91 protein-coding genes and 1 pseudogene (1 of these 92 only partly in view) are annotated in these 115,343 nt (G+C 40.6%); 38 read left to right on the top strand and 54 right to left on the bottom strand.

The features are described 5' to 3' along the window. The 4 genes from WSC_RS0111955 to WSC_RS0111940 all read right to left on the bottom strand — a co-directional run. Positions 1-206: the 5' end (the start) of a hypothetical protein gene (locus WSC_RS0111955; protein ID WP_016956169.1), read on the bottom strand. 1,183 nt of this gene lie to the left of the window's left edge; only the first 206 of its 1,389 coding nucleotides appear in the window; its start codon is at positions 204-206; the stop codon falls past the left edge of the window. 83 nt (positions 207-289) lie between these two features. Next, positions 290-2,710, bottom strand: coding sequence for a TonB-dependent receptor (locus WSC_RS0111950; protein WP_016956168.1), 2,421 nt, complete (start codon positions 2,708-2,710; stop codon positions 290-292). A 156-nt stretch (positions 2,711-2,866) separates the two neighbouring features. Further along, a complete protein-coding gene (locus WSC_RS0111945) occupies positions 2,867-3,265 on the bottom strand; it encodes a DUF2721 domain-containing protein (protein WP_016956167.1) in 399 nt (132 codons plus the stop codon). Between the two features lie 136 nt (positions 3,266-3,401). Continuing rightward, the gene (locus WSC_RS0111940) at positions 3,402-3,815 is read right to left on the bottom strand and encodes a GFA family protein (RefSeq protein ID WP_016956166.1); all 414 of its coding nucleotides are present in this window, start codon (positions 3,813-3,815) and stop codon (positions 3,402-3,404) included. Between the two features lie 104 nt (positions 3,816-3,919). On the opposite strand from WSC_RS0111940, the pseudogene WSC_RS24875 reads away from it, so the two are divergent. After that, positions 3,920-4,073 (top strand): annotated as a pseudogene (locus WSC_RS24875) (DUF2145 domain-containing protein); the annotation flags it as partial. Between the two features lie 94 nt (positions 4,074-4,167). Here the strand turns inward: WSC_RS24875 and WSC_RS0111930 are convergent. From WSC_RS0111930 to WSC_RS24180, 5 genes are all read right to left on the bottom strand, one after another. Continuing rightward, positions 4,168-5,409, bottom strand: coding sequence for a glycoside hydrolase family 88/105 protein (locus tag WSC_RS0111930; protein ID WP_016956164.1), 1,242 nt, complete (start codon positions 5,407-5,409; stop codon positions 4,168-4,170). Between the two features lie 105 nt (positions 5,410-5,514). Next, positions 5,515-6,402, bottom strand: a complete 888-nt coding sequence (locus tag WSC_RS0111925; protein WP_016956163.1) for a LysR family transcriptional regulator — start codon at positions 6,400-6,402, stop codon at positions 5,515-5,517. After that, positions 6,402-8,129 carry a HEAT repeat domain-containing protein gene (locus tag WSC_RS0111920; RefSeq protein WP_016956162.1) on the bottom strand — a complete coding sequence of 576 codons (1,728 nt, stop codon included), beginning with the start codon at positions 8,127-8,129 and terminating at the stop codon, positions 6,402-6,404. Before WSC_RS0111920 ends, WSC_RS0111925 begins: the two co-directional genes overlap by 1 nt. A gap of 58 nt (positions 8,130-8,187) precedes the next feature. After that, the gene (locus tag WSC_RS24870) at positions 8,188-10,080 is read right to left on the bottom strand and encodes a hypothetical protein (protein ID WP_016956161.1); all 1,893 of its coding nucleotides are present in this window, start codon (positions 10,078-10,080) and stop codon (positions 8,188-8,190) included. Positions 10,081-10,164: 84 nt separating this feature from the next. Next, positions 10,165-11,613 (bottom strand): S8 family serine peptidase, encoded by a 1,449-nt coding sequence (locus tag WSC_RS24180; RefSeq protein ID WP_016956160.1) that lies wholly within the window; start codon positions 11,611-11,613, stop codon positions 10,165-10,167. A gap of 199 nt (positions 11,614-11,812) precedes the next feature. Here WSC_RS24180 and WSC_RS0111905 point away from each other — a divergent pair, with 199 nt between their 5' ends. The 4 genes from WSC_RS0111905 to WSC_RS0111890 all read left to right on the top strand — a co-directional run bounded on the left by WSC_RS0111905 (position 11,813) and on the right by WSC_RS0111890 (position 14,167). Then, positions 11,813-12,307: an RNA polymerase sigma factor gene (locus WSC_RS0111905; protein WP_016956159.1), complete on the top strand. Its 495-nt coding sequence runs from the start codon at positions 11,813-11,815 to the stop codon at positions 12,305-12,307. Beyond that, the gene (locus tag WSC_RS0111900; protein WP_016956158.1) at positions 12,304-13,077 is read left to right on the top strand and encodes an anti-sigma factor family protein; all 774 of its coding nucleotides are present in this window, start codon (positions 12,304-12,306) and stop codon (positions 13,075-13,077) included. Before WSC_RS0111905 ends, WSC_RS0111900 begins: the two co-directional genes overlap by 4 nt. A 253-nt stretch (positions 13,078-13,330) precedes the next feature. Next, positions 13,331-13,864: a CC0125/CC1285 family lipoprotein gene (locus WSC_RS0111895; RefSeq protein WP_016956157.1), complete on the top strand. Its 534-nt coding sequence runs from the start codon at positions 13,331-13,333 to the stop codon at positions 13,862-13,864. Positions 13,865-13,924: 60 nt separating this feature from the next. Further along, positions 13,925-14,167: a Rho-binding antiterminator gene (locus tag WSC_RS0111890; RefSeq protein ID WP_016956156.1), complete on the top strand. Its 243-nt coding sequence runs from the start codon at positions 13,925-13,927 to the stop codon at positions 14,165-14,167. A 29-nt stretch (positions 14,168-14,196) separates the two neighbouring features. On the opposite strand, the gene WSC_RS0111885 is transcribed toward WSC_RS0111890, so the two are convergent. The 3 genes from WSC_RS0111885 to WSC_RS0111875 are packed head-to-tail and all read right to left on the bottom strand — an operon-like array spanning position 14,197 to position 17,152. After that, complete coding sequence (locus WSC_RS0111885; protein WP_016956155.1) at positions 14,197-14,592, bottom strand: DoxX-like family protein; 396 nt, start codon at positions 14,590-14,592, stop codon at positions 14,197-14,199. Then, the gene (locus tag WSC_RS0111880) at positions 14,576-16,237 is read right to left on the bottom strand and encodes a GGDEF domain-containing protein (protein ID WP_016956154.1); all 1,662 of its coding nucleotides are present in this window, start codon (positions 16,235-16,237) and stop codon (positions 14,576-14,578) included. The genes WSC_RS0111885 and WSC_RS0111880 overlap by 17 nt, the downstream gene beginning before the upstream one ends. 42 nt (positions 16,238-16,279) lie before the next feature. Next, the gene (locus tag WSC_RS0111875) at positions 16,280-17,152 is read right to left on the bottom strand and encodes a LysR family transcriptional regulator (RefSeq protein ID WP_157447272.1); all 873 of its coding nucleotides are present in this window, start codon (positions 17,150-17,152) and stop codon (positions 16,280-16,282) included. Positions 17,153-17,241: 89 nt separating this feature from the next. Here WSC_RS0111875 and WSC_RS0111870 point away from each other — a divergent pair, with 89 nt between their 5' ends. Genes WSC_RS0111870 through WSC_RS0111860 form a run of 3 tightly spaced genes read left to right on the top strand, consistent with a single transcriptional unit; the run spans position 17,242 to position 18,453 of the window. After that, complete coding sequence (locus WSC_RS0111870; protein WP_016956152.1) at positions 17,242-17,622, top strand: nuclear transport factor 2 family protein; 381 nt, start codon at positions 17,242-17,244, stop codon at positions 17,620-17,622. Beyond that, a complete protein-coding gene (locus WSC_RS0111865; protein ID WP_420170087.1) occupies positions 17,619-17,834 on the top strand; it encodes a tautomerase family protein in 216 nt (71 codons plus the stop codon). Before WSC_RS0111870 ends, WSC_RS0111865 begins: the two co-directional genes overlap by 4 nt. Position 17,835: 1 nt before the next feature. After that, the gene (locus tag WSC_RS0111860) at positions 17,836-18,453 is read left to right on the top strand and encodes a glutathione S-transferase family protein (protein ID WP_016956150.1); all 618 of its coding nucleotides are present in this window, start codon (positions 17,836-17,838) and stop codon (positions 18,451-18,453) included. 68 nt (positions 18,454-18,521) lie between these two features. Here WSC_RS0111860 and WSC_RS0111855 read toward each other — a convergent pair whose 3' ends face one another. The 3 genes from WSC_RS0111855 to WSC_RS0111845 form a co-directional block, all read right to left on the bottom strand. Continuing rightward, positions 18,522-20,651 carry a TonB-dependent receptor gene (locus WSC_RS0111855; protein WP_016956149.1) on the bottom strand — a complete coding sequence of 710 codons (2,130 nt, stop codon included), beginning with the start codon at positions 20,649-20,651 and terminating at the stop codon, positions 18,522-18,524. A gap of 75 nt (positions 20,652-20,726) precedes the next feature. After that, positions 20,727-21,806, bottom strand: a complete 1,080-nt coding sequence (locus WSC_RS0111850; protein ID WP_040394414.1) for a PepSY-associated TM helix domain-containing protein — start codon at positions 21,804-21,806, stop codon at positions 20,727-20,729. An 80-nt stretch (positions 21,807-21,886) separates the two neighbouring features. Further along, complete coding sequence (locus tag WSC_RS0111845; protein ID WP_016956147.1) at positions 21,887-22,318, bottom strand: VOC family protein; 432 nt, start codon at positions 22,316-22,318, stop codon at positions 21,887-21,889. Positions 22,319-22,473: 155 nt separating this feature from the next. On the opposite strand from WSC_RS0111845, the gene WSC_RS0111840 reads away from it, so the two are divergent. Genes WSC_RS0111840 through WSC_RS25090 form a run of 4 tightly spaced genes read left to right on the top strand, consistent with a single transcriptional unit; the run spans position 22,474 to position 24,451 of the window. Further along, on the top strand, positions 22,474-23,100 hold the full coding sequence (locus WSC_RS0111840; RefSeq protein ID WP_016956146.1) for a class I SAM-dependent methyltransferase: 627 nt from the start codon (positions 22,474-22,476) through the stop codon (positions 23,098-23,100). Between the two features lie 12 nt (positions 23,101-23,112). After that, complete coding sequence (locus tag WSC_RS0111835) at positions 23,113-23,592, top strand: GNAT family N-acetyltransferase (RefSeq protein ID WP_016956145.1); 480 nt, start codon at positions 23,113-23,115, stop codon at positions 23,590-23,592. 37 nt (positions 23,593-23,629) lie between these two features. Beyond that, the gene (locus WSC_RS25095; protein WP_016956144.1) at positions 23,630-23,971 is read left to right on the top strand and encodes a ribonuclease E inhibitor RraB; all 342 of its coding nucleotides are present in this window, start codon (positions 23,630-23,632) and stop codon (positions 23,969-23,971) included. A 9-nt stretch (positions 23,972-23,980) separates the two neighbouring features. Further along, a complete protein-coding gene (locus WSC_RS25090; RefSeq protein WP_016956143.1) occupies positions 23,981-24,451 on the top strand; it encodes a tRNA (cytidine(34)-2'-O)-methyltransferase in 471 nt (156 codons plus the stop codon). 508 nt (positions 24,452-24,959) lie between these two features. Here WSC_RS25090 and WSC_RS0111820 read toward each other — a convergent pair. The 5 genes from WSC_RS0111820 to glnA all read right to left on the bottom strand — a co-directional run bounded on the left by WSC_RS0111820 (position 24,960) and on the right by glnA (position 30,657). Then, on the bottom strand, positions 24,960-25,934 hold the full coding sequence (locus tag WSC_RS0111820) for an alpha/beta fold hydrolase (RefSeq protein WP_016956142.1): 975 nt from the start codon (positions 25,932-25,934) through the stop codon (positions 24,960-24,962). A gap of 83 nt (positions 25,935-26,017) precedes the next feature. Continuing rightward, positions 26,018-27,433: a nitrogen regulation protein NR(I) gene (gene glnG / locus WSC_RS0111815; protein ID WP_016956141.1), complete on the bottom strand. Its 1,416-nt coding sequence runs from the start codon at positions 27,431-27,433 to the stop codon at positions 26,018-26,020. Between the two features lie 13 nt (positions 27,434-27,446). After that, a complete protein-coding gene (glnL, locus tag WSC_RS0111810) occupies positions 27,447-28,496 on the bottom strand; it encodes a nitrogen regulation protein NR(II) (RefSeq protein ID WP_026016816.1) in 1,050 nt (349 codons plus the stop codon). Positions 28,497-28,588: 92 nt separating this feature from the next. After that, entirely contained in the window at positions 28,589-29,128 is a 540-nt protein-coding gene (locus WSC_RS0111805; protein WP_016956139.1) for a DUF4124 domain-containing protein, read from the bottom strand. 122 nt (positions 29,129-29,250) lie between these two features. After that, positions 29,251-30,657: a glutamate--ammonia ligase gene (gene glnA / locus WSC_RS0111800; RefSeq protein ID WP_026016815.1), complete on the bottom strand. Its 1,407-nt coding sequence runs from the start codon at positions 30,655-30,657 to the stop codon at positions 29,251-29,253. Positions 30,658-31,031: 374 nt separating this feature from the next. On the opposite strand from glnA, the gene WSC_RS0111790 reads away from it, so the two are divergent. Both WSC_RS0111790 and typA read left to right on the top strand, forming a co-directional pair. Next, entirely contained in the window at positions 31,032-32,258 is a 1,227-nt protein-coding gene (locus tag WSC_RS0111790; protein WP_016956136.1) for an EAL and HDOD domain-containing protein, read from the top strand. Between the two features lie 145 nt (positions 32,259-32,403). Beyond that, the gene (gene typA, locus WSC_RS0111785; RefSeq protein WP_016956135.1) at positions 32,404-34,227 is read left to right on the top strand and encodes a translational GTPase TypA; all 1,824 of its coding nucleotides are present in this window, start codon (positions 32,404-32,406) and stop codon (positions 34,225-34,227) included. Positions 34,228-34,304: 77 nt separating this feature from the next. Here typA and WSC_RS0111780 read toward each other — a convergent pair whose 3' ends face one another. The 4 genes from WSC_RS0111780 to WSC_RS0111765 all read right to left on the bottom strand — a co-directional run bounded on the left by WSC_RS0111780 (position 34,305) and on the right by WSC_RS0111765 (position 44,545). Then, the gene (locus tag WSC_RS0111780; RefSeq protein ID WP_016956134.1) at positions 34,305-35,309 is read right to left on the bottom strand and encodes a LacI family DNA-binding transcriptional regulator; all 1,005 of its coding nucleotides are present in this window, start codon (positions 35,307-35,309) and stop codon (positions 34,305-34,307) included. A gap of 794 nt (positions 35,310-36,103) precedes the next feature. Continuing rightward, positions 36,104-38,692: a hypothetical protein gene (locus WSC_RS22650; protein ID WP_157447271.1), complete on the bottom strand. Its 2,589-nt coding sequence runs from the start codon at positions 38,690-38,692 to the stop codon at positions 36,104-36,106. A gap of 654 nt (positions 38,693-39,346) precedes the next feature. Then, positions 39,347-41,695, bottom strand: a complete 2,349-nt coding sequence (locus tag WSC_RS0111770) for a glycoside hydrolase family 2 TIM barrel-domain containing protein (protein WP_016956132.1) — start codon at positions 41,693-41,695, stop codon at positions 39,347-39,349. Between the two features lie 75 nt (positions 41,696-41,770). Then, positions 41,771-44,545: a TonB-dependent receptor gene (locus WSC_RS0111765; protein WP_016956131.1), complete on the bottom strand. Its 2,775-nt coding sequence runs from the start codon at positions 44,543-44,545 to the stop codon at positions 41,771-41,773. A 527-nt stretch (positions 44,546-45,072) separates the two neighbouring features. Between WSC_RS0111765 and WSC_RS24175 the strand changes: the two genes are divergently transcribed. After that, a complete protein-coding gene (locus tag WSC_RS24175; RefSeq protein ID WP_082196168.1) occupies positions 45,073-46,878 on the top strand; it encodes a glycosyl hydrolase 53 family protein in 1,806 nt (601 codons plus the stop codon). A 181-nt stretch (positions 46,879-47,059) separates the two neighbouring features. On the opposite strand, the gene WSC_RS0111755 is transcribed toward WSC_RS24175, so the two are convergent. Next, positions 47,060-47,899, bottom strand: a complete 840-nt coding sequence (locus WSC_RS0111755) for an AraC family transcriptional regulator (RefSeq protein ID WP_016956129.1) — start codon at positions 47,897-47,899, stop codon at positions 47,060-47,062. A 243-nt stretch (positions 47,900-48,142) separates the two neighbouring features. Between WSC_RS0111755 and WSC_RS0111750 the strand changes: the two genes are divergently transcribed. The 3 genes from WSC_RS0111750 to WSC_RS0111740 all read left to right on the top strand — a co-directional run bounded on the left by WSC_RS0111750 (position 48,143) and on the right by WSC_RS0111740 (position 55,397). Beyond that, a complete protein-coding gene (locus tag WSC_RS0111750) occupies positions 48,143-48,457 on the top strand; it encodes a SemiSWEET transporter (RefSeq protein ID WP_016956128.1) in 315 nt (104 codons plus the stop codon). Between the two features lie 508 nt (positions 48,458-48,965). Beyond that, positions 48,966-52,952 carry a pectate lyase family protein gene (locus WSC_RS25145; protein WP_016956127.1) on the top strand — a complete coding sequence of 1,329 codons (3,987 nt, stop codon included), beginning with the start codon at positions 48,966-48,968 and terminating at the stop codon, positions 52,950-52,952. A 444-nt stretch (positions 52,953-53,396) separates the two neighbouring features. Next, on the top strand, positions 53,397-55,397 hold the full coding sequence (locus WSC_RS0111740; protein WP_016956126.1) for a pectate lyase family protein: 2,001 nt from the start codon (positions 53,397-53,399) through the stop codon (positions 55,395-55,397). Positions 55,398-55,454: 57 nt separating this feature from the next. On the opposite strand, the gene WSC_RS0111735 is transcribed toward WSC_RS0111740, so the two are convergent. The 4 genes from WSC_RS0111735 to WSC_RS0111720 all read right to left on the bottom strand — a co-directional run bounded on the left by WSC_RS0111735 (position 55,455) and on the right by WSC_RS0111720 (position 57,648). Then, positions 55,455-55,883, bottom strand: coding sequence for a DUF6691 family protein (locus WSC_RS0111735; RefSeq protein ID WP_016956125.1), 429 nt, complete (start codon positions 55,881-55,883; stop codon positions 55,455-55,457). Between the two features lie 11 nt (positions 55,884-55,894). After that, on the bottom strand, positions 55,895-56,314 hold the full coding sequence (locus WSC_RS0111730) for a YeeE/YedE family protein (protein WP_016956124.1): 420 nt from the start codon (positions 56,312-56,314) through the stop codon (positions 55,895-55,897). A 198-nt stretch (positions 56,315-56,512) separates the two neighbouring features. After that, a complete protein-coding gene (locus WSC_RS0111725) occupies positions 56,513-56,884 on the bottom strand; it encodes a rhodanese-like domain-containing protein (RefSeq protein WP_016956123.1) in 372 nt (123 codons plus the stop codon). A 20-nt stretch (positions 56,885-56,904) separates the two neighbouring features. Beyond that, positions 56,905-57,648, bottom strand: a complete 744-nt coding sequence (locus WSC_RS0111720; RefSeq protein WP_016956122.1) for a sulfite exporter TauE/SafE family protein — start codon at positions 57,646-57,648, stop codon at positions 56,905-56,907. 120 nt (positions 57,649-57,768) lie between these two features. On the opposite strand from WSC_RS0111720, the gene WSC_RS0111715 reads away from it, so the two are divergent. Further along, on the top strand, positions 57,769-58,635 hold the full coding sequence (locus WSC_RS0111715) for an MBL fold metallo-hydrolase (RefSeq protein ID WP_016956121.1): 867 nt from the start codon (positions 57,769-57,771) through the stop codon (positions 58,633-58,635). A gap of 10 nt (positions 58,636-58,645) precedes the next feature. Then, on the top strand, positions 58,646-59,101 hold the full coding sequence (locus WSC_RS0111710) for a hypothetical protein (protein ID WP_016956120.1): 456 nt from the start codon (positions 58,646-58,648) through the stop codon (positions 59,099-59,101). Positions 59,102-59,165: 64 nt separating this feature from the next. Here the strand turns inward: WSC_RS0111710 and WSC_RS0111705 are convergent, their stop codons facing one another. Further along, a complete protein-coding gene (locus tag WSC_RS0111705; protein ID WP_016956119.1) occupies positions 59,166-61,166 on the bottom strand; it encodes a hypothetical protein in 2,001 nt (666 codons plus the stop codon). Positions 61,167-61,417: 251 nt separating this feature from the next. Between WSC_RS0111705 and WSC_RS0111700 the strand changes: the two genes are divergently transcribed. Continuing rightward, complete coding sequence (locus WSC_RS0111700) at positions 61,418-62,548, top strand: S-(hydroxymethyl)glutathione dehydrogenase/class III alcohol dehydrogenase (RefSeq protein WP_016956118.1); 1,131 nt, start codon at positions 61,418-61,420, stop codon at positions 62,546-62,548. A gap of 8 nt (positions 62,549-62,556) precedes the next feature. Then, positions 62,557-63,399 (top strand): S-formylglutathione hydrolase, encoded by an 843-nt coding sequence (gene fghA, locus WSC_RS0111695; protein ID WP_016956117.1) that lies wholly within the window; start codon positions 62,557-62,559, stop codon positions 63,397-63,399. 65 nt (positions 63,400-63,464) lie between these two features. On the opposite strand, the gene WSC_RS0111690 is transcribed toward fghA, so the two are convergent. After that, positions 63,465-64,034 carry a hypothetical protein gene (locus WSC_RS0111690; protein ID WP_016956116.1) on the bottom strand — a complete coding sequence of 190 codons (570 nt, stop codon included), beginning with the start codon at positions 64,032-64,034 and terminating at the stop codon, positions 63,465-63,467. A gap of 15 nt (positions 64,035-64,049) precedes the next feature. Next, a complete protein-coding gene (locus WSC_RS0111685; protein WP_016956115.1) occupies positions 64,050-64,940 on the bottom strand; it encodes a prohibitin family protein in 891 nt (296 codons plus the stop codon). A gap of 223 nt (positions 64,941-65,163) precedes the next feature. On the opposite strand from WSC_RS0111685, the gene WSC_RS0111680 reads away from it, so the two are divergent. Then, positions 65,164-66,261, top strand: a complete 1,098-nt coding sequence (locus tag WSC_RS0111680) for a hypothetical protein (RefSeq protein WP_016956114.1) — start codon at positions 65,164-65,166, stop codon at positions 66,259-66,261. Here the strand turns inward: WSC_RS0111680 and WSC_RS22640 are convergent. Both WSC_RS22640 and WSC_RS0111670 read right to left on the bottom strand, forming a co-directional pair. Next, complete coding sequence (locus tag WSC_RS22640) at positions 66,241-66,540, bottom strand: hypothetical protein (protein WP_016956113.1); 300 nt, start codon at positions 66,538-66,540, stop codon at positions 66,241-66,243. The two genes, WSC_RS0111680 and WSC_RS22640, sit on opposite strands and share 21 nt — an antisense overlap. Positions 66,541-66,625: 85 nt before the next feature. Further along, positions 66,626-69,115, bottom strand: coding sequence for a TonB-dependent receptor (locus WSC_RS0111670; protein ID WP_016956112.1), 2,490 nt, complete (start codon positions 69,113-69,115; stop codon positions 66,626-66,628). A gap of 214 nt (positions 69,116-69,329) precedes the next feature. On the opposite strand from WSC_RS0111670, the gene WSC_RS0111665 reads away from it, so the two are divergent. Beyond that, entirely contained in the window at positions 69,330-69,563 is a 234-nt protein-coding gene (locus WSC_RS0111665) for a hypothetical protein (protein WP_016956111.1), read from the top strand. A gap of 5 nt (positions 69,564-69,568) precedes the next feature. On the opposite strand, the gene WSC_RS22635 is transcribed toward WSC_RS0111665, so the two are convergent. The 3 genes from WSC_RS22635 to WSC_RS0111650 form a co-directional block, all read right to left on the bottom strand. Next, positions 69,569-69,799: a hypothetical protein gene (locus tag WSC_RS22635; protein WP_016956110.1), complete on the bottom strand. Its 231-nt coding sequence runs from the start codon at positions 69,797-69,799 to the stop codon at positions 69,569-69,571. 79 nt (positions 69,800-69,878) lie between these two features. Then, on the bottom strand, positions 69,879-70,187 hold the full coding sequence (locus tag WSC_RS22630; protein WP_016956109.1) for a hypothetical protein: 309 nt from the start codon (positions 70,185-70,187) through the stop codon (positions 69,879-69,881). 60 nt (positions 70,188-70,247) lie between these two features. Then, positions 70,248-70,721 (bottom strand): hypothetical protein, encoded by a 474-nt coding sequence (locus tag WSC_RS0111650; protein ID WP_016956108.1) that lies wholly within the window; start codon positions 70,719-70,721, stop codon positions 70,248-70,250. A gap of 175 nt (positions 70,722-70,896) precedes the next feature. Here WSC_RS0111650 and WSC_RS0111645 point away from each other — a divergent pair, with 175 nt between their 5' ends. Genes WSC_RS0111645 through WSC_RS0111630 form a run of 4 tightly spaced genes read left to right on the top strand, consistent with a single transcriptional unit; the run spans position 70,897 to position 76,917 of the window. Then, on the top strand, positions 70,897-74,598 hold the full coding sequence (locus WSC_RS0111645) for an ATP-binding protein (RefSeq protein ID WP_016956107.1): 3,702 nt from the start codon (positions 70,897-70,899) through the stop codon (positions 74,596-74,598). After that, complete coding sequence (locus WSC_RS0111640) at positions 74,595-75,230, top strand: condensin complex protein MksE (RefSeq protein ID WP_016956106.1); 636 nt, start codon at positions 74,595-74,597, stop codon at positions 75,228-75,230. The genes WSC_RS0111645 and WSC_RS0111640 overlap by 4 nt, the downstream gene beginning before the upstream one ends. Then, on the top strand, positions 75,227-76,444 hold the full coding sequence (locus WSC_RS0111635; RefSeq protein WP_016956105.1) for a hypothetical protein: 1,218 nt from the start codon (positions 75,227-75,229) through the stop codon (positions 76,442-76,444). Before WSC_RS0111640 ends, WSC_RS0111635 begins: the two co-directional genes overlap by 4 nt. A 59-nt stretch (positions 76,445-76,503) precedes the next feature. Then, positions 76,504-76,917, top strand: coding sequence for a CBS domain-containing protein (locus WSC_RS0111630; protein ID WP_026016813.1), 414 nt, complete (start codon positions 76,504-76,506; stop codon positions 76,915-76,917). Positions 76,918-76,932: 15 nt separating this feature from the next. Here the strand turns inward: WSC_RS0111630 and WSC_RS0111625 are convergent, their stop codons facing one another. Together WSC_RS0111625 and WSC_RS0111620 are read right to left on the bottom strand one after the other, a co-directional pair. Next, positions 76,933-78,162 carry a hypothetical protein gene (locus tag WSC_RS0111625; RefSeq protein WP_016956103.1) on the bottom strand — a complete coding sequence of 410 codons (1,230 nt, stop codon included), beginning with the start codon at positions 78,160-78,162 and terminating at the stop codon, positions 76,933-76,935. Between the two features lie 78 nt (positions 78,163-78,240). Beyond that, on the bottom strand, positions 78,241-78,618 hold the full coding sequence (locus tag WSC_RS0111620) for a hypothetical protein (protein WP_016956102.1): 378 nt from the start codon (positions 78,616-78,618) through the stop codon (positions 78,241-78,243). A 120-nt stretch (positions 78,619-78,738) separates the two neighbouring features. On the opposite strand from WSC_RS0111620, the gene ccoG reads away from it, so the two are divergent. From ccoG to WSC_RS0111605, 3 genes are all read left to right on the top strand, one after another. Next, a complete protein-coding gene (ccoG, locus tag WSC_RS0111615) occupies positions 78,739-80,172 on the top strand; it encodes a cytochrome c oxidase accessory protein CcoG (RefSeq protein ID WP_016956101.1) in 1,434 nt (477 codons plus the stop codon). A gap of 2 nt (positions 80,173-80,174) precedes the next feature. After that, positions 80,175-82,940, top strand: a complete 2,766-nt coding sequence (gene prsT, locus WSC_RS0111610; RefSeq protein WP_016956100.1) for an XrtA/PEP-CTERM system TPR-repeat protein PrsT — start codon at positions 80,175-80,177, stop codon at positions 82,938-82,940. Between the two features lie 87 nt (positions 82,941-83,027). Continuing rightward, complete coding sequence (locus WSC_RS0111605) at positions 83,028-84,134, top strand: choice-of-anchor A family protein (protein ID WP_016956099.1); 1,107 nt, start codon at positions 83,028-83,030, stop codon at positions 84,132-84,134. Positions 84,135-84,190: 56 nt separating this feature from the next. Here WSC_RS0111605 and WSC_RS0111600 read toward each other — a convergent pair whose 3' ends face one another. The 3 genes from WSC_RS0111600 to WSC_RS0111590 form a co-directional block, all read right to left on the bottom strand. Continuing rightward, complete coding sequence (locus WSC_RS0111600) at positions 84,191-85,468, bottom strand: O-acetylhomoserine aminocarboxypropyltransferase/cysteine synthase family protein (RefSeq protein ID WP_016956098.1); 1,278 nt, start codon at positions 85,466-85,468, stop codon at positions 84,191-84,193. A gap of 763 nt (positions 85,469-86,231) precedes the next feature. Next, complete coding sequence (locus tag WSC_RS0111595) at positions 86,232-87,410, bottom strand: pectate lyase (protein WP_040394403.1); 1,179 nt, start codon at positions 87,408-87,410, stop codon at positions 86,232-86,234. A gap of 272 nt (positions 87,411-87,682) precedes the next feature. Continuing rightward, positions 87,683-89,701, bottom strand: coding sequence for a glycoside hydrolase family 97 protein (locus WSC_RS0111590; RefSeq protein WP_016956096.1), 2,019 nt, complete (start codon positions 89,699-89,701; stop codon positions 87,683-87,685). A gap of 552 nt (positions 89,702-90,253) precedes the next feature. Here WSC_RS0111590 and WSC_RS0111585 point away from each other — a divergent pair. The 3 genes from WSC_RS0111585 to WSC_RS0111575 all read left to right on the top strand — a co-directional run bounded on the left by WSC_RS0111585 (position 90,254) and on the right by WSC_RS0111575 (position 95,820). Next, complete coding sequence (locus WSC_RS0111585; protein ID WP_016956095.1) at positions 90,254-92,722, top strand: TonB-dependent receptor; 2,469 nt, start codon at positions 90,254-90,256, stop codon at positions 92,720-92,722. Between the two features lie 98 nt (positions 92,723-92,820). Next, on the top strand, positions 92,821-94,305 hold the full coding sequence (locus tag WSC_RS22625; protein WP_016956094.1) for a 2OG-Fe(II) oxygenase family protein: 1,485 nt from the start codon (positions 92,821-92,823) through the stop codon (positions 94,303-94,305). A 15-nt stretch (positions 94,306-94,320) separates the two neighbouring features. After that, the gene (locus WSC_RS0111575; RefSeq protein ID WP_016956093.1) at positions 94,321-95,820 is read left to right on the top strand and encodes a tryptophan halogenase family protein; all 1,500 of its coding nucleotides are present in this window, start codon (positions 94,321-94,323) and stop codon (positions 95,818-95,820) included. Here the strand turns inward: WSC_RS0111575 and WSC_RS0111570 are convergent. Next, positions 95,817-96,710, bottom strand: a complete 894-nt coding sequence (locus WSC_RS0111570) for a sugar kinase (protein WP_026016811.1) — start codon at positions 96,708-96,710, stop codon at positions 95,817-95,819. The genes WSC_RS0111575 and WSC_RS0111570 overlap by 4 nt on opposite strands. A 253-nt stretch (positions 96,711-96,963) precedes the next feature. Here WSC_RS0111570 and WSC_RS0111565 point away from each other — a divergent pair, with 253 nt between their 5' ends. After that, positions 96,964-97,623: a YceH family protein gene (locus WSC_RS0111565; RefSeq protein WP_016956091.1), complete on the top strand. Its 660-nt coding sequence runs from the start codon at positions 96,964-96,966 to the stop codon at positions 97,621-97,623. A gap of 65 nt (positions 97,624-97,688) precedes the next feature. On the opposite strand, the gene WSC_RS0111560 is transcribed toward WSC_RS0111565, so the two are convergent. The 9 genes from WSC_RS0111560 to WSC_RS0111520 all read right to left on the bottom strand — a co-directional run bounded on the left by WSC_RS0111560 (position 97,689) and on the right by WSC_RS0111520 (position 109,579). After that, positions 97,689-98,348 (bottom strand): dUTP diphosphatase, encoded by a 660-nt coding sequence (locus WSC_RS0111560; RefSeq protein ID WP_016956090.1) that lies wholly within the window; start codon positions 98,346-98,348, stop codon positions 97,689-97,691. 82 nt (positions 98,349-98,430) lie between these two features. After that, complete coding sequence (locus tag WSC_RS0111555; RefSeq protein ID WP_016956089.1) at positions 98,431-99,213, bottom strand: LytR/AlgR family response regulator transcription factor; 783 nt, start codon at positions 99,211-99,213, stop codon at positions 98,431-98,433. 21 nt (positions 99,214-99,234) lie between these two features. After that, positions 99,235-100,299, bottom strand: coding sequence for a sensor histidine kinase (locus tag WSC_RS0111550; RefSeq protein WP_016956088.1), 1,065 nt, complete (start codon positions 100,297-100,299; stop codon positions 99,235-99,237). Positions 100,300-100,379: 80 nt separating this feature from the next. After that, entirely contained in the window at positions 100,380-102,884 is a 2,505-nt protein-coding gene (locus tag WSC_RS0111545; RefSeq protein WP_050996176.1) for a glycoside hydrolase family 3 protein, read from the bottom strand. Between the two features lie 63 nt (positions 102,885-102,947). Further along, a complete protein-coding gene (locus WSC_RS0111540) occupies positions 102,948-103,733 on the bottom strand; it encodes a family 16 glycosylhydrolase (RefSeq protein ID WP_016956086.1) in 786 nt (261 codons plus the stop codon). Positions 103,734-103,756: 23 nt separating this feature from the next. Next, positions 103,757-106,432, bottom strand: a complete 2,676-nt coding sequence (locus WSC_RS0111535) for a TonB-dependent receptor (protein WP_016956085.1) — start codon at positions 106,430-106,432, stop codon at positions 103,757-103,759. Between the two features lie 134 nt (positions 106,433-106,566). Beyond that, positions 106,567-107,574, bottom strand: coding sequence for a cytochrome d ubiquinol oxidase subunit II (locus WSC_RS0111530; protein ID WP_016956084.1), 1,008 nt, complete (start codon positions 107,572-107,574; stop codon positions 106,567-106,569). Beyond that, positions 107,567-108,931, bottom strand: a complete 1,365-nt coding sequence (locus WSC_RS0111525; RefSeq protein ID WP_016956083.1) for a cytochrome ubiquinol oxidase subunit I — start codon at positions 108,929-108,931, stop codon at positions 107,567-107,569. The genes WSC_RS0111530 and WSC_RS0111525 overlap by 8 nt, the downstream gene beginning before the upstream one ends. A gap of 99 nt (positions 108,932-109,030) precedes the next feature. Further along, the gene (locus WSC_RS0111520; protein WP_016956082.1) at positions 109,031-109,579 is read right to left on the bottom strand and encodes a GbsR/MarR family transcriptional regulator; all 549 of its coding nucleotides are present in this window, start codon (positions 109,577-109,579) and stop codon (positions 109,031-109,033) included. Positions 109,580-110,293: 714 nt separating this feature from the next. Here WSC_RS0111520 and WSC_RS0111515 point away from each other — a divergent pair. Further along, positions 110,294-110,545 carry a DUF2999 family protein gene (locus WSC_RS0111515; RefSeq protein ID WP_016956081.1) on the top strand — a complete coding sequence of 84 codons (252 nt, stop codon included), beginning with the start codon at positions 110,294-110,296 and terminating at the stop codon, positions 110,543-110,545. A 118-nt stretch (positions 110,546-110,663) separates the two neighbouring features. On the opposite strand, the gene WSC_RS0111510 is transcribed toward WSC_RS0111515, so the two are convergent. Together WSC_RS0111510 and WSC_RS22620 are read right to left on the bottom strand one after the other, a co-directional pair. Continuing rightward, positions 110,664-113,423 (bottom strand): TonB-dependent receptor, encoded by a 2,760-nt coding sequence (locus WSC_RS0111510; protein WP_016956080.1) that lies wholly within the window; start codon positions 113,421-113,423, stop codon positions 110,664-110,666. Then, a complete protein-coding gene (locus tag WSC_RS22620; protein ID WP_016956079.1) occupies positions 113,411-114,514 on the bottom strand; it encodes a Ca2+-dependent phosphoinositide-specific phospholipase C in 1,104 nt (367 codons plus the stop codon). Before WSC_RS22620 ends, WSC_RS0111510 begins: the two co-directional genes overlap by 13 nt. Positions 114,515-114,695: 181 nt before the next feature. Between WSC_RS22620 and WSC_RS0111500 the strand changes: the two genes are divergently transcribed. Continuing rightward, on the top strand, positions 114,696-114,941 hold the full coding sequence (locus WSC_RS0111500) for a type II toxin-antitoxin system CcdA family antitoxin (protein WP_026016808.1): 246 nt from the start codon (positions 114,696-114,698) through the stop codon (positions 114,939-114,941). Then, on the top strand, positions 114,941-115,258 hold the full coding sequence (locus WSC_RS0111495; RefSeq protein WP_016956077.1) for a CcdB family protein: 318 nt from the start codon (positions 114,941-114,943) through the stop codon (positions 115,256-115,258). Before WSC_RS0111500 ends, WSC_RS0111495 begins: the two co-directional genes overlap by 1 nt. The last annotated feature ends 85 nt before the right edge of the window (positions 115,259-115,343 follow it).

Genomic DNA, 115,343 nt, shown 5'->3' with positions numbered 1-115,343 from the left:
TACAAGTGTGCATTGTTTGACCCTGACTCAAGCACAACTAAACGCCCTGCACTTTCAATTGTATAACCATCACCATGGTCATGCTCATCATGCGGCTGTTCAATAATTGGATCTTTTTCAACAATTGTTGTTTCTGCATCACCACATGCTGACAGAAGCACTGCACTGACGGTAACTGCCAATAGCTTTAAATGAAAAAATTGCATTGGAACTATCCTTAAATTATTTAATTTTGTTAATTTTCACCCAAGCAAATTCTCTTGCTTGGGTTGTTAAATAGAAGTTTGAATTAGAAGTAGCCGCGAATACCAAGAGTGATATTACGCCCAGGTCTTGGTGCTAAATCTTTTAAGAATGAAGTGTGAACACGCGCTTCAGTGTCAGTTAAGTTATTCACTTTAGCGTATACAGATGTATCTAAATCCAATAGGCTTAAGTCATAAGAAACATGCGCATCCACTAAGGTATAACCATCAGTCGCTGTTTCGAATGCGGCAATTTTGTCCTGTTGTTGATATCGGGTGATATCTAAGTGTGCGGTCAGGCGCTCATCTTCATAACTAAATTGGCTACCAAAACGTAAAGGTGGCGTGCGTGGTAAATCACCGCCATCATTGCGCTTAGCTCTGACATAATCAGAAAACACACTGGCTTTAAATTCATTACTCACTTGCCAAGCAATTTGTGCTTCAAAACCATGTAAAGTCACATCATCAATTAAGAAGTTATATACAGGTAGTTCAAAGGCGTGGTCGTGTGCATGGTCATGGTCGTGAACACCACCTTCTTCTTCGGCATGGTCATGTGTTACTTCTGTGTACAAACCAGTAAAGTCTTGGTAATAATAATTATCTACTTGGTTATAAAAAGCATTAAATACAAAACCAATATCACCTTGAGTTTTACGCAAAGTTAGGTCAATGTTACGTGAAGTTTCTAAATCAAGTGCTTGCTCGTTTAGCTCAAAGTGACTTTCTTCATCCTCTTGATGCAAAGCAAACAAGGCACCAACTTCAAAAGAGCGTGTCCCTATATGCGGACCAAAGGATAATAATTCAGATGCTGAAGGTGCACGCTGTGCATATGACAAGGACACACCTAAATTGTAAGTTGGCGCAAAGTCCCAAACAACACCAGCAGATGCGCTTATTGGGGTGAATTCTTGCTCAACTGCAAATACTCGAGTGACTGAAGCTTCGTCATGATCATCGTGGTCGTGTTCATCATGCTCATGGCCATCTTCATCATGCGCATGTAGTTCAATATTTGGCAATAAAGCATTGTCTGCGGTTAAAGTTACACGCTCTGCACGTGCGCCAAATTGCCATAAAAAATCACCTTCATGCAATTCTTCTACAAATGCTAGGGCAAAAGTTTCAGCTGTTGAAGGGGGGGTAAAAGCTTCACTGCCTTGTGCCGCAACTTCACTCTTTTTATAGTGCAAAGTAACACCACCAACCCAATGCGCAAAAGCATTATGGATAAGCTCAATGCGCATCTCTGTAGTACTATTTTCGAACAAAGTACCTGTTGTGTTATTTTCAATTTCGGCATGTTTATAATCGCTTGATAAAAGCCTAACGTTCAGTTTGTCAAATAACTGATTGTCTAGTTTTAACTCAGCTAAAAATTGCACACGCGTTTGTTCTAAATCAGCTAAAACTTGCTCTTCTGCGTGATCTTCGCCTTCGTGTTCATCGTGATCATGTTCGTCATGATCATCAGCATGGGTATGGCCTGGTATGCCATATTCGCGGTTAAACTGCTCAACAGAAAGACCAACATAACCATTATCCAATAGATAACTTACACCTAAAGTACCACCAAATGATTCTTCAGCACTACTAGCTAATTTTTCATCGCTGTCTGGCAACTTATAATCGTCTGATTCACGCCAGTGACCATCCGCATAAAAAGCAATAGAATCAAAACCAGTAGTGACATTAAACGCGGCAATTTTTTGCTCATTCACTGAACTTGTTTGTAATGTCCATTCACCTTCTGTGCTGTTATCGCGTGGTACACGTTTGTCTACCACATTAACAACCCCACCAATTGCACCGCTGCCGTAAAATAAAGTAGCAGGGCCACGTAATACTTCGATTTGTTCTGCAGTTGACGCCTCTGAAGAAACTGAATGATCAGGCCCAACACGCGACACATCACCTACATCTAAACCATTTTGAGAAATCAATACACGCGGGCCACTTAAACCACGAATAATAGGTGTGCTAGCCACATTTCCATGGAAGTTACTATTTACCCCAGCGAGCTTTTCTAAACTATCACCTAATGTTGCGGCTTGTTGGCGACGTAAGGTTTCACCCGCTAATACATTAACAGGCATAGATGATTCCATCACCGACATATGCACTGGCGTAGCAACCACATCAACCACTTCAATTGGTGAACGGTTGAGTTTAAATTGGTGATTTTGTAAACCTTGCTGTGGAATTTCTACATGCGAATGTAAATGAGCAAAACCTTTAGCCACTACGTGGAATTTGTTATCTCCCGAGGTTAAATCTTTAATTTCAAATTGACCGTTTTGATCTGACTTTGTGGATAATTCAGTGCCTTCTACTTGAATATTGGCACCTGAAACTGGCTTGCCTTGTTGGTCTAAAACAACGCCATTTATGCTTTGTGCAATGGCTGATAGCGGGAATAGTGCTGCCAATAAAACTGCAGGATATGTGGTATTTCTCATCTTTAAATTTAGTTACAATATAACATTACACATACGTTATAACATAACACAAACAAGTTCAAGTTGAGAAAATCTAGAAATCCGCTAACTCTGGCGATTTATTTTTGGATCTGTTTATATTGGCTAAGGCCTGCTTATCTCTCTAGGACAAAATTTTTAAGCACGCTTACTCAGGCTTTCAAGCTGTACGTTTAATGCATAACCACTGATATAAATTTCTATAAAACAAATAATCAAGGAAATAATTAAGGTAACAATGCTTGTAGCAAATAACACTCCACCAACAAATTGATAATCGGCCATATTACACAACATAGAAATGCAGCAAAGCATAAAAGCGATAACACCCCATAGTTGTTTATGCCGAATCAGCTTAATGCGTAAACGCAGATGCTCAATTTGTGCATACATAGAGTCGTCATGCGTTTCTTTGTATTTTTCGTACAAAGAGCGGGTTAACCCAGCTATCACAATAAATCTATTGGTATAAGCGAGCAACAACAAAGAAATAGCCGGAAAGAGTAAAAGTGGGCTGGTGACATCTATATCTGACATAAGATCATCCTATCTGAAAGTATCTCAATAGAACTAGTAAAACAACTCTAGATACTAGGCACAAGTATAATCTTATTGCTTTAGTAAATAACAAATATTCAGCTAAATGTATCTGCTCAGATTGAGCTAATAGAAACTAAAAATATTTATGAATATCTGGCGGAAAGATATCAAAACTATCCACTTGCTCATTAGGTGAAACCCATTCAGCTTTTGAAGCCACCTGCACATTGGCGATAGGTTCGATATGATGCTCTGTGGTCACACAAGCTAAAGCGACACTCATATAATCACTGCCCGCTCGCGCATAATTCATTAACCTAGAACCACAACAGCTACAAAAGGCGCGTATACCATTGTCGCTTGAAGCGTATTCAGTTAATAAAGTTTCACCTTTAATAAATTTAAGACTGCTTTTTTTGGAAATAAGTTGAGTCGCATAATCAGCACCATGCGCGCGCCGACACAATGAGCAGTAACAACTCATTGCCACACCTTTATCTGCAGTAAAATCAAATTCGATTTGGCCGCATAAACACTTAGCTTTCATCCGTGACTCCATTACCTTTTAGCTTGAATTGAACCAACTATAATCCTAGCGTCTTAACTTAGCAAATTGAGGTAATTCCCATGGCCGCATGCCATCAAAATTAGTTTGCAAAATCCGTTGAAAAATACGCCGCAGCCAAGAATGCGCGTGCATTTATGATTGGCTCGAGTTGGCCAACCACCGGAAGATTTACCAAAAGGTATAGAGTTTACCCATACAGCCGTCGCGATTTATCAAACAACTGATGTAGCTGAACTAAAAGCTGCCAGCCTAGCGCATTTTACCCCGCAGCCAGTGCAACATAGCCGCATAAAAACTTACTTAGAAAAAAACGCCTTGTTAGAGCATGCAATTAGCTACCAGCTGTAACAAAAGCGCTGTTATTTAACCCTTGATATTCAATCACAGATGCCGCCATTAATACGCCAACATAACCATGTGAATATTGTTTTGTTTGGCGGCGCGGCACTTCAATTGGTTCAACTGCTACATAAGCTGCATAATCAAGTTTGCTACTCATACCAGGTGCAACCGAGGTAATTTGTGGACCACCGTCACTATAAGTTTTGATGTAATCTTGCATTGAAACCCAAGCTTTTTGCGCAATTTGTGCGTATTCGTCCGCTAACAATTGCAGCTGCACACCTTTAGTTAAGGCATAAACGATCATACCGCTGCCACTAATTTCAGGATAATTATCCGGCTGTTCTGCTTGGTCTAATACTTGATACCACAAGCCATTTTTTGGATGTTGGGCGTTTTTCAGCCCCAGCGCGAGGCGCTGAAATATATGCGCTACCTTGTTGTATTCAGGATGTGATTTAGGCAAGTACTCCAATATATCTACCAAAGCCATAGCAAACCAACCTGAGGCGCGCGACCAATGCTGCGTTGCTTGACCGGTTATAGGATCTGCCCAATCACGTGTGCCTGTTGCATCCCATGCATGAAAAGCCAGATTAGTCCGAATATTAAAAGAGCGCTGTGCCAGTTTTAATACCTGCTCAACCGATGCGTCTACCAACTCAGCTTGGTCAAACATAAGTCCATAACGCACTAAGAATGGGTCTTTCATATATAAACCATCAACAGACGCGACATCTTGGTATTTAGCATTGTTTTTGTGCCAAAAAATACCGTCTTGGGTTTTATTAAACTGAGATTTTTGTCCATTCTTGCCAAGCAAATGGTCGCGCATTGTTGTTGCAGCTTTTTGGTATTTTTTGTCGCCGGTTTGTTGATATAAAAACAAACACAAGACAGCTGGGTGCATGCCATCTAATGTAGTTAATAAACCATTAATGCTGCCATCGGCATTGATATAGTCATCGGCATATTTTTGCACATAAGCTAAATACTGCGGATTGTTGGTTTGTAGATACACCTTAGCCATAGCATGCATGACTATGCTGTTGGAGTGATCCCAACCGTGGTGTGTTAATACATCTATAGTCGGTTGATAACGCTGAATAATTGAATCTGACAACCATTCAGCAACTTTTTGTTGGCCGTGGGCAAACTGAAGCGCGGCACCAATGAATAATAAACTAGCGATTAAAACTTGCTTGCGGTATTTGTGTAGACGATTTTCCATAATATTTTTTGTTGTTTAATTTTTATATGAGGGGCATAGCTTAAATCAATCAACAAATGGGTAAACAGGAAAATCACAAACACAACGTTTCCATTTTAGAAACCATCACTGAAAATCTTGCGACAAGATAAAATCGATAAAACACTGTGTTTTTTGCGCTATATGCTGCCTATGTGGGTAAATTAAATAAATTTCTAATACTTTGCTTTGATAATCACTCAAAAGCTCAATCAATTCACCTGACTGCAATTCAGCGGCAACCGACTCACGCGCGGCTAAACCAATACCACCACCGGCTTTAATCATATTAACCACAGCTTGTGGGTTGTTAGACGCTAATACCCCATTCACCGCAACTGTGATATCACCGCCATCTTTGCAGCCAAATAACCAGTTTGTATTGTCGTCTAAATGCTTGTCCAACACACATTGATGTTCAGCCAACTGCTGTGGAGTCGTTGGTAAAGTTTTATCCGCTAGGTATTGAGCGGATGCACAAACAATCAGCGGCCATTTACACACAGGCCTTGCGATCATATTTGAATCACTGACTTTGCCACTTTTTATCCGAATATCTATGCCATCTTTTAGCATATCCACCGGCTGATTTTGCAAAATAAGTTCTAATTTTATTTGTGGGTATAACTGGCTAAATTTAGGTAATAAACGTGTCATTACGTGCTCACCAAATGCAATGGGTGAACTAATGCGCAGCTTGCCACTTGGGGTATTTTGTTGAGTGACGACGCTATCGAGCATTTGTTCGTAATACTCAAGTAATTTGCGCGCATGCTGGTAATAATTCGCGCCCGCATCGGTCAACGAAATTTTGCGCGAGTTGCGATTAAACAAACGTATATTATGTGCCGCTTCAATTTGGCTAACATGTTTACTAACCAAACCTTTTGAAATACCAAGTTTGTCGGCCGCTATGGTAAAAGATGAATTTTCGACAACAGCAACTACAGTTCTAACCCCAGCTAAAGTATCCATTATTTATCCAAAGCAACTAGAGATTTAGCCGCCAATGCAAAGTTTTTACGCGATTTTTCTGATTTCATCATTTGTTTTAAATGGGTTGTCACTTGTTGTTTTTGTTGAGTTTGCTTAGCAAGTGCTTTAATGGCCGCAGCACGGGTTTGTTCACTGCTACTATTGACCGCCAACTCACTAACTTTATCAATTTCTGCACTATTCATTGAGAAGTTGCCGAGCGCCGAAAACAGCGCTTTGTGCACTCTATCTGAGCTTTCGGCTTGTAACATGCCAGAAAGCAAATTATGTGCTTTTTCACCACCAATTTGCCCTAACGAAAACGCTGCATTAGCGCGTACATGATCACTTTGTACTTGAGTGTATTTGGCTAATGTGTCTGTGTGTTTTTCATTAGCTGTGTTACCTAAACTAGCCACCAGTGCCGCTTGTTTACGGCTATTGGTTTCGCCAGCAAGCTTATTGGTTAATGCAGTTTCTAAAGTTTGACTATGTTCATTATTTTGCCTGCGAGCAACTAAAGCGCCGAGCGTCATAATAGTTGCACCATGCATAGCTTCACTGCCAGCAAAATCTTGCTCGCCTAGCAGCACAACTAACCTCTCAGTAATGTCTGCGGTTAAAGCTTTTTGCCCTTGAGATAATGCGCGCAATGCGCGGAATCTATTATTTTCTGAGAATAAATCCGTTTCAATTATGCCGATTAATAACGACTGGCTATTCACTGAATCTAACAAGCCTAAAGCATTGAACAAACGCATATTCGCCGCGTCGGAAAATTTTTGCTCCATTATCAATTGGTGCAAACTGTCTAATACAGGATCAAACTGTAACAACCAGTTGGCTAAGTCAGCAGTATCTATTTGCGCGAGATCTAAATACGCTAACTGACTCAACATTTGTTTACGCAATTTAGCTAATTCATCCGTAGTCAGGTGTTTTTCTGGCTCAACTAACTTTGGCCATGTATTAATATCTGCGGTTAAAAAGAATAAATCTGCGTTGGTTAGTTTTTCTAATTTAAACAAACGATATGTTTGTTGAGTTTGCATCGACAACTGTTTATTTTTGCCGGTTGCTAACAAAGTTTCGCTGCCCAAAATGCGCTCAACTAAACAATCATCTGGGGTAATTTGATGTTTAGACTTAATCACCTCAAATTTTTCAATTGGCTGACTGACAGTGCTGGCATTAGCTAAGTTGATATAGGCCTGTTTGCGCTTAATCAAAACTGGCGCTTGCCAACTATACTCAGCCGTCAACTCACCTATAGTATCCACTTCTTGCACACTGAGCTGTTGTTGCGATTTTTTGTCGGTGAACTGCAAATAAAAAGCTAAACCTTTTAACCTGTCTTGCTGCTCTTTAGTTAAATTTTGTGAGAACTGAAATTGATCGATTTGTCCCGCATAGGTGCGATGAAACTTAAACGGCAAAGATAAAATAGGCTCTTGCTGTAAAACTTGATTATCTAACTTTTGCTCAACCTCGGTTAACTGCAAGCCGAACCAACTACCTGTGTCACTTGCAGCAAATTGTTTTAATGCCATATTCGCGCGCAAAATATGATAACTACGATTGCTTTGTCCAAAGCTAAATTGGGTATGTGTTTTTATCTCTAACGAGTAACTTTGTTTGCATTGCTGCGAAGCTGCTGAAGCGCTAAAACAGCCAACAATTAATAAAAAACAGCCAAGAATAGTACGACTAGCAGATAAAAACGACATGATATATTCCATTAGAGAGGCGTAGAGCAGGAGCTGACACAAGCCAGCCCCAATAAACTTAGATACTGATGCTACCGTCTTTGCTATACAGAGTCCAAGCTTTGTTAAACACACTTGGTGTTTGGTATAACCATAAATAATAGGTAGTGGTTTTTGAGCCACAAGGGTATGGTATGCCCCATTTTTTACACCACTTAATGCCTTTAACATCAGCGTATAAACCAAATTTACCACTGATAATATCTATCTCATCTGTCAGAGCAAAAGCATATTCAATACGCGGATTAACTTGACCATCGTCCAATAAGGCTAAGTTCGCTTCACTGTCTAAATTCAACACATTATCCAACAAGGTAATTACAATAGTCACACCTGCCGAAGCTAAACCTATGCTGACACCACCATTAGCAAACCCACCAAAGTTAGTGCTAAAAATATCACCACCCGCAGTTAATTTACTTGCGTAAGCTATGGTAAATTCAAAACCAACCGAACCATCTAAACCCGCTTCAATCTTAATTGGAATTGGCCCTACAGTGAAAGTTGTACTAGCTAAGACGCGTCTTTCTTCCCAAGATTTTTCAAAGGTTTTAGAGAACTGCGCTACATAGTTTTCATCTTCAAACACTGTGGTATTGAAGATAATCATTTCTGATTCATAACCTGTATTTAAGCCAGAGGTATAAGCTTGGCCATTAAAACTAATGCCAAAAATGGTGTTTTGAGCATTAAAAATCCACATATCTACCGAGCCACCAGCTTCGGCAACAGCACCTTGGCCAGTGCCAACACCGAGTAAATCTAAAGTTAGGCTACCGGCTAAATCAACCGCGACTTTAAATTTGCTCGCATCACCATAACCTTTGTTATATGAACCATCGATAATGAGCTGATTACCTGTATTGGTAAAACGTCGCGCTGTGCCTTCGGTCGCTGGTTTTGCTGCAACTGTATCGTTTTCAAAGAAAAACAACGGCAAATCTAGCTGGTACACATTATTGCTATCATCGTGCTCTGGCAGGCTTGAATCGGTTAAGTCTTCTAAGGTAAATCTAAGTGATAAGGTATTATCTGCATCCGCTTGAAAAACAGAATATAAGTTCTGCAACTGTTCATCGGTTAAAGCTAAATCAAAACCAAAAAAGTGTTCATCCCCATTGTAGGCAAAATCAATTTGTGTAGAAGTTTGATAACTTGCTTGAGCATTATCCCACTGCGACACAACTTGGTAACTGCCGTTAATTAAAACTTCAACCGTTAGTTTGGCAGATGCAGCTTCTGCACCATGGTAGATGGCGTCTATATGACCTATGATGTCTGCATGATGATCACCGACACCTTCATGGTGGTCTGGCGAATCTAACACCACTAAATCACCATCCACTACAACTTGTTCAAACAGAAATTCGTGCTCTGGGTGAACTTCAATATCTAATTCATACGCGGGGAAATTGCCGACTATATGATCTTCATTATCAATATTTGGGTGATTATCGTCTTCGTTGTCTTCTTCAACTTCATTAAAAGGGTCAACTTGGGCGACTAACCAGTATTTACCGCTTTCTGTTACATCAGCCGGAATTTGTGCGTTTATTGAATAAGTGAAATGACCTTCACTTAACATATCGTGTGACAGGCTAGCTAAATGATGTGCCGCTTCAATTTCAACTTCGACAGCATCATCGTTCGAACCGTCAGATTCAGCATGTACTAGATAAAAGTCGACTAATACATCAACATCTTCTAAATCATCTACCACTAATGTGTAATCAAAATGCAGTTGGTCACTGGCGGTGTAAATTTGATCTGTTGCGATATTTATTTCGGTAATGGTTAGATTGGGTCTGTCATTACTAATTTCTATCTCAACTTGGTTACAAGCAGACAGAATCAAGGCGGATAAACCCACAAGCAAGTTGTGAGCGTACAATTTAAAGCGGTTGAGTTTCATGGTGATATCCCTAATTTTTTGCGGCTATTATCTATGAAATTAGCCGAACCTAAATGATTATAGGCGAAAGTTGCCAAACCGCTCTCAATTTATCCAGCCATAACCAAAAACCGTATCCTTTCCTGGCTCACCTAAGTCAACCGCTTGGTTGCGCAACATTAATTTGGCTTCTAAACCCAAAGTGGGTTTGTTATTAATTAAACAGGCTATATGTGCAGCCACAATAGGCGCGGCGAATGAAGTACCACTTTGGCGGATAACCTGTTGTTTATCGGCAAGTACCGGCATATATACCCCCAGCGCAGCAAAATCAACTTGTTGACCGCGCACGGCCCATCGGTATATTTTTTGATTTGTTTGCACTGCGGTTACACCGATAACCTCTGGGTAAGAAGCAGGGTATAAAGGTGCTGATGCAGGCCCGGCATTACCAACCGCAGCAACTATCACCACAGGTTTCGCCGCTACTTTTTTAATCGCCCGTTGCAATAACGCATTATCCGGCCCAGTTAAGCTCATATTAATCACCCGCACATCTTGCTCAGCCAACCAATTCAACCCACGAATTAAACTTAACATGGTCGCACCTTGGCTGCCGTTAGGCCTTTGATAAAACGCCGATGCATTAACTACCTGCGCATTTGGCAACTGAGCAAAAGCATAATCTTGGCTCAACCAAATACCCACCACACCAGTTCCATGCGCCATTGCTGGCGTTAAACCTGTATCAAGAAAATCTTGTTGGGTTATTTTGTTCGCTGGTAATTGTGGATGACTCTGCTCGATTGCTGAATCTAACATACCCATTTTAAGCGGCTGCTTACAGACTAGTTTATTTGCTGAGTGCTGAGCTTTGGCTGTTGATGAATTATCTTCAGCTTGCAACTGATAAATAAAATTACGCTCTAGGGTCAGCTGTTGTATAACATCCACAGGCATATTAAGTAATTGTGCTAAAAATGCCTGCTGCTCGGCAAGGCTTGCATCTTTGTTCAATTGTTGAGTTGCCGCTGGCGTAGTGCGCAAGCGAATAATTTGCATATCGAGCGCAGCTAAATGTTCAATCGAAAACTGCTCTATGGCGGTTAGCTTGTTCGCTTGTTGCAGCTGTTGTTGCCATTTAACTTGCACTTGCTCAGTATCAAGCTGAATTAACCATTCGTTTGCCACTGCCAATTGCTGCGGCGGGTATACAGCTTCGTCAAATACCTTGTTACCTCGTGCATCAACAATAGTAAAAGTTTGCTGAAGATTCTTGCTAATACCAGCCAATAGAATATTTTCTGATTCAGCGGCTAGTTCAATTGGCTCGAGCAAAGGTTGAATTTTATCTTCCAGCTGTGTAGGCAATTCAATCAAATTGTCGGCTTTTTCATCAGCTTGCTGTAACACCTGTTCTAGCCGCTGCTCAGCAGTTTCTGTGCTTTGTTCAACAACATCTGTCACTTGCTCCAACACATCGGCAGCTCCCGATTGAGCGGTCAAACTCAATATGAGCAGTACTACAGTATTTAACCGAAAAAATTTAACCATTTCACACTCTCGTTGATGACAAGCCTTCTATTATTAAACTAACGTTTAAAAGGGACTATTTATTCCCATATAAAGTAAAAATACGACAACACAAAACAGTACGAAAATAAAATTAAAAAAATTTAATTTTTTTCGGAATAAATTTTTCGCTGACACGTTATCTAAGTAACAGTTTAACAAAAACGAGGCATAAGCCAGTATGCAACAACAGATTATTAGAATTGTGCCACAACTTAGGCGATTTGCTTTTGCTCTAACAGGCAACCATGCCGACGCCGACGATTTGTTGCAAAACACCATTGAAAAGTTATTGCGCCAGGCCCCTGAAGGTGACGAGCAAGATTTAACTAAATGGGCGTTTAGAGTATGCAAAAACTTATGGATTGACGAATATCGTTCGCGCAAAGTACGCAGCCAAGCGACTAGTCAACCAGAGTTAACTGACAATCAAACAGTGGACGGCGAACACGCCATTCAAAGCGAAATTGCATTGAATCAAGTAAATCAAGCAATGGATAAACTACCGGATGATCAGCGCAGTTTAATTGCTTTAATTGCGCTTGAAGGCAAATCGTATAAAGAAGCCGCAGCGGCATTAGATTTGCCAATTGGCACAGTGATGAGCCGTTTAGCCCGCGCCCGCAGTGCATTAGCAGAATATTTAAAAGTGACTCCACAGGAGGCCAACGCATGAAGATTACAGATGAAAAACTTTCAGCCTTTTTAGATGCTGAACTAGCTGAAAATGAAATGGCGGAAATTCGTCAGCAAATAGCCGACGACGAACAAATTGCCATGCGTTTAGCCGAACTGAGTATGGTGGATGAACAAATTAGAGCCACCTATAGCCAGATTGATGATCAGCCATTGCCACAAGGGTTAAATGACTTATTGGCACAGCCAAGTGCAGCAACCCAAACTGAGTCGAATGTGGTTGAAATGGCCAGCTGGAAAAAACCTGTTAAGCAGTTGAGTCAGTTTTTATCTGAACATGCTGCGCAAGCTGCCAGTGTCGCGTTAGTTGCGGGTGTGATGTTAGGCGTATTTAGCCAAACTCAAACATCATTACCAACGGCAACTGATAATTGGCAACAACAAGCGGCGGTTTTAGAAAACAGCCTATCTGGCGATGCTTTTAGTTTGGATGACGGCAGCACACTGACCCCTGAGTTAACTTTTATTAACTACAGTCAACAAGTTTGCCGCCAATATAAAGTTTCATCCTCTGCTGGTGAGATTAGTAAACACATAGCCTGTAAGAGTGGTGACAACTGGCAAAAAGTTGCGAGTTTTTACCCTGAAACAGCGAATAATGAATATCAAACTGCGTCTGGTACGGCGTCGTCAAGCAATGTCGGAGCAGAACAGTTAATGCAGCAAAGCATTGATGCGATGATCAGCAGCGACTTTTTAATGCCGCAGCAGGAGCAATCGCTTAAACAAAATAAGTGGCAAGTGAAGTAAATTGGTCGCATCGGGAGTCACGCATGTACTCGAGCATAATTTTCGCAAAAACAGTACAACATGGGAGTTTTAGAGTTGGAATTCGTCCATGAAGGGCAGGCCCTGTCGCCTTCCATGGCTCCACCTCATCAAGCTGCGAAGCGATGCTTCGGTCTTGATTCGCCCATAAAAAGAGATTTTGCTCTAAATTATCGCTCTAGCACATGCAATGCAGACCCCGTGCTAAAGGTTATATTGATAAGAGGTACACATTATGAACAGCTTAAACAAACTAGTATTAACTTTAATCAGTGTTATTTTAATTTCGGCGTGTGCCAGCCAACCGGCATATCGTCCGGCAAAAGATAATGGCTTTGGCTATAAAGAAGTCAAACTAACCGAAGACAAATACCGCGTGCATTTTAAACACCGCAGCGACGACAGAGCACAGGCGATGAACTTTGCGTTATTGCGTGCAGCTGAGTTAACTAAACTAAACGATTATGACTGGTTTGTCGTAACCAACCGCGAAACCATAATCGATAAAGAAAGAGTGAGTCCTCAAAGTGGAGTATCTGTTGGTCGCAACCACAATGTTTACCGCGAATGTGGATTACTTGGCTGTCGCACGCGCAGCGAACCAAGCACTAGCGTTGGCTTAAATATGAGTTTTGGTGATAGAGACAAAAGTGAAATTGAAAGCATACTCGAAGTTAAATTAGGCAAAGGTGAATTGCCAGATAACGACCAAGCTTATTTAGCCAGCGAGTTATACAATAACTTAATGCCGTTAACTAAAGACGAATAAAATCAATCAATTTACCAAGATAACCCGCCAAGCGCGGGTTATCTTTTTTTGAGAAAAACCATGATAAGTTGCAGCGACTACGACTATATAGAAATAGTCTGTTTATTTAACTATCCCATCCAACTCACGCTAAAAAATGGTGGCAGCATTATAGGCACAGCACTAGATACCACCCGCAATGACGCCCGCGAAGAATGTATAAAAATAAATATTACAGGCAAAGACACACTAGTTGTACTCGACTCGATAGCTAAGTTACGCATAACAGTTGATAACCCACATTTTGTTGAGGTGGTATTTTAAACTCGCTGAATATCAGCGACGAGCCTAGGTTAACTCACATCTAGCCGCTTTTGCTCCTTCACCTCATTCAACAAAATCCAACTGAGTCCTATCAATGGAATATTGGTTGTTACCGGATTAAATGCTTCGATTAATAGTTGTGGTTGCAATACAGCAACAAACAATAATAAACCAACCAGAGCAACAATATTCAAAAGCACAATTGTTCGGTTACGGTAGAAAATAAATAAAATGATGCCAAACAGCAGCTCGGAAACTCCGACAGCTTTGGTAATGTAATAAGACAGCTCAGTAGAAAAACCTAAGCTTGCGGTCATCAATTGCTCCAGCGGCGCAATGTGGATTAATTTTGGAAAAAGTCCATGATAGATCCAACTGAAACTAACAAGGTATCTAGCAAGTTGCATCTTATTTTTCGACTCCATGACCAGCCCCACTAGCTTGTGCTTTATGCTGTGATTTCAATTGATACATACGGCTATCGGCAATAGATAAACAATGCGACGCCGATTTACCTTCTTCACTAGTCGCTATGCCATAACTAACGCCAGATAGCGGCCAGCGCTCTTTTACTTGAGCATTTAAATCAACCAGTATTTGTTCAATCTTTATGGTTAAACTCGCTAGGTTATTTTCAGGAGTCACTTCACATAACCAAATAAATTCATCACCTCCGGTGCGAAAAACTAAGCCTAAATTGCCGAGTTGTTGCTGCATTAAGTTAGCCACATAGATTAAAAACTTATCCCCCTTCGCATGGCCTAACTGGTCATTTAATTCTTTTATACTGTCGCAATCGATAAAAACCACCAAATATTGATTTTGTAACTCAGCTAGCTGTTCATTTAATAATAAACGATTACCCACCCCAGTTAACGCGTCGAATCTAGACTCATGCATAACATGGTTAAACTCTTGCTGTTTTAACCTCAGCCATTCGGATAAGGACAATAAAATACACACACAATCGACCGACAATGCCAACATAACAACCAGCTCAGGTGATGGGCCGTCAAAGGCACTGAAATGCGATAACATGTAGTAAACCAATGACAGGCTATACACTAGGTTACCGGTGAAAAAGTATTTAGCTCTGAAGTCTTGCAAGCTAAGCATTTTATAGCCAACAAATAAACTCACCCACACCCATATACCGGCAAGCAAATGCGATAAATAAAACACCCAAGTAAAAGGTAACAATACCATTACTACACCCAACAAGAATGCGGCATTGGCGTAATACACTAATAAACGATTTTTTAGCTGTTTAAAGCGATCAAAATTAAATAAGTAATAGGCAAAATAACTAGCGCAACCAATGGCAAACGGGAATAAGTACATACCGGCATAGCTAGTATTAACCGGTGATATAGGATAAATAATTTGTCCAAGGCCAGCCGCAGCTGCCCAACCTAACCCATGTAAACCCAGGTAACCGAAACAAAAAGCCGCGACTTGATAACGCGTTTTTACAAATAAAATCAGCGCCATTATTGCCAGCATCAACATTACGGTAATGGTGACGATAGACAGCGAGTTAACAACAAACGAGTTAGCAATAAATTGTTTTTCCGACACAACAGATATATGCACTGGTGTTGGATAATGTTTAGCCTGTAGATAAATCCACAATGTACCTGTGGTCGCTTTTTCTAACGTGAGTTTAAATGCTTGCCCATGCATCAAGATAACCGACTGCGCTTGCTGGAATTGCGAGAAGTCTGCTACCTGTTGAATATTACCCGACTCGTCTTGCCAATAAGCTTGGCCTTGGTCTACAAAATTTGCCACCGGCATTACATACCAAGCACCCGCGTGTTTTGCTTCTATTGGTACTTTTGCCAAAACCGCGCCCTTTTGCCCCAATAAGGATGCTGTAGTCGCAGATGCTTGTGGGAATTGTTTAATGAGCTGTGGAACATCAGTTAACTGATCTGCTTGCAACAAGTACCATAATGATTGGTCTTGTAGCGTCAATTTATTCTCTGTTAACAAATTAGCTTTAACTGGCATAGTTGCGAATAAACAACTGAATAACAGCAAGATAAATTTTAGGAAAATGCTCTGCATATACTATTTATTCCCTTGAATTCAATATGAGTATAGGCCAACTCATTTAAGCTGCGACCACTCACCGGCAAATAGTGCAATATTTTGTTGTAATACCTGCTGCAAATACTTACGACAAACTTGAATTCTCGCGGTATGACGTAAATCAACATGGTTTAAAATCCATATGCCCCAGTTAGATCTTGGCAATGGATGAGGTAAACGCTCAATATCATTATTTTGCATTACATCCGGCATAAAACACGGCATTCTCGCAAGACCAAAACCAGCCTCAACCGCAGTATACATAGATTGCAAATCATCTACCTGCATCACCACCTCAGGCGCAGTTAGTTGCGAAGCCCAATGTGGTATGCCTTTATCACGCTGCCAAACAATTAACGGTGTGCGCTTTTGCACATCCAAGTCTTTATGTTTATAAAAAGCATGTTGCATGGTCGTGACACAAGTGCCAATTAAATACTCAGGTGGGGTTTCGGTAAAGCGCACGGCTAAATCAGCCTCACGATTTGCCATATTGTGCAAGCCTTTTGACACTTGCAAATTTAACCGAATATCCGGGTAATTAAGCGTGAATTGGCGTAAAGGTTTTGCCAATACATGGTCAAATAATTCATGTGGCATGGTTAAGTTAATTTCACCGGCTAAACGTGCATCTTGCCCAAGTAAGATACGCGATGCAGCAACATTGGCTTGCTGCATTTTTTCGGCTAATTCAAATACAGAAGCGCCCGCTTCAGTCATTTGATAACCCATTTGTGTGCGCTCTAATAACTTGACCCCATGTGCAGTTTCCAAAGCTTGTATACGCCTAGATACAGTTGAGTGATTAACACCTAATTTGGCAGCCGCTTGCGAAAAACTGCCGCTTTCAACCACATGTAAAAAGTATCTAAAGTCATCCCAACTGTGCATATTTGCAAACCCGTTGTGCATTTTCTGTGAATTTATCAACAAAGCACCGCTATGTACACTGCAAAACAAATGACTACGGGAGTTAAACAATGGATGAAACTCAACAGACGATTAAACAAGTATTGCAGCAATATTTTGATGCTTTGTACCACAGTGATGTCAGCTTATTGAAACAGGTGTTTCACCCACAGGCAAAGTACATTACAGCTAGCTCAGGCGAATTGGTTAATCTAACCATGCCAGACTATTTTGCCATGGTAGAACAACGCATTTCCCCTGCAAGTAAACAGCAAACACGTACAGATCAAATTGTACAAATAGACCTAATCAGCGACTGCACAGCATTAGCCAAAGTTAAATGCAGCATTCCACCCAAACACTTTGTCGATTTACTCAGCTTAATCAAACTTGATGGACGCTGGCAAATAATCAGCAAAGTATTCCACTACCAAATAGATAAGGAGTCATGATGCCAATTGTCACCATTCAAGTCACAGACGAAGGCGTGAGCAAAGCTCAAAAAGCTGAACTGATTAAACGTTCAACTGAAATGCTCAGCCAAGTTTTAGATAAAGATCCACAAACCACCTTTGTTGTCATTGAAGAAGTTAACTTAGACAACTGGGGCGTCGCTGGTTTACCCGTTATGCAATTTAGACAACAACACCTTTTGGAGAAATAACATGTACACCTTATACACTATGCCCGGCACTTGCTCGACCGCTATTCATATTTTGCTCAATCAGTTAGAGCAACCCGTTGAAATTATCCCTTTTGACCAAGTGGATAATTACCAACAAATAGCCCCCACCAAACAAGTACCAGCGCTGCAAGACGGTGATAAAATTTTAACTGAAGGCGCAGCCATTGTTCTGTATTTATTAGAAAAACACGGCGTCGCTTTGGACACTATAAGCAACAAACAGCAATTCCATTATTGGCTGATGTTTTGTTACGCCACGCTTCATCCAGCTTATAGTAAGTTGTTCGCAACTATGACTAAAATGCCAGATTCACAGGCCAGAAATGACTTTTATCAAAATATGGCTGAACGTATTTCCGAGTTATGGCAAATAGTGGATAAACAGCTTGCCAATAATGCCTATTTAGTTGGCGATAAACTTTCAGTCATGGATTATTTAATTGCTATTTACGCAAGCTGGGGCAATGTATTCCCGCAGCTAACAATAAAGCTAGGCGATAATGTGATTAAACATGTGGAAAAAATAGCCCAATTACCTGAATTTAAGTTGGCGTACGAGCGCGAAGGCGCAACTCACGCAATACCGGCTAATTCATAAAATCACCAAAAACACAAAAAGTCGCCTACGCGACTTTTTGTAGTTTAAGCTAACTGAGCTTACTTTAATTAAAAGTTATATTGCACACCTAAGTTAACCGTTGTGCCTAACCCTTTAACATTGTAGCCACCATAAGTGTACGATTGTGCTCGTGCTGAGAAGTAGTCTTTGTTAAACAAATTCTCTACACCCATAAAGGCTGATAAGTTATTGCTAACTTGATATTGAGTTGATAAATGGGTTACTTGATAGCTTTCTACCGGGCGTTGATCAACCGTGTAGTTTCCTTCTGCGTTTGCAGCAAATCTGTCTCTATCACCCACATATAAATGGTTCAAAGTGACAGATAAGGCATCAGTTGGACGCCAGTTTAAGCTCAAAGTACCTTTTGGTGGTGAAATCGCTTGGCTACCTAAGTACACATCCGCTTCGGTATTTTTACCTTCTACATAACTATAAGTTGCGACCAACTGCAAAGTTTCATGTAGCTGCGCATCAACCAAAGCTTCGTAACCCCAAATGCGTTGTGGTGCACGTACCGGCATATAAATACCCGTTTTTTCATCATAACTATTGGTTGTACCCAATTCAGAAGTACTGCGGTAAGCCGCAACTTCAAATCTTAAAGCTGAATTAATGTTTGAAGTAAAACCGACTTCATAGTTATCGATAATTGAAGCTTCAGTACGGATATCTGCAATATCAGTTACAGTTGCGCTGCGCAACAAACGGCCGATATCAGAAATATCTGCACCTTGTGAATAACTAAAGAAAGGTTGGAAATAAGGAGTGTATTTAACCTTCACACCCGCATTGTAGGTTGTTGCGTTATATTTTAGCGTATCACCTTTTACTTCAAACTCTTCAGAACAAGCATTACGACATAACACTAGGGTTTTATAATCATCTACCGCTAAATCAATGTTGTCTTGGCGCACACCGAGTTTAAAGATAATAGCATCGTCCACTACCCATTTAGATTGAACAAAGCCAGCTAGGTTTTTCATATCCATTTCAGGCACCCAAATACGGCCGTCAACAAGTGGTTGTGAAGTCACGTCTCTTAATGCATCCACACCATAAATTAATGTTACGTCAGCAAAAGCTAAATCAAACATAGAATTGAAAGTTGCGCGCGCACCAGTTTTGTCTGATTTGATAACAGATTGACCACCATCATAACCTTCAGCAGGGTTGGCTAATGAGGTTGAGAAGAAAAAGACGTTTTCAATATTTTGTTTGTAAAAATCAACTGTTAGTTGGGTATTTTGAAAAACGTTGTTGTCGGTATATTTTAAAGTGAAGTTAGTATTACCTTCTGGGCCTTGAGGTTTACCACGTTTTTGCAACTCTTTTGGTACATGGATAGCGTAGGTTTTTTCACCTTGATTTATGTCGCCAACCACATCACCTAAATCAGTTTTTTGCTGTGAACTATAAAAGTTATAGCTCATCTGCAACGATTTATCTTGGTCAAATTGGTAAGCTAAACGGGTAAAATAGTTTTGTGTAACAGAATCTGACATACCGTATTGAAGGCCAAGAATGTCACCTTCAGCGTCACGCTGTACGCCATTTTCTTCGTAGCTTGCTGTAACTAAATAGCTGAATTTATCTAATGTACCGTGCAATGCACCTTCAATACGGCCACCTGCACTTTCTTCTAGTTTAACCGCGCTAAAACGGCTTGATAAACTCACTTGTCCGGCAACTTGTTCTTTGCTGGCCTTTTTAGTGATGTAGTTGATGATACCGCCAGCTGCACCATTACCAAATATTGAAGTTGCACCTTTAATAATTTCGATGCGTTCAATTGCACTTGGATCAAGTGTTTTCACCCCCAAAGAACCGTTACGCAGTGGGGTAGATTGTGGTACACCGTCAATCATCACTAACGGTTTACGTCCACGTAATGTTTGGCCAGTATTGCTTGAGCTGCCTGTATCAGGTGCCATACCTGGCACATACATAGACAATAAACTCTGTATTTCTGGTGATACTTTTAAGTGTTGTTGAATTTTTTCTGAGCTGATTACTGTGATTGAAGCCGGAACTTCATCAATGCTTTCGATTACACGACTTCCTGTCACTATGATGTTTTCCATACTGTCTTGCTCGTCATTAGCCCAAGCTAAGTTTGGCAAACTAACAGCTGCGGCAACAGCTAAACTAACAAGTGAAAGTGGTGTATTTTTCATATATGCGCTCCTGTAAAAAGTGCGCGCATTCTAGGGTAAATGACCAACACAAGCAAATGATAATTATTATTATTTTCAAAACCACTTTCTTTTTAAATAAATGTAACCACCTGTTAACACAAACAATAATGGCGACAAGCCTAATACAAACCACAAAAACTGTACCAGTGATCCGGCAAAATTACCTATATGGAATGGATAACGGAAATTCCATACTTGGGTTGTGGTATTAGCGATACTAGCATCTTGCGTTTGTAAAACTTCGCCAGTGAACTGATCAAACCAAATATAGCTATACGGATGGAACTCACCCGGATTTTTCACCCGCAACATCACTACTTGCTCGTCTGGTTTAGCAAAATAGATGCGTTGTAACTGGGCATTTGGCATAACCTGCATTGCCTGCTGTAACATCTCTTGCCAGTTTAGCTGAGTGTTTGATTCAGTTGAGGTTACTTGCGGGTTAGGAAAACGCCCTTCTATTTGCCCCCAAGTGACAAATTCAACCACGGCACTGGTTTGTTTCGACCAGTTAAAGGTTAAACCACTAAAAGCAATTAACACCAGAGGGATAGTTAAATACACACCAACCACAGAATGTAATTGATAATAAAATATGCGTTTGTTTTTATGCGCTTTAATACGCAAACGTTTTAACCTTTTAGCCGGTTTAGCCCATAAATAAAAACCAACTAAACACAGCAGAATAAACAGAAGTACTGAGGTAGACACCCAGTTGCGTAATGGGTAAACATCATCTTGCTGCCATAACAACCATCTATGTAGATACAAAGTAAAACCGTACAAGGTATCTGTGTAATCATAAATAAGCACAACCTCACCCGAATACGGATTAAGGTTAAAGTACTTACCGTCTAAATAGCGCCCTTGCCAAACTTTATGTTTATCCTGCTCTATGCTCAAAAAACTGACAGGTTGGGCATGCGCTTGTTGAGCTTTTTCTAATAGCTGATTGTAATCAATCAACTGACTAGTCTGCGCGGGTTTAACCGACCAATATTGAGGATTCCACCAAGCCTGTATATCTTTGGCATACACTAATAACGCACCTGTTATAGACAAGATAACTAAGAAGATGCAAACACTTAAGGCAAGGACTAAATGAATTTGACGGAAAAAATTTTTATTTACCACAACAACAGCCAACTTGGGAAAAGTCGGCTTTATAGCAAATAATAATGATTATCACTAGTTTTTAAGAGAATTAGCCTAGATTAATTGTCACTTTCAGGCTCACAGCCCACCATCCAAGACACGCCGAATTTATCGGTTAATGAGCCAAATAACGGCGACCAGAAAGTCGGAGTTAATGGCATTTGTACCTCGCCCCCCTGTGCTAAACCATCAAACATTTCATGCGCTTGCTCTTGGCTATAACAGCTGATAGACAGTGATACACCACCAAATTGATTTTGCACATCAACACCGTCTGACATCATTACAACTGAGTCACCGACTTTGATACTCGCGTGCATAATTTTGTTGTCGAAATCGTCAGGCAACATAGCCTCAGGCATTGGCTCTGGGCTTTCATTAAAACGCATTAACAATTGTAGCTCTGCGCCTATTGCTTCAATATAGAATTCGATGGCCTCTTCACATCGGCCAGCAAAAAATAAATAAGGTTGAACTTGTACGTTTGCCATAATTTTTCCTGTGTGTGCAGCTTTGCTCTTCATTGGTTTAACTCTAGCTCAAGCTTTTATTTCTTGCTAATCCAACAATATTTTTGTGCTGATTTTTACGCAAATTTTATTTAAAGTAGCAGCCCTAGTTCAGGCATTTTAAAAGGAATTAATCAGTGCAATCGCAAGCAAAATTTTGGGACAAAATAGCCAATAGATATGCAAAACGGCCAATTGCTGACGTTGCAAGTTATCAGCACAAATGCGCAGTCACACAAAGTTATTTTACTTTGGACATGCAAGTGCTAGAGATAGGTTGCGGTTCAGGCACAACCGCCCTTGAACATGCCCCCTTTGTTGGCAACTACTTAGCAATAGATATAGCACAAAATATGCTAGATATTGCCAACGAAAAACTAGCCCAGCGTGAGGATTTACCACATTTAACTTTTGCCCAAGGCAGTTTAGAAAACTACCAGCAGCAAAAATTTGATACCATTTTAGCGTTAAATGTTTTGCACATATTGCCCAATGCAGAAGCGACGGTGCAGTTGGCCTCTAGCATGCTCAAGCCCGGTGGATTATTTATTACCTCAACCACTTGTTTAAAAGGTCAGATAAACTGTTTTAAGTTTCTTGCGCCAATCGGGCAATTTTTTAATTTAATGCCTAACGTCAACATGTTCAGTTTTGCCGAGTTAGAAAAAATGCATCTAAATGCCGGTTTTGAACTTGAATACATTTGGCAATCACCCAATAGCACAACCAATTATTTTTTAGTTGCGCGTAAACTCACTAATTAAACTTGAATATTTATGATAAAAATAATCCAGACCGACCTATCCCAAACAAATCACCAGCAAGCATTAATTACAGCGTTAAATAGTTATGCGCTTGATCCTATGGGTGGTGCCGCACCTCTATCCGATTATGTGCAACAAAACTTAGTTAATAAGCTTAAGCAGCGCTCTGATTACTTCGGCTGGCTTGTTTTTGATGATGACAAGGTGATTGGTTTACTTAACGCATTTGAAGGCTTTTCGACTTTTTATGCTAAACCTTTGCTTAACATTCATGATATTGCGATTGATAAAAATTACCGCGGCCAAGGCTTAAGTAAGCAATTACTTCAAGCGGCTGAAAAACATTGCCGAGAGCAAGATTATTGCAAACTAACTTTAGAGGTTTTACGCGAAAATGGCATTGCCAAAAACCTATATGAAAGTTTTGGTTTTCGGCCTTACCAATTAACTGTTGAAGGCGGTGCCGCAGAGTTTTGGCAAAAGATGCTGTAGCAGATATAATGCGACAAAATTTATTGTGAGTTTACCCATGTTTGACCTCCCAGAAGAAGACGAAACTAGCCAAATTTTGGCAGAAATGGCCGCTGAAGGTATAGACCTAACCCAGCCGATGCAAATTGATTTTTTTGCTGCGTTTGAATTTAAAGAACAAGCGGATAAAGCTTTGCCGCAAGTACAAAAATTGGCAGTTAAAAATGTAAGTTTTGCTCAAGTTAAAGTTCAAAAACCAGAAGCTGGCGGCGGGGTTGAATTGGTTGCATCTGTAACCTTAGTGCCAAATGCGGAAACTTTGGATGAATGGGATGAAGCTTTTACCGACTGTGTTGAAAAGCTCAAAGGGTATTCAGACGGCTGGGGCATAGCACTTTAAGGTTTAATTATGTTACATATCGCTTTATTTGAACCACAGATCGCCCCAAACACGGGTAACATCATCCGCCTTGCTGCTAACAATGGTTTTAAACTACATTTAATTGAACCACTTGGTTTTTCATTAGATGAAAAACAAGTACGCCGCGCCGGTTTGGATTATCACGACATTGCCAATTTAACCATTCATAAAAACTACGCTGATTTTGTTAAAGCTGTTGAAGGTAGCCGCATTATTGCCTGTACCACACGTGGTACTCGCAGCCATACAGACATACAATATCAAGCGGGTGATGTATTGTTATTTGGTGCTGAAACACATGGATTATCCGAAGATGTCCACCAACAAATACCTGCTGAGCATAAAATCCGTATTCCTATGGTGAAAACGGATAATAACAGAAGTTTAAATTTGTCGAACTCAGTGGCAATTATCAGTTACGAAGCATGGAGACAGCTTGATTTTGTTGGTGGGGAGTAGTTTCTCTATCTACCCACCATTAGGCTATATTGCACGTATTCGACGCGCTAAAGATCCAATGCCACCTACTCATAAATTGAATGGAATATTTCTCACAAAAGCGCTTCAAGGTCATCCCTGACTCGCTCGCACAAGATATCCTATCTTGTGAAGTTTTGCTCGAAACATCTCCATTCACCTTATTCCACATCACTTTGGCTTTTAGAATATATACTTCATGCGAGCACGATAACAATAGATCAGAGGTTGGATATGCAAAACACGTTAAATACAGGAAAGCACTAGAACAATAACTTGGAGCAAAACTCCTTTTTCACGAACAAACTAGCACTGAAGCGACAACATCGCCAGATTGAAGCCTGCTTGAACGCTAATTTTCTAAAACTTCAAAAGATAGGGATATCTTTTGTGAGCGGCCAGGGACTGGCGAAAAGCGTTTTTAGAAAATTATGCTTTAAGCGGGCTTAGTTGCACCCAACAACCAGCACCTCAGTTACACCCGCATACATCACCCCTGCAAAAAATGCCTAATCTGGGTAATGACCTCAGCCCGAATATCATCTGACTCCATCAAAATCTCATGCCGAGCATTTTTAACCAAACGCTTAATTGCATTTTTATCAAATTCACTAGCGTATTCATGCCATTTGTCTTGCGCAGTCAAACTTACCACTACATCCTTTTCAGCTTGCAGCAACAAAACATCACAATTTAAAAAACGGCTTTGCGACGGTAAACGGTTAATCAAACGCAAAGCCTCTTTGAGCCAAGTAGTAGTCACACCACCCAACTTGTATTGGGCTTGAATATCCTGCCCATATTCAAAGCGCACTTTACTACCGGTTAACACATTCTCTGCAAAATCAGGCCTATGATAAGGTACTTGACCAAAAAAGTAGCCAGGTTCACTTCTAAATATGCGATTAAGGCAGTCGACTACACTGGCTATGTAAAACGCAGTTTTTTGTGGCAACAATCCCGCATTAATGCCTAACATGGGTGCACATAACACGAGTTTCTTAATTTTAGGTTGATATAAGTGTAGCCAGTTGAGTGCAATTGCACTGCCCATAGAATGTGCGACAACACAGTTAGGTAAGTTATTGTCTAGAAAACGCGTGTAAGCAAGCGCTTTTTCCAGATCTTCCGCGTAATGATTAAAATGGGCGACAAAACCTTTTTCGCTATCTTTGAGCAATCTTTGTGATTGGCCTTGCCCTCTGTGATCAATAACAAAAACATTCGCTTGCGTATTAAACAAGTCGTAAATAACTTCTTGATACTTGAGGTAGGTCTCAACTCTGCCGGGTAACAGAATAATATTACGTTTGGCTTCAGGGTGAAGAAAAGTTGCGCAATATTGAGTTAAGCCATCCATAGTGGTTAACTCAATCGCTTGATGGTAACGCTGCCAAAAAGGGGTGATTTCTTGGGCAATAAAACCTTGCCAGTTAACTTCTCGCTCGGTAAGGCCAATCGACATAGTTAGCTTCCATAAACGTTTATACAATGTATTTATGAAAGGCTAACTTATCGTAACAGAATGTCAATTCAGGATTATTCAGCCTAAATGTTTAATTCTTTCATTTTGCGCGTGATAGTATTTCGCCCCCAGCCTAAACGGCGAGCGGCTTCTTGTTTATGCCCCATAGTATGGTGTAATGCGCGCTTAAGCATTATGGTTTCAAATGTAGCTAATGCATCGTCTAAAATATCATTTTTACCCGCTGACAATTGCTCATCAACCCAACGAGTTAATAGTGTTTGCCAATCACCAGCCACTTCAGTTACCGCTGTGGTTGTAGGCTCTGGCGCATCCAATAACTCTGGCGGTAAATCGGCAATTAATACCTCTTGGCCACTCGCCATAACAGTCAACCAGCGGCAAGTATTCTCTAACTGCCTAACGTTGCCAGGCCAGTCTAAATGGCTAATATATTCAGCAGCTTCAGGTGATAAACGCTTTTCTTCGACACTCATTTCTTTTGCTGCTTGTTTTAAAAACTGTGCAGCTAAACGAGGAATATCTTCTTTACGCTCACGTAACGGTGGTAAATGAATACGAATAACGTTTAAACGGTGGAATAAATCTTCACGGAATTTACCTTCAGCAACCAGCTTTTCTAAATTTTGATGGGTTGCGGCAATAATACGCACGTCTGCACTTAATGGCTGGCGACCACCCACTCGATAAAATTGTCCATCCGCCAACACACGTAATAAACGCGTTTGCACTTGCAGTGGCATATCACCAATTTCATCTAAAAACAGTGTGCCACCATTTGCCTGTTCAAAACGACCTTCACGTACGGCATTGGCCCCCGTAAACGCACCTTTTTCATGGCCAAATAATTCAGACTCGATCAAATCATTTGGAATAGCCGCCATATTTAACGCAATAAATGTTTTATCTCGGCGTGGGCTGTGTTTGTGCAATGCACGCGCAACCAACTCTTTACCCGTACCGGATTGACCGTTAATCAAGACACTAATACTTGAACGCGACAGACGACCGATTGCGCGGAAAACTTCCTGCATAGCAGGCGCTTCACCTATGATATCGGTCGAGATCTGTTCTTCTTTTGGACGAGTGCGTTTTTTACGGCTGTTCTCTTTAACATGAGTTAATGCACGTTGCGTCAAAGCGACTGCATCATCAATATCAAATGGTTTTGGTAAATATTCAAATGCACCGCTTTGATAGGCATTAACAGCAGAATCTAAATCAGAATGTGCTGTCATAATAATGACTGGAATTTCCGCATCTTGTTGATGAATTTGTTCTAACAATTCCATACCATCCATTTCAGGCATACGAATATCAGAAATCACCACGTCTGGACTTTCGTTTTTCAGCGCGTCTAACAACTCAAGTGGCGATTCAAACGATGTATTACTGATATCAGCTGCATCTAGGGCTTTTTGCATTACCCAGCGAATTGAGCTGTCATCATCAACAATCCAGACTTTAGTCGCGTTCATAACCTATTCTTTCCTATAACTCTATCGGTAAATATACGGTAAATTCGGTGTGGCCCGGCCAGCTTTCGCAATGAATACGGCCACGGTGTTGATTAATCAAAGTTTGCGCTATTGATAAACCTAAACCTGTCCCATCTGATTTAGTGGTAATCATTGGATAAAATAACGTATCACGAATATGCTCAGGTATACCTGGGCCATTGTCGATAATTTTAATAATCGCCGCCAACTTATGTCTTTGACCATGAATGGTTTCTTTGCTGGCGATTCTAGTTTGGAACGTTATTTTGCCTTGGCCTTGACTTTGTAATGCTTGATACGCATTACGCACAATATTTAATAAGGCCTGATGAATTTGCTCTTCATCAACCACAAATTCAGGAATACTTGGATCATAATCACGATAAAACTTTACTACATCAGCATCAGATTCTAATTCTATCAACTGACGAATTTGCTCTAAAATTTTATGAATATTGGTTTGGCTACGTTTAGGAAGTCGGTTTGGCCCAAGCAATCGATCAACCAAATTTCGCAGTCGGTCTGACTGATCCATGATTATTTGCGTGCACTCTTTCAGGTCATTGTCATCCAACATTTTGTCTAATAATTGTGCAGCACCTCGAATCCCACCGAGTGGATTTTTGATTTCGTGGGCTAAACCACGGATTAAATCGCGCGATGCTAACATTTGTGATTGGACAAAACTTTCTTGGCTGACCCGTTTTATTTGGTCAATTGGATGAACTTCAATTAATAAGTGTGTATCTTTTTGTGACTTTACTGGGGTGAAAGTCATTTCAGCCATAGCGTGATTTTCATCTATGGTGACTAGTGACACTTCAGTATCAGTAAAACCTTGATTAGTTGGGATGGCTTGTTGCACACGTTCTAAATCGAACGAGCTATAACGAAAAAGTTGATCAAAAGACAATTCTTTTAATCGACGCGCACTTAGTTTAAAAAAGCTTTCTGCTGCAGGATTTGCATAGAGTACTTTTAACTCTGCATCAGTTACTAAAATGCTGCTATTAATATTATTAAGGATTAGCTCGCTAAACACTTTTGCCTCGTTGCATACAGCCCAACGCACCAATTTGAAACAGTGCACCAAAATGTAACACCAAGGCAATTAATTACCAATTAGAATTTAAACTAATTTGGCTTAATAACAGATGCCCGGTGCATATAAAAAGTTCTGGGCTTAGACGATGCAATAACCTTGCCGTTTGCATCAAGTAATTCAACTTTTAGTTGGTGCTCACCGCGATAGACATCTTTAAGCATAAAAACTGAACGATTTTGCGGCTGGATAACAGCTTCACCATTGAGTAAAACTCGTACCTGGTGCTCGGCTTGATAAGTAGGAGAAACTTGCACTGCGACGTACACTGAGCCAGTGTTATCACGTATGGTTGCTTGGTCAATAGGTTGAACTAAACGGACTTGATATGTTTCTGCTTGCTGCTGTTTGTCCGCTGAATTCGTTTGCCTAGTTGGCGTAACACTAGGTATAGATTCAATTTTACTTTTTGGGGATATTTCTTCGGCATCAGGGTGAGGCGTATCCGAAAAAACTAACACACCTTGTTCATTGCGATACACATACACTTTGGCAGCAATGGCGTCCAATGCAAACAACAAAGTTAAACAAGTAATGCAAACACGGCTGTAGGCGCCGACTAATTTAACCACTGTGTAATTAATCCCTTTACTAACAACAAGTCCGTTACTCTACTCTGACTAGTTGTATTTATCCATAAAAAAAGTCCGCCAAGGCGGACTTTTTTAACATTTTCAAAACAAATATTTGAAAATTATACGCTGTAGTACAATTCGAACTCAGCCGGAACTGGAGTAATACGTACTTTGTTAGCTTCTTCAGTTTTCAACTCGATGTAAGCGTCGATCATCTCGTCGCTCATTACGCCACCAGCTGTTAAGAATGCACGGTCAGCATCTAAACATGTTAATGCTTCTTCTAAAGATGAAGCAACTTTAGGAATTGCAGCTTCTTCTTCTGGTGGTAAGTTGTACAAGTCTTTATCCATAGATGAACCTGGATCGATCTTGTTGATGATACCGTCAAGGCCAGCCATTAACATAGCTGTGAAACCTAAGTATGGGTTTTGCGTTGGATCAGGGAAACGACACTCGATACGACGTGCACGATCAGAAGTTACGTATGGAATACGGATAGACGCTGAACGGTTACGTGCAGAGTAAGCTAACATTACTGGCGCTTCGAAGTGTGGTACTAAACGCTTGTAAGAGTTAGTTGATGCATTTGTGAACGCATTGATTGCTTTAGCATGCTTGATGATACCACCAATGTACCATAAAGCTTCTTGAGATAAACCAGCGTACTTGTCACCAGCGAATACGTTTTTGCCACCTTTAGAGATAGATTGGTGAACGTGCATACCAGAACCGTTGTCACCAACGATTGGCTTAGGCATGAAAGTAGCAGTTTTACCATAAGCGTGAGCAACGTTATGGATAACGTATTTCTTAACTTGAACTTCGTCCGCTTTTTCAACCATAGAGTTGAATTTAGTAGCGATTTCGTTTTGGCCAGCAGTCGCAACTTCATGGTGATGCGCTTCAACAGTTTGACCCATTTCTTCAAGGATTAAACACATTGCTGCACGAATGTCAGAAGCTGAGTCGACTGGAGGAACTGGGAAGTAACCACCTTTAACACCTGGACGATGACCAGTGTTGCCACCTTCGTAATCTTTACCTGAGTTCCATGCTGCTTCTTCTGCGTCTACGCTGTAGAAACCGCCACCCATTGATTGACCGTATTTAACGTCATCAAATAAGAAGAACTCTGGCTCTGGACCGAAGTAAGCGTCGTCACCGATACCAGTAGATTTTAAGTATTCCATTGCACGCTTAGCGATTGAACGAGGATCGCGATCGTAACCTTGCATAGTTGCAGGCTCGATGATGTCACAACGAATGTTTAATTGAGCTTCTTCTGCAAATGGGTCTAAAATAGCAGTTGATGCGTCAGGCATTAAAATCATGTCAGATTCGTTGATGCCTTTCCAACCAGCGATTGAAGAACCGTCGAACATTTTACCTTCAACGAAAAAATCAGCAGTTACCTGGTGAGCAGGAATAGAAACGTGCTGTTCTTTACCTTTAGTGTCAGTGAAACGTAAGTCAACAAACTTGATTTCACCTTCTTTTAACATATCTAGAATTTCTGCAGACATTGCAATCCTCCGGAAAATTATAATTTTAACAGCGCACAAAAACGCGTTGCCGATAACTAGCAATAATTGTACCACCTCGCAGGCAGACATCTTTACTAGCCTTCAGGCTTGGTAATAATGCGTGACCAAACCAGCGCGCACCAAAAAGATGCATAAAAAGCACCAAAAAAGCGCAACCCCTTTATGTGCCTAAAGTGCGCTAACTTCGCTGCCATAAAATACAGTATTGTAAGAATTAATAGAATAGCTTTAGAAAAAATTTAGCGAGGTTTTAGTAGAATATTTAACTCCTTTACAAAATAACTACGGATAATTGGCAAAACAACTTTGGGTCAATTAAGATTATTTGTTAAGAATCGTAAACAAATCCATTTATGGCCAATACAATTTATACAGCCCGACAGCCTATATTTAATCGCAAACAAAATGTAGTTGCCTACGAACTATTATTTCGTGATGGGCCTGAAAACATCTTTCCAGAAAATGTAGACGCTACTCAAGCAACTTCACGTTTGCTTGTCCGCACACATTTTTCACAAGGTTTAGAAGCAATAACTAACAATAAACCTGCGCTAATTAACTTTTCGGAAAAATGTATACTGAAAGAGCTGCCGTTATTATTACCGAAAAACAAAGTTGTAATTGAGGTACTAGAGTGTGTTGAACCAACAGGTAAAATATTGGAGATGTTTAAAAAACTATATCACGCGGGTTACCACATAGCTTTAGATGATTTTGTTTTTGACCCCGACTGGCAACCATTTTTTAAGTACGTAAAGTTAGTTAAGTTCGATATGCAAAATACTCGAATTGACACAGCTCAACAGCATATGGAGCAAATACGCCGCTATAGCAAAAACTGTCGTTTTTTGGCGGAGAAAGTTGAAGACCATTTAATGTTTGAACAAGCGGAAGCGGCGGGTTTCAACTTTTTTCAAGGTTATTTTTTCTGCAAACCAGAAATGTACGCCTCCAACGAAATTGAAAGCAACAAACGCATTTTAATTGCTTTATACAAAGAGTTAATGCGTGAAGAATTAAATTTTCTCAAAATTACTCAGTACTTTGAGCAAGACTTAAACCTATCGTACAAACTGCTGCGTTTCATTAATTCGGGTTTATTACCAATCACGCAAAAAATGCAATCTATTCGTAAAGCCATTGTATATTTGGGTGAAAACGAAATGCGCAGACTAATAGCATTATTAACCACCAGCGTACTAAGTTACGACAAACCTCGAGAGTTGATTAGGCTAGCCACCATTCGCGCACGCTTTTGTGAACTCATGGTCAAACGCCACACTCCACAATTAAAAGAGCATGCATTTTTGGCAGGTTTATTTTCATTATTAGATGCCATTCTAGACCAACCGCTCGAACAAATACTCGACAATCTGCCACTTTCCGAAGAAATAGTCGAAGCCTTAACCACTCATCACCAAACGCCAATCAAAATTGCGTTAACTACGATCAAGTTATATGAACAAGGCAGTTGGCACTTAACCACTATAGAAGCGATGAAACTCAGATTTAGTTACGATGATGTATGCAGCTGCTACAAACAAGCAATTGATTGGATGCATAACTTTGAATCATGTTAATCCTGATCCCAACACAAAAATTAGTAACAAATATTCTATATAGGTAATTGACTAAAATTCGCGTATAATGCGCGCAAATTTCACGAGGTTGCTCAAACATAGGGCTTGACCTCAGTTAAACCCTGTAAATATAGAAGTTAACCTGATGAACTTGAATAACTTACGCAACATCGCAATTATTGCGCACGTTGACCATGGTAAAACCACGCTAGTTGATAAACTATTGCAACAATCTGGTACGTTAGAAAGCCGCGGTGACGCGGAAGAACGCGTAATGGACAGTAACGCGTTAGAGAAAGAGCGTGGTATTACTATCTTAGCGAAAAATACCGCTATCGATTACAAAGAATTCCGTATCAACATTCTAGACACCCCTGGACACGCCGATTTTGGTGGTGAAGTAGAACGTGTACTTTCAATGGCTGACTCAGTGTTGTTATTGGTTGACGCGCAAGAAGGTCCAATGCCACAAACGCGTTTCGTAACGCAAAAAGCTTTCGCACACGGTTTACGCCCAATTGTTGTTATCAACAAAATTGACAAACCAGCAGCTCGCCCTGATTGGGTAATAGACCAAGTATTCGACTTATTCGTAAACTTAGGTGCAACTGACGAGCAATTAGACTTCCCTATCATTTATGCATCAGCTATTAACGGTTGGGCAAGTACTGAAGAAGACGTACAAAAAGACGACATGAACGATTTGTTCGATGCGATTTTAGAGCACGTTGAACCGCCTGTAGCTGATCCTGAAGGTCCATTACAAATGCAAATTTCACAGTTAGATTATTCTAACTATGTAGGTGTAATTGGTATTGGTCGTATTAAACGTGGTACTGCTAGAGTAAACCAACAAGTCACTGTGATTGGTGCTGACGGCAAAAAACGCAATGGTAAAATCGGCCAAGTATTAGGTTATTTAGGTTTAGATAGATACGAAAAACAAGATGCAAATGCTGGTGACATTATCGCGGTAACTGGTTTAGGCGAGTTAAAAATCTCCGATACTATTTGTGATCAAAACGCAGTTGAAGCTTTACCAGCGCTAGTTGTTGATGAACCAACTGTTACCATGACTTTCCAAGTAAACAACTCTCCATTTGCTGGTAAAGAAGGTAAATTTGTTACTTCTCGTCAGATTTTAGAACGTTTACAAAGCGAATTAGTCCACAACGTTGCACTAAGAGTTAAAGAAACTGAAGATCCAGATAAATTCCGTGTATCAGGCCGTGGTGAATTGCACTTAGGTGTTTTAATTGAAAACATGCGTCGTGAAGGTTACGAGTTAGCTGTATCTCGTCCTGAAGTTATCTTGCGTGAAGTTGACGGTGAGTTACAAGAACCATTTGAAACTTTAACTGTAGATATCGAAGAAGAAAACCAAGGTACTATCATGGAAAAACTTGGCTTGCGTAAAGCTGAGATGACTGACATGGTGCCTGATGGTAAAGGCCGCATTCGTATCGACTTTATCGTTCCTAGCCGTGGCTTAATTGGTTTCAAAAACGAATTTATGACATTAACTTCTGGTACTGGTTTGATGTACCACTCATTTGACCACTACGCAGCACACAAAGGCGGCGAAATTGGTCAACGTTTGAATGGTGTACTTATTTCAAACGGCATGGGTAAAGCTGTTGCATACGCATTGTTTACGCTACAAGAACGTGGTCGTTTATTTGTTGAGCACGGTGTAGAAGTTTACGAAGGTATGGTTATTGGTATTCACAGCCGTGACAACGACTTAACTGTTAACCCATTAAAAGGTAAGCAGTTAACTAACGTTCGTGCAGCTGGTACTGACGAAGCGTTAACTTTAACGCCACCAATCAAGTACACACTTGAGCAAGCATTAGAATTTATTGATGATGACGAATTAGTTGAAGTAACACCTAAGAGCATTCGTGTTCGTAAGAAGTTCTTAACTGAAAACGAGCGTCGTCGTGCATCACGTGAGAAGAAAGACTAATTATTAGCTTTCCTTGTTTGATGTAAAAAAGGTTGCTGCGGCAACCTTTTTTGTTTGTGTAATAAACGATGAGCCCGCTATTCAGTGATATCCGCCACAGATTGGCGTTCAACTAAATCAGCCATAAACAGGTGGGTTTGTTTAGAATGTTTAGCTTCTTCTTTAGCTAAAGACAAAGACAACTCAACTGCATATTTAGCCATTTCTTCAATTGGGTAATTCATTGTGGTCAGCTTTGGCAAACACGCTTTAGAAATAGGCAAGTCATCAAAACCAACAACAGATATTTCTTCCGGTACTTTAATTCCGGCTTCGAATAATGCGTGCATAGCGCCTATTGCCATTAAATCGTTGTAGGCAATAATCGCCGTAACTTTTTGACCACTAGCAAGCAGTTGTTTAGTCGCTTCTTCACCACCTTTAATATTGGCGGTTGATTCTATCACTCTATCGTCTGCTAGTTGAATTCCACGCATCATCATAGCTTGTTTAACCGCTAATAAACGCGCCATAGGATCGCCATTTTGATAAATACTGGTGATCACAGCAATATCTTTATGGCCTTTATCTAACACGTAATTTGTCGCCGTTTGTGCACTGGTATTGTTATCAAACCAGACACATCGCTCTGATATTTCAGGAATAAAACGGTTAATCAATACTAACCCGGGGATCTGTTTACTTAGCTCGACAATCTTGTCTTTTTCAGAATATTCACTATGTAGGATAATAGACTTACAGCCTTGGCGTACCAGTGAATTAATCGATTCTAACTCGGTTTGGCTTTCGTACATTGAGTTGCACATCATTAGGTGCAGGCCTTTTTCGCGTGCAGCTTCTTCCGCACCTGCTGCGAGTGAACCAAAAAACGCCATGGATATTTTTGGGGTTACTAAACCAACAATTGGTGCGTCTTTGATGATGTGTGGTGGCGTGTAGTTAGCGCGATAGCCTAACTCTTGGATTACTTTGGTCACACGTGCGCGGCATTGTTCTCCAACTTTACCTTGTCCATTTACCACTCTGGATACGGTTGCGGTAGATACACCTGCTACTTTTGCTACATCTTTTATTGTGACCATGTCTTTCTTTTACCTACTTGTTGTTTTATTAGTTGCTTTGTTTATTTTTGGCAAAGTCAACCGATTATACCCAATGAATGTTTTTTTGCACATTTCAAAAATTTGCTGCCACACCAATGTTAAGGACTTGGATTGCATTGTCCGAAACAGAACCTACTTTTCATGGATGAAAAGTCGGAGCGTATAGGGACATATTCACAGCGTTTCTGTTTGGATGATGCAATCCTAGGCCGACTATATTGCACAGTGTCAATTCTGTTCGGTGCAAGGTCGGCTGCGAATTGCGTGCAACTCACCAAACGCTGTACACCCTCCATGGTCGCTCCGGAATTGCATCCATGCAATTCAAGGTTGGTTCGTTTGCACGCAATTCCCAACCTCTCGCCAACATTCTGCCCAACTCAAATAGCGCACTATGCAAATTTTACGCAGCAACACGGCTGCCAAACAAAAGCATACTCGAGTGCTGATTTTCTAAAACTTCTTTATCAGGGATGATAAAGCAGAGCGTCCACGGATGGATTCACAGCGTTTTTAGAAAATTATGCCTCGAGTGGGCTTAATTGCACCCAACTAGCCGCCCGCCTAAACAATGCACAAAGCTATACAGCACAATATGCAAATTTAAGGCAGCCACACGTCTGTCAAACAAAAGCATACTCGAGCGCTGATTTTCTAAAATGTCTTTATCATGGATGATAAAGCAGAGCGTCCACGGACGGATTCACAGCGTTTTTAGAAAATTGTGCCTTGAGTGGGCTTAATTGCACCCAACTCGCAGCGACCTGATTGCACTACTTCGCATATAAAGCAATAAACTCAATTTCGATACCGTGCCACTTATTCAACTCAGCGCTTGAATATTTATCCACATCAAACGCAATTTGAATACCCTGCATTGCATTAATATCATCCTGCTGCCACTTAGAATTTGGCAATACATGCTCACGATCAGCCGGCATAAACATAGGGTACGACTTAGTCAACATAGTGGTTACAGGCTGCAAACTCGCCAGTGGAATTAACTTATACTGCCACTGTTCACCCACAGTCATAGTTGTGCCATAGGCTAAGCTGTCTTTATTTAACAAACCAAAGCGAACATGCTCTTGTTTATTGTGCGCGCGAATTTTCACTAACACATGCTGATGTTTATTCAGCTTTTTGCCCGCTAACATATTGTCTTCCGGCAAAGCTAAACGCACCAACCAGTTACCATCATTTTTAGATAAATTATCCATTCCCAACTGCAAAGCAATTGTTTGGCCTGTATCTGATAGAGCTTGATCCCACTTCGCACGACCTTCTTTTGGATAAATTTTTGCAGCAAAATCAGTATTGGCGTCAAACAACTCAATCATGCTGTGTTGTGGCAACAATTTAGACTGCCAAAAATCTTGCTGAGCAACAAAATCCCACTCATTTGGATGACCAACTGATTTACCCGGGAAAGTTAAAGTGCCTTTGTCTGTGGTCACGGCAATTGCATATTCGACCAAACCAGGTTTAGTCCAGCTTGATGGTAATTTAGCCGTAGCGGTTGCACCGTATAACTCCATTGGGAAGTGTTCAAAGTTGCGATATTCTTTGTAACGAATATACAAATCTGCACTTAACACTTTTTCAGGGCTACTTAACTCAGCGCTGAATTGAATATTATCACCAACATTAAACTGGCGAGTTGGCTGATGCCACAGCTCAGTTGTGCTGGCAACCACGTCTTGTGGTAAGTAATAATTCGCATCTACCGAGGCAATTTGTTTGTTCGATACTTTTTTATTGCTCACTAAATAAATACCCGGTTGAACCATTAATTCATCCGCTTTTACTTTAGTGCTCGTTTGGCTTGCTCGATGCACTTTACCTGCAGCATCCGCTTGGGTAATTGGCGTTAAATACACAGTTGATTTTAAGTTAGGTAAATCAATTTGCATTTTGTGTTTAGCTACAACCAATTGGGTTACTTTGCGTTTTAAACTACCAGGTCTGTGCGGGTCGTCTAACTTAACAACGTCAGGATAGACTTCTAACAACCAAGTGCCATCTTCAATTTTTTCTAAGAAATACGCACCATTACCTGAATATTTAACCACAGGCGAGTCACCAACACCGGCAACCAATTTAAGCTTTTTCGCCGCCTTTGGTTTAGTATCCGTGTTGTTACTGTAAATAAACTGCTCGGTTAAATTAGCCACTGTCAGGTTAGATTGATAGTTAATACTAAAGTCTTCAAAGTTATTGTTTAGTGGATAATCTTTAGCTTGGTAGCCGCGCGGTAACGAACGGAATATATATCCTGCGGCCATTAAACCCATGGCTTTTTTTGGTGTATACATCAGGTTCATATAGTGAGTGTTGTATTCAGCATTTGAATCAGCCAAAACGCCTGGATCGTAAGCAAACTGTGTCGCCCACTGAAAACCACGCTCACGGAAACTGCGCGCCATAGCTGGGTACATAACGTTGCGGGTAACATCGGCCGCATCAAACTCATAAATCATTTTTGCTTTACTTTGGCATTCTTCAATACCAGCAAATGGGTCGTGATATTCATCAACATTAAACAATACATTGGTATTAACACGCGTACCTTTAACTAAGCCTGTTGGGTACCATTGGTAAGCAACGCCATCTATATTCGACTTACACAAGTTTTGCGCAAACTCCTGCCAGTCACCTTGCTCAGCAGTGTTGTAAAACAATGGTTTTTTCACACCTGCGTCACGTGATGTTTTAATCAGTGCATTTACATATGCTGTGATTGCCACTGCATCTAAATGTTTTGGTTCGTTAAATAACTCAAAGGCGATGATGTTTTCATCCGTCGCTATTTTTTTGCCTGTATATCTATTTGTGTGGTTATAGAACTGACTTAGATACTTTTGGGTTTTGGCTACAGCTTCTGCATTGCTATTCATGCCTGATTTGTCGTATTGACTAGCAAAACCGTTGGTTGGTTGATCCGGCTCTGGGTAACCATTACCCCACCATGCAACCGGCGTAATAATTGATTTAATGCCTTTTTCGGCAAGACGCATCATTAAGTAGTCGAATAGTTCCAAGTGAACGTTATCAACTAAATTACCGTTTTGGTCTGAAATTTCTCTATCCCAGATATGTACTCGGTAGGCATCAAGCCCTAGCCTTGCGATATGGTCTACGTCCATATCAATTGCTTTTTTGTGATCAAGTCCTTTTGTTTTTATCGCGCGGTAACCAAATGCAAATGGGGTGTTGTAGTTAACCCCAAATCGCGCCAGTTCTTGACCTGCTTGCTCGTAAACTACACCATCTTTAACAAATGCATCAGCCGCATTTGCGTTGTTGTATATAGCAGCACTGCCAATCAGTGCGGCTAGGATGCTTAGTTTGTTTAATTTCATCTTTTTTGCCCGTTTTTGATCAAAAAGGGAGCTCATAATGGCTCCCTTTATTGTTATTTTTATAAACCTAATTTTGTGTGTGTTTTTGCAGCTACAGTGTTAAATCGGCTGTGAATTCCGTGCAACTCACCAAACGCTGCAAGCTATCCCTAGGCGCTCGCGTATTGCATCCATGCAATACGAGGTTGGTTCGTTTGCACGCAATCCCCAACCTCCTGTCAACATTCTGCTCAACTCAAACCATGCACTTTGCCAAACTCGGTAGCGCTGCCACTACTAACTAAAAGTCTGCTCGCATGCTAAATTTCTAAAACCTCTTTATCAGGGATGATAAAGCGGAGCGCCCATGGACGGGTTTACCGCGTTTTTAGAAATTTAAGCTTCGAGCTGGCTTGCTTGCACCAAGCGCACAGCAACCCGAAAACTCTAGCCAACATTCTGCTCAACTCAAATCATGCTCTTTGCCAAATTTGAGCAGCGCTGCCACTGCTAATCAAAAGTTTGCTCGAATGCTAAATTTCTAAAACCTCTTTATCATGGATGATAAAGCGGAGCGCCCATGGATGGGTTTACCGCGTTTTTAGAAATTTATGCTTCGAGCGGGCTTGCTTGCACTAAACTAACAGCGAGCTAAGCCCTCTAAATTCCAATAACTTACAAACTAACCTGAGCTTTAAAACCAGATTCAGTCGAAGCAGAAATCACCTTACCAGCAAATTGCTCACCCACTTTAACAACAGCGGTCGCAACACCTTTCTCAGTTAAAATGCTATGCGGATTAGTCACAACTAAACCATCTGGCACAACAAAATTAACCGTTACACCATTGTCATAAGTCGGATTACCATTAGCATCCACCAACTGAGCGCGCACAAAAATCACATCATTCGCAGCTACCGGCTTACCTAACTCAGCAACCGACATCTCAATTGCAGTCGCTTTACCCGGTGTAACCACCTTATGCTCTGCAACTAACTCATTGCCGATATAAGCTTTAGCGACTAACTCACCCGCAACAAATTTCTTCAAATTAAAATGCATAGGTGGATGTTTTAAATTGCTCGATAAAGCTTCTTTTTTCGGCTTCTGGCTTTTAACCAATTTGCCGTTTAAGTGAATATCAACACGCTCAGCATTGGTAAATACACGCACGTTAGGATCTGAAAGTTCATTCCAATCGCTGGCGATGTAAACCATAGGGCCAGACTCATACGCATCAGACTTCACTTCAGGTGAGCGCTGACTTTGGTAGAAGTAGTAGCTGTATTTAGGCATACGATAAATGCTGGCTACACCAGAAGACTCAAGATCATCTGCATAACCACGGTTATAATCAAACATCACCCAAAAACCGTCAGCGTGCGCAGGGGTGGATAAGTTATCGTTATGCGCTTCTTGAATATTGGTCGCTTGTTGCAACAAACGTTTTTCACCTGCAGTAATTAACTGACGGCTCGTACGTTCTTCCGCTTTTAAGTCGCCCCATGCATCTTGGTTTAAACCAGCGTTTTGTGCATAGTATTCCCAGTCACCATATTCAGATACATTATAAGGTTGTTTCGGTTCATCATAATGCTCAAGTCTATGCTGACGTGCTTGCAAATAAATATCGTACTCTTTCTGCCAACCTGCAGATAAAGCACCTGGGTATTCAGCATCAACAATATCATCTAAGCCTTTGATAAAATCAGCTGGCATCCACGACTCATTTAACGAACATTCCCATGCTAAAACACTTGGGTGGTTGCGATCTCGACGTAACAAATCTGTACATGTTTGATAAATTTGCTCTTTAAATTCAGGGAATGGCGAGTAGTACTGCCAGCCTAAAATCGCATCAATCAAAAGTAAACCTAATTCGTCTGCCGCTTGCATAAAGGCTTTTGAATGCGGGTAATGTGACAAACGCACATAATCAAAACCTGCTGATTTAATTAAATACGCATCGCGATAATCAGCTTCTGGTGAAGTTGCATAACCAACATGTGGATATTCTTGGTGACGATTAACACCGCGTAAGAAGAAAGGTTTGCCGTTAATTAATAGCTGATGTTTATCATCAAACTTAAATTCGCGAATACCAATTTGGTTAGTTTGACTGTCAACCACTTGGTCGTTTTGTACAACTTCAGTGACTAACTTATACAAATGCGGATGATGTGGATGCCATAATTTAGGCTCTGTCACCGCAATACTTTGGCTAAATTGTTGTGCTTGCTCGGCGGCTAAATCAACTTGGTCAACTTTAGATGCAACCACTTGGCCATCAAACCACAAGGTTTGTTTCACACTAAACGCCGCTGGATTTTTGTTTGCATTAATTACGTGAGTTTTAACTTGCACTTCAGCGCGCGCTTCACTCACAACAGGTGTGGTAATAAACAATCCGCCTGACGCTACTTCATTCACCTGCATTTCGTCAGAAATATGCAGCGCGTTTTTCACAATTAACTTAACGTCGCGGTATAAACCACCGTACGTATTAAAATCTAATAAATGTAAAGGTTTAGGGCCAGTTAACCAGTTATCTTGGTTATCAAGGCGTACCAATAAGTTTAAATTCTTTTTGCCTGCATATTTGGTTAAATCAAAAGTAAATGGCAAATAACCACCAACATGCTGACCCAAATATTCATCATTTAACCAAACATCGGCAACTTTCATTGCCCCTTCAAAACGCAAATAAACTGATTTACCGGCTTTGATATTGGATAAATCTAAAGTCTTTTTATAAAAAGCGATACCTTGCCATTGGTCATTAACCACTAAAGGTTCTAATTTAGGTGTATGCGGTAAATTAACTTGCTGCCAGTCAGCTGACTCTGGCGCAGCGATTTTTGATTTGCCTTGAGTTCGTTGGAAAGACCAAGCTTGATTTAAAGAAATTTCGCCAATGATGTTATCTGTGACGATTTGTTCTGCAACCGCGTCGGATTGAGTTGAAGATTGTGTACAGCCAGCTAAAGCAAGCATTACTGCACACGGAACTAAAAGCTTACGCATGAAAAAAACCTCAAAAAATTAATGTGCTAGTAAAGAATAGTCGATTGCCCGAAAAACGGGCAATCTAAAGGGTAATTACATTGAGTAAGTGAAACCAACTAAGAAACGACGACCCCACTCAACATTATATGCAGGTTTAGAATAATCGTTATCCCAATAGTTTTGCGATCTTTCATTCGTCAAGTTTTGGCCTTGCAATGTAACTTTTAAATTATCAGTCACGTAATAACCAATACTTGCATCTGCAGTTGTTTCTGAAGAATTAAGGTTTACATCTTGTGGTTTCCAGCTGTTGATACCTGTGTATTCACTTCGATAATTTAAAGATACACGAGCATCAAAACCGTTTTTGTCATACCACAATGTAAAGCTACCAATGTGCTCAGACAAACCACCTAGATTATAAGGATTGTTGAACGGCTTAAACTCTTTTACATCACTATCTGTATAAGAGTAGTTAGCGTAAACACCTAAACCATCAAACGGCTCTGGCAACATGTCAAACGCCTGTTGATATAAAACCTCTAAACCTTGGATCACACCACCATCACCATTGATGGTACCAGTAAACTGATAATCCTGGCCGTCAAAACTTAACGTAGAATCAGTCAAACCTATGTGCGACTCTAAATCTTTAAAGAACAAGTTTACAGAAGCTGCTGAGCTTGCTCCCCAATAATATTCATAGCCGATATCAAATTGATTAGCTACATACGGGTCTAACTTAGGATTACCACCACTTGCTGTTCTTGGTGTTGCTTGGTCGTTAAAGTTAAAGCCTGTACGCATTTCAAGTAATGGTGGACGAGCCATTGTGCGTGCCGCGCCAATACGGATTTGCGAGTCTTCTGTAATGTTCAATACCATATTAAATGAAGGTAAAATCTCATCATATTCATGTTCCACAGTTACAGGTGCAACAACTATTTCTTCGTACCACTCGCCGTTTGCATCTTGTACCCAGCCATTACTCTTTTGTTCATGACCTATAGATTCAACTTCTGTTTTAGCGTAGCGAATGCCAAAGTTACCCGAGAACGGGATACCTGCGATATCACCTACCATATCAAATTGAACATATGCGGCGGAGTTCTTTTCTTTTAGCTCCCAAGACGCTAGAGTATTGATCTCAGTAGAACTTGGTTCAATACCACCAAATGCTTTTTCAGCAACCATATCCCAGTCTTTAAAGGTATATAAATGAGGGGCTAAATCCGCGTCTGTAATTTGATATTTTTCAACTAATGCATTCCAAGCTGGATCTCCTGCAAAAACAGAAGCGTCAAATTTGTATTCGTCGCCTAGAGGGTATATTTCACCGATATCAGTCAAACCATGATCTGCGATTGCAAATTTTTCCCAGTCATTTAACTGGATATTTTCTTTGGTTCTGTCGGTCACTCGCATACCAAACGAAACGCTGCTCAATACGCCTAAATCTAAGTCTCTCTGGAAATCAAGATTGATATTTGCCATTTCATCGGTCAGTTCACGCTGATCATCGCCTGTCATAGACGCGCTCGCCCAGTCTGTGCCAAGAACAATATTTTCCGCTGAGTTAACCGAACCGACTCGCAATGGCACAGCCGTACCACCAATAGTGCTGAAACCGACTAGGTAATCTCCTGTCGCTATCGGTTGAATATTAATCCATGCAGATTCAATACTGGCTTCTGAAAAACCAACATCTAATTTAGTCGTCCATTCATCGCCTACATACTTAACATTTAAACCTGTGCTCAACATTTCATTTTTCTGGAACCACTTAGGAACTGACATTTGAATGCCACCCCATTCTTGCAAGCCAGCAACAACCTGCTCAGAGCCATCAGCACTGTCAACAATAATTGGAGCTACACCTGTATTATGGTAACTATCATAAGCCCAACCTTGCTCAACACCAGGTTCCCCCCAGTTACCTAAGTTATTAGGGCCTTGTTGATCATCTAACTCCTGAATATCAAACTGCGAATAAAAAATATCACTTTTAATGGTAAGAGCGTCAGTTGGTTTATACTCTAAAATTACCAAACCACCAGTACGTTCGTTAGTACCGCGCTTGCTCTTAGCCATTACGCCCCATGGAGCATCTTCTATTTTACCATTGTCATTCATGTCACCTCGGTTTGGACCATTATTGTAATCCCAAGATTGAATGCCTTTTTCTAATGACGGCTGGTCTTGATAAGTCAAGCCAATGGCATAACCAAACTTGTCCGAAACTTGGTCAACAATGCTGAAGTTAGCTTTCATACCATGACCATCAGCGTTTGGCAGATCATCCGCCAACTCGTTGTACATATAACTTGCACCGAAGTTAACCATACGTTTGTCTTTTGACAATGGGCTAACAAAGTTCATATTAACAAGGCCTGAGATACCACCTTCAGCTTTGCTTGCCAACGGGCTTTTGTACACTTCAACTGAATCAATTAATTCTGCTGGAAATTGTTCAAAACGAACATCACGGCTAGGCTCCGCAGATACAATCTCGCGGTTGTTCATAGTTGCAACATTTAAACGAGGACCCATACCACGAATCGAAATACGGCTTGCATTACCACGGTCTCGTGACGCTGCTATGCCCGGTAAGCGGACGAGTGAATCTGTGATAGATACGTCAGGTAATGTACCTAAATCGTCTGAAGAAACAATTTCAACTGTGGCTGGTGAAAAACGTTTTTCACGTAAAGCTTGGCCTAAAGCAGAGCCAAAACCACGGATTTGTATTGTTTCTATTTCTTCTTCCGCTGCTGAGTTTTGTGCTTCTTCCGCTTGAACATTATTGCTGATTAATAGAGCTTGGGTAATTGCCAATGCAATTGCGCTGTGTTTGATTCGTGTGTTCATGTTACATCGCTCTCCTTCGAGCTGTTACTTGTAATATGTTGCTAACAATTAAAGTTTATAAGGTTGCCCCATTTGAATTTTTTAACATTAAAATTACAAACATCGTGCAACTGGTTAATATTTATACCCATTAAACGAACAAAACTCAATTAAAATTTTCATTATTTTACCCACTTAAGGGTAATTATTTACCCTAAAGCACAAGAAAAAATGTAAGCCAATGATTTTATTGAAAATAACAAAGTAAGCTTTATGTACACCAAAAATAAAAAGGCAAATAAACTGTAAATCCTTCGGCAAACACTGCGCTAACTCGCTAAATATATAGCTAACCAACCAATTAAATTACTGCATTCAGGGTAAATACCTTGTTACCTTTGTTAACGACATGAAAAAAATAATGCAATGAAACAGATACTTACCACACCCAACAATAGGTAATTTTACCCAAACTATTGAAAACCATTTCCCAAAAGATAAAATATTAACCAAGCATTAACAAAAACACACACAACAAAACGGGGTGAATGATGAAACTAACCTTTAAGCAGTTAACTCAATCCATTGTTGCAGCTAGCTTGGTTGCAGCTGGCAGTGCCAATGCTTATTACAAAGGTGTTGATTTATCTTATGTCAATGAAATGGAAGATTGCGGCGCAACATATTATGAAAATGGTCAAGCGAAAGACCCATTCGAAATTTTTTCCGACCAAGGAGCAAACGTGGTTCGAGTGCGCTTATGGCACGATCCAACTGCGCGTTCAGCATTACCAAGCAGCTATTCTGGTTACCAAGATGTAGTAGCTACTATTCAACGCACAAAAGCGGCTGGCATGCGCGTTATGTTGGACTTTCACTACTCTGATAACTGGACAGATCCAGGTGAACAGGTTATTCCAGCGGCATGGCATCATTTAATTAATGACACTGATGCACTGGCAGCTGAACTATACAACTACACTTATCAAACCCTAACCGACTTAAACAATATGGGCTTAATGCCAGAATTAGTGCAAGTAGGTAACGAAACCAACGGTAATATTTTAAGTGACGAAGGTGCCGACCTTTACCCAGTTGATTTTAATCGCCAAGCTCAGTTATTAAATGCAGGTTTACAAGCAGTAAACGACGCAGCTCAGCAGTCGAGTATCAAACCAAAAACCATTTTACATATTGCCGATCCGAACAATGGTGAGTGGTGGTACAGCGGTGTGCGAGATGGCGGTATTCAAGACTACGATATTATCGGCTTGTCATTTTATCCTGAATGGCATGCTGGTACAGTCAGCCAAATTGGTGACATAGTTGCCAACTTAAAAAGCAATTACGGCAAAGAAGTAATGATTGTTGAAGTAGGCTCACCTTGGACCAGCGACAACAATGACACAGCGCCAAATATGATGACCATTTTACCACCAGGTTATGGTGCCCCCTCTATCGCCAACCAACGTGACTTTTTAGTCGATTTAGCCAATGAAGTTTATAACCGCGGTGGTTACGGCACACTTTATTGGGAGCCAGCTTGGGTGAGCACAGGTTGTCAAACTCAATGGGGTACAGGTTCACACTGGGATAATGCAACTTTCTTCGACTTTAATAACAATTTAATTCCGAACGGCGGTGTTGAGTTTTTACAACAAACTTATGGTGATGGTTCATTGCCCGATACAGGTCACGGTGGTCAAACTGTTACTTTTAAAGTAGACATGAATAACAGCGGCACCTCAGGTACACCTTATATTACCGGTAGTTTCTCAGGTGATTCGAGCTGGCAGATATTGGCAATGACAGACGAAGGAAACGGCATTTATAGTTACACTACCAACATAGCGGCAGGTGAAACAGGCGGTTACTTCTTCTTGTCGGCGAATGACTGGGCAAGCCGTGAAACTGTGCCAAGTGAATGTGCTTTGATGTGGGGTAACGACCGCCAATACACAGTGACAACCGGCGAAAATGTTTTTGCCTATCAATGGGCGAGTTGTGATGAAATTAAAGATCCAACCGACCATTCAGATATTGGTAACGTAACTTTCCGCGTTGATATGAATGGTGCACCAGCAACACCAGCCTATATCACAGGCCAACTTGGTAATGGCAACGACTGGCAAATTGTTTCTATGATGGATGAAGGTAACAACATCTATTCATTTACCACTAATATTGCTGAGGGTACTGAAGGCGCATATTACTTCTTAAGTGGCAGCGACTGGGCCGACAGAGAGTCTGTGCCGAGTGAATGTGCTTTGATGTGGGGTGTAGATCGCCAATTTATCGTTGGCAGTGGCTACAACACTTTTGCCTTTAAATGGGCAAGCTGTGAAGGTTTATAAACACCTTTATTAACCTTCACAAACCGAATTCAGGCGTGCCACACACATGGGCTAAAACGGGGAGCGCGCCTGAACACTTGGGTGAAAAGCCCGACTAACAATAACAATCCTCAAATGTTTGCGCAAAATGACAAAATGAGGAGTGTCCTCCCATTTATGAGTGACTCTGACCGCTATCAGGTCACTCGTTTTTTTTACTTTTTCGATACTGTCCCGGTGCTAAATCCACGGACTTTTTAAAGCGTTTGGCAAAATTAAACACATCGGCATAACCCACTTGCTCGGCAATTTGCTCAATACTCCAGTTAGTGTTTGCCAATAAATATTTGGCTCTTTGCATGCGCATTTCAATCAATTGTTGCAAAGGCGATCTTGCAAACTGCTGTTGAAACAACCTATGTAAATGCGGCGCTGAATACTTGGCTAGCTTCGCCATATCATCTACCGTCCACGGAAAATGCAATTTAGCTTCCATTTGATCTATCACTTGATTGAGCCGTTGCTCTTCTACATTGATATGCTGTTTAACGTTTAACGACTGTTTTATATAACCATTGAGTTGTTTAATCAGAGGTTGCCTGAGCTCTGCTGATTTTTCGTAATACAACAAACTGAGTAAATGATAAAGCTGATGAGTTTGCCGACAATCAACAACCAAAGGTTGCTCAGCCAAACGTTTGCGCCACTTTGGAATATCATCTAACTCAAACCATACTTTGCGCCATTGTGTCGTTTTAAGCTGCATTAAAAAAGGTTTACCGGCGGGGAAATAAATTAATTGGCCATGACCAACTTTGTATACCCCCTGCTCTGTTGTTACTTCTATCTCTCCTGCTACGCTAAACAATAAGGCGTGATGCATAGGCGATTTGCGCCCAACTTTGTAATAGTCTTGCAAAGTAGATACACCCGATACCCCAATGTTGAGTTCAGCTAACTCAGGCACAGCTTGTTGATCAATAAACCTTTCATCACATTCTGGGCTAATTTCTAATATTTCTTCAATGTCACAGCCAATCATTTAACTGCCTCATTTTTAGACAATGATAGTTTTGGATAAAAACAAGATAGATTATTGCATAACAAAAATACAATAGCTGCGCGATAATTTTCTCCATCGAAGTAACAGAAATACGTTGGCTTCAAGCTTACGTAAACTGTATTTATCCACTATAGGCATACTCGCGAATACGTTGAGGCACAAAATTCCAATAAACCTTTATATTTATTGGCTTAAATAACTTTTTAAAACAGAGGAAACATTATGACAAATGTAGAAATTTTAGGTTTTGCATCTGCGTTTTTAACCACTTTTTCCTTTCTTCCACAAGCGATCCAAGTGATCAAAACACGTGATACCGCCTCACTTTCATTAGCTATGTATAGCATTTTTACTTTAGGTGTTGCTGGCTGGCTTGTTTATGGTTTAGCGCAACAAGATAAAGCAATGATAGTTGCAAACATGATCACCTTGTTATTATCGGCAACTATTTTGGCGATTAAAATTTACAATGAGTTTTTCTCACAACAAGCAAAAAGCCAAAAGTTAGACAAAAGCAATAATGCTTGTCGAGTTTAACATGCCAAATATTTAGACATTTACCTACAGCAATAGCTATTGAACAACAATCAGCCTTGATTTTGTTATAGTTTATTGCTGAAACAAGCTAACCCTCGCATCCACAATTGGCTGCCAGTCAAACTTCTGAACTAAATTCATTAAAAATAACTAAAAATTTTTTCAGCCAGTGTCTATCCCATCTTAAAGCTTTAAGCTTAAAACATTATTGAAACATTTGATTTACAAATAAAAATAAGCTGATTATTATAAATTTGTTTTGCTACCGGTAGCACAACTGTTAAAAAAGCCATTTGAGCGATAAAAACCGTTAAATCAGTCGCTTGGCTTTGAAGATAACAACCGCGGCGGAACTACACACGACTCGCACATCAAACTGAAAATAACATTCAATTTTGGATGGTTATACGGAATTGAGGTTTGATACTGGCAGGTACTAAGGAACACAGCTGGTACCTGTGGACCACCCGCCAGGCGATGATGAACTATCAATCACAAGGTGGATTATATGAAAAATAATACTATTAGGCAATTGAGTAAAGCAGTTGCCTTTGCACTATCAGCAACCGCTGCTAGCCAAAGTTATGCAGCTATTGGTGGTTTCGCCGAGGAAAACGGTGGAACAACTGGGGGTCAAGGTGGTAGCGTAGTTTATGCAACCACAGGTACAGAGATTCACGCAGCTCTGTGTAACCGCCCTTCAAGTGACACGCCTATCATCATTCATGTTGAAGGTACAATTAACCACAGCAATACATCTAAAGTTTCTGGCGACAGCTGTAACACAGCAGATGGCGTTATCGAACTGAAAGAAATCAGCAATGTGTCACTAATAGGTGTTGGTAGTGGTGCGTTATTTGATGAATTAGGTATACATATTCGTGCGGCTTCTAACATTATCATCCAGAACGTGCATGTACGTAACGTTAAAAAGTCTGGCTCTCCAACTTCAAATGGCGGTGACGCAATTGGTATGGAAAGTAACGTTTCAAACGTATGGGTTGACCACGTAACTTTAGAAGCTCAAGGTGGTGAAAGTGACGGTTATGACGCTTTGTTTGATATGAAAGCCGACACTAAGTACGTTACTTTGTCTTATAGTATTTTACGTAACTCTGGCCGCGGTGGTTTAGTTGGTTCAAGCTCAAGCGATGACCAAAATGGCCCAGTTACTTTCCATCACAACCTTTATCAAAATATAGATTCACGTGCACCATTGATGCGTGGTCGTATCGGCCACAGCTATAACAATCACTACAATGGCCTAAATAAATCTGGTATCAATTCGCGTATTGGCGCACAGATGTTAGTTGAAAACAACTACTTCGAAAATGCCAAAGATCCACTAGGTACCTTCTACACCAATGACATGGGTTATTGGGAAGTAAACGGTAATTTCTGGGACGACACAGTTGTATGGACTGCTGATGGTGACAAAAACCACCCTGCCGGCCCAAATCCAGTATCAACCACCAGCGTTAGTGTGCCTTATGATTACACTTTAGACGATCCATTGTGTTTGCCAAATATGCTAGCTGAAATTGCGGGTGCAAACAAAGGTGTTGCCGTGTCTGACGGCAGCTGTACAGTTACTCCGTCACCAACACCAACCCCTACTCCGACGCCAACACCTACGCCGACACCGACTCCTACACCAACGGATCCAGAGCCAGAAGAGCCAGCTCCGGCACCATCAACAGGTAGTGAAGTTTTAAACATTACTGAGTCTGGTACCTCTAGTGACTTCTTCAGTATCACGGGTAACTTGTCATCTTCTAAAGGTACGGTAAATTACAACGGCTTAACTTTAACTGAAGCGCTAAAAATTGAATCAAGCACTTCAATCAACTTCACGTCAACTGCTGACGGTGAGTTGGTATTAGTCTTCAACGAAGGTGAAAGTGGTCGCATCAGCATTGATGGCAACACACATTCAGTTTCTAACGGCGTATTGTCTGTACAATTATCTGCTGGTAGTCACTCTATTAGCAAAGTAGATACAATGAATTTGTACTACATCAGCCTTGGTAACAATGCTGAAGAGCCTGAGCAGCCTGTTGAACCAGAGCAACCAACTGAGCCTGAACAGCCTACAGAACCAGAACAACCAGTCACACCAACAGTTGGAATTACCTTGCAAGAAAATGCGAGTGGTTTCTGTTACGTTGAAGGTGCAGTAGAAAGCGATCACTCAGGTTATACAGGTGTTGGTTATGCAAATACCGACAATGTAGCTGGTGCGGGTATCCTATACGCAGTGCATGCGCCTGCAGCAGGTAGCTTCACTTTAGATGCAATTTATGCCAATGGTGCGAATGCACGTCCTGCCGCTATTATAGTTAACGACAGCTTAGTTGGTAGCTTTGCGATGGAGTCTACCGGTGCGTGGACTAACTATGCATCTGCAGGCGAAACAACAGTTACTTTAAGCGCTGGTCTTAACTTTATCCGTTTACATGCCAATGATGCAGCTGGTTTAGCGAATATTGACGCATTAATGGTCACAGGCGCAGATCAGTCAGCTGGTGATTGTAATGGCCAAATTGGTGATGGCGCTCCAGCACCTGAACCAGAGCCGACTCCAGAGCCTGAACCAACGCCTGATCCAGAACCAACTCCAGATCCTGAGCCAACGCCTGATCCTGAACCAGCACCAGAAGCAGACAGCGAACTGCTAAATATTACTGAGTCTGGTACCTCTAGCGATTTCTTTAATATCTCAGGTAACTTGTCGTCTTCAAAAGGCACAGTTAACTACCAAGGTTTAACTTTAACCCAAGCGTTAAAAATTGAATCTAGTACTTCTATTACTTTCAACTCAGCGGCAGACGGTGAGTTAGTATTAGTCTTTAATGAAGGTGAAAGTGGCCGCATCAGTATTGATGGCTCTAGCTATTCAGTATCAAATGGTGTGCTGTCTGTACAATTATCAGCAGGTAGTCACTCAATTTCAAAAGTTGATACTATGAACCTTTACTACATCAGCCTTGGTAACAATGGTGGTTCAGTAGAACAACCAACTGAACCTGAAGAGCCAACTGAGCCTGAAGAGCCGACAGATCCAACTACCCCACCAACTTCTGGCGGCGGTACTGAAGTTGTATATCCTGATGCAAACTGTGCAGAGTTAATTAACAACGACAGCATTAACTGGCGTGAATCTTCACTACAAACCGACCAAGAAATTGTTGAGTGTTTATCGGCTTCATTAGGTAAACCAGTTGGTTATGGTGAAAACGCAACAGGTGGTTTTGACCCTGCAGGCGGTAGCAAATTAGTGGTTATCACTAACGACAGACCTGAAGATCAAATCTTAGCAGCTATCTCTTCACCAGAGCATAACTGGATTGTATTTGATAAAAACGACTTCGCTAACGAAACCCCGTTAATGATGTATCGTCCATACTGTGCAGACCCTGCTTTACAATCTGCGTTAGGTGTTGATGAAGAAACTTGTCGCGACCCGTACGCTTGGTGTGCAGCTAAAGGTGTTTCAAGCTCTAGCTGTTTATTAACTTTCTTCAATGATGAGTTAAACGATAAAAACTTACCAATTCGCAACTACTTGATTGATAGCAATACTACAATTGATGGTCGTGGCGCTAAAGCTACCTTTACTTTCAATGGCTTTAAAATTGGTGCGGACAGCAGTGGTGCATCTACTCATATGTCTGAAAACGTGATTATCACTAATAACAAATTTGTTGGTGTAGGTCATACTGAAGACCATAACTTAGACCCAGATATGATCCGCTCAACTGGTGAATCACACGATATCTGGATCCATCAAAACACTTTTGATACCACAGGTGACTCAGCATTCGACGTAAAAGTAGGTGCGTATAACATCACAGTATCATTCAACAAATTAGTTAACGTTAAACGCGCTGCATTACATGGTTCAAGTGATAGCCGTGCTATTAACTCACAAATTACCACAACTATTCACAACAACTTGTTTGTAACGACTGATGATAACTTTGCATCTAGCTCGTACAACACACTACGCCGTGTACCTTTATTACGCCGTGGTCAAACACATATGTTCAACAATGTATTTTATGGTTACAGAAAAGACATTATGAGCATTCGTGTTGGTGGTAGTGCCTTGGTTGAAGACAACTTGTTTATAAACCCAGTTGATAACGCTAAAGGCGATGACTTAGCAGATTGGGCACTTAACTTGTTTGACGGAGCAGTACGTGACGGTAACTTAGAAATTAGCAATAGTTATGTATTTGAATCAGGTTCTTCTTGTACCACGTCTGGTGCTTCAGCATCGTTAGACATGCAAGACGGTTCTGCGCCAAATATGTTCGCTGACTACAATGGTATTTCACAAGATACTATTAACGCTAACCGCATGGCAGCTGATGCACAATTACGTAACTATGTAATGGCAACAGCTGGTAAAGGCGCTAAAGCGCCTTGGGTATCAGCATACTCAGAAGGTGTTAGCGCGCTAGTAGCAGCTGCACCTGCAAGCTGTCAATAAACATAAATTTGGCAATGCACTAGCGCTCAGCTAGTGCATACTAATAACAAAGGCTCCTGCTTGTGGAGCCTTTTCTAATTATCTTGACCCCTAGTGTTTTAACCCTCCTCAACATCTTGCAATATTTTTTAAATATAATTGAAACACAAATGATTGTTTTTTGATCTTTTATTTGCATTTTTAACTTTTAGTATTATTATTTTACTTGTTGGTGCCACCGGTAGCAGAAAACATTATCTAAAAGTATCAACACTCAACACAACAGACAGCTGAAATTAACATCACACATCTATTTAGGTGTTAGGGCTTGGTAGGCGACACACAAACGCGATTATCCACTCCCTAGTAATACCCGAATAAATTGGATGGCTGGTACCCATCTAGTTAGTTTCAGCACAAATGCCCACAAAAGGGCGCGAACTATCAATTAAATAGGAAACTCATATGTTTAATACTGTTAAACGTAAAATCGCATCTGGTGTAACTCTCGCATTATGTTCAATCCCTATGGCTGCAACAGCAGCTATCGGCGGTTATGCGGCACAAAATGGTGGAACAACGGGTGGTCAAGGTGGTCAAGTTGTTTACGCTTCAACAGGTACACAAATTCACGAAGCTTTGTGTAACCGAGCATCGAGCGACACACCTATCATAATTCATGTAGAAGGCACAATTAATCACGGCAATACCTCAAAAGTATCGGGTGATAGCTGTAACACTGCCGAAGATAAAATAGAAATAAAAGAAGTGAGCAATATTTCTTTGATAGGTGTAGGTAGCGGTGCTTTGTTTGATCAATTGGGTATTCATATCCGTGCGGCTTCAAACATTATTATCCAAAACGTCCACGTGCGTAATGTTAAAAAATCTGGCTCACCCCTATCTAATGGTGGTGACGCTATTGGCATGGAAAGCGACGTGTCAAACGTCTGGGTTGACCACGTAACTTTAGAAGCGAGCGGCGGTGAAAGCGAAGGGTATGATGCTTTATTTGATATGAAAGCAAATACCAAATACGTTACTTTGTCTTACAGTATTTTACGTAACTCAGGCCGTGGTGGCTTAGTAGGTTCTAGTGATAGTGACGACCAAAATGGCCCAGTTACTTTCCACCATAACTTGTATCAAAACATTGAATCACGTACGCCATTATTGCGCCATGCAACTGCGCATGCTTATAACAACCATTACCAAAACTTAGGTTCATCTGGTATGAACCCTCGTATTGGTGGTGAAATGAAAGCTGAGCACAACTATTTTGAAGATTCAAAAGATCCATTGGGTACTTTTTACACCAACGATATGGGTTATTGGCAAGTAAATGGCAATATTTGGGATAACATTGATTGGAGCAACGACGGTGACAAAATGCACCCAGCAGGTCCAAACCCAACATCTACAACTTCAATTAGCATCCCTTACTCGTACACACTAGACAACGCGAGTTGTGTACCTAGCATAGTTGCAGCCACTGCCGGTGCAAACAAAGGTTTAGCTGTTTCAGATGGTAGCTGTGGTACTTCTACTCCATCACCGACGCCTACACCAACTCCAACCCCTACACCAACGCCAACTCCGACCCCAACACCTTCTGGTGATAACCTAGCCTTGGGTGCGGGTGCAGACGGTAGCTCAAAAGCAAGTGGTACAAGTTATGGCAATGTAATTGATGGTGATTACAGCAGCTATTGGTCACCATCTTCTTCAACTGGCACTATCAATGTAAAAAATATTGATGCGACAGTTAATGCAGTAAAAATTGTTGAATTGGCTGGTAGCCAAGGTCGTGTGACTTCTTGGTCATTAGTTAATTACGACACAGGTACAACTTTAGCTAATGGCAACGCATTACCTGAGGTTATTAGCTTTAATGATGTAACTGTTAACAAGTTAAGTTTTGTTATTCATTCATCTAGCTCTACACCACAAATTGCTGAATTTGAAGTCTATTATGGCGCACCAGCAAGCAGTGGCGGTAGCAGCAGTGGTGGTTTATCACAAACCAACGGCACAGTAAATGGTACATATCGCATTACCCCATTACACAGTGGTATGGCATTAGACGTAGCAGGTTGTAGCAATGCGAATGCAGCCAACATGCAACAATGGTCTTGGTTAAACAACGATTGTCAAAAATTCGTAATCAGCACAGTTGATGGTATTTGGCATCGCATTTCTCCAGTTAACGCGCCATCTAAAGGTTTAGATGTTGATTCACTATCAACCAGCAATGGCGCAAATATCATGTTGTGGGATTACTGGGGTGGTGCTAACCAACAGTTCCGTTTCCAAAGTGCTGGTAGTGGTAAATGGCGTATTGTTAACCGCAATAGCGAATTATGTTTAGACGTTTCTGGTAACTCAGCAACAGATGGTGCTAACTTAATTCAATGGTCATGTAGCGCTGGCGCCAACAACCAAATATTTGAATTAGTTCGTCAATAATATTGGCGCTAGTTTAAAATTAGTCAATCTAGGGCGGGATCACCGCCCTTTTTTGTTTTAAGCCTTTTTTAGTACCTTAGCCACCAGCATACCGGCCAACATAGCAACAACAAACACCACTAAATCGACACTTGCATAACTTAAAGATGCAATTGCAGGTCCTGGGCATAAACCCGCTAGTCCCCAACCTATGCCAAAAGTTGCACTACCAATAATCAGCGGTTTATCTAAAAATTGATTGTTTGGTACAGTAAAAGCATCGGCACAAACGGGTTGGCTCATCTTGTTTTTAACAAAGTAGCCTAAAGCGCTGACCATTAAAGCGCCCCCCATTACAAGCACTAAACTTGCATCCCAGCTACCCGTGATATCTAAAAAATCTAATACTTTTTTCGGATTGGTCATTTGCGCAATGGTTAATCCAATTCCAAACAATAGGCCTGTTGTTAAACCCACTACACCGCTTTTAATTGTTGAAGAATTCATTATTTTTTTCCTTAGCGAGTTAACCAAACAGTGAGCATAGCTGTTGCCATAAATACACAGGTAGCAACAATAGAGCGCTTGGATAAACGGCTAATACCACAAACCCCATGGCCACTTGTGCAACCACTGCCATACACAGCACCAAAACCCACTAATAAGCCTGCTATTATCAAAGTAACGCTATTGCCAGTTGGTGCTTGTGGCGCTAATACATCAAACAAGTTCACTGCGACAATTGGCCCTAAAACTAAACCAATCACAAATAAAACTCGCCAAATATTTTGGCTAAACCAATTCGCCTGCTTGCTAAATAATTGGCTAACAATGCCGGAGATACCAGCGATACGACCTAACAATAACAACAACAGCAAAGCCGCAAAACCAATTAACCCACCACCAATTAATGCCGACACCGGCGTAAAATTTTCCACCTAACTAAACCTCTTTTAATTCAAAAATAGCAGCCAACAATGAAGCAGCTTCAAATATGACGACGCAAACTTTTGCTCTTAATAACCCTTTGCTCTAAATAGTTGGAGTTGCTTCTAGGCGGCAAAATTTTTTAGCCCCATGAGTGTAGCTTGCCTACAGGATTGGGGTAAAAAATTGCAGCCAACAACGAAGCAGCTTCAAATATGACGAGCAAAACCGCCAGCTAAAGAATAAACGTTAGTAAACCCCATATTCTGCAAACTCAACGCCGCCAAAGCCGAACGTCCACCCGAGCGGCAATACAAAACAATTTCTTGCTCAGCCGACAGCTTTCCTATTTCAGCCAAATAACTATGAATATTCATCTCTAATGTGCCACGTGATATATGTTTAGCACCTAGCATTGCGCCTTGTTGATATTCAGCGGTTTCGCGTACATCGATAATAACTAAAGACTGATTATTGTTATTAGCAATAGCCATTTTTTCAGCCAATTTATCTGCTGAAATCTCGTTAATTTGCGGTAACACCTGCGCTAAATAAGCTTGTGCAGTTTTTAGTTGTGACATATTGCCCTCGACTCTTGATATTAAAGTCCATTGATTAAAATAAAACTGCCCAATAACAGTAAAAATACCGCGAAGCTTTTGCGCAATTTATCTTGAGGCCATTTAGCTGACCATTTTTGTCCCCAAACAGCACCAAGCCCACCTAACCCAGCTAATACACCAATCATTACCCAATCCAATTGATAACTTTGACTACTCAAGGTTTGGTACTGAATAAATCCCACACTGGCGTTAAAGGCTATTAAAGCTAAGCTAGTTGCACGCGCTTGAAAAAAGTCTAATTTGGCAAGCAAGACTAAAGTCGGCACAAGTAAAAAGCCACCACCCACGCCTGAAAAGCCTGTTAATCCACCAACAAATAAACCTATAGGAAACACTAGTAGGCTACTGGCTGCAGGATGACTTTGGTTATTTTTTGGAGAGCGCCACATAAAAACACTAGCAACTAACAACAAAACGGCAAATACCAATAACTGTAACCAAGCTTGGCTTAACTCAGCCAAATAAACGCCTGCAAATGAACCAACAAACCCAGAGCTTGCAAGCAAAAGTGCGATGCGCCAATTCACATTGCGCCAGCTTTTGCTGACTATCAGGGTAAACAAACTAATCCAAGCTACGATAAAAAGTGAATTCACTACCGCATCTTTAGCGGACATACCAGCCAAACAAATCAGTACAGGCACAGCAAGTACAGCACCGCCAGAGCCAAAAATGCCTAAACTTAAACCTATACTAGAGCCCGCTAAGGCCGCGATTTGCATAGTAAAACACCCACTTATTACATTTAGTTATTACATATAACATTAATGTTGTATGCTAGTTTTTTCTTTGTTAAAGTGCAAGCCGTTTTTAAACAAATTAATTTTAAGGCCAGTTAAATTATGTCAATTGTCGTTAAGCCATTTTTCCATCAGCCGTCGTCAACTTTGTGCTATGTTGTTTATTGCGTACACAGCAAACAAGCTGCGATTATTGATCCAGCTTATGACTTTGATTATGCATCTGGCACTGTGTCTACAGAGTTTAGCCAAAGCATTATTCAGTTTGTGCAAACAGAACAATTGCAAGTCGAATGGATTTTAGAAACTCATGCACACGCCGAGCACTTAACCTCTGCACAATATTTACAAGCCCAATTAGGTGGCAAAATTGCCATTGGTGGTGGCATCACCAAAGTGCAATCAACCTTTAAAAACATTTTAAATTTGGCTGACTACCAAGATATTGAAGGATTAGATTTTGATCTGTTATTAACTGCGGACGAGCACATACAGCTAGGCAATTGTCCTATTAAAGTGATTGCATCCCCAGGTCATACCAACGACAGCATTAGTTATTTGATAGATGGCAATTTATTTGTCGGTGATACCTTGTTTATGCCTGATGCTGGTACAGCACGCTGTGATTTTCCGGGCGGCAGTGCTGCCAAATTGTTCGATACAGTACAGAAATTTTATCAATTACCCGATGAAACTAAAGTATGGGTTTGTCACGACTATCAACCCAATGGCCGTGACTTAAGATATGTTGCAAACATAGCTGAGCATAAACAACAGAATATTCATATTAATTCAGCAACCACTTTGGCCGAATTTGTAGCAAAACGTGAAAGCCGAGATGCGACACTTGGTATGCCAAAATTGATTTACCCTAGCATTCAAATTAATATTCGTGCAGGAAAAATGCCTCCCGCCGAACAAAATGGGACTAGTTATATTAAAGTACCAATTAAATTAACCAATCAATAAGGATATAAACATGGACGTAGAAATTAGCGCGCCAATACAAGCTAAATACAACCCAAGAAAGTATAGTAAAAGCAAAAAAATTGCCGTTTCGATTTTGTTTATATTAATAGCAGTCATGATCAACCGATGGCTGTTCAACTCCCAGCAAACATGGTTTCTCCCGGTGATATTAGGTGGGGTTTTAACGTTTTTTACCAATCATCTACGCAATGAAATGCCCGAAATTTCGGTTAAATTTGAAGATAATGAATTTGCGCTAAAGCAGCTTAATGCGACATTATGGTGGTTGCCTTACAACAAAATCGAAAGCTTTGAGTTTCAAGCCGCACAATACCAATGGAAAATGCTGACCACCCCTGCACAAATATTGATATTAACTGACACCGATAGTTATGTTATCCCGGCAAGTTCACAAGAATTTGCAGATAAAGTAATACAACAATTAAAACTAGTGGTGGCTGCCTGAAATGCAAAAAGGCCTAGTAATAATAACTCGGCCTTTTTAAAGCTTACCTTGTTAACCAGCGAAATTAATTCGCAGCAGCACTGGTACTTGGTGTTGCAACCACCTTCAAATCTATGACTTCATACGAACCATTTTCATCATCATCAATTTGCGCTGACAACTCACCATCCATAAATGTGCCACTGACAATAGTGTAGATATCTGGTAAACCGGCCGCATCAGCAAGGTCTATCTGCAATTCGCCATTATCGGTGAACATCCACATAAAGCCTTCAATATCATTTGGATCACTATCCCACATTACTGAGCCTGTACCATCATCCATAAATGAAAAATGACCTGTACCTTCATTATCACCATAACTAAATAAGATGTCGCCGAGTAAGCTTTGCGTTTGGGTATAGGTTACAACTATGTCATTGGCATATTCGAAATGACCATCTCCATCTTCATCCCACATTCCCATCAAATAACCCGCATTTAAGTTACCTGCTACTAAGGTGTACTGACCAATTGAGCCTAATTCAGTCTCAATTTCTAACTGATACATACCATTAATTTCCCAATCAAAATTTTCAACTTCATCGGGATCATCCATCCAATAAAAAGAGCCAGTACCATCCGAATTAAACGTAAATACATCGACAAATTCTAAATCTCCGCCCATGCCTGGGTTTGTATGGAAAACAATGCTTCCCATTACATCTGCATCCATCAGCACTTTCATGCTAAATACCGGCATCACAGTAAAACTATCACCATCTTCGGTAATTTCTAATGAGCCATCAGCAGTTAGACTAATATCTTGAATATTGCCATCGATATTATCAGCATCATACAAACCACCAGGGCCATCTAAATCTACGTGAGGCGTATTGATCATAAAACCATTGTCGTCCATGGTATATGATCCCCACTCAGAAGAAGCTGCAACTGCCATATCATCCCCATAAGCTTCCTGATTCATAGTATGTGCAACTGAATATTCGCCGCCACCAAATAAAGTAATCACATGATATGAATCAGCCACTGGCATACCTGAGTCGTCCATATCTTGTAATATCCAAGAGCCAGTCATAGCGTTGGTAGAAGAAAAGGCATTTTCAAAGGTTAAAACATTATAGTCACCCCAATTGTTCTTATCCGTATCCCACTGACCATCAGGTAATTCCGGCGCTTCGCGCATTTTTAACTCCAGTTGTCCCATATCGTTGTATGAGAAAAACTGTTCGTTTGGCCGCCCTTCATTTTCTAAACCACCATCACCATCTGAAGCTTCAATGACTTGTACAACATGAAATTGACCATGCTCATCAATTTCATATTTGGCAAACTCAACCGAACCAGCAACTTGATCATTACCTTCTTGATCATCCGTCTCGTGCGATAGAATATATCTATTACCTTCAATAAAAGTGAGTACATGGCGACCAACATCATTACCTGCGTCATCCGTTTCCACAAATATCCAGCTACCATCTAAACCTTTGTCCATGCTGTGCATAGGTGGGTAATAACCACCGTTAACAAAGTGGTCAATCGCATCTTGAGCATCGACCAAAATAAGATTTAAATTGGCTAAACTTGCAGCAAAAGTAGTATCAAAATCAGCGGCGGTAAAATCTAACACCATACCGCTAAACTCGCCATGTGCCGCAGAATCTATATAAATTCCATTATCCGGATCACCGTCTGAATCTAAACTTTGCAAAAACTGCAATAAGTTCACGACAGTTTCATCATTCACATCTGTCGCAGACGGAACCAAATCCATCGGGGTGATTTCATACATTGCCATCACTTCAGGCAGTTCGACATCGCCGACGCTAAAAGTTATGTATTCGCCGTCATAATAATAAAAACCACCATCTGAGTCTGTCATGCCTGATTGACTATCGGTTTCGTAGTAGACACCTTCTACTGGACTATCAACAAACACACCATATTTAAGATGCATTTGTGGATCGTCATCATCTTCATCATTTACGTCAATCGATACATTACATGCGGCCAACGCGGCAGCAAGGGCGACAGCTATTGCACTCTGTTGGAATTTAAATTTCATAATAGATCCCTATTTATAGTTATTGCGAGATATTGATTTGAGGTCAAGTTTTAACCAGCATCTATAGTTGTAGGAAATTTTTCAGAGTTTGTCTACTTGACTAGATGAATTAGCTCACAAACCTATACGTTAAAGGTTATTTCTGGCACAGTCCTTAAACACCACAACTTTTGTGTGTTTATTCAATAAATAATTACCTTGATACTATTCCAACCAAGGCTCAACAATTTAAACATTAGGATATTCAAGCCATGACACAAGCCTATATAAAAGCCAAAGCAGCAGTTGCTTGGGGACCAAAACAACCATTAAAAATTGAAGAAGTAGAGGTAATGCCTCCACAAAAAGGTGAAGTGCTAATTAAAGTAATCGCCTCTGGCGTATGCCATACCGACGCTTTTACTTTGTCAGGTGAAGATCCTGAAGGCATTTTCCCAGCCATTTTAGGCCATGAAGGTGGTGGTATAGTTGAAGCCGTCGGCGAAGGTGTAACTAGTGTAGCTGTCGGCGACCATGTGATTCCGTTGTACACACCAGAGTGTGGCGAATGTAAATTTTGTTTATCTGGCAAAACCAACTTATGCCAAAAAATTCGTGCAACCCAAGGCAAAGGTTTAATGCCAGATGGCACCACACGTTTTTATAAAGACGGCCAGCCGATTTACCACTATATGGGCTGCTCAACTTTTGCTGAATATACTGTATTACCAGAAATCTCACTTGCTAAAATAAACAAAGAAGCACCACTTGAGGAAGTGTGTTTATTAGGTTGTGGTGTCACCACTGGCATGGGTGCAGTGCTAAATACAGCAAAAGTAAAAGAAGGTGATACAGTTGCCGTATTTGGTTTAGGTGGCATAGGTTTATCTGCCGTTATTGGCGCAACTATGGCCAAAGCCAGCCGTATTATTGCGATTGACCTTAACGAGAAAAAATTCGATTTAGCCAAAAAGCTCGGCGCAACTGACGTAATTAATCCAAAAGATTACGACAAACCGATTCAAGACGTGATTGTTGAATTAACCGACGGTGGCGTGGATTTCTCTTTTGAATGTATTGGCAACGTAAACGTGATGCGCTCAGCACTAGAGTGCTGCCACAAAGGTTGGGGGGAATCTGTGATTATTGGTGTGGCTGGTGCAGGCCAAGAAATTTCTACTCGTCCATTTCAATTAGTAACCGGCCGAGTATGGCGCGGAACTGCATTTGGTGGCGTTAAAGGCCGCAGCGAGTTACCAGGCATAGTTGAACAATATTTAAATGGTGAATTTAAATTGGACGACTTTATCACCCACACCATGGGACTTGAAGACATCAATAAAGCGTTTGATTTAATGCACGAAGGCGAAAGCATTCGCTCAGTTATTCACTTTGATAAATAGGCAAATCAATGTCATTAACTAAGTTAAGTGAAAACAAAGTAGCTGGTGGTTGGCACCAGCGCTTTAGCCACATATCAGCGGTTAATAATTGTGAAATGACTTTCGCAATTTTTTTACCACCACAAGCGGCGCAAGGGCAAAAAGTACCAGTATTGTACTGGCTGTCGGGTTTAACCTGCACAGATGAAAACTTTATGCAAAAAGCAGGGGCTTTTAAAAAAGCAGCTGAGCTTGGCATTTGTATAGTTGCGCCGGATACCAGCCCACGCGGTAAAGAGGTGGCAGACGATAAAGACGGTGCTTACGATTTTGGTTTAGGTGCAGGTTTTTATTTAAATGCCACCCAAGCACCTTTTGCCCAGCACTACCAAATGTATAGTTACATTACCCAAGAGTTACCAAAATTGATCGAAGCTGAGTTTGCAGTGTCGGATAAAAAATCAATTAGTGGTCATTCAATGGGTGGGCATGGTGCATTAACTATTGGCCTTAAAAACCGACAAAGTTATCGGTCGATTTCTGCTTTTTCACCAATAACGAATCCAATACAAGTTCCGTGGGGGCAAAAAGCTTTTAGTGGTTATTTAGGTGCAGATAAAACAACTTGGGCTGAATACGACAGTTGTGAATTGCTAAAACAGGCAAGTTCAATTCAGCCAATAATGATTGAACAAGGTTTAGCTGATCAGTTTTTACAAAATCAACTAACGCCACAAGCTTTGTTGGATGTCGCGGCTGAAAAAGGTTTTGAACTAAACTATACAGCGCATCAAGATTACGACCACAGCTACTTTTTTATCAGCAGCTTTATTGATAAACATTTAGCGTTTCATGCCGAGTATTTGGTTTAGGGTCCGAAGAAAAACAAGGCTTGCGCTAGTTGAGACAACTATGCGAGCCTTGTTTTAGTGTAAGGCTAAGAACTTAATTTACAAACCTGCCAGTTTGCTAACTGATCAGAATACTCTTTGCCTTGCTGCAAAATAAAACCACCCGCCGATGCAGGTTGGCGTAACCTTGGTACCCAAGCTTTAAAGGTTTGATCTTCGCTATACCAACCAGTAATGCTAAATTTAATCACTTCTTCATTAGGTGATACTGACAATATTTTTGCCTGCAACTGCACTTTGGTTTTAAATGAATTCATATAGCCATTAGCGTCGGCAACTCGGTACGTCGCATCTGACCATTTACAAATATGTTTATTAAGCAATTTGCTATCTGATTGTTCAAGCTCACCCGCAGTCACTTGCTCGGCAGATAATTTTGGCACACTCGCTCGAACTAACTTATCTGGTACTTGTTGCTCAGGTAATTCAATATCAGCTAAAGGTGAATTGTCGGTTAACTCAATATTCTTTGTTTTAACTGCTGTTGTTGCTGGTAAATTTAACTGAATATCTGGTTGTGAAGCAGCTTGTTCTTCAGTACTTGCACAACCAGATAACAATGCAGCGACAATAATTACTTTTATGGTATTGTCCATTTATCCCTTTCCTTATTATTTTTTACGCATATCCAAAATAGGTAGGCTACCTTCACCCATAATAGTAGTCGGTAATTTTCCATCCCAATTTTGTGCTTCGGTCAAACTGACAATTAACGGATTGTTTTGTAGCGCTTTCGCTTTTGCTTCTATTGCAGTGGCTTCAGCTTGGCCTTTTAACACAATAGCTTTTGCCTCAGCTTCCGCCACTTTAATAATACCTTGCGCTTTAGCATCGGCAGTATTTACCTCACGTAAGGCTTCTAAACGTTGGCGCTCAAGCTTATGCTCTTCTGCCGCGGCCAAGTTTTTCTCAGTTTGTTTAATTTCTATCGACTGAATATATTTTGCCGGTAATTCGATATTTTCAATTTGGATATTATCAACCACCACAGGAAAACTAGCCATTTCTTCTATTAAGCGTTGCTCTATGCCTTGAATGGCTAACGCGCGGTCTTGAATTAACTGCTCAGCTTCGTATCTTGGAATTGTGTCTTTAGTAGCCGAGCGAAAGCGCGGATCTAAAATACGTTGTTCAAACTGAACTAAACCACCGTATTTTCTAAATAAATCTAATGCAGCGTCTTTATCAACCGTCCAGTTAACGCTGACCTCAATGGTGACTGGCATCTGCTCCTGTGTGCTGGAAGCCATTTTTTCAGCATTTTTACGCGTACGCACTTCAATGGGTTCGACCGAGTCGATAAAAGGTAGCTTAAAATGTAATCCGGGATTTTCTTGATATTTTGCTTCGCCAAAACGTTTAACAATGCCTACGTGACCTTCCTCAACCGTATACACACTACTAAAAACAATCGAGATAGCGACAATAGCAAAGATGATACCTGAGCCAAATTTAAGTTTGTTGGTAACAGTTTGATTAGATGATAATGCATTCAATGACATAACTTTCCCTCGTGATTAATTTGAATTGAACGAAAGACATATTATGTCAATAGTTCTGTGTTTGCAAATTTCTAACATCTGCTCTGTAAAGAATCTAATTTCACCAATGATTTTCCAGCATAACTTACTTCCAAACCTCTGAACTTAACGCACCATTCCATTTACTTTGCCAGCAACTACAGTTAACTTAACCGCTAAACCTACTATCAAAACTTAGCAAGCCGTGGCGCATAATCAGCAACCCAATAATTTATTTACAATTCTTTTCAGTTTATTGGCTGTTATTGCTGCACTGTTGGTGTTTTTATATCCCGATGCTAACCAAACAGCACCACAACCAACTCAGGCAAATAAAACACCAGCTATTCCTCGCGCTCAAACCATAGATAAATTTGAGTTAAAACAGGTAGAAAGTAACGATTCTAAGCCAGCCAAACAATTAGAGGTTATTAAACCAGAGCAACAGGTGTTTGATGTTGGCCAATTATTTGCCGACACCACGAGTATTAATAACTGTGCCATCGAAAGAGATGAAGATTTATATCTGCAAGTTATGTATATGCTTGAAGATACTTTCAACCAACATGACTACCTATACGGCAAACTGAAAATAAACGACACTTTGTCGGTGCAGGCTATTTACCCTATAGGCTTTAATGATGCGTTTTGGGCTATGTACAAAAACCAATTGTTGGAGGTGTTAAAAACTTATTCTGAAGAGCTGTCATTTAGTTTGATAAAACCAACCGAAATTGTGCTTTTTTTGCTGCCTGAGCGCGAAGAATATATTAGTTTATTAGAGCAAATTTCTTTTGATGGCCAAGCCAGTATCGGTGTGTATTTTCCCTATACCAATTTGGCTTTTGTGAATTTAATCACTTTAGAACAAAGCGTTGAAACTGCTGTGCACGAAAGCATTCACCGGCTTAACCAATACTTTTTTGGTTTTACGGCAAGGGTAATTAATGAAGGTTTAGCTGAGTATTTTGAAAGTACCGCAAACCAAGCATATAAAATAGCTGATGAGTTAAAGAAGTTTGAACAACAAGATTATGTGCTTGAACCGCATGAATTATTTACTGCTTATCCAACTTGGACGCCAGATGATTATGCTGCGTTATATTTTTCTGCCAAGCTGCTCACCCACTATTTAATCAAACAAACACCAAAAGAGTTTACTCAGTTAATGATTACAGAAGCTGAAGATAAGTGTTCACCGCTGCCACTAGATCAATACAGCCAACAAATAGAAAGTTTAATTATTGAACAGGAACAAAATTATATTGAGTGGCGAGGAGAATTAATCTCTACACAGCTCTAACTGGTAATCAAATGCACCGCCAGAATCTAAGCACTGATCAACTGCAATCAAAGTTGCAATATATTGATATGATAGAAGACTTGCTATTATTAATCCTACCCAGAAGAATAGTCCAACAACCACAACAAAAATGCCCTCATAGCTAACATTTTTGCTGAAAATTCTACAGATAAGGTAGCCAGTTTTACGGCACAAAAACTCAACTACACATTCTGTAATACAGCTGAACACAAATCGAACTATTCCTGCAGAAGCTTCTGCTAAAAAATCAAAAGCCATTAGCTACTCCCTTATTCAATTCAAGAAAGCAAGACTAATGGCTTTTCAGTTATAAAACAAAACTTTGTTTTAAACTGAGTGCTATTTAGAAATTACCTCTAACACCAAATATCACGCTGCGGCCTGGTTTAGGTGCAAGGTCTTTTAAGAATGAGCTATGCACACGTGCATCTGCGTCAGTTAAGTTGCGGCCTTTTACATAGAAAGTCCAGTCAATGCCACCCGCTGGTAGGTAATAACTTGCTGTTGCATCTAACCAGTTGTAACCAGCGGTTGATGTTTCATGCTCTGCGACATCGTCTTGTTTAAAGTAACGAGTCCAATTTAGTTGCAGGCTGTAGTTATCTTGTTGGAAGTCTAACTCAATGCCAGATTTCATTGGTGGTGTTAGTGGTAAGTTACTACCATCTTTTAAACGCGCTTTTACATAATCCGCAAAAAAGCTCGCTTTAAGCACATTATTTACCTGCCAAACAGTTTGCAGTTCAAAACCGTGTAATTTAGCTTGTTTGGACTGCGCGTAGTACAGCGGTAACTCGTCTGCATGCACATCTTCTTCATGCTCGCCTTCATGATCTGCTTCGGCAGCATGTTCATCTTCATGGCCATGCTCTTCATGACTGACTTCGACAAAATACTCAGTTGGGGTTTGGTAGTAATAATTATCTATTTGGTTATAAAAAGCATTAAATACAAAACCAAAATCGCCACTAAATTTACGTAAAGCAAAATCGATATTTTTTGAAGTTTCGACATCTAAATCATGCATTGAAGGTTCAAAAACAATTTCTTCACCTTCTTCATGCATTTCATAAATCGCACCAATTTCATAAGTGCCAGTTGCGATATGTGGGCCAAAAGCAAATAACTCAGCGGCAGATGGTGCACGCTGTGCACGAGAGTATGACAAACCAACATTGTAACCGTCAGCAAAATCCCAGACTAAACCAGCTGACCAGCTAACAGGCGTAAAGTCTAATTCACGGGCTGCGTGTAACTCGCCATGTTCTTCTTCGTCATGATGTTCTTCATGCGCTTCTTCGTGATGCTCTTCGTGCTCATCTTCATCGTGGTGATGAAGCTCGATGTCAGCGTGGTTTAATTCACCTACTGAGATATTCACTTTTTCAACTCGTGCACCTAACTGAATTAACACATCCCCTATATGGGTTTCTTCCATTAATGCTAATGCGACTGCTTCTGTGGTTGATGCAGGGGTAAAAGCTTCATCACCTTGGGCTGCAAATTCTGAGCGTTTTGCATGTAAGCTAACACCACCGCGCCACTCTGCAAATGTTTGATGCAACAAATCTAAACGCACTTCACTGGTTTTGCTCTCAAACACAGTGCCAACTTCATCACCTTCAATTTCAGCATGTTGATAGTCCGTTTGTGCCGCTTTTAATTTAACTGTGCGCAACAAATCGTTTTCAAAATTAATTTCACTAATGAGCTGGTAGCGGTTTTGTTTTAACGATGCAAATACACTTTCTTCTGCATGTACATCATGTTCATCTTCGTGATGCTCGTCTTCAGGCGCTTCATCTAAGTGTTCTTCATCTTCGTGCTCTTCTTCGTCACCATGAGCATGACCCGGAATACCATATTCACGCTCTAAACGACCATAAGAAACACCCACAAAACCATCTTCAAATATGTAGCTGCTACCTAGTGTGTAACCATTTGATTCTTCTGCGCTGTTTTCAACTGTGTCATGGCCATGTTCATCCGCTTGAGCAATTGTGTAATCGTCCGCTTGGCGATCAAAAGCATCGATATGGAATGCAAAATCACTAACACTTGTATTGGCATTAAATCCAAATAATTTTTGATTGTTGTTTTGATTGTACTCAGCTAATAACTCGCCCGAGGTGTCTTTATTTCGAGGCACTCGGTTGTCAACTACGTTAACCACACCACCTATTGCACCACTGCCATAAAATAAAGTTGCTGGGCCACGGAAAATTTCTATTTGTTCAGCAGTAGAGACTTCAGAGGTAACTGAGTGATCAGGTCCAACACGCGATACATCTCCCACGTCTAAACCATTCTGGGTAATTAATACACGCGGGCCAGATAAACCACGTACCACAGGTGTACTTGCTACATTGGCGTAAAAGTTAGTGTGGATCCCTAAAGAATGTTCTAACGTGTCACCCAAAGTTGCCGCTTGGCGACGGCGTAAAGTTTCACCCGCAACTACTTCTACTGGAATTGACGATTCAATAATAGATGCATGAAATGGGCTTGCTGTTACATCTATTACTTCAATAATGCTTTTTGCCAATGTAATAGCGACGTCGAATCTGTCTTGGCCTTCCAATTCAACATGGGTATTGCTGTGCACATAACCTTTTGCTGAAACGTGTAGCTCAAAATGGTCTTGATTAAGATCTGAGAAAGTAAATTGACCTAGTTCATTAGTAGTGGTTTTTAATGCTGTACCCATAATGGAAACATCGGCATTTTCGACAGCTTCGCCTTTGTCATTAAAAATTTTACCTGTGATGTCTGCTGCCACAGCTGAATTCGCAGCCAAAACTACTGCTACTAGTGAATATTTTGCGCTTTTCATGCTAACCCTGATAAATTTGTTACGATATAACATTTTGTGCAGTATGTTATACCATCACAATTTATACAGCAAGCTTGAGAATAATTCTTTTTCCATTTAGCACAATAGCACTTTTGTTAGATTCTCAGCATTTTTTAACATCAAAGCTGTTTAATATGCTGAAAATTAGATTACTATTACTAGAGTTAATAATTTGTTGTTTTTGGTAAGTGGTATGACACAAAAATACGAAAGGAAACTGGTACTTGATCCTAATCAGTGGTGGGAGCATTTATCTATGGCACAAAAATTTTCAGCTAACTCTTTGTTCCAATACGGATATCAATTGCAGTTTATTCGCCAAACAGACAAAGGAAAACTCGCAGTATTGATGCGTGATGACGACATCATAACGTTGAATGAAGAAGGTGATATAGACAGTGATCCTGATATTGTCTTGCGCAACTAAACTATCTAAGGTTTACGGTACAAATAAGCAGGAAAATAACGCTGAGTATATTTACTCAGAACACCAGGCACAGTCATCACATATACAAATAAACCAAACCAGCTCAGAATAGACATCACCAACAACCACAAATTTTTCTCTTGGCCTTTAGTGTTGTTGTTAGTTAAAACAAAAAATATCGGATATAAATATCCAACCAAATAAAGCATTGCGCTTAACAGTTGTACATCGCTCATAAACTACTCCAGCCTCAACTTGCATACCCGAACTACTTGGATATATAGTCTATCGGCTAGAGTATTAGTAACTTGATGATTATTTTTTGTTCGTTTTGGTCGGCGCGGCTGCAGCGGCTTGTTGTTGAATTTTTGCGGCGCGACGTTTGCTTTCTTCGGCAGCTTTTTTTTCAGCACGGCGCTGTTGTTCTTTCTTCTTTTCTTCTTCGGCTTGCACTGTCGAAATATAAACCAACCAACCTAACCACGACAAAAACAAAGTAGCCAACAGCCACATATTTTTTGATTGACCAATTGCTCGCTTGTCACCAGCCACAAGCGCAATTGGCAACAAGAAAAAACAAATGCCAATTATGTATAAGAGTAAATCAGTTTCGGTAACACCCATGTTTGATACACCGGAGAATTGTCTAAGATAAAAAAAGTATAGCAGCTATAAAATTATTCGTTAGCCATCAACTAATTCAAGTAATAGAGCGCATAAATGCATATATTGGCGAACATGTGTGCCAGCCCAAGCTTGTTTTATTGTATGTGATTGGTCGACAAAAAAGTTGTGCACTTGTTCTGCTGATAAGTCACTGCTGCGGCCTAAATTACGCTCAACCGCCTGTTTAACCGGCAAGTTTTTGTAAACCATATCCTGCACTATATAAGTACCATGGCCTAAAATGGCCTCAGCTACTTTAACTTCAAGCAATTCGCCACGGGTTTGTTTAACCAGTGCTAGTTTATCAACTTGATTTTTTTGAAATTCTTCAGCCAATAAAACAATCACTTCACTTTGGCTTTTATTATCATTCGAGATATTGTTGAGTTTTGTTTGGCATGCAACTAAGTCTTTGCGAACACCTTCTGTTTTTGTAGCAAAATAAAAAATCGCCAACAACAAAACTGCAAATGCAGCACCAATAAATATCACAACAACCACCTTTTCAACAACTAACCGAATTTATTTTATTAACTATTACATGACGCTAGATCAATTGAGCCTATGCTACCCGAATAATTCTACTTTTGGCAATTGCCTTTAAGCCAACAATACGCATAATGTTCGGCTGATAAAAATTAAAGACTTAGAATTGCAAAGGGTTTGTATGCCAAGTTTACAGCGCATTGTATTAATAGATACCCACTTACCAGGCGTGGTAGAACTAAAACTAGACGGCCACACCAATATATGTGGTACCAACGCATCGGGTAAAACAACATTACAACGACTTATTCCAGTATTTTATGGCGAGTTTCCAAGCCGCGTAGTTCCAGCAACACGTGACAGCTTTGAAAAATGGTATTTGCCGCGTGAATCGAGTTTTATTATTTACGAATACAGCCGTGGTGATGGGCAGTTTTGCCAAACAGTCTTAGCCTCATCAGGCAATGGTGTGAACTACAGGTTAGTCGACAAAGCTTTTGTTTTAGAAGATTACCTCCAGCCGCAATTAACTGGCGACTACAAACCTGTGACTATGGTTGAATTAGGCCGTAACTTAAAACGTGAAGGCATTAATGCCACTAGCCTATTAAACACCAGCCAATACCGCGCGATAATTCAAAACGACCGCGGTCAACTAAACCAAAGTAGTAATGGCCGAGAATTGTTAGCTTATGCGCGTCAATTTTGTTTGTGTGAGCCAGATGCCAATTTACGCCATATTGAAAAACTCGCCAAAGCTGTGCATTCAAAAGAAGGCAAAATGGAAACCATTAAAGCTATGGTTTCAGCAATTTTAGAAGAAGATGGTGTTACCCCACCAAAAAGCAGCCTCAACATAACTAAAGTGGATGATTGGATAAGAGAATGCCAATTAATCCAAGGTTTTAATCAAATAAAACCTGAGTTTGAGCAGCTAGAGCAACAACACAAACAACTGCAACTGACTGAAAAACGTTTAGCCCAGTTAAAAAGCCATTTTAGTTTAGATCAATCCAAACTAAGCAAAGAGTTGATAGAGCTAGAAGATCAATTCAACCAAAGCCAAATCGAGCTAAAAAAACTCAATAGTGAATGGTCGTATCAACAAGACAAACTCAACCAAACCTTGTCGAGTGCACGTGCAGATGTTACTCAATACGAAACGGATTTAGAACAAGTTGAAAGTGATTATTTAGACTGGCAAGACAAAGATATCGACAGCTTGCAACAAAAAGTAACCTTGTTACCGCAGTGGCAAAGCCAGCTCGAAACACTTAATTCGCGTTATCAACTATTAACCGACAAACACTCAGATATTGAATCGGCCTACAACAAAAGATTAGCTGAAATAACTGAGCAGCACGGCGAAGAAATTGAAGCTTATCGAGCTGAGAAAGATGAAGTAAAAGAACAGCTTGCTGAGCAAAAAAGCCAAGAGCAGCAACAGCTCCAACAGCTTAAACAAAATTACCAAAATCAGCTGGCGCGTATTGAAAGCGAATTTAAAGACAACTTGCATGAGCTAATCAATCAGCGCACCGAAATTAACAGCATAATGCAGCATGTTGCATTTACCGCACATGAACAAAGTGAGTTAGATTTATTAGACGCACAAATTAAAGAAGCGGTAAACGAAGAAGATCACAGCCGCAGCCAACTGGTACAAGTTGAGCAAAAACGCAATTCTGTGCAGCAAAAACGCCAAAAAGCGGTGGAAACACTCAATGCAGCGCACAAAAGCTTGCAACAAAAACAACAAGCGGCCGAAGCCATCGAAAAACTACTTTACCCTGGACAAAACACCCTGCTGGAGTTTTTACGCCGCGAACAAGCTGGTTGGGAAGAAAACCTAGGCAAAATTATTCACCCAGAATTACTTAACCGCACCGACTTAAAACCTCAGTTAGCCAGCTTAAATGATAGTGACAACGCTGAACACGCATTTGGTGTGTTGCTTGATTTACTCAGTTTAGACACTCCCGAATATGCTGAAAGTGAACAAGCATTAAAAGCCAAACAAGCACAAGCAAGCGATGCGGTAAAACAAGCCAAAGCTCAAGTTGAACAAGCAGAACAAGCTTTAGCTGAGTGCAGCAACGAGCTGCAACAGCTAGAGAGTCAATTAAGCCAACTAAAAAGTGATGTTGAGCATAAAAGCCAACAGCGCCGTCGTTTCCAGCTGGATAAAGACAATTTACATCAACAATATCAACACAGTTTAAACGAGCGTAAATCTCGTTATACAGCTCAGCTTGAACAAAACAAACAAGCACAGCTAAAACTGCACAATGAAAAACAAGCTTGTATCGACGAAATTGAAGAACAGCGCGCCGAAGCTGAGCTCGAACACAAAGCGCATTGGCAACAATTATTAGCTGATTTAACCAGCCGTATCAGCCAAGTTGAACAGCGTATAATGCAAGCGCAGAACAACTTTAAACAAGATAAACAAAAATGTGATTTGTGGCTGCAAAACGAATTGTCGCAACGTGGGGTTGATGTTGATGAAATCGGCCAAGTTAAAAAAGATATTCAACAACTGCAAAAAGATATTCGTTACGTTGAGCAAAATAGAGAGCTAGTTAATAAATATCAATATTGGTATCAAACAGTGTTTAACGGCCATAAAATTAAATGGCAACAAGCGCTGGCTGAAGCCAAACAGTTGCAACTTGGCACTGAGCGCAGCTTAAACCAAGCGACACAAAACTATCAGCAACAAAGACAAAAACTCAATGAGGTTAAAACCGACTCTGAGCAAGCCTTGCGTGACGCCAAACAACTAGAGCAAGAACTACAACAAGTTTTACGTGAGTTAACTAAACTAAAACTTGCACCGAGCGATCCAGTACAAGAAAAAGCTAATCTGGCACAACGCATAAATGAAAGCCGTGAACAGTTAGCCGAACGTGAAGAGCTTAACCAAAACGTTAAACACAAATTGGGTCAATTCGACAGTTTAATTGCGGCACAAGCAGGCACAGGTTTAGCCGAATTGTGGGATAGATCACGCGAAGAATGCACGTTCACCGACAGCAAAGGTTTGCGTCAAGTTGATCATATTAAGTTAGTTGAAAAACTCTCTGAGCTAATTAATGTATTTGTCCCACAAAAACACCAAGGTTTATGTGAACAAGGCAAAATATTCGGTACTGGCTTAACCAGTTATTACCAAGTATTGGCTGATATCGACAAACGCATCGCCAGCCAAAGCAAACGTTTGAGTAAAGAAGTTGATGCCGAATTGTATTTAGATGGCATTTCAGATTCAGCAGTAACTATTCGTTCAAAAATCAGCGAACTTGAATTTTGGCCTGAGCTACAACAATTCCACCAATTGTATTTAGAATGGTTAGAGCAAGGCACACATCAATTGCCGTCGAGCGATTATGCAGGCAGCATGCGCCGTGTACTGGATATTTTAGGCCGAGCTGCGTTAACCGGTGGTATCAGCAAATTATTAGATATAGAACTGCGCATCAAAGAAGGCAATAGCGTCTTGGTTATTCGTACCGACAGGCAGTTAAACGAATCATCCAGCCATGGTATGGCGTATTTGATTTTATGTAAGTTCTTATTGGCCTTTACCCGTTTATTGCGTGGTCAATCATCTACGGTCATCCATTGGCCAATCGATGAACTTGGCACCTTACACTTAAATAATATCCAAAAAATATTTAAAGCTTGTGAGCAAAACAATATATCTATTGTTGGTGCTTTCCCGAATCCAGAATCAGAAATTTTATCGCTGTTCGACAACCGCTATTTAATTGATAAACAAACGCGTAAATTACAAATAGTGCAACCGCGCATTAGCCCAATATCACAGCGTATTCAACAAGCTAAACAGGCAGTTAAAACCACAGAGGAAACCAGCGCATGATGACTCAACAAGGCCAAGTGTTAGAAACCTTATTGTCTGGTGGATTTGTTTGCCGTATTAGCAATGAAGATATGTTTAACTTTTTGCAGCAGCCACAAACAGCGCAGCAAATCGAAACTCAGTTAAATATTTTAAACCGCACTTTAACCAAAGCGGCTGATGGCGAAGTATTTTTTGCTAGTTATTTGTCGCTAGCTGATAAAGAGCGTGCTGTGCTTGAACGTCAGTTTAAAGAAATTACTGCCAACTTATTGCCGCTGGTTGAATGGTTATTATTAGTGCAAGAAAGCACAGGTCAAGATATGCCATTAGCGCAAGGCAGCGCCATTCGTTTAAACGAGTTACAAAGCACAATTGAAGACACACCAGCATTGCTTGAACAACTGGGTAAAATATCTGCGTTTACTTTATTTGGTTCAACCAGTAAAACCGCAGATGGCCAGCTTAAACAAATATTTAAACGTTTAGGTGAGCTTGGTTATTTAGTAAAACCAAATAGCGAAAAACAAATTTATATCGCCACCGGCAAACTTGAATATTTGTATGAAGTGATCCGCTTTATTGACGAAACCGAAGCTTTATCACTAACTGAACAAGCCGAAGCAGCCATGCAGCAAGGTGTATTACTGTGAAGGATAATATTACTCAAGCTGGGCAAAAACTGCTACGCGCTATGGCGCGGCATAGCGATATTATTATGCAAGCCTATGTTAAAGGTGCAGTTGACGAAGGCCAGCATAGCCCACAAGTTTTAGATAACTTACAAAGTTTAGGTATTTTGTGGCGACCAGATATTGAATCTGACTTACGTTTACGCCGTATCGTCCGCGCTTTGTTAGAAGAAGGTTTAAGTGATGAGCGCAACCGCCAAGTAGATGCCAATATAGGTTCAGCGCTGGCTAAAGTTACAACCTTGGTTGCACATTACAAAGAAGCCTGTAATAAACATAGATTCGCTGAAGCTGAATCACATATGGCGGATTTAACTGAGTTAACCTACGCCATGATAGATTCACTTAAACAAGGTGTACGTGGCTTATGGAGTCGTATTCATAAAGAATTTGGTTATGTTGCTTCAATTGATGCGAAAATTCGTGAAAACCAACTAGCGCAGCAACAAGTAACGGATATTTTAAGCCAGCTAGAAATGTTCCATTTTGACAAACTGGCACAAGAAGCTGGCAGCAACCGTGATTTACGCCGTTTGTTAGTGGTTACTTTGCAATCTAACTTTGCCGCGGTAACCCAAGAATTAAGTTTAGTGCAAGCAAGATTAAATGAATTGCTCGGTCGCTTCCGCGAATTCCAAGGGCGTACCCGTTTACTCAAAGGTTTTGTGCTGCATTTAGAGCAACAACCAGACTACAGCCCACAAAATTATGCTAAACACAGCCAAGTGCCAAATGTATTTAACCAAGCACAAGCGATTATTGAGCCTGCTGCTGTGGATGTGCGCAATGCCAACCACGAAGCTGAATTAGCTCAGATTGTTGGCCGCATTAAAGCTATATTCCATTTACGTAGCCAAACACCACAAGCCGCGGCACAAACAGTTAAAGTGGAACAAAGTGAAGCAGTTGCGTTAGCAGAAAACAAAATCCGCCAATCAGTCGAGGATTATTTCTGCCATATTATTGATACAGGTGCACGTTTATCTGCGCTTGATTACCATGTCGAACATAAACTGGAGTTTGATCACGAAACTTGGATTTACCAAGTAATAGGTGGATACGAAGCTTTACCTACAGGTGACAAAGCTTATTTTGGTTTAGAAAAATCACTGCGTGATCATCCGCAGTTTACTGGCAATAAAATTATTGAAGACGTCGCTTTGTGGTTTAGTTAGCTTTCTTTGCCTATAGTTAACAGGACAATCACTGCTGTTAGAGATATGAGGTTAGTTAGTTGAGTATTGCTAAAATAATGAGTGCCACAGTCGTATCTGTAGAAATGGACGACTCATTAGCCGAAGTGAAACGCATTTTTGATAATGCTCATTTTCATCACCTTGTGGTTATCGCCAACAACAAACTTGTTGGCGTAATATCAGATCGAGACTTACTAAAAGCGCTCAGTCCAAATATAAATAGCGCTGCTGTGACCGCAAAAGATTTAGCTTGTTTAAACAAAAAAGCCCATCAAATTATGTCGCGCCATCCGATAACCCTATTAACCACCGCAAGTATTAAAGACGCGGTACAGACATTTAACCAACACAAAATATCCTGCATTCCAATTGTTGATCAGAATAATAAAGTACAAGGCATAGTCACTTGGCGTGATGTGATGCGTAAATTAGCCGAGGCTTATCAAAAGTAGTGATGTTGTAAACCACTATTTACGCACCCATCCCAAAGCAGTATATAGAGGTATAGCATGATAGTTTTGCTCACGTAACAACTGCATAGTTTGATTATCCATATTTACAGCACGTAGCAGTTCAATAATATCGTCTTTTTCATCCATGTTAGTGCTAGCTAGCATTTTGTATTGGGTAAAAGCTTTTGCTTTGGCAATCAACTGCTGTAGCTCAAGCTGCTCACCGCTGTCTTGATCGAACACAGGAATGGCTGGAATATAATTACAATTTAACGCATCAATAATTTTATGTAACGCAGGTTCAGCTAACTGCATTAAATTGGCAGTTATTTCACCACTCGGCAGATAACTTTCAATCGCCTTAACACGAAAGTCACTCCTATGCTGTGAGGCAGTTTTAATACTGTCTTGCTGAACTTCTTTGGCTAATGCCGACAATAAATTAAATAACATTAGCTCAGCAAATACACTCATATATGCAAGGACAAATACTATATGCAAGTCTTTGCGCTGTTGTTGGCGCGCAATAAACAGTGCAGACAAAGCGGTCCAATAAGCAAAACAGCGAAACCTAGTCCAAGGCTGTTTTAACAACTCCTTTTGTTGCGCAACAATACGCTCAACAAACAACACAGGTATTAGTGCAGTCGTGCCTTTAACATTCAAAAAGTTAATTGCTTTTTTTAAGTCAGTAGAATCTTGGTTTTTAAAATAGGATTTACATTCAGTGCTATTAGTAAAAAACGTAATATGCTCGGCTAACCAGTTGCAAGGGGTTAAGACAGAATCAAGTCCATTTACCGACAGTCTTTCATCCCCTAACACAGAAAAGATCCGTTTAAAGTGACCTAAATCTCGAGTGTCGGCAAAATACTTCAGCGGATAATTATTTAATACACCTTCCAATTGTTTCTCTAACATTAGATCAATACTGCGATGAACCGAGTTGATCTTTTGTTGCAGACTATTTTTATCTGACTGGCGTTTCTTAAGTGCTTCAATTTCCACATCAAGCAATTGGCGATTTAATTCAGATTGATAAGCTTTTTGCTCCTCTTCTAGCCGAGCTTGCAAATTTCCTTGGGCTAAATAGTGGTAAAAAGTTTGTTGTGCGGATAACAAACGGGGTGATATAGCATTGCGCTCTTTATAACTTAAGCGCACATGGGCTTTCTTCTTAAGTTTAAGATCTTCAATCGGGGTGGTAACATCACCATCAAACGGAATATCATCTAAAAAAGACATACGACTCCTTTTGCCTTTATATCGCCACTAAATACACCAGACTGTTTTATCACATTTTACGAACAAAAAATCAACAAATTAGTTATTTTTGCTCAACGCAGCTTGTGTTTTAACGGCTTGGCGACAGACGTCTGCTAAGTTTTTATCACTAAAAATAGGATGATAAGGCTCATCTTGTTGATAACAGTAGTTTTCAACAAAACGAGCAATAGATTGTTCGCTTCTGCTAATTTGTTTTAAATGTTGTTGCTCAGATGGCGCAAATTGATCAAACCTGTGGGTAAAGTGCTCATGCAAATCAGACGGTTTAATCATACTGTTCGATTTAGTCACTGAGCCTGCCGATTGCCACACGTCACCGACGATACGATTTTTAAATCGCTGAAATTCAGGTGTTTGCCATATGTGCATGGCTGCAGCAATTAAAACAACCCAAATCAACAACTTCTTTAACATAATTGATCCAAAACATAAAAAGGCGAAAAACGTCGAATAATGGCTTAGTTTTAACTAAGTAAACCGCTATACTTAGTTGTTAACAAGCCTAAGAGACATCAATAGAGCCTATCCTAAGCTATGACGGACAAAATTGATATAAAATCAGATACAAACCCGGTTAAAATTCAACCAGCTAAAAGCTCTAGTAACTCGCATAAGTCAGCCCGTAACAGAATATACGTTAGAGCCGTTCAAGGTTTATTCCAAACGGTAAGACGCCGTATCGGATTTTTGTTTATGGCAGCGTTTATGCTGCTACCTTGGCTGCAATTCAATGGTAAACAAGCCATTTTATTTGATCTACAAAATCAAGAATTTAATATTTTCTCACTAACTCTATGGCCACAAGATTTAATGCTACTGGCTTGGATATTTATTATTGCTGCCTTTGCGCTGTTTTTTGTCACCACTTTTATCGGCCGGGTTTGGTGCGGCTACATGTGCCCACAAACGGTTTGGACTTTTATCTTTATTTGGTTTGAAGAAAAAATTGAAGGCACTCGCCACCAAAGAATGAAATTAGACGAGCAACCCATGTCTAATCAAAAATTCTTTAAAAAGGCGCTCAAACACACTTGCTGGGTTTTGTTCAGCTTGCACACTAGTTTGACTTTTATTGGCTATTTTTCTGATATCGCCAATTTATACATAGATTTTTTCACTTTTAATGCTGGGTTTTGGCTAAGTTTCTGGGTGCTATTTTTTACCGCTTGCACCTACGCTAATGCTGGTTGGATGCGCGAAATTATGTGCACACATATTTGTCCGTACGCACGCTTTCAAGCCGCCATGTTTGATAAAGACACCTTTACCGTGTCATACGATGCAAGCCGTGGTGAAAACCGTGGGCCTAGATCACGCAAAGCTGACCCTGCTATACTCGGATTAGGCGACTGCATTGATTGTAATTTGTGTGTGCAAGTTTGCCCAACCGGCATAGATATTCGTAACGGTTTACAGTACGAATGTATCAACTGCGGTGCATGTATTGATGCCTGTGATGGCGTTATGGACAAAATGGGCTACCAAAAAGGCCTAATTAGTTACACCACAGAGCGTATTTTAGAAGGCGGAAAATCACATATCTTTCGCAGCAAATTAGTTGGTTATGGGATAGTGTTAATTGTGATGATATCCCTTTTCGCCAATGCTTTGCTCACGCGTAAACCTTTCGATTTAGATATTATCCGTGATAGAAACCAACTGTATCGTGAAAATTTTGATGGTCATATTGAAAATACCTTCACACTGAAAATACTAAATAAATCGCAACAAGATAGGGTTTACCAATTAGCAGTTGACGATTTGGCTGATGAATACCAATGGATTGGTGAACAAAAAGTATTAGTGCATGCAGGAGACGTTGCCAGCATCCCAGTAAGTTTAGTGGTGGCACCGGAATATTTACATGAGAAAAAAATCGATTTTTATTTTGTCATCACTATGCGACCTCAAGACGGCGAACCTGTTACCTTATACGAGGAAAGTCGATTCTTTAATCGCTTTAGATAAACATGAAAGCACTAATTTATCTTTGTTTATGTATTATTGGCACTGCGGCACCAAATCAGCTATATGCGGAATCACAACGCAATCAGTATTATGAAGTCGCTTTAGCTGACTACCGTCAAGGCTCATTAGCAGCCGCGGTTATCAATCTTAAAAATAGTTTACAACAATCACCTAGTTACACCCCTGCCCGTATTTTGTTGGGGCAAATATATGTTGAGCAAGAAGATTATATTTCCGCCAACAAAGAGCTAACGATTGCACTGACTGACAATGGCGACTGGCGCAAAATTTTACCTTTGTTAGTGCAAAGTAAAATTCAGCTATCAGAAATTGACCAAGCAATTGAATTGGTTGAGTCATACCCATTTGAACGGGATGCTGACATTGTTATTTACCGAGCTCGATTGGCTATGCTTAAAGAGTCCTATACAACAGCTGAAGACGCTGTAGCACAAGTTCTACAAAATATACCGACACATACCCAAGCTCAGTTGCTGCAAGCTGAGCTATTGCTCAAACAAAACGCACTTGATTTAGCCATTAAACAAATTGAGCAAATTCTAAGTACATCTCCCGATAATATTAAAGCGCTGTTGTTGTTAGCTCAAAGCAAACAACAGCAAGAAGATTTACCCCAAGCGCTCGCGGCATACGATCGTATATTATCTTTGCAACCTGAACACACACTCGCTTTGTTTGGTAAAACCTCATTATTGCAAAAACTGCAGCGTGGAGAAGAATCGTTAGCTTTAAGTTTGCGCCTGCGCGACAAACTACCGAATAACCCTTTTGCTAAGTTACTTCATGCAGTTGTTGCAGGTTCAAATCAAACAGATGAACGTGAAGTAAAAGAGATTTTAAATGATATCAATGCTCAGTTATCTGTGATTGATCAGGAGAAAGTACCGAGCAGCCAGATAAAATTAATGTCAGGTTATGTCAATTATTTAAGCAAAAATTACCAGTCCGCTAAACGTGATTTTCTAAATTACAAACTGAATAATCCTGACGATTCGGTGATTTATAAAATGCTTGCCGAAACTGAAATCAAATTGAACAACCTGTCGCAAGCATTATTTTATTACCAAGAATATTTACAACGCCACCCTGAAAACGAGCTAGCCTTGGCGAAAATGTTGTCGCTCGCTAAGACACAATGGCCGTTAGAAGAATACGCTAAACAGTTAGCTAAAGCGCGCACACAATTTCCAGAAAATGTGTCGTTTCGTAATCATCAAGCAGCAGTTTTTATTGCGCAGGGGCATAAAGAAAAAGCTCATGCATTGTTAAAAACGGCGACACAAAGCAATATTTTTCAACTGGACTTACAACTGAGCCAGTTGTTAGTTGAAATAGAAGAATACACACTTGCAGGTGAAATAATTTCCGCACTATTAACCCAGCAACCTTTGAATCCACTGAGTCATCAAACAGCAGCAGAGCTCTACATAAAAGTTGGCCAAACGGAACGTGCACAACAATTTCTTCAGCAAGCTTTACAAATCCGCGCCGATTATGCCCCAGCTTTGTTATTACTTGCGAGCTTAGCTGTCAAACAAAATGAATTATCACTGGCACACAGTTATCTGCAAAAAATTGACCACAAAAATACCACTTGGTATCAACTAAGTGCCTCATTAGCCATGCAGCAAAATGACTATGCAAAAGCACTCAATTACCTACAGGCTTCACAAAAGATAGAAACTGAGTTATCAACTACTAAAGCGATAATTGAACTGCATTTACGTATGCAGCAATACAATGACGCATATCAGTTACTGAGCCAAGCACTCGAACAAAGCAATTTAGATGCCGAGCTGCTGCATTTACACATAAAATACCAATTGCTAATTCATCAAGCTGTAAGCGCCAAAACCTTCAATACCCTATTTGGTTTGTATTACGATGATGCCAACAAACTATTTGAGTTGTACAGTTTGGCTGCTCGTGCTGGTAATAACGAAATTCAACAAAAGCTCATACGTCGAATTGCTCAACTAGATCACGACCCTGCTCGCCTGCTTTACGTCCGAGTCCAGCAGGCAATTAATCAAGCAGATGTAAAAGCAGCACACCAGTTAATTCAACAACTTAAACTGGCCGACCAACAAGCCAACTATGCCATGGCCATTGAAGAACTAGAATACAACTTAGCTTACCAGACACAAAATTGGCCGCTGGCTCAAAACATTATCAGTAATCTTTTTACCAAAACTCGTAGTGCCCAGCATTTTAAAGCTTATATTGGCGTGGTTTTACAACAACAGCAATTTATCTTGGCTGAACAATTATTAGATGATTGGTTGAGTGTTCACCCTAGTGATGTGACGGCGATAAATTTACAATCACAGGTATTACAACAGCTCAATAAAACAGATAAGTTATTAGATTTATTAACATTAGCCAATAATAAAATGGAAAACGCTGTCATTTTACATAAACTTGCCCATTTACTGACAAATACATCATTTTCACAAGCACTGCAGTACGCAAAACGAGCAGTTGAACTCGCCCCGACAAACCCTGCGTATACAGACACATATGGCTGGCTATTATTCCAAGACAAACAATATGATAAAGCTTTGGAATATTTAAGAATTTCAGAATCATCTGATGCCAAAAACCCCTATGTACTTTACCATTTATCAGCAACATTAGTCGCGTTGAAACGCACCAATGAAGCGCTTGAGATTTTACAAAACTTAATAAAACAGCCACTTCCAGAAGAAATAAAGCTTAAGGTCGCTAATTTATATAAAAGCTTATGATTTTTTCCCACTGCCATTGTGTTTGCACAAAATTTAGCCTAAACTTGCCCGACCAGTGTTTAGTTGTTGTTGTTTTGGTTATTGTTGATGAAGTTTAAATCTCTTGCGCTAGTTTCTGTATTATTCTCAGCCTCTGCTTTAAGTTATGAAGTCGACCTTGGTGTTGCTGCTGACTACAACATTTTTGTGCAAAATGATTTTACCCATACAGGCTGGGCAGACTCGCAAGGAAAAATCGCCGTTGGTGGCAATGCTTCACTCGACAATTACGATGTCGCTGTGAATTTTAGCTCCACGGAAGGCCGAGATGGTGTGCAATTTTGGCAAGGTGAGACAGGTTATGCTGACGTACTTGTAGTACAAGGCGATCTAAGCACCAACCGAAACTCCAATCAAATTAAAGGTAACTTGGTTTTGGGCGGCGACCTATATAAACAAGGAAGCCTTGTCAACGACATAGATGCTTTACCATCATGGGAAAACCCAGTAAATGGCGAAGTATTTAGTTATGAGCATAATCCAATAAACTTTGATACTGCTTTTGCCGCGTTAAACAAGCTGTCGGAAGATTTAGCTAATATGGCCAACACAGGTAATTTAGTTGCTGAAGGCAATGAACATTGGACCAGCACATCTGGTTTTATCTTCACACCTGATCAAGCGTTAGTCGATGAAGCAGGTGCGTTTATCGCAACCATAGATGGCGAAACACTCAAAAACGCAGCTGATTTTAAATCAGTTAATTTAGACGCTAATACACCAATTATTATTAATGTCAGTGGGAAAAATGTGAGTTTTGATTCAGTAAATTATTACGACAACTTAGCGCAGTCGTATGCTGGTCCATATGACACCTCACGCACTGACAAAAAGTCACCTAGTAGTATTTTGTATAACTTCTATGAAGCAGAAAGCATTGAATTCAGCGGTGGATTTATGGGCCATATCCTTGCTCCAAAAGCTGATTTCAGCTATCTAGGTGGTGATTTAAGTGGTCAGTTAATTGCGAAAAGTATGACCAGCAACGCCCAAATGAACTTGTGGCAAGGTTTATATGACGAACCAACAATTGGTGGCACACCTGTAGTATCAGAGCCACAAACAATTGCCTTTTTCTTATTGCTGGCCGGTTATTTAGTGATTAACCGAAAAAAGCTAGTTGCAACCCCAAAAGTAACTTTAGCCGCAGCTTAATCTAGTAAGCCATCAACAATTTTAGCCGATAACCCAAAGGTTATTGGCTAATCAACCTAAACCACCACTGCATCTAATGCTTGGCTAACATCGGCGATAATATCGTCAATATGCTCAATGCCGACAGAAATACGTACCAGTGATTGGCTAACGCCAGCACTTTGCAATTGCGACGGCGTTAACTGCCTATGTGTGGTTGAAGCTGGATGACAGGCTAACGATTTAGCATCACCAATATTGACTAATCTTAAAATCATTTTCAGTGCATCAATAAATTGTGCGCCAGCTTCGGCGCCACCTTTAATATCAAAACTTAAAATACCAGATGCTTTGCCGCCGACTATTTTCTGACAGGTATGATAATAAGGGCTATCGGGTAAAGCGGCGTAATTCACTTTGTTTACTTTGGGGTGTGATAATAAAAACGCCGCAAGCTTTTCTGCATTGTGACAATGGCGTTCAATTCTTAGCCCAAGCGTTTCTAGTCCTTGTAATATTTGAAAGGCATTCATTGGCGCAATAGCCGCGCCTGTAACTCTGAGCGAAACCACGCGGCAACGGGTAATGTAGGCTAATTCGCCCAAAGCTTCGGCAAAATTTAAATTATGATAAGCAGGCTCAGGGTCGTTTAACACTCTAAAACGCTCTTTATTGGCCGCCCAATCAAAGCGGCCTGAGTCGACTATCATGCCACCCACAGCAGTGCCATGACCGCCAATGTATTTAGTTAGCGAATGAACAACAATGTCAGCGCCAAATTCAAAAGGTTTACATAAATACGGCGTTGCTACTGTGTTGTCGACAATAAGCGGTACACCATGGCGGTGTGCAATATCTGCTAGCTTTGCAATATCAACAACATTACCCGCAGGGTTACCAATAGACTCACAAAAAATCGCTTTGGTTTTATCGTCAATCGCCGCTTCAAACCCAGCAAAATCGTCGGCGGAGACCATTTTTACATCCACGCCCATACGCGGTAAAACTTGGGTAAATAAGGTATAACTGCCACCATATAACTGGCTGGTACTAACAATGTTGTCGCCCAACTCTGTTAATGATTGAATCGCGTAGGTTATCGCCGCCATGCCAGATGCCAAAGCAAGCCCAGCAACACCACCTTCCATTTGCGCAACACGTTTCTCCAACACTTCAGTGGTTGGATTCATGATCCGAGTATAAATATTGCCTTTAACTTTCATGTTGTTTAAGTCGGCTCCATGCTGAGTATCATCAAACGTATAAGATGTGGTTTGATAAATAGGCACAGCAGCCGCTTTAGTTGTCGCCTCAGATTCATAACCATGGTGCAGCGCTAAAGTTTCTAATTTCACTTTATATAATTCCTGAATGGTACTTTCGGGTGACACGATATTTGATTGAAATATTAAAATCAAATCCTCACGCCAAGCACAACTAAACTAGATATAAACGAATAGGCTTGATAGAAAAGGAAGTAGTTCGGATGGAAAAGTACGACAAAGTGATGTGAGTTTTTTGCGTACCTTGCATACGCGCCCTCTCGGCGCTGCATAGTCATTTGGTCGTCAAGCTCAGTCTTGGCGACCAGAACAATAGATTAGATCGCCACTACCGGCAATATCACTAAAAACAGTACCCAAACCATAACATCGTAGACAGCGTCTTTTACTTTTTGTGAAATATGCATTGTTAATCTCCCGTATTGATGAAGACTTTCACACAGACAAACACTGCGACAACATAGAAAGTTTTTAGACCTAACTAAAGCTAACTAACCTGAACTAAACCAGCTTAAAGTGCTTCAATTTAAAACTCTGATGTAGATATTATCGGCGTTTTTTGTAGGTAAAGTGATTGGCTGAAACTGCAGATGAGAACTAAATCTCGAACAGGATAAATATAATAAATTTAATGCGACATTCGACACAAAAAAACGGCTGACTAATCCATTAGCCAGCCGTTTTGCACATACACAAGGGGATAAGTAACTCAGCTAAGAGCTAGAGCAATAATTTAGAGCAAAATCTCTTTTTCATGGATGAAAAAGCGAAGCTTACAAGGATGTACTTGCAGCGTTTTTGTGAAAATTATGCTCTAGTTCTAGCATGGTTACGCCTACAGACCTGATACGTCTGAGGTTGATACATCACAGGCTGCGGTATTCCACGCTTCACCATATTTAGTTGAAGAGCTGCCTTTTTGTACACCTTGATACTCTTCACAAACTGGTGGATTACCAGAGCCATAGTTTTTAATACGCAAGTTGCGGATAGTTGCTTTATCACCATAGTTGCGGTTTACACCGGCAATTGAGCCAATGCTCGCATCAATATTTACATCGTAAACAATCAAATTACGCGGACCACCATTGTCGGTACAGTTACCACATGAACGCCATAATTTGCCATGGGTACCATAAGCGGTAAATCCACCAGCAACTATAGTTGTACTGTTTTTAGAGTTGTGTTGGAAAATTTTATCTGGTGTGCCGCCGTAACCAGAAGTTGAGTTATAAGCAGAGCCACCAACAATCGTCATAGTGCCGCCTTCTGATTTATTGGTTGCCGCATCTTCACAAATATCGTTCCAAGTAACGTCAGCTAAAGTACAGTTACCGCTAGAACAGTGAATACCATCAGCACCACCAGATGAGGACAATTTAACGTTGCGAATAGAAGAATTTTTTAAGGTTAATACAGCGCCTTGGCTTTCATCATCACCAACACAGCTTAAGCCGATTGTTTTGCCACCACAGTCAACAAATCTATTGGTTAGAGTTGCACCTGCATAACATTCGCTTGATGATCCAACTTTTTGGAAAGTCCACAACTGGCCAGCGCCACCCCAATAAGAGTATAAACGCGCGTCTGCCCCAGCAAACATGCTTACACCCCAAACATCAATGGCTTTGTTGCTGAATTTTGAAATAATTGAATAGTAGCTGCTACCGCGATCATCAATGTACCATCTTTGATTTTCGGCACCTGTGTAATCCCATTGACGAACTTCGGCACCGTCGCCAGCGTTCCAACCCCAAACGTCTAGCGATTTGCCACTGTGAACAGGGCGAATTGAATAACTGCCATCACCTAAATCAGTCACATCAAATTGCTGATTACTATAACCCAGGGTGAACCAAGTCATAACGTTAGCACCACCAGCGGTACTAAAACTATCAACATCTAACGCGTTACCATTTAGTTTTGAAACAATAACATATCGACCAGACGATAGTGCAGCGATACTGGTCGCAGAAAAGACCATTAAGGCCAATGCGATAATTAATCGACTCATATTTTTTCCTAATTTTGTGTGTAAAGTGTATAAAAGCCACTTGGCCACCGGTGGCATTTTAGTAACGGCTAAAAACTAAAAACGGTTGTGCAGTGGCAAGATTCATCGATTGGTTTGTGTCCCAATGCAAATGAACATTAAAAATACTAAAGTATTATTAAATTATTTGAAAGTATTTTGTTAAAAAAATTTAAATTTAATGATATTTGAAAACAAAAAAGGAGTTGCCCGCGAACCGACAACTCCAAAGACAGGGGGATTTGGAATAAAAACTAAAGCTTGCTAATGCGTGCAGTGTAACCGCCAGAAGGCGCTAACTTCATCACAAGCTTGTCGTTAGCTGTGACAGTTTTAACAATTTTCTTGTAATCTTCTGCCCAGCGTGCGGCGTTAATGCCATCTTGGAATATCTCAATCTGGTATTTTTGCCCTTTGTCTAAGAAAGACAAATCTAACGCTAATTCACGTGCATGCTCATCATTTAACGTGCCGACAAACCAAGTATCACCATGTTGTCGAGCCAAAGATATATAGTCACCAATTTTGCCATGTAATACTTTTGTTTGGTCCCAAACAGTTGGTACTTTCGCCATAAATGCCGCACATTCATGCTCTCTGCGATAATTTGTTGGCGTGTCTGCCATCATTTGCAGCGGGCTTTCAAATACAGTTAACATCGCCATTTGATGCACACGTGTTGTTTGGCTCATTGGTCGCTCAAAACGAACGGTAAAATCTTTATGGTCAGCATCAACACCTTTGTAAGCAGCTGGGCCTTGGGCATTTGACATAGCACCAGGTGTATAGTCCATAGGACCGGCAACCATACGGATAAATGGTAAAATTGTATTGTGTTCTGGTGTGCTATCTTCACTCCACTTGTTCCACTCCAAACCTTTCACACCTTCTCGTGAAATTACATTTGGGTAAGTGCGGCGCAAACCAGCTGGTTTGTATGAACCATGGTAATCAACTAACAGTTTTCTTTTTGCTGCTTCATCGGCTATTTTCCAATAAAAATTAACCATTTGTTGATCATCACGCTGGAAGAAATCAGGCTTGATACCCACTGCGCCCAACTCGGCAAATCTGTCCATAGCTTGATCAAATTGGTCGCGCAAAGTTAACCAAGAGGTCCATAAAATAATCCCAACACCTTTTTCATTTGCATGGGCAATAATTGCAGGTACATCCATTTCCGGTACAGTCCCCATCAAGTCACCTAGTGGATACCAACCTTCATCTAAAATTACGTATTCAATACCGTATTCCGCAGCAAAATCTATGTAATATTTATAGGTTTGAGTGTTAACGCCCGCTTTAAAATCAACGCCGTATAAGTTGTTGGCGTTAAACCAATCCCAAGCGACTTTACCTGGTTTAATCCATGAAATGTCTTGTACTTTGTTTTCAGCCGCCAACTGATAAGTCAATTGATTGGTGATCAGCTCACCGTCGTTTTGCGCTATCGCTAATACACGCCACGGGTAGTTACGTTTACCCTGAGTACGGGCTAAATAATCAGCGCGTTTGGTAATAGGCTCATTGCGGTCAACCCAAGGTTTTAACGCTTGTTTCTCAAGTGGATAAGCCGGAAAAGTTGCAACTAAACCATTCGAACCTGTGCCTTTTAGCCACATACCCGCATAGTCGTGTAAGTCAGTTTCTGTCACCAATACTTTAATTTGGTTCGATTCAACTAACGCTGGTGTGCTGGCTAAAGTCGTCGCTGCAACATCTGCTACTTTTTGATAGATGTAACTTCTTTCGTTGTGCGAATAAAAACCTTCTTCTTCCGGTAAATACACGTCGGCTTGTTTAGCAAAGTTGAACTGTGCAATTTCATTTAACACAGTAACCTTGTTGTCTAAATCTGTGATAAAGCGGTAAGCCACACCATTGTCAAACGCTCTAAACTGTACCTTGTAGCCATTGCTAAAAGTGACCGTCAGCTGATTGTAGTGATCATGGATCTTAGCTGATTTTACTTTTACTTCAGGGGTCAGCCACTGGTTAACTGTATCGCGCTGGCTGTCAGTTATGCGAACTTGCTCAGATAAGTTTTTATAACCCGCCAATTTTAAATCAATCATTGAAGGTAAAATGACTGATTTACCGGCCACATTGACAGAATATTTTAATGTTTGCGCGTGCTCTAACTTAACCTCAATTTTATTGTCCGGCGAATTTAGCGTGAGCGTATTTGCCCATGCAGGCGCTAGCGCACTGACTGCCGTTGCTGATATGACCAGCCCATGTAAGCAGGCTTTTTTAAGTTGCATGAATTTCATGAATACATCCTCGTTTGTCGATAAATGTTCAAACAGTAGCTTAAACGTTTAACCTAAGATAATGGATCTTTTTTAAACAAACAAGAAACCTTTTATAAATATTTTACAACATTTAATTTTTATCCATAAAAATCAATTATTTAAACTGTCACTTTTTTAACCTATGCCAAGAAGCAGCGCTGACCTTTCACACCGCCTCACTACAAAAAATAACCACCTGATATATAAAGACTTTATTTTAAATTAAATATTTTCACCCCGCACTTTTCCGACTAATTTTCTTGTTAATCATGCAGTTAATTTAAAAATACCAGTGTTAAAACACAACATGGTTAACATTAATTAAACATTTTTCATTGACAATAAAATAAATCTGCCTATTATTTACTCTTAATCGTTACAGAAGATTTTAAACAGAGGTATTTTTGTAACGTTTACCCTGATACAAACAACAATAGTCAGGAAGCAAAATTAAACCAATCTACTAGACTCTAGAGGTTGCGATTTAAGTTGAAACGAATATTGAAATGCTAATTGAGGAGCACAATACTGATGTCCCATTCAAACTTAAACAAAAGTAAAATAAGCCTAGCAATTGCTGCAACCTTGGGCTTGAGCATGCCAGCTATCGCTCAAGACCAAGCAGAAGAAAATAATAAAAAGAACGATTCTTTTGAAACTATCGTAGTGACAGGTTCACCCGGTGGTCGTACTCAAATTGAATCAGCGGTTGCAGTAACCAGTGTTGACGCTGAAATGATTAAAGATTTCCAGCCGAGCTCTGAAGCTGAAGTGTTCCGTATGATCCCAGGTATCCAAGTAGCTGGTACATCAGGTCCAGGCGGTAACTCAAATATAGCAGTGCGTGGTTTACCAGTTGCAACCGGTGGTTCACCTTTCGTTCAAATTCAAGAAGATGGTTTACCAACCGTATTATTTGGTGATATTCAATTCGGTAACAATGACTATTGGACTCGTTTTGATGCTTCGGTCGACAGAGTTGAAGGTGTACGTGGTGGTACAGCCGGTACTTTTACTTCACAAGCACCAGGCGCTATTATCAATTACATCAGCAACTATGGTGAAATTGAAGGTGGTTTTGTTAAATTAACTACAGGTCTTGGTTACGACGAAAACCGCGTTGACTTTCGCTACGGCGGCCCAGCTGGCAATACTGTCAATTTCCACCTTGGTGGATATATGAAAAGTGGTAAAGGCCCACTAGATGCTGGTTACAATGTTAGTGAAAGTTTCCAGCTAAAAGGTAACTTAACTAAATTTTTAGCCGACGACGTCAGCTATATCCGTTTCTTATTTAAAGTAGCTGATACTCAAGAGCCAAACTATACTGGTGCGCCAGCGCTAGCTAGCTATAGTGGTAACAAAATTGACAATGTAAAACCATTCCCTGGTTTTGATGGCCGTACTCAATCAAACTACTCAATTCACAACCAAGAGTTTTTAATTGTTAATCGCCAAGGTGATTTAGAAAGAGTCAAAATGTCAGGCATTACCACTCAAGCTTTATCGCTTGGTAATGAATTACACTTTGAATTTGCCGACGGCATAGTTTTAGACAATAAACTCCGTTGGACGGATATGAGTGGCGGTTTCACAGCCCCATTTTTAAATGCAACACCAACTTCAGGCGTGATTGGCTCTGAAGTGAATGGCGCAACAGTTGCGGAAATTCGTTACGCCAATGGCCCACAAGCAGGCGACGTTTATAACAAAGAATTTTTAAATAACAACACCAATGTAAGAACTAACATTCGTGATATTGGTAGCTTTGTAAATGACTTAACTTTGTCAAAAGAATTCGACTTTGCCGGTGACATTTTCACTGTCCGCGCAGGTTATTTCTTTATGAATCAAGACATAGCAATGGACTGGCACACTAACCGCACATTCTCAGAGTTAAGTGGTGACGATCCAGCAATGTTAGATTTGTTTGACGATGCTGGTAACCAATTAACCGCCAATGGTATCGCAGGTTTTAACGATAACTGGGGTTCGTGTTGTGCACGTGATTATGACCTTTCTTATACCAATACAGCGCCATACGTATCATTAGATTACGACACAGAATTAATGACGTTGGATGCAAGTATACGTCGCGAAACTGTTGATGCGTCAGGTTGGACTTACGCAGGCGGCGCTAGTTTTATGACGGATATTGACGGTATTAGTATCCCGACTATGATTGGCAACGGCAGCAGTGAAAAATTAAACTACTCAGTTAGTTACGAGTCATGGACTGTTGGTGGTTTATACAAGTTAAATGAAAACAATAGCTTGTTTGCACGTACATCACGAGGTGGCCGTTTTAATGGTGATAGACAAACCGTTAGTGGCAAAATTGAAGCGGATGGTTCGTTAAACCAAGTAGGCCAAACGGCCGCAGTCGACTTTGTTAATCAGTCTGAAATTGGTATTAAACACAGAGGTGATGTATTAGGTGGTTATTACACCTTTGAGCTGACCTTACTACAAGGTGATTTCAAACAAAGTACCTTTGAATTATCAGCCACTCGTTGCCCAGGTGGTGCAGGCGGTTGTGTAATTGATGCTAAATACGAATCAACTGGTGCTGAAGTATTAGGTTCATTGCGAGTGGGTGACTTCAGTTTAGTTGGTAACGCAACCTTTACTGATGCACAAAAACAAGCAGCAGGTTCAACCGACTGGGTTAGAGCAGATGGTATCCCAGATTTAATTTATACAGTTTCTTCAAGCTATGACGTAACTGAACAAGTTAGAGTGGGTTTAAACGTGACTGGTCAATCAGATTCAATTGATGGCGCAGGTAATGAATACCCAGCATCTATGACTTTCGGTGGTCACATTGCTTATAGCCCAACCGAAAACTTAGAGTTTACCATCCAAGGTTACAACTTAACCGATGAGTTTGATTTACGTGGTAATGGTGGCTTAGTTCAAAGCTCTAGCTCACAAACAGTAATTTCGGGTGCGCCAGCGATTGGCCGTACTATGAAAGCATCTGTGAGTGTTAAATTTTAAGGCACACACTCCCCCTGATGTGCCAGGCCGCTTGTTTACAAGCGGCCGATTTAATAAGCTCTGCTACACTTAAATAGATTAGTATTTAAGGCAAATATATGAGTTCACTTAGCCCGCTTCAGCTAGCCCAACAACAATTAAACAATGGTAAAGCAGCTGCTGCCGTTGTTACTTTGCAACAATACTTAACCAGCAACAAACACGATCAAACTGCTTGGCAACTATTGGGTTACAGCCAGCAAATGCAGCAGGACTTACCCAATGCAATTGAAGCATTCACTCAGGCGTTAGCACTTGATGGCAATGATCAAGACACAGTGATAGCTCGCGCCAATAGTTACTTATTAGCCGGAATGAACGCAATTGATGCGTTTCAACATGCATTACAACTCGCACCAAACAATTTGCATGTATTAAGAGGTTACATCAAAGCTATAGAAGCACAGGGACAAATAGCCCAAGCAGAATCTTTGTTAAGCAACTTTGTTAACAAGCACCCAGCTTGGTTAGCTGGCCACAAACAACTCACCAGTTTGCGTATTATTCAAGGCAATGACAAAAATTACGATCAAAACTACCAGCAAGCGCTAGCTAAACAACCCAACAACTTAGCCCTATGGTTAGATTGGTACAAAATTCACATCCAACAAAAAAATTGGCCCAAAGCACTACATATAATTCAGCAAGCCACAGAGTATTTCCCCAATCAAGCTGAGTTGAAAATAGCCGAGCTGGTAATTGCGTGTGAAAACAATCAAGCGCAATCTGCACACAGCCTCTATCAGCAAATCCAAACAATAACAGATGTAAATAAAGATATGGCTTGGCTGCGCTTTAGCTTAAAACAAGGTGACTATGCCGCAGCAGAAAAGATTGCAAATACTTGGTTAGGCACAGCGGCAGAAAAATTATTTTGGCCGTATTTATCACTGATTTGGCGGTTAACTGACAACCCCAAGTGTCACTGGTTAGACGGCCAGCCACTTTATTTACAATGTCAGCATTTAGATTTAAACGAGCGAGAATTATCGCAATTAGTGCCATTGATTCGTTCGTTGCATCAAGCCAAAGCACCGTATGCGGAGCAATCGGTTAGAGGCGGCACACAAACAGACCAGCACCTTTTGTTAAGGTACGAACCAGCTATTCAACAACTCAAACAAAAAATAGATCAGGCAGTGCAGAAATATGTTGCACAGTTACCCGAAGCGGACCCAAAACATCCACTGTTAAAAGTAAACAAGCAAGAATTCGCACAAGAAAAAGTTATTTATAGTGGCAGCTGGTCGACTCGTTTGTCTGCTCAAGGATACAACGTCAACCATACTCACCCAGAAGGTTGGATAAGTTCCGCTTTGTATTTAAGTTTACCGGATACCCAAGCGCTCGGCCCAGCGCCCAATGGTTGGCTGCAGTTTGGCCAACCACCAAGCGAGTTGAACTTACCCCTTGCCGCAGAACAAACTATAGAACCCAAAGTAGCCCGCCTAGTGTTATTTCCGTCTACCATGTGGCACGGCACTGTACCTTTTGACGACGGTGAGCGATTAACCTTAGCTTTTGATGTAAAAGCCCCCTACTAACAACAAGGCAAACCTATGCAAGAAAAGGCCATTAAACAAATTTTAATATTAGGCGGCGGCACCGCAGGCTGGATGACAGCCGCTGCGCTAGCGAATGCATTGCAGAAAAACTGCCAAATTACCTTAATAGAATCAGAACAAATTGGCACTGTTGGTGTCGGTGAAGCAACTATTCCGCCGATCAGAACTTTTAACCAATCGCTTGGCATTAATGAAGCTGAATTTGTCAAAGCAACCCAAGGTACCTTTAAGCTAGGTATTGAATTTATTAACTGGGGCAAACAGCAACACTGCTATTTTCATCCATTTGGCAGCTACGGGCGCGCGTTCGACACAGTTAATTTACACCACTATTGGTTAGATGCTTTTAAACAAGGTAAAGCAAGCCGGTTAGACGACTATTGCATGGCTTGGGCCGCAGCGAAAAACAATAAGTTTGCACCACCTATCAACGATGCGCGCAATGTTTTATCTACCTACGAATATGCCTATCATTTTGACGCAGGTTTGTACGCGCAGTTTTTACGCCAATACGCACAGCAGCGCGGTGTAAAGCGTATAGAGGGCAAAGTAGAGTCTGTTAAACAAAACCCAGCTAATGAACATATTCAAGCCGTTACTTTAACCAATGGCCAAAGTTACAACGCCGAGCTATTTATCGACTGTTCAGGCTTTCGTGGAATTTTAATTGAACAAACATTAAAAACTGGCTACCAAAATTGGCAACATTGGCTGCCATGTGACAGCGCTTGGGCCGTGCCATCAGAGTCAGCAGAGTTAACCCCTTATACTAAATCGACCGCCCACACAGCCGGCTGGCAATGGCGTATACCACTGCAACACAGAACCGGTAATGGCCATGTATTTTGCAGCCAATATATGGCAGAGCAACAAGCACAAGATATTCTAATGGATAACCTGCCAGGCCAAACACTAGCTGAGCCTAGGTTATTAAAATTTACTACAGGCAGAAGAAACTTATTTTGGAACAAAAATGTTATTGCTATAGGTTTATCCAGTGGCTTTTTAGAACCGCTCGAATCCACCAGCATACATTTAATTCAAGCCGGCATTGCTAAGCTACTTGCGCTCTTTCCAGACAAAGATTTTGCTCAGCCTGTTATAGATGAATACAACCGAATTGCGATTGCAGAAATAGAAAACATTCGTGATTTTTTAATACTGCACTACAAGTTAACCGAGCGCGACGACAGCGAATTATGGCGCTACTGTAAAAACATGCAAATACCGCAAAGTTTGCAATATAAAATTGACCACTTTAAAAACTACGGACGCATTATTAAAGGAGAAATGGATTTATTTGCCCACGCTAGTTGGTTAGCCGTACATATAGGTCAAGGAAACTTGCCACAACAAACAGATCCACTGATGCAATATCGGCAAGTAAATCATGTGGAGTGGTTAGAAAAGCTAAAATTAGCAATGGACAGCGCGGCAGCTAAACTGCCGAGCCAACAAAGTTTTATCGACAGAAATTGCCGCGCAAACTATTAGTGAGTAATCGCACCTACATGGCGAATAACACTTTGCGCAACGTTGGCAGCCGCCGCAATTGCATCATCAATCGAAGTTTTTTGCATACGTGCAGCTAAATAGGTACCAGCAAAAGAGTCGCCTGCTGCAGTTGTATCAATACAAGGTGCACCTTCTAACACAGGTGAAAAGTAGTCAGTTTGTGGCGCAAATGCGTAAATGCCTGTTGAGCTTTTCACAACCACTTCTTTGCAGCCTAAGTTAAATACGTAGTTTTTAACTTCTTGGTGTGTTCTGTGGCCATAAACATTTTGATGATCAGTTAAACCAGGCAAAGCAATATCCGTTACTTGATAAGCTTTTTCATACCATTTTTGTGCTTGTTCTGGTGACTTCCAAACTTTAGCTCGGTAGTTAGGGTCAAATGCAATTGAACTGCCTCGCTCACGTAATTGCGCAATTAAATCAAGCAATTTCTGTTTATCTTCGTCAGCTAAAATGCCCAAACTAATGCCAGTAAAATACACAACATCAAAATGACGAAGTTGTTCTACGCCACCTTTTTCCGCAAATAATTTCATCAACTGAGTAGCGGCTGATTCTTTACGCCAATAATTTACGCAGCGCTGGCCTTGTGCATCACGGGTAATTGAATATAAACCAATTTGTCCTTCTGGTTGGCGGAAAACATAATCGGTTTTTAACTCTTCACCTTTAAATTGCGCCAACATCTCTTCGCTTAAACTATCTGTACCGATAGCTGACATGTAATAAACCGACAACTCTGGCGCCCAACGCTGTGCGTAAACCGCAGTATTATAAGTATCGCCCGCAAATGCGCGTTTAAAATTTAGTGGGTTGATGGCATTTAATTCCATCATACATTCGCCAATAGAAAGCAATCTAGTCATATTACACTCCGCCAGTAGTATTGAGTAAGGGTCAATAAGTTTGGTCAAATTTTCGACATATTACTTGTTGTTTTAGTAAATAACCACATGCATTTTATTTATTAACGAAACAATCAACATACAGCAGAGAAATATGCAATTTAAGTTCATTAATGAACTAGCCAATTTCAAACCTTGAATAATTCAATTCGCCATGCCATTTTTCTTATGTGTGTATATACTGCCCTTCGCGTAAAGAAAAAAGGAAATTGCCATGAAGTTAGAATTATCCGCAGAGCAAGTTCGAGTATTAGGTGTTATGTTAGAAAAGCAAGTCACCACACCTGACCAATATCCAATGTCAATAAACGGCATAACCACAGCTTGTAATCAAAAAAGTAATAGAGAACCTGTGGTCGAATATTCAGAAGTTGAAGTGCAAAATATTGTTGATGAACTTATCCAACAAAGATTGTTAGCCGATGCAGGCCCTAGTGGACGGGTAAATAAATACAGGCATAGATTCTACGGCAGCGAATTTTCCGCGTTTAACTTTAACTCAGCACAAGCGGCTATTTTGTGTTTGTTATTTGTGCGCGGGCCACAAACACCAGGCGAACTCAGAACCCGCAGCCAAAGATTGCACCCGTTTAACGATGTAACCCAGGTTGAAAACTGCTTAAATGATTTAGCCAATGCCGAAGATGGCCCATTTGTAGTAAAACTCGCAAGAGAGCCAGGCAAACGCGAACACAGATTTGGCCATTTATTTAGTGGCGAGATTACCGAAAGCCCAGCGACTAACCATCTTGCTAGTACTTCAGCGATCGATAATACGGGCGTTTCAGCCGAAGAATTTGCCGAGTTAAAAGCTCAGGTTGCGCAGCTAACAGCCGAACTGGCCGAATTAAAAAGTCAGTTAGGTGTGGATTAACAACCCGTAAATTAAAAACAAGCGGCATTCAGCCGCTTGTTTTCAATTGAAATAAGATACTAAGATTAAGCCATATCTAACAAGTTATAACGCGCTTGCAGCTCGTTGTATAAATCAGTTTGGTAGCTGTCAGATTTAACATCTAGTTTTGCCATAATTTCAACTAAGTGTTCGTTGTCTTCGCGGCCGCTCCAAATTTTTACGTAAGAGCCTTCTTTGTAACCATTGTCTTGGCGGAAGAAATTTAACACGTTTTTACTAACATATTGCGCGTACAAGTCGTCCCAACTCATTTGGCAGTCTGCTAATAGTGCCGAGAATAAACCTAAGCTATAACGTTTTGCCGCAGCTAAACCTATAGTTAGTTCTAATTTTTCTAACAAATTTAATGACGCATAACTAATTTGTTGGCCGTCAAAAGTTACGCTTGTGCTATCTAACTCAGCAAACACGTCATCTAACGCTGGTTGTTGTGCACCTTCATGTTTAATTAAGATTGCTGACAAAACAAAGTGCCAAATATCCACCAACTCCATTTGTAACTGTTCTAAATCGCACTCTTGTTTTTTCCACCACTTCCAACCATGGTGCTCAATTGCTTCAGCAGCTTCAATGACCACTGCGCGTAAAAATGGTGATTTAACCGCAATCCAGTCTGGGTTTACTTTCGCATTCATTTTGTCTTGTAGTGCCAACATAGTTGCAGCTTGGTTAGTCGAAAGCATGTTTGTTCCTCGTTATTATCTGAATAAATCTGCCAGCGAGTTTAGCGCTAAATCAACGGATGTTAAAGGAAGAGGCGGCGAATCAATGATTAATTAATTTTTGTTTGATGGCTTTGCTGTAAGTACGGCTTACTTTTAAACATTTACCGTTTTGTAATACCGCAGAATATTCTGAATTGATTAAAGGTTTGAGTTGGCTGATTTGAGTTAAATTAACTATGGTTGATTTATGAATGCGCATAAATATATCCGGCAATTGGTCGGTTAAACTTTTTAGCCGAGCACGCATCACATAAGTTTCTTCAGCCGTATGGACGCACATATAATCGCCAGCAGCATCAATCCATTGAATATCCACATAAGGCACGAGTTGAATTGGGTTATGGCCATCTTGAATAACTAACTTTTGTTTGTCATCATTAGAAGCAAGCGTATTTTCAGCCGAGGGTTTAGCCTCAAGCTCGGAGTAAATTGAAATAAGCTGTTCTTTATTTTTGTACCCTTGGCCTTGTTTAACTCTGTCGATTGATTCAGCTAAACGTTGTTGATTTACCGGCTTAAGTAAATAATCAACCGCGCGCACTTCAAATGCTTTAACTGCATGTTGGTGATAAGCCGTAACAAAAACAATGGCGGGTAATTGCTCTGCCTGCAGCTGCGCAATTAAATCAAAACCAGACTGCTTTGGCATTTCAATATCTAAAAATATTAGGTCAGGTTGGGTTTGGTTTATCGCACTGATTGCCTGCTTCACACTACCTGCTGTCGCAACAATTTCAATCTCAGTAAATGCAGCAAGCCTCAGTTGTAAACCTTCAATTGCGCCCGGCTCATCATCCACTATCAAGGTTTTAATTTTTGTCATTGGCTTAATAACCTAGTGTAGTTAAATTGAATTTGCTCTTTGTTGAGGTAGGCAAATTGTAATAACAGCCCCACCTTCAGGGTCATTGTCTAACTTAAATTCATATTCGTTTGGATAAATTAACTTTAGCCGATCTTCACAATTTTTTAAGCCTATTCCCCAATCTGTTTCCACCAACTCTTTATCAAAACCACGGCCACTGTCGCTGACAGTAATTTTTAACTTATCGGCGAGCAAGGCAAACACAACCTTAATTTGATAGTTGGATTGTTCTAAACCCATACCATGTTTCACTGAGTTTTCGACCAAAGGTTGCAGTATTAGTGAAGGCAATAAACACTGTAGTGCTTGGCTGTCGTGAATAATTTCTACCTGCAACCTGTCTTTAAAACGGCATTTTTCGATATCACAATAGGTTTGCAAAATAGCGATTTCTTCACCCACAGATACTTTAGTTAGCGGATCTGTATACAAACTATAACGCAATAACTCACAGAGTTTTTCTAACATGGTCACTGCATGCATATTGTCTTGTTTGAGGATAAGCGTGCAAATGGCGTTAATGCTGTTAAACATAAAATGCGGATTCAGTTGATAACGCAGCATTTTTAACTGAGCTTTTTTCGCCAAAGTAATAGCCTCTGCAGCTCGCTGCTGTTCTTCAACCCCTTTTAAATAAGCTTTAGCCGCATAATAAAAACCTGACCAAGTTGACAACATAGTGAGCGAGGCTAAATTCCATGTACCAAAATCAAACCAAGTCATCTGCTCTGTTGGGTTATTGTATAACCACATCAAGGTGAACCATTTAAATTCAGTCCATAACAAACAAGCCAATACAATGCAGCTAACGTGCAACAAAACACTGATTTTAGTTGGCATTTTTTGCAAGTATTGAAAAACTCGACGCAATAACAGCGTCAGTGAAAATCCAAATGCCGTATCCATAACTAAATGGGGTAAATGTATATGCCAAGGTTCATCACCCGGCAACTTAATCATTATCTCGGTTAAAATGGCATAAACAAACCAACCTGCGTACTGGCACAACCAAAACAACTGAGCTTGTGAAGTAAATCTCAACACGTTATCAACCTAAATAAAGATATAGTTATCTGTTCGTTGTGATGCAGCAATCGTTCGCAGACTGCTGCATCACAGTTTAATTACTGACAGTTTTGTTTGTCGGCAATTTTAATATTAGCCACAACTAAAGATAAATTGCCTTGAGCTTGCATGCTAAAAATGTCTTTAATTTTAGTCAAATCGATCTGCTCTGCACCGCAGCCTAATGGAAAATCTAACGAATACCATTTGCCGACTGACAATTTCGCCAACTGCTTGCCGATATTAGCTTGTTGCGCACAAAGATTTTGTTCACACAGCATCTCAACACCAACAGCCTGCCCAGCATAATCATCGAGTTTGATATCCATAGTTAATACACTGCTCGAACTAATTTTATCGGTTAGATCAGCAGCAGTTTTATAACTTAACGCAAAACTCGCTGCATTTTGCCCACGCCAAACAAATTTCCGCGCATCTTCTTGGTAAGCTAAATTGACCGATTGCATAGTTAAACTTGTTTTGTCAGGGCTAGTGCCATACGGCGTTGTCACCAGCACTTGAGCATTGGTATTTTCAGTTGCTTGATTAGTTAAAGTCCAAGCTAATTCAACGCTGAGATTACGCTCAAACAAAGCTAAATAGTCGCCTGAGACATTTGCACTAACCTGTGTGGTGGTTTCATCTAACTGAGCTAAATTTTGCTTGTCTTGGTAAGTTAAACCATAACCGTAGGCAAAGAGAGGTTGATAGTTTTTATCACCGACATTCAATTCAAATTGATTATCCAATTTAGGCCAAGAAAAACTTAATTTACCGCTAAAGTCATAATTAATGCTGCCATCGGTTTTACTAAATAATACATCTGCAACGCCTTGTCCTTCCGAGCCAGGTAACCAAGCCGCGACAAAAGCATCCGATTGATTAAGTTCTTTATTTACCCACAAAGGGCGGCCACTGATAAATACTGTCACCACTGGAATGTTTTGTTGTTTGAGTTTTTTCAATAAAGCTAAATCTTGTTTTTTATCAACTTGGTATTCCAAGCGCTGAATATCACCAAACCATTCGGCATAAGGTTCTTCGCCTATCACCACTATAGCAACATCTGGCTTACGGCTATACTGGCCGTTTTCTGCCAATTCAACTTTGCCACCTGCGCTTTCAACTGTATTTTTGATACCTTGATAGATAGAAGTCGCGTTGGGAAAATCAGCATTAGTGTTATCTGTGCCTTGCCAAGAAACACTCCAGCCACCCGCTTGTTTAGCAATATTATTGGCAGCGTTTCCGGCAACCAATACATTTGCATTAGGTATAAGTGGCAGAGTATTGTGATTATTTTTTAATAACACCAGTGATTTGCGTACAGCTTCACGAGCAAGCTGTTTATGCTCAAAACTATTAAAACTCGCTAAAATCTCTGCATTGACTCGTGTCGATGGTTTGTTTTTGTCAAACAACCCCCACTGTACTTTTGCTCGTAACAAACGAGTAACGGCATCGTTTATTCGGCTTTCTGCAATCAGTCCTTGTTTAACTTGCGCTAAGGTATTGTGGTAAAAAGCTTCAAAATGTTCAGGTACCATCAATACATCGACACCTGCGTTTATCGCCGTGGCGCATTGCTCCAAATCACAACCATCAACAAATTTATGTGCATTCCAATCGCTGACGACAAACCCACTAAAACCCATTTGACCTTTAAGCACGTCAGTTAATAAGTACTTGTCGCCATGTAATCGTTGGCCGCGCCAGCTATTAAACGAAGCCATGACTGACTGTACACCAGCTTCAATAGCTGAATAATATCCTGCCGCATGCACGTCTCTTAACACAGCTTCACTGACAACTGTGTCGCCACGGTCAAGACCATTTTGTGTACCGCCATCACCGACAAAATGTTTTGCTGTGGCAATTCTGTGATAACCCGTTAAATAATCGTCGGTTAATTCACCTTGAATACCTTCAACCATTTTTCCTGCATAAGCTTTTACAATAACCGGATCTTCCGAGTAGCTTTCGTAAGTTCGCCCCCACCTGTCGTCGCGCACAACCGCCACAGTTGGAGCAAAACTCCATTCAATGCCTGTTGCCGCAACTTCTTTGGCGGTCGCTTGGCCTATTTTTTTAATTAATTCAGCATCATTTGCCGCACCTAAACCTATGTTGTGCGGAAACAAAGTTGCACCATAAACATTGCTATGTCCGTGCATAGCATCTGTTCCCCAAATTGCCGGAATCGAGCTACCATCAATAGAATCATCGACAGATGCTTGATACATTTCATCCGCGTATTTTAGCCAAGTTGCTACATCTGCTTGTTTGTTGCCATAAGGCGCTGTATTACCGCCATTTAAATAAGAACCAAAACCATACTTGCGCATTTGTTCTATGGTCAAATAACCGATTTCCGGTTGGATCATTTGCGCGACTTTCTGTTCTAACGTCATGCCTTGCAATATCTTTTGCACTTTTTGTTCAACGACAGGATTGAGTTTGGCTGGGTTTGCGCTTGGCCACTGGGTTGCCTCTGTCGCAACAACCATCTCGCTAGAAGATAAAAAAATTGCCAAAGATGCACATATTTTCGAAAGCTGTTTCATTTGTACTACTTGCCTTAATGAAAAAGCTGGCGTTACCAACATAACGCCAGCACAGAAGAGAGATTAATGTGGGGCGTATTCAATATAGTCGTAATAAGCCCACGCGGATTGTTGAGAATATTGGCCAGGGAAATACAAACCACTTTGAGAATTGTCGCCGTGCCAATGATTAATCATGATCTTGGTGGTATCGACTGGCCATGCATATGCTGGAATTTCGTTGTTAGCAATATGGCCATCACCATTGTCTTTATAAACAGTGCGTAAAATGCGCTTAGTCCCTGCTGGATCCCAGACGTACCATTGAATTTGATTAGCACCCCAATCAAAACCTATAGTCACAAGATCTTGCTGAATGTTTAAACCAAATTGAGTTAAATCTATATCTAACTCCCAACTCTGGTAAGTACCGTTCTGCGGCTGGTAAATAACATTGGTATGCACAACGTTACCCAGCGAAGGTAAAAACTCGATATCAATTTCTTGCCAAGCTCGACCCGGAACATCCCACCAAGAAGTGTAGGTAAAAATTGACGACACTGTGCCAACTGTATTACCCGTTTTTAACGAACCTTGAATTTGCCCATAACCATAAAAATTTTTACTTTGTAGCTCGGAACAACTGCCATTGGCTACCGACAAAGTGATGCCGTGTGAGCTTGGGTTGATCATAGCTGGGTCGAACGTACAGCCAAATGGCGAACCATTACTGCCACTGCGAGCATCCCAGATTGATGAATCAAATCCCCACGAAAAGTCGTCTTTAAAATAATTAGCTGTCGCAGTTGAACTACAAGCGAGAGTCGCCATCGACAGCGCCACAGCGCCTGCTTTAATTAAGTTTTTCATATGTCACCTTATGTGTAAGTGTATTAGAAGTTAATGCCGGTTCTTACCCCATAATATCTGGGTAAACCATAACTGCCTTTGGGGTAACCTTTGCTGGTACTATTCCAATGTTGGACTTGTTCATCGCTGGCGTTGTTAACAAAAAACTCTAAATACCAAGACTCATTTTTTGGCACATATTTGGCGGAGGCAGAGTAAACAGTGAAGGAATCGCGACTATCATCCATATATTGAATAGCTTCATCATCAACTGAAAAATCCATGTCATCTAAATGTTTATCAACATTCCAAATGGTTAGGTAAGAATCATCTTTCCAGGTGAGATTAAACCAAGTGTGAATATAACCATATTCACTTAAATTAAAGCTGTGACCATAACCAATATTGGCGGTGAATTTTGGCGTCATCGCCATTTCATTGCCTTTAAGATTGGTTGTTAGTGCTGAATTTTGTGGGTCTATCGACTCTTCATAACTTAAGTTAAATAAGTATTCCGCATCGTAATCCCATTTGGTGATCCAATCTTGGGTAATGGTTGCATCTGTCCAAGTGGCATAACCTGTAACTCGTCCACCCGAATAAGGTTTCCAGTCAAATTCTAGTTCAATACCTTTGATGGTCGCCCCTGGGACGTTTTGCGTGTAATAAGCAATAACAGGTTGATTTTGGAAATCTAAAATCGGATTACCGTCGCCATCTAAAATTGGTCGACCATCTTCATCTTCAACTTCACCTAAACGCTCAACGTTACCAATTGAGCCGACCGAAGCATATTGCATGTTCGTGTAGTCGGTATAAAAGAAGGTACTTTGCAAATTTAATGCATTGTCAAAGAAGCTAGATTTGGCGCCAATTTCCCAAGTTAATACCTCTTCTGGATCAAACTGAGTTTCGAAACGCTGCACATCACCAGTCCGGTCATTAACAACTTCAAATACATCACCAATACCACCGGCTTTAAAACCAGAAGCAACATAGGTGTAAATCATAGTATCAGCGGATAAGTCGTAATCTAAACCAAGGCGAAAATCGTGATGGCTCCAACTGCCTTTATTATCGTTAGCAAAATAAGACTGATAGATGCTTGGGTCTTCAAAATGATCTACCGCTAGTTCAGATAAAATAGTACGGCCAAACCAACCCGGCGCACAACCGTCTGCATTTGAGCAGCGATAAGTTCTACCACCTTTGTCTTCTTTAGTTTCATTACTATAACGATAACCAAAAGTCGCATGTAGTTTATCAGTTAAGTTATAGGTACCTTGTGCGAACAATGCCAAAGCATCGGTTGAACGGTCTGGTTGATCCCAAAATGCTTTATCATCCATAGGGTTGTCGTAATAACCCAAAGTGGTGGTTTTTTCGTGGAAAGCATTTAAACCCGCAATCCAAACAAAATCACTATGCTCACTCGATTGTAGTTGTATCTCAGTTGAATAAGATTTAGCGCCAGTTCCATCTAAAAAGTACATAGCACCATCCCACACATCTAAACCGACTTCAGAATCTTGTGCCGACTCGCGCTGCATGTTCTCGTAACCGAGTAACCAGACTAAACTAATATCGTCAGTTAACTCATAATTTAACGTGTTGCGAAAATAGGTAATATCCAGCGCTAATTTGCCCGGTACGTTTACTACTGCTTGATAGGTATTGTCACTCGGTAAAAAGTCGGCACAATCACCACCGTATTGATCTGGCCGTCCGCGTAATTTTTCGCAGTTAACCATATCAAGACCACCGGCACTGTTATTTTTATATTTTTGAAATACAGTGTGGTTAGACAAACCTAGATCGAGTGATTCCCATAAGGTGCTAATGCGAAATGAGTATTCGTTGGCATTGCCATAAAAGTCTTCTTTATCTGCAGGTGTGAGCGCACGCACTTTTTGTGCTTCTGGGTCGGTTCCTGCACCATCAATCCACCAGTTTTCACGTTGAGTTTTAGTAACCCCAACACCTTGGTAAGAATCTTCCGAAATAACCGGAGCATCTAACACGCCGTCAGGTAATCTGCGCGTATCGTATTGGTTAGGGTCCCAATAACCTTCAATATGCGAATCTCTTTTTAAATATTTACCCGAAACACGTACAGCAAACTCGTCATTGATAGGGATGTTGATATGGCCACCAGCACTTTGAGCATTAAAACGTCCAAGCTCTAGATCAAAGTTGGCTGAAGTTTTATCAAATTTTGGTTTTGCTGAAATAACGTTGATACTACCAACAGTTGAATTACGGCCAAACAATGTACCTTGTGGACCACGCAATGCTTCAACTCGCTCTACGTCGTACATTAACGCTAATGCACCTTGCATTCGTGGTGAATAAATACCATCTAAATGCACACCTACAGCCGGGTCGCCTAACTCAGTAATGTTAGTTGATCTAACACCACGCATGGAAATAACAGGAGCTGATTGTTCAGCTGAAACTGAGATATCCAACCCAGGAACTAGGTTAGCGATATCTTTAACATTTTTTACACCATTTTGGTCTAACTTAGCTTGGCTAAAAGCTGATATAGCGACCGGTGTTTCCATTAATTTTGTTTTTCTTTTGGTTGCAGTAACCGATATAACTTCGATAGCAGAATCGTCCGTGATACCGCTTTCATTAGCATTAGTCGATTCTTCAGCAATAACAGGCATACTGATTGCCAAAGATATTGCTAACGAAAGTTGTGTTAATTTATGCATCTCGTATCGTACCTCTTAGTGGTTAACAAAATGATAATGAATTACCATTTGTTAACACTTTAAGAACGATACTGTTACCCAGCAATAGGATTTCGATGAACTGAGTGTGAGGTAAGGTAAAGCGAAAGATTGTGTTAGTAATAACTCAATTCTTGCACTTTGCCCCAAAATACTCGGTACGAATAAAAGGTGTAACAGAGTATGGTTGGCACCACAACAAGCGCGCCCCATAACATAAATCCAAGGCTTTCAGGTGCAGAAGCAGCACTGAAAATATCCAGTTTACCCGGCACTATCTCAGGGAAAAAGCTAAAAGCGAACGCATTAAAACAGATAAAAAAGATCATCACAGCTGCAACAAAGGGTATCCAACAACTGACATCATCTTTAAACGGCATGCGTTTTAATAATCTATCCACCACTAAAAACAAAACAAAACAAAATAATGGCAGCGGCAGCAGTAATATCGCATTGGGTAAACTAAACCAGCGCTCAAATACCGCAGGGTTAATCAGTGGGTTTACTATAGATACAGCCACCACACCTAAAAAGGTCAAACGCCCTGCTTTGCGTGCCCATATGGTTGCTTGTTTTTGTAACTGGTTTTGCGTTTTCATTACCAACCAACAAGCACCTATATAAGCGTATGCAGCCAATACACCCAAGGCACTTAAACCTGCAAATAAATAAGCAGTTAAGCTAGACTCGAAGCCCATCACATACATGCCAAGCATATAACCTTGGCTGAGTGCAGCTAATACAGAGCCCAGTTTGAATAACAGATCCCATTTAGGTCTGTGACTCATCGCTGCTTTTACTCTAAAGTCGAAAGCAACGCCACGTAATATCAAAGCGATAAGTAAAATCACCACAGGTATATACAAGGCTTCTAAAATGACATTATGTGCCGCCGGAAACGCAATGAGTATCAAACCAACCGCCAATACCAACCAAGTTTCGTTGGCATCCCAAAATGGGCCGATTGATGCAATCATAGTTGAAGCGGTTTGGTTATCATTGGTTGGCATAAGTATGCCCACACCTAAATCGTAACCATCTAAAATGGCGTACAACAAAACCGCTAAGCCAGTTAATCCGGCAAAGATAATGGCTAAACTATCGGCAGATAAATAGTTATGCATGTTGCACCTCCAAAGAGTTATCCACTGCTGTTGTGTTAATTTCTTCAATATCCACAGCGCGGCGTGCCATTAAAAACACAGTATGGATATAAGCCACTAACAAACCGCTATACACCAATATATACAAGAGCAAACTAAAACCAACATTCTCAGGGGCTATTGGCGTAACAGCTTGTTCGACTGTTAAAATGCCTGAAACTAAATAGGGCTGACGGCCAATTTCGGTAACATACCAACCTGCAAGTGTTGCTACCCAACCAGAGAAAGTCATAGCGATTAAAACCTTGCTAAGCAAAGGAGAAGTTTGTTGTTTCTTAAATATTTGCCAGCGTGCTACCCAAGCCACCAGTAACATTAACATACCCAGCGCAACCATAATTCTGAACGCATAAAACACAGGAGCAACCGGAGGATGTTTATCGAATTCATTTAAACCTTTTAATTCACCTTGCCAGTCGTGAGTTAAAATAAAACTGGCTAGATTAGGTATCTCAATCGCCCATAAATTCTGCTGTGTTTTTTCATCTGGCACAGCAAACAGCACCAAAGGCGCACCTTGCTCTGTATGCCAAATCCCTTCTATTGCTGCAACTTTTTGCGGTTGATGTTCCAGTGTATTCAACCCATGCATATCCCCTAAAAATATTTGAGTTGGGGCTAACAACGCAGCTATGGTTAACGCGGTTTTTAATGTTTGTTTTGGCGCTCGTTTTTCATCTCCTCGGTATATTCGATAAGCACTTAAACCGATAATAAGAAACGATGCTGTTAAACCAGACGCCAGCAGCATATGGCTAAGACGGTATGGGAAAGATGGGTTAAAAATAACCTCAAACCAGTCGGTTACATGCGCAACGCCATCAATCATTTCAAAGCCAGTTGGCGTTTGCATCCAAGAGTTGAGCGACAATATCCAAAATGCTGACATGCTAGTACCAAAAGCTACGATAAAACTTGCGAGCGTATGCACCCAAGGTTTTACCCTATTCATGCCAAACAGCATAATGCCGAGGAAAGTTGCTTCTAAAAAGAATGCGGTGAGTACTTCGTAACCTAATAAAGGCCCAGCAATATTACCGACAGTTTGCATAAACCCCGGCCAGTTAGTACCAAATTGAAACGACATGGTAATGCCGCTCACCACACCTAATGCAAAAGTTAGCGCGAATATTTTTACCCAAAAGCGATAAGCACGCATCCACACTTCATCCTTTGTGAAATGCAGTTTTATTTTGAAGTAAAAAAGATACCAAGCCAAAGCGATTGTGATGGTTGGAAATAAAATATGAAAACTGATGTTGAGTGCAAATTGTATGCGAGACAACACAAGCGTATCGAGCCTTAAAAATAGCTCCATAACCAGCCTCCTGAGAGAATTGTAAATTTACCTGAACTCTGTGATAACTAAGCTGTTGTCCAGAGCTTAGGTAAATTGGCTATTTATCTAGAAGATTGTTTATTTCTCTGTCCCTGAGTTTAAAAATTTGTCTTTCATATCCAGCACCTTGCCAACACCCGCACCTAAACGCATCAAGGTATTGAGTTTTTCAGGCCCCATTTTTGGTAACTCAGCCGCCCAATGGGTGATGGTTTCCAGCAAGTCGTGAATTTGCTGCATTTGCTGCAATGCGTATTCTTCAGCATCATTGCCAGGTTCAGTTAACAGGTTGTCGCGCAATAAAGATAAAGTTGGATCTACTTCGCGTTTGCGTCTTTCTTCAAATACACGTAACGCCAATGTCCAGATATCCCCTGCTGGTGCGTAATATTCTTTGCGATCACCCGGAATATGCTGCACTTGAATTAAACGCCACGCCTGCAATTCTTTGATACCCATGCTGACATTACCGCGGGATATATTTAGAGCGTCGGAGATTTCATTAGCTGTGAGTGGATTTTTTGAGATTAAAATTAACCCACACATTTGCCCGATAGTACGGTTAAAACCCCAACGGCTACCCATTTCACCACAGTGCATTACAAAGGCTTCTAGTTTTGAATTCATGGTTTATTACCAAAGTTTCAGAAATTACTGAAACTTTAAAACAAACATTGTTTGATTTCAATCAAAATTTATGCAGATTTTTTGTGGCGCGGCTAGCTTTGGAGCAGTGAAGCAGATTGGAAGCATAATTTTCTAAAAGCGCTGTTCGCCAGTCCCTGGCCGCTCCCACAAGGTATCCCTACCTAGTGAAGTTTTAGAAAATTAGCATTCCAATCTGCTTCTATCTAACTTTTGTATTGCGACAGTACACCACAAGCAACTCAGTACCGAGGATAGGGTTTATATTTTCCGAAGCGAAACCTACTTTTCAGGGATGAAAAGTCGGAGCGCACAAGGATGTGTTTACAGCGTTTTCGCTTGGGAAATGTAAACTCTAGCCGACCATAGTGCACCCAACTCCCAGTGCTGCTTGATAGAAGCAGCGCCTGAGATGTTGATGGAAGATGGGAATTGCGAGCAAATGAACCAACCTTGAATTGCATGGATGCAACTCGGTACCGAGGATAGGGTTTATATTTTCCGAAGCGAAACCTACTTTTCAGGGAAGAAAAGCCGGAGCGCACAAGGATGTGTTTACAGCGTTTTCGCTTGGGAAATGTAAACTCTAGCCGACTATAGTGCACTCTTGTTGCGGTAAACTTTAGGCGCGAAGTTAATTTGATAAAACCACCCACATAAGCTAAATTTGCCGCAAAAGATCGACAGGAAGAAACCATGAACCCAATTATCCAATTACTCAAAGAACAAAACATCTCAGATGAAAAAATCGGCGAGTTATTCCAAGAACTCACGCAAAACCCATTGGCAGCAATGGCAACCATACAAACACTTGGCATTCCGCAAGAAAAACTACAGCCATTAATTATGTTAGTTATGAGCCAACCAAACTTAATTAAAGAAGCAGTTGAAGAACTAGGATTAGATTTTTCAAAAGTAGAAGAAGCAAAAGCAAAGTTAAATAACTAACCAGCAAAAAGCGGTGCTAGTACAGAAACCTAGCACCGAAAGGCACATTTTAATGAGCACTGCTTTGTTATAAAACTCGGCAAGCTTGCTGCAGCTTGCCGAGTTTAGTTTTTAAACACTAGAATTTAAAATTAACCCCTAAGTAGAAAGTAGAACCGAACTCAGTGGTGTTGTATAAACGATCATCCGAGTCACTATACTGCTCTTCTCTTTGGTTAGTTAAGTTAATCGCTTCAAAGGTAAATTTGGTTGTGTCATTCAACTGATAGAAAGCCGAGAAATCGACATAAGTTGTACCGTGGAAGCCAGTTTCATCTTGCTCATGGTTGCCCGGGGTTTCTATATGGGTAATGTATTCACTGCGATAAGCCGTTGAAATACGTGCACCCCAAGTGTCGGTTTCGTAATAAAGCGTAGCATTGGCTGAATGCTCAGATAAACCAGGGAAAGCTTTAGTGGCAAACAACTCACCCGCGTCGTAATAACCCATGTCACCATCTGCAAATGTGTAGTTAGCAATTACCCCTAAGTTATCAAATGGCGCAGGCAAAAAGGTGAAATCAAGCTGACCGCCTAACTCCAAACCTTGAATACTAGTGTCTTCACCATTCACTTTGGTGTAATAGGTAAACATAGTGTCGGCGTTTTGTCCGGCGGCTAATAAATCGGTTGAGAAACCAGTTTGACCATACTGTATTTCAATTGCTTTGCTGATAACAAAGTTTTTAATCTCTTTGTAAAAAAGACCAGCCGAGATAAATCCACTTTCCGCTAAATACCACTCTAACGCAGTTTCATAGTTGGTTGATTTAAATGGCGATAAACTTGGGTTGCCTGAGCTTAACTCTTGACGGTCGGTACTAACACTGCCCGCAATACCCAAATCAGCCAACGCAGGGCGAGTTAAGTTTTTGCTAACACTCGCGCGCAACTGCATATCGTCACTAACATGCCATACCAAGTTTAATGCAGGTAAAACGTCAGAATACTCTTGAGGAACTTGCGTTAACGACGGGTCATCATCCCCTTCTTTTCGAATATAACCAGCAGATTCAACTTGAGTTTCTACGTAACGAACACCCAAATTACCCGACAGCACGTCGTTGCGCCATTGGTATTCCATCCAAGCTGCATTAGTGGTTTCAGATAAATCGTACACACTATTAATATCTAAATCATCTGAGGTTAAGTCAGCATCAAGATTATAAAATGCTAATGTTTTAGCCACATCACCAGCTGCCCAATCGGCTTTATCGTGCGCAGAAAATACCTCGAAATAACTCTCATCTAAGCTGTTATCAAGACCACCTGATTGAAACTCGCCTTTTAGCGCATCTTTAACTTGATAGTTGTAACCATCCGACACGAATTTCTTGTGTAAAACACCATAATTCAACTCTGCAGAATCACTGACAAAAGTGTTAAACGACAATTTAATTGAATCGAATTTAGTGTTTTGCACACTCTCATCTAAATCGAATTCATGCATTTTCCAGCTGTTAATAGATGCAATGTCAAAGTCATAACTGTGCTCTGCGTAGAATCTGTCTTTAGTGTAATCAGACGTGATGCCACCAAAAGCTTCGTAATAAACTTTGTCACTCACAGGGATCACAAATTCGTTTTCTGAATGCCCAAGCAATAATTTAGCCACGGTAGAATCTGTTATTTGCCACTCAGTTAACAATGAAATTTGGCTAAATGACGTATCCATTTGTTGTTTACGACTTTCTGTTGCCAAAGTTGCATTGCCAATATTGGTGTACACAGCTTCACCGTTTTGGTTGTATTGCAGTTCATTAATAATTGCGCCACCTAGAGTTTGGCCGCCAGCCTCTTGTGTTCCACCTAGCGCAGTTGAACCAGCACCACGCGTGGCAATATGGTGTTCGTCTTTTTCATTGTTAAGCTCTGCATACAAAATATCTAAATCAAACGACAAACTGTCTGTGGCGTTATATTGAAATGCGGCAGTTAAACCTAAACGCTCTTGATTGTTTTCCCATACTGAATAACGGTTACCGCGGGCGAATCTAAGCTCTTTGTTATTAATTTTATCTTGAGTAGCTTGGTCTAACTTACTGATGTCTGAGCCAGATGCATCTAACGGACGCCACCTATAAGTATTCGTACCTTGCTCAACAGTATCACGTTGACTGTAAGCAACTGAGAATAAAGCGCCGAAGTTATCCCAACGGTTGGAAACAAGCGCAGCAAATCTTGGGCTAGTGCTATCGCTCATAGAATTAGAGCCAGCTTGTGCTGACACTGCAGCTTGAAAACCTTCATAGTCAAAAGGTTTAGCAGGACGCAATGCAACCGTACCACCAATACCACCCTCTTCCATGCTGGCAGAAAAGGCTTTTTTAACATCAATTTGGCTAAATAATTCAGAGGCAAATACGTTAAAGTCAAACCCGCGCGAACGATTACTTTGGCCGCGGCTATCCATACTAGAGCCACTTGTTGCTAATACGTCTAAACCATTTAATTCAACCCGAGTAAAATCAGGCCCTAAACCACGTAAAGAAATTTGGCGACCTTCACCACCTTCGCGGGTAATAGTTACACCCGGTACACGTTGCAGGGATTCAGCCAAGTTTAAATCAGGAAAATCGGCGATATCTTCAGCCACTATGCTGTCTTGCGCTATTAATGCATCGCGTTTTACGTCGCGATTTTTTAATAAACTTTGGCGAAAACCTTTAACGGTAATTTCTTCCATTTGCGCTTGTTGTTCAGCTGTTTGTTCAGCAAAACTGTTGTGTGAATAACCGGCTAGCGCTGCGAGTACCGCGACACGAATAAGCTGTTTTGAACCTTGCATTTTCATACTATCTCCAAGTTGAATAACATTTATATTTTTTAAAAGTTGCATTGATTAACACCGACTTCAGACAAACAGCGAACAAAGGGCAAAGTTGTTTGCGCCTGTGTTTGCTGTGGTTGAAATTCTGGTATTAACAAATGAAAACTGACTGCGGGCGCTTTGATCGGCTGTTGCATCGCACCTAGATAAAAATCGCTCGAAATAATTTGTGCACCGCTGTTAATTGCCGCCAGTGCGCGCTGATTGGGTGATTGTTTGGCATTAAATTCATCGGCACGGGTCCGCACGATAAAACCTTGTGCAACAGCATGTGTAATTTGCTCTGCTTGTTGCTGTGGATTGTTGTAAAGCAAAATTGCTGCTTGGTGATGCTCAATAGCAAATGCGCCAAAAATAACTGTGTCACCTGCTTGTTCAAACAGATCTAGTTGCTGCGGATTACCGTCAAAAATAAAAATGAATTTGCCGCGTACTTGCTCAACATCCGGCCAGCCAAATTGTTTAACCGACTGCGCCAACGACAAGTTTTGTTGCTGCACTAAGCTTGGCGTTAAAAGCTTGTCTAAACCCAATTTCTTAACAATCACTTGGTTTAATTGTTGGTAATGTTTTGCCGTGAATTGCTCAGGTTTGACCCCGTTAATTTTGCTCCAGTGACTTTCTTTTACGTTAAACATTACATACACAGGCAAGTGATTTGGGTTGTTTAACGACCAAGTTTTTAGCTCAGCTAAGCAATCAGAGAATTGAATACAATGGCTAGCAAGATCCACATCTGGAATGTGCAAAACTTTAAAACCCGGCTTGGCGAGTTGCTGCTTTTCAGTTGCTGAAAATAAAGCTTTTTTTGTCCATTGTTGTGCCAACGGTTGTTGATACAAACCACCTTGGCTGTCGGCCAATACATCAATTTCTAATTGGCGCAGCCCCATATTAAGCTGGCGAGTTAAACTTGGATGCGCATAGGAAATTTTGTCAGCAAAACCAGCTTGTATCTTATCCAACTGGTTTGCGACATCTGAGTCTAAGGCTTTTTTATAACTGTTGTGACTGCCAATAACCTGTAACTGATTCAGCGGCAAAGCCTGCACTGAAGCAACAGTGAATAAAGTTAGATAGATGGCAATACGTAAATTCATTTGTCTCATTTCCTAAAAATCGCGGTGAATAGCGCGTTCGTAGATAAATGAGATTTGTCAGGTCAAAACGGGGACAAAAAATTTTATGACGTTTTTGTGAAGGGTTTTGGCGACTAACTTGTATTATGTAGCCCAGTCCACTACATTATGCGTATGACCCATGCGCATAGGTGACATTCAAATGCGAAATAACCATTCAACTCAAACAGCTAAAAAAGCAACGAACTTGAGCCTAAACAGTGAACTGCTGGCTGAAGCTAAGCGGCTACATATCAATTTATCAGCGACGATGGAAAAAGCATTGCAGCAAGAGGTGAATGCAAGATTACGCGAAGAATGGGCAGAGCAAAACAAAGATGCAGTTGAAGCCTGCAACAAGCTCACTGAAGAGTTTGGCTTGTTCTCTGATTCATACAGGAAATTTTAATGTCGCAATTTTTACTCTATAAAAATCAAGACAAAAACTCCGCCAAAGCTTATCCCTACTTTGTTAACGTCCAGTCTGACCTCCTCAATAATCTTGATAGTCGAATAGTGTTACCATTAACACCAATAGAACTACTTGAGGCAAAAGCACCGACACGCTTATGCCCTGTCATACAAATAAACCAAGGTGATTTTGTGATACTGACTCAACAAATAACCAGCGTACCAATGCAAATTTTGCAGGAAGAAATTGCCGACTTAAGTGCGTTTCGAGATGAAATAATCAACGCGTTGGATTTTTTAATAACTGGTATATAAAGCCCCAAAAGTAATACTTAACTAAACAGTAATTTAGTTGTCACAATGTTCTGCCAGCATGTTCAGCGTTTTGGTAAACAAATAA

Source organism: Catenovulum agarivorans YM01 (genome assembly GCF_000281085.1).
GTDB classification, from domain to species: Bacteria; Pseudomonadota; Gammaproteobacteria; order Enterobacterales; family Alteromonadaceae; genus Catenovulum; species Catenovulum agarivorans.
Note: the sequence above shows the minus strand (reverse complement) of the source record. Positions and strands in the feature narration are given on the sequence as shown.

Excerpts from the sequence above, each read along its gene's own strand:
- WSC_RS0111930 (WP_016956164.1), bottom strand. The coding sequence starts at position 5,409 with ATGGAAAATCGTCTACACAAATACCGCAAGCAAGTTTTAATCGCTAGT.
- WSC_RS22635 (WP_016956110.1), bottom strand. The coding sequence starts at position 69,799 with ATGAGCGATGTACAACTGTTAAGCGCAATGCTTTATTTGGTTGGATAT.
- WSC_RS0111880 (WP_016956154.1), bottom strand. The coding sequence starts at position 16,237 with ATGCAGAGCATTTTCCTAAAATTTATCTTGCTGTTATTCAGTTGTTTA.
- WSC_RS0111670 (WP_016956112.1), bottom strand. The coding sequence starts at position 69,115 with ATGAAAAGCGCAAAATATTCACTAGTAGCAGTAGTTTTGGCTGCGAAT.
- WSC_RS0111945 (WP_016956167.1), bottom strand. The coding sequence starts at position 3,265 with ATGTCAGATATAGATGTCACCAGCCCACTTTTACTCTTTCCGGCTATT.
- WSC_RS0111590 (WP_016956096.1), bottom strand. The coding sequence starts at position 89,701 with ATGAAATTCATGCAACTTAAAAAAGCCTGCTTACATGGGCTGGTCATA.
- WSC_RS0111710 (WP_016956120.1), top strand. The coding sequence starts at position 58,646 with ATGGACGTAGAAATTAGCGCGCCAATACAAGCTAAATACAACCCAAGA.
- WSC_RS0111885 (WP_016956155.1), bottom strand. The coding sequence starts at position 14,592 with ATGGAGTCGAAAAATAAGATGCAACTTGCTAGATACCTTGTTAGTTTC.
- WSC_RS25090 (WP_016956143.1), top strand. The coding sequence starts at position 23,981 with ATGTTACATATCGCTTTATTTGAACCACAGATCGCCCCAAACACGGGT.
- WSC_RS0111835 (WP_016956145.1), top strand. The coding sequence starts at position 23,113 with ATGATAAAAATAATCCAGACCGACCTATCCCAAACAAATCACCAGCAA.
- WSC_RS0111560 (WP_016956090.1), bottom strand. The coding sequence starts at position 98,348 with ATGCTTTCGACTAACCAAGCTGCAACTATGTTGGCACTACAAGACAAA.
- WSC_RS0111790 (WP_016956136.1), top strand. The coding sequence starts at position 31,032 with ATGGCCAATACAATTTATACAGCCCGACAGCCTATATTTAATCGCAAA.
- WSC_RS22620 (WP_016956079.1), bottom strand. The coding sequence starts at position 114,514 with ATGAATTTACGTATTGCCATCTATCTAACTTTATTCACTGTTGCTTCA.
- WSC_RS0111725 (WP_016956123.1), bottom strand. The coding sequence starts at position 56,884 with ATGTCACAACTAAAAACTGCACAAGCTTATTTAGCGCAGGTGTTACCG.
- glnG (WP_016956141.1), bottom strand. The coding sequence starts at position 27,433 with ATGAACGCGACTAAAGTCTGGATTGTTGATGATGACAGCTCAATTCGC.
- WSC_RS0111700 (WP_016956118.1), top strand. The coding sequence starts at position 61,418 with ATGACACAAGCCTATATAAAAGCCAAAGCAGCAGTTGCTTGGGGACCA.
- WSC_RS0111685 (WP_016956115.1), bottom strand. The coding sequence starts at position 64,940 with ATGTCATTGAATGCATTATCATCTAATCAAACTGTTACCAACAAACTT.
- WSC_RS0111860 (WP_016956150.1), top strand. The coding sequence starts at position 17,836 with ATGTACACCTTATACACTATGCCCGGCACTTGCTCGACCGCTATTCAT.
- WSC_RS0111575 (WP_016956093.1), top strand. The coding sequence starts at position 94,321 with ATGCAAGAAAAGGCCATTAAACAAATTTTAATATTAGGCGGCGGCACC.
- WSC_RS0111495 (WP_016956077.1), top strand. The coding sequence starts at position 114,941 with ATGTCGCAATTTTTACTCTATAAAAATCAAGACAAAAACTCCGCCAAA.
- WSC_RS24180 (WP_016956160.1), bottom strand. The coding sequence starts at position 11,613 with ATGGTTAAATTTTTTCGGTTAAATACTGTAGTACTGCTCATATTGAGT.
- WSC_RS22640 (WP_016956113.1), bottom strand. The coding sequence starts at position 66,540 with ATGGCTTTTGATTTTTTAGCAGAAGCTTCTGCAGGAATAGTTCGATTT.
- fghA (WP_016956117.1), top strand. The coding sequence starts at position 62,557 with ATGTCATTAACTAAGTTAAGTGAAAACAAAGTAGCTGGTGGTTGGCAC.
- WSC_RS0111665 (WP_016956111.1), top strand. The coding sequence starts at position 69,330 with ATGACACAAAAATACGAAAGGAAACTGGTACTTGATCCTAATCAGTGG.
- WSC_RS0111715 (WP_016956121.1), top strand. The coding sequence starts at position 57,769 with ATGTCAATTGTCGTTAAGCCATTTTTCCATCAGCCGTCGTCAACTTTG.
- WSC_RS0111845 (WP_016956147.1), bottom strand. The coding sequence starts at position 22,318 with ATGGCAAACGTACAAGTTCAACCTTATTTATTTTTTGCTGGCCGATGT.
- WSC_RS0111545 (WP_050996176.1), bottom strand. The coding sequence starts at position 102,884 with ATGAAACAGCTTTCGAAAATATGTGCATCTTTGGCAATTTTTTTATCT.
- WSC_RS0111515 (WP_016956081.1), top strand. The coding sequence starts at position 110,294 with ATGAACCCAATTATCCAATTACTCAAAGAACAAAACATCTCAGATGAA.
- WSC_RS0111895 (WP_016956157.1), top strand. The coding sequence starts at position 13,331 with ATGAACAGCTTAAACAAACTAGTATTAACTTTAATCAGTGTTATTTTA.
- WSC_RS0111565 (WP_016956091.1), top strand. The coding sequence starts at position 96,964 with ATGAAGTTAGAATTATCCGCAGAGCAAGTTCGAGTATTAGGTGTTATG.
- WSC_RS0111570 (WP_026016811.1), bottom strand. The coding sequence starts at position 96,710 with ATGACTAGATTGCTTTCTATTGGCGAATGTATGATGGAATTAAATGCC.
- typA (WP_016956135.1), top strand. The coding sequence starts at position 32,404 with ATGAACTTGAATAACTTACGCAACATCGCAATTATTGCGCACGTTGAC.
- WSC_RS0111870 (WP_016956152.1), top strand. The coding sequence starts at position 17,242 with ATGGATGAAACTCAACAGACGATTAAACAAGTATTGCAGCAATATTTT.
- WSC_RS0111585 (WP_016956095.1), top strand. The coding sequence starts at position 90,254 with ATGTCCCATTCAAACTTAAACAAAAGTAAAATAAGCCTAGCAATTGCT.
- WSC_RS0111755 (WP_016956129.1), bottom strand. The coding sequence starts at position 47,899 with ATGATTGGCTGTGACATTGAAGAAATATTAGAAATTAGCCCAGAATGT.
- WSC_RS0111720 (WP_016956122.1), bottom strand. The coding sequence starts at position 57,648 with ATGCAAATCGCGGCCTTAGCGGGCTCTAGTATAGGTTTAAGTTTAGGC.
- WSC_RS0111920 (WP_016956162.1), bottom strand. The coding sequence starts at position 8,129 with ATGTCGTTTTTATCTGCTAGTCGTACTATTCTTGGCTGTTTTTTATTA.
- WSC_RS0111705 (WP_016956119.1), bottom strand. The coding sequence starts at position 61,166 with ATGAAATTTAAATTCCAACAGAGTGCAATAGCTGTCGCCCTTGCTGCC.
- WSC_RS0111855 (WP_016956149.1), bottom strand. The coding sequence starts at position 20,651 with ATGAAAAATACACCACTTTCACTTGTTAGTTTAGCTGTTGCCGCAGCT.
- WSC_RS0111555 (WP_016956089.1), bottom strand. The coding sequence starts at position 99,213 with ATGACAAAAATTAAAACCTTGATAGTGGATGATGAGCCGGGCGCAATT.
- WSC_RS0111540 (WP_016956086.1), bottom strand. The coding sequence starts at position 103,733 with ATGAAAAACTTAATTAAAGCAGGCGCTGTGGCGCTGTCGATGGCGACT.
- WSC_RS0111645 (WP_016956107.1), top strand. The coding sequence starts at position 70,897 with ATGCCAAGTTTACAGCGCATTGTATTAATAGATACCCACTTACCAGGC.
- WSC_RS0111750 (WP_016956128.1), top strand. The coding sequence starts at position 48,143 with ATGACAAATGTAGAAATTTTAGGTTTTGCATCTGCGTTTTTAACCACT.
- WSC_RS22625 (WP_016956094.1), top strand. The coding sequence starts at position 92,821 with ATGAGTTCACTTAGCCCGCTTCAGCTAGCCCAACAACAATTAAACAAT.
- prsT (WP_016956100.1), top strand. The coding sequence starts at position 80,175 with ATGAAAGCACTAATTTATCTTTGTTTATGTATTATTGGCACTGCGGCA.
- WSC_RS0111620 (WP_016956102.1), bottom strand. The coding sequence starts at position 78,618 with ATGTTAAAGAAGTTGTTGATTTGGGTTGTTTTAATTGCTGCAGCCATG.
- WSC_RS0111820 (WP_016956142.1), bottom strand. The coding sequence starts at position 25,934 with ATGTCGATTGGCCTTACCGAGCGAGAAGTTAACTGGCAAGGTTTTATT.
- WSC_RS0111905 (WP_016956159.1), top strand. The coding sequence starts at position 11,813 with ATGCAACAACAGATTATTAGAATTGTGCCACAACTTAGGCGATTTGCT.
- WSC_RS0111690 (WP_016956116.1), bottom strand. The coding sequence starts at position 64,034 with ATGGACAATACCATAAAAGTAATTATTGTCGCTGCATTGTTATCTGGT.
- WSC_RS0111925 (WP_016956163.1), bottom strand. The coding sequence starts at position 6,402 with ATGGATACTTTAGCTGGGGTTAGAACTGTAGTTGCTGTTGTCGAAAAT.
- WSC_RS0111735 (WP_016956125.1), bottom strand. The coding sequence starts at position 55,883 with ATGAATTCTTCAACAATTAAAAGCGGTGTAGTGGGTTTAACAACAGGC.
- WSC_RS25145 (WP_016956127.1), top strand. The coding sequence starts at position 48,966 with ATGAAAAATAATACTATTAGGCAATTGAGTAAAGCAGTTGCCTTTGCA.
- WSC_RS0111520 (WP_016956082.1), bottom strand. The coding sequence starts at position 109,579 with ATGAATTCAAAACTAGAAGCCTTTGTAATGCACTGTGGTGAAATGGGT.
- WSC_RS0111530 (WP_016956084.1), bottom strand. The coding sequence starts at position 107,574 with ATGCATAACTATTTATCTGCCGATAGTTTAGCCATTATCTTTGCCGGA.
- WSC_RS0111940 (WP_016956166.1), bottom strand. The coding sequence starts at position 3,815 with ATGAAAGCTAAGTGTTTATGCGGCCAAATCGAATTTGATTTTACTGCA.
- WSC_RS0111900 (WP_016956158.1), top strand. The coding sequence starts at position 12,304 with ATGAAGATTACAGATGAAAAACTTTCAGCCTTTTTAGATGCTGAACTA.
- WSC_RS0111525 (WP_016956083.1), bottom strand. The coding sequence starts at position 108,931 with ATGGAGCTATTTTTAAGGCTCGATACGCTTGTGTTGTCTCGCATACAA.
- WSC_RS24870 (WP_016956161.1), bottom strand. The coding sequence starts at position 10,080 with ATGAAACTCAACCGCTTTAAATTGTACGCTCACAACTTGCTTGTGGGT.
- WSC_RS22630 (WP_016956109.1), bottom strand. The coding sequence starts at position 70,187 with ATGGGTGTTACCGAAACTGATTTACTCTTATACATAATTGGCATTTGT.
- glnA (WP_026016815.1), bottom strand. The coding sequence starts at position 30,657 with ATGTCTGCAGAAATTCTAGATATGTTAAAAGAAGGTGAAATCAAGTTT.
- WSC_RS0111890 (WP_016956156.1), top strand. The coding sequence starts at position 13,925 with ATGATAAGTTGCAGCGACTACGACTATATAGAAATAGTCTGTTTATTT.
- WSC_RS0111770 (WP_016956132.1), bottom strand. The coding sequence starts at position 41,695 with ATGCGTAAGCTTTTAGTTCCGTGTGCAGTAATGCTTGCTTTAGCTGGC.
- WSC_RS0111595 (WP_040394403.1), bottom strand. The coding sequence starts at position 87,410 with ATGAGTCGATTAATTATCGCATTGGCCTTAATGGTCTTTTCTGCGACC.
- WSC_RS0111950 (WP_016956168.1), bottom strand. The coding sequence starts at position 2,710 with ATGAGAAATACCACATATCCTGCAGTTTTATTGGCAGCACTATTCCCG.
- WSC_RS25095 (WP_016956144.1), top strand. The coding sequence starts at position 23,630 with ATGTTTGACCTCCCAGAAGAAGACGAAACTAGCCAAATTTTGGCAGAA.
- ccoG (WP_016956101.1), top strand. The coding sequence starts at position 78,739 with ATGACGGACAAAATTGATATAAAATCAGATACAAACCCGGTTAAAATT.
- WSC_RS24175 (WP_082196168.1), top strand. The coding sequence starts at position 45,073 with ATGATGAAACTAACCTTTAAGCAGTTAACTCAATCCATTGTTGCAGCT.
- WSC_RS0111510 (WP_016956080.1), bottom strand. The coding sequence starts at position 113,423 with ATGCAACTTTTAAAAAATATAAATGTTATTCAACTTGGAGATAGTATG.
- WSC_RS0111765 (WP_016956131.1), bottom strand. The coding sequence starts at position 44,545 with ATGAACACACGAATCAAACACAGCGCAATTGCATTGGCAATTACCCAA.
- WSC_RS0111875 (WP_157447272.1), bottom strand. The coding sequence starts at position 17,152 with ATGCACAGTTGGGATGACTTTAGATACTTTTTACATGTGGTTGAAAGC.
- WSC_RS0111780 (WP_016956134.1), bottom strand. The coding sequence starts at position 35,309 with ATGGTCACAATAAAAGATGTAGCAAAAGTAGCAGGTGTATCTACCGCA.
- WSC_RS0111625 (WP_016956103.1), bottom strand. The coding sequence starts at position 78,162 with ATGTCTTTTTTAGATGATATTCCGTTTGATGGTGATGTTACCACCCCG.
- WSC_RS0111500 (WP_026016808.1), top strand. The coding sequence starts at position 114,696 with ATGCGAAATAACCATTCAACTCAAACAGCTAAAAAAGCAACGAACTTG.
- WSC_RS0111640 (WP_016956106.1), top strand. The coding sequence starts at position 74,595 with ATGATGACTCAACAAGGCCAAGTGTTAGAAACCTTATTGTCTGGTGGA.
- WSC_RS22650 (WP_157447271.1), bottom strand. The coding sequence starts at position 38,692 with ATGAAATTAAACAAACTAAGCATCCTAGCCGCACTGATTGGCAGTGCT.
- WSC_RS0111740 (WP_016956126.1), top strand. The coding sequence starts at position 53,397 with ATGTTTAATACTGTTAAACGTAAAATCGCATCTGGTGTAACTCTCGCA.
- WSC_RS0111535 (WP_016956085.1), bottom strand. The coding sequence starts at position 106,432 with ATGCATAAATTAACACAACTTTCGTTAGCAATATCTTTGGCAATCAGT.
- WSC_RS0111865 (WP_420170087.1), top strand. The coding sequence starts at position 17,619 with ATGATGCCAATTGTCACCATTCAAGTCACAGACGAAGGCGTGAGCAAA.
- WSC_RS0111605 (WP_016956099.1), top strand. The coding sequence starts at position 83,028 with ATGAAGTTTAAATCTCTTGCGCTAGTTTCTGTATTATTCTCAGCCTCT.